The sequence below is a fragment of the Shewanella sp. genome, assembly GCF_041630135.1.
Classification (GTDB): domain Bacteria; phylum Pseudomonadota; class Gammaproteobacteria; order Enterobacterales; family Shewanellaceae; genus Shewanella.
Map to the genome: position 1 here is coordinate 57,501 of NZ_JBFKLW010000001.1, position 102,403 is coordinate 159,903.

Annotated in this window: 81 protein-coding genes, 4 tRNA genes and 1 pseudogene (1 of these 86 running past the window's edge); 59 read left to right on the forward strand and 27 right to left on the reverse strand. The window is 51.3% G+C overall.

The genetic code is table 11. The annotated features are described in order from the left end of the window. The 4 genes from pgi to ABYK60_RS00295 all read right to left on the reverse strand — a co-directional run. Positions 1-1,207 carry the 5' portion of a glucose-6-phosphate isomerase gene (gene pgi / locus ABYK60_RS00280; protein ID WP_372869736.1) on the reverse strand. It extends 431 nt beyond the left edge of the window, so the window shows 1,207 of its 1,638 coding nt (coding positions 1-1,207); the start codon lies at positions 1,205-1,207; its stop codon lies beyond the left edge, outside the window. A 19-nt stretch (positions 1,208-1,226) separates the two neighbouring features. Continuing rightward, positions 1,227-2,180, reverse strand: coding sequence for a transaldolase (tal, locus tag ABYK60_RS00285; RefSeq protein ID WP_372869737.1), 954 nt, complete (start codon positions 2,178-2,180; stop codon positions 1,227-1,229). A gap of 208 nt (positions 2,181-2,388) precedes the next feature. Further along, positions 2,389-3,498, reverse strand: a complete 1,110-nt coding sequence (locus tag ABYK60_RS00290) for an OmpA family protein (RefSeq protein WP_372869739.1) — start codon at positions 3,496-3,498, stop codon at positions 2,389-2,391. A 220-nt stretch (positions 3,499-3,718) separates the two neighbouring features. Continuing rightward, positions 3,719-6,085 carry a phosphoketolase family protein gene (locus ABYK60_RS00295; protein WP_372869741.1) on the reverse strand — a complete coding sequence of 789 codons (2,367 nt, stop codon included), beginning with the start codon at positions 6,083-6,085 and terminating at the stop codon, positions 3,719-3,721. Between the two features lie 429 nt (positions 6,086-6,514). On the opposite strand from ABYK60_RS00295, the gene ABYK60_RS00300 reads away from it, so the two are divergent. Beyond that, positions 6,515-7,957, forward strand: a complete 1,443-nt coding sequence (locus tag ABYK60_RS00300; RefSeq protein WP_372869743.1) for an alanine/glycine:cation symporter family protein — start codon at positions 6,515-6,517, stop codon at positions 7,955-7,957. 98 nt (positions 7,958-8,055) lie between these two features. After that, positions 8,056-8,829: a peroxide stress protein YaaA gene (gene yaaA / locus ABYK60_RS00305; protein WP_372869746.1), complete on the forward strand. Its 774-nt coding sequence runs from the start codon at positions 8,056-8,058 to the stop codon at positions 8,827-8,829. A gap of 89 nt (positions 8,830-8,918) precedes the next feature. On the opposite strand, the gene ABYK60_RS00310 is transcribed toward yaaA, so the two are convergent. Further along, on the reverse strand, positions 8,919-10,322 hold the full coding sequence (locus tag ABYK60_RS00310; RefSeq protein WP_372869748.1) for a M20/M25/M40 family metallo-hydrolase: 1,404 nt from the start codon (positions 10,320-10,322) through the stop codon (positions 8,919-8,921). Between the two features lie 135 nt (positions 10,323-10,457). Here ABYK60_RS00310 and ABYK60_RS00315 point away from each other — a divergent pair, with 135 nt between their 5' ends. After that, positions 10,458-10,754, forward strand: coding sequence for an ArsR/SmtB family transcription factor (locus ABYK60_RS00315; protein WP_372869750.1), 297 nt, complete (start codon positions 10,458-10,460; stop codon positions 10,752-10,754). A gap of 54 nt (positions 10,755-10,808) precedes the next feature. Here ABYK60_RS00315 and rpsT read toward each other — a convergent pair whose 3' ends face one another. Beyond that, a complete protein-coding gene (rpsT, locus tag ABYK60_RS00320) occupies positions 10,809-11,075 on the reverse strand; it encodes a 30S ribosomal protein S20 (protein WP_372869751.1) in 267 nt (88 codons plus the stop codon). 253 nt (positions 11,076-11,328) lie between these two features. Here rpsT and murJ point away from each other — a divergent pair, with 253 nt between their 5' ends. The 12 genes from murJ (at position 11,329) to ABYK60_RS00380 (ending at position 25,110) form a co-directional block, all read left to right on the forward strand. After that, positions 11,329-12,894: a murein biosynthesis integral membrane protein MurJ gene (gene murJ / locus ABYK60_RS00325; protein ID WP_372869753.1), complete on the forward strand. Its 1,566-nt coding sequence runs from the start codon at positions 11,329-11,331 to the stop codon at positions 12,892-12,894. 58 nt (positions 12,895-12,952) lie between these two features. Continuing rightward, positions 12,953-13,888: a bifunctional riboflavin kinase/FAD synthetase gene (gene ribF, locus ABYK60_RS00330; RefSeq protein WP_372869755.1), complete on the forward strand. Its 936-nt coding sequence runs from the start codon at positions 12,953-12,955 to the stop codon at positions 13,886-13,888. A gap of 42 nt (positions 13,889-13,930) precedes the next feature. After that, entirely contained in the window at positions 13,931-16,753 is a 2,823-nt protein-coding gene (gene ileS / locus ABYK60_RS00335; RefSeq protein ID WP_372869757.1) for an isoleucine--tRNA ligase, read from the forward strand. An 8-nt stretch (positions 16,754-16,761) separates the two neighbouring features. Beyond that, positions 16,762-17,268, forward strand: a complete 507-nt coding sequence (gene lspA / locus ABYK60_RS00340) for a signal peptidase II (protein WP_372869759.1) — start codon at positions 16,762-16,764, stop codon at positions 17,266-17,268. Between the two features lie 3 nt (positions 17,269-17,271). Then, positions 17,272-17,691: an FKBP-type peptidyl-prolyl cis-trans isomerase gene (fkpB, locus tag ABYK60_RS00345; protein ID WP_372869761.1), complete on the forward strand. Its 420-nt coding sequence runs from the start codon at positions 17,272-17,274 to the stop codon at positions 17,689-17,691. Between the two features lie 11 nt (positions 17,692-17,702). Beyond that, a complete protein-coding gene (ispH, locus tag ABYK60_RS00350; protein ID WP_372869892.1) occupies positions 17,703-18,632 on the forward strand; it encodes a 4-hydroxy-3-methylbut-2-enyl diphosphate reductase in 930 nt (309 codons plus the stop codon). A 228-nt stretch (positions 18,633-18,860) separates the two neighbouring features. Continuing rightward, on the forward strand, positions 18,861-19,379 hold the full coding sequence (gene pilV, locus ABYK60_RS00355) for a type IV pilus modification protein PilV (protein ID WP_372869763.1): 519 nt from the start codon (positions 18,861-18,863) through the stop codon (positions 19,377-19,379). 17 nt (positions 19,380-19,396) lie between these two features. Continuing rightward, positions 19,397-20,359 carry a PilW family protein gene (locus ABYK60_RS00360; protein ID WP_372869765.1) on the forward strand — a complete coding sequence of 321 codons (963 nt, stop codon included), beginning with the start codon at positions 19,397-19,399 and terminating at the stop codon, positions 20,357-20,359. Positions 20,360-20,371: 12 nt separating this feature from the next. Continuing rightward, positions 20,372-20,842 carry a PilX N-terminal domain-containing pilus assembly protein gene (locus ABYK60_RS00365; protein ID WP_372869767.1) on the forward strand — a complete coding sequence of 157 codons (471 nt, stop codon included), beginning with the start codon at positions 20,372-20,374 and terminating at the stop codon, positions 20,840-20,842. After that, entirely contained in the window at positions 20,839-24,411 is a 3,573-nt protein-coding gene (locus tag ABYK60_RS00370) for a pilus assembly protein (RefSeq protein ID WP_372869769.1), read from the forward strand. The genes ABYK60_RS00365 and ABYK60_RS00370 overlap by 4 nt, the downstream gene beginning before the upstream one ends. Before the next feature lie 7 nt (positions 24,412-24,418). Beyond that, a complete protein-coding gene (locus ABYK60_RS00375; protein ID WP_372869771.1) occupies positions 24,419-24,814 on the forward strand; it encodes a type IV pilin protein in 396 nt (131 codons plus the stop codon). Continuing rightward, positions 24,811-25,110 (forward strand): TapY2 family type IVa secretion system protein, encoded by a 300-nt coding sequence (locus ABYK60_RS00380; protein ID WP_372869773.1) that lies wholly within the window; start codon positions 24,811-24,813, stop codon positions 25,108-25,110. Before ABYK60_RS00375 ends, ABYK60_RS00380 begins: the two co-directional genes overlap by 4 nt. Before the next feature lie 55 nt (positions 25,111-25,165). On the opposite strand, the gene ABYK60_RS00385 is transcribed toward ABYK60_RS00380, so the two are convergent. Together ABYK60_RS00385 and ABYK60_RS00390 are read right to left on the reverse strand one after the other, a co-directional pair. Beyond that, positions 25,166-25,657, reverse strand: coding sequence for a GspH/FimT family pseudopilin (locus ABYK60_RS00385; RefSeq protein WP_372869775.1), 492 nt, complete (start codon positions 25,655-25,657; stop codon positions 25,166-25,168). Between the two features lie 374 nt (positions 25,658-26,031). Next, positions 26,032-26,544, reverse strand: coding sequence for a GspH/FimT family protein (locus ABYK60_RS00390; RefSeq protein WP_372869777.1), 513 nt, complete (start codon positions 26,542-26,544; stop codon positions 26,032-26,034). Positions 26,545-26,774: 230 nt separating this feature from the next. On the opposite strand from ABYK60_RS00390, the gene glnB reads away from it, so the two are divergent. Both glnB and ABYK60_RS00400 read left to right on the forward strand, forming a co-directional pair. After that, positions 26,775-27,113: a nitrogen regulatory protein P-II gene (gene glnB, locus ABYK60_RS00395; protein WP_372869779.1), complete on the forward strand. Its 339-nt coding sequence runs from the start codon at positions 26,775-26,777 to the stop codon at positions 27,111-27,113. 125 nt (positions 27,114-27,238) lie between these two features. Next, the gene (locus ABYK60_RS00400) at positions 27,239-28,528 is read left to right on the forward strand and encodes an NAD(P)/FAD-dependent oxidoreductase (RefSeq protein ID WP_372869894.1); all 1,290 of its coding nucleotides are present in this window, start codon (positions 27,239-27,241) and stop codon (positions 28,526-28,528) included. Positions 28,529-28,607: 79 nt separating this feature from the next. Here the strand turns inward: ABYK60_RS00400 and ABYK60_RS00405 are convergent, their stop codons facing one another. Next, positions 28,608-29,627 (reverse strand): LacI family DNA-binding transcriptional regulator, encoded by a 1,020-nt coding sequence (locus tag ABYK60_RS00405; RefSeq protein WP_372869781.1) that lies wholly within the window; start codon positions 29,625-29,627, stop codon positions 28,608-28,610. A gap of 430 nt (positions 29,628-30,057) precedes the next feature. Between ABYK60_RS00405 and ABYK60_RS00410 the strand changes: the two genes are divergently transcribed. Continuing rightward, entirely contained in the window at positions 30,058-32,703 is a 2,646-nt protein-coding gene (locus ABYK60_RS00410; protein WP_372869783.1) for a TonB-dependent receptor, read from the forward strand. A gap of 61 nt (positions 32,704-32,764) precedes the next feature. Continuing rightward, on the forward strand, positions 32,765-34,294 hold the full coding sequence (locus ABYK60_RS00415) for a tryptophan halogenase family protein (protein ID WP_372869785.1): 1,530 nt from the start codon (positions 32,765-32,767) through the stop codon (positions 34,292-34,294). Positions 34,295-34,359: 65 nt separating this feature from the next. Here ABYK60_RS00415 and ABYK60_RS00420 read toward each other — a convergent pair whose 3' ends face one another. Beyond that, the gene (locus ABYK60_RS00420) at positions 34,360-35,052 is read right to left on the reverse strand and encodes a SapC family protein (protein WP_372869787.1); all 693 of its coding nucleotides are present in this window, start codon (positions 35,050-35,052) and stop codon (positions 34,360-34,362) included. A 1,310-nt stretch (positions 35,053-36,362) separates the two neighbouring features. On the opposite strand from ABYK60_RS00420, the pseudogene ABYK60_RS00425 reads away from it, so the two are divergent. The 7 genes and pseudogenes from ABYK60_RS00425 to nagP form a co-directional block, all read left to right on the forward strand. Next, positions 36,363-36,593, forward strand: a pseudogene (locus tag ABYK60_RS00425) (methyl-accepting chemotaxis protein); the annotation flags it as partial. Between the two features lie 29 nt (positions 36,594-36,622). Continuing rightward, positions 36,623-39,277, forward strand: a complete 2,655-nt coding sequence (locus ABYK60_RS00430) for a family 20 glycosylhydrolase (RefSeq protein WP_372869789.1) — start codon at positions 36,623-36,625, stop codon at positions 39,275-39,277. Between the two features lie 229 nt (positions 39,278-39,506). Next, positions 39,507-40,412 (forward strand): N-acetylglucosamine kinase, encoded by a 906-nt coding sequence (gene nagK, locus ABYK60_RS00435; protein ID WP_372869791.1) that lies wholly within the window; start codon positions 39,507-39,509, stop codon positions 40,410-40,412. Between the two features lie 45 nt (positions 40,413-40,457). Then, positions 40,458-41,456 carry a glucosamine-6-phosphate deaminase NagB-II gene (nagB-II, locus tag ABYK60_RS00440; protein ID WP_372869793.1) on the forward strand — a complete coding sequence of 333 codons (999 nt, stop codon included), beginning with the start codon at positions 40,458-40,460 and terminating at the stop codon, positions 41,454-41,456. 18 nt (positions 41,457-41,474) lie between these two features. Beyond that, entirely contained in the window at positions 41,475-42,608 is a 1,134-nt protein-coding gene (nagA, locus tag ABYK60_RS00445; RefSeq protein ID WP_372869795.1) for an N-acetylglucosamine-6-phosphate deacetylase, read from the forward strand. A 109-nt stretch (positions 42,609-42,717) separates the two neighbouring features. Next, a complete protein-coding gene (nagX, locus tag ABYK60_RS00450; RefSeq protein WP_372869797.1) occupies positions 42,718-43,854 on the forward strand; it encodes a transmembrane glucosamine N-acetyltransferase NagX in 1,137 nt (378 codons plus the stop codon). Positions 43,855-44,088: 234 nt separating this feature from the next. Next, a complete protein-coding gene (gene nagP, locus ABYK60_RS00455; RefSeq protein ID WP_372869799.1) occupies positions 44,089-45,393 on the forward strand; it encodes an N-acetylglucosamine MFS transporter NagP in 1,305 nt (434 codons plus the stop codon). Between the two features lie 148 nt (positions 45,394-45,541). Here nagP and ABYK60_RS00460 read toward each other — a convergent pair. Together ABYK60_RS00460 and ABYK60_RS00465 are read right to left on the reverse strand one after the other, a co-directional pair. Continuing rightward, positions 45,542-45,617: transfer RNA gene (locus tag ABYK60_RS00460), tRNA-Thr, on the reverse strand. Between the two features lie 8 nt (positions 45,618-45,625). After that, positions 45,626-45,701, reverse strand: a tRNA-Phe gene (locus ABYK60_RS00465). A gap of 369 nt (positions 45,702-46,070) precedes the next feature. Between ABYK60_RS00465 and ABYK60_RS00470 the strand changes: the two genes are divergently transcribed. The 3 genes from ABYK60_RS00470 (at position 46,071) to greA (ending at position 47,839) form a co-directional block, all read left to right on the forward strand. Next, positions 46,071-46,616, forward strand: a complete 546-nt coding sequence (locus ABYK60_RS00470; protein ID WP_372869801.1) for a cytochrome b — start codon at positions 46,071-46,073, stop codon at positions 46,614-46,616. Between the two features lie 2 nt (positions 46,617-46,618). Beyond that, positions 46,619-47,191 (forward strand): YceI family protein, encoded by a 573-nt coding sequence (locus tag ABYK60_RS00475; RefSeq protein WP_372869803.1) that lies wholly within the window; start codon positions 46,619-46,621, stop codon positions 47,189-47,191. A 171-nt stretch (positions 47,192-47,362) separates the two neighbouring features. Then, positions 47,363-47,839, forward strand: a complete 477-nt coding sequence (greA, locus tag ABYK60_RS00480) for a transcription elongation factor GreA (protein WP_372869805.1) — start codon at positions 47,363-47,365, stop codon at positions 47,837-47,839. A gap of 73 nt (positions 47,840-47,912) precedes the next feature. Here the strand turns inward: greA and yhbY are convergent, their stop codons facing one another. Beyond that, on the reverse strand, positions 47,913-48,212 hold the full coding sequence (gene yhbY / locus ABYK60_RS00485) for a ribosome assembly RNA-binding protein YhbY (protein WP_372869806.1): 300 nt from the start codon (positions 48,210-48,212) through the stop codon (positions 47,913-47,915). A gap of 90 nt (positions 48,213-48,302) precedes the next feature. Between yhbY and rlmE the strand changes: the two genes are divergently transcribed. The 14 genes from rlmE to rpsO all read left to right on the forward strand — a co-directional run bounded on the left by rlmE (position 48,303) and on the right by rpsO (position 61,381). Next, entirely contained in the window at positions 48,303-48,932 is a 630-nt protein-coding gene (gene rlmE / locus ABYK60_RS00490) for a 23S rRNA (uridine(2552)-2'-O)-methyltransferase RlmE (protein ID WP_372869808.1), read from the forward strand. 45 nt (positions 48,933-48,977) lie between these two features. After that, positions 48,978-50,927 (forward strand): ATP-dependent zinc metalloprotease FtsH, encoded by a 1,950-nt coding sequence (gene ftsH / locus ABYK60_RS00495; protein ID WP_372869810.1) that lies wholly within the window; start codon positions 48,978-48,980, stop codon positions 50,925-50,927. A gap of 68 nt (positions 50,928-50,995) precedes the next feature. Then, positions 50,996-51,835 (forward strand): dihydropteroate synthase, encoded by an 840-nt coding sequence (gene folP, locus ABYK60_RS00500; protein ID WP_372869811.1) that lies wholly within the window; start codon positions 50,996-50,998, stop codon positions 51,833-51,835. A gap of 65 nt (positions 51,836-51,900) precedes the next feature. Continuing rightward, complete coding sequence (gene glmM / locus ABYK60_RS00505; RefSeq protein ID WP_372869813.1) at positions 51,901-53,238, forward strand: phosphoglucosamine mutase; 1,338 nt, start codon at positions 51,901-51,903, stop codon at positions 53,236-53,238. Between the two features lie 169 nt (positions 53,239-53,407). After that, the gene (gene tpiA / locus ABYK60_RS00510; protein ID WP_372869815.1) at positions 53,408-54,190 is read left to right on the forward strand and encodes a triose-phosphate isomerase; all 783 of its coding nucleotides are present in this window, start codon (positions 53,408-53,410) and stop codon (positions 54,188-54,190) included. Position 54,191: 1 nt separating this feature from the next. Beyond that, the gene (gene secG, locus ABYK60_RS00515) at positions 54,192-54,518 is read left to right on the forward strand and encodes a preprotein translocase subunit SecG (protein ID WP_126166088.1); all 327 of its coding nucleotides are present in this window, start codon (positions 54,192-54,194) and stop codon (positions 54,516-54,518) included. 12 nt (positions 54,519-54,530) lie between these two features. Then, positions 54,531-54,617, forward strand: a tRNA-Leu gene (locus tag ABYK60_RS00520). A gap of 82 nt (positions 54,618-54,699) precedes the next feature. Further along, a tRNA-Met gene (locus tag ABYK60_RS00525) sits at positions 54,700-54,776 on the forward strand. Positions 54,777-54,944: 168 nt separating this feature from the next. Next, entirely contained in the window at positions 54,945-55,400 is a 456-nt protein-coding gene (gene rimP, locus ABYK60_RS00530; protein ID WP_372869817.1) for a ribosome maturation factor RimP, read from the forward strand. Positions 55,401-55,427: 27 nt separating this feature from the next. Further along, positions 55,428-56,927, forward strand: a complete 1,500-nt coding sequence (gene nusA / locus ABYK60_RS00535) for a transcription termination factor NusA (RefSeq protein WP_372869819.1) — start codon at positions 55,428-55,430, stop codon at positions 56,925-56,927. Between the two features lie 24 nt (positions 56,928-56,951). Further along, complete coding sequence (gene infB / locus ABYK60_RS00540; RefSeq protein WP_372869821.1) at positions 56,952-59,600, forward strand: translation initiation factor IF-2; 2,649 nt, start codon at positions 56,952-56,954, stop codon at positions 59,598-59,600. A gap of 52 nt (positions 59,601-59,652) precedes the next feature. Beyond that, positions 59,653-60,066 carry a 30S ribosome-binding factor RbfA gene (gene rbfA, locus ABYK60_RS00545; RefSeq protein ID WP_372869823.1) on the forward strand — a complete coding sequence of 138 codons (414 nt, stop codon included), beginning with the start codon at positions 59,653-59,655 and terminating at the stop codon, positions 60,064-60,066. After that, positions 60,066-61,013, forward strand: coding sequence for a tRNA pseudouridine(55) synthase TruB (gene truB / locus ABYK60_RS00550; protein WP_372869825.1), 948 nt, complete (start codon positions 60,066-60,068; stop codon positions 61,011-61,013). Before rbfA ends, truB begins: the two co-directional genes overlap by 1 nt. 98 nt (positions 61,014-61,111) lie before the next feature. After that, the gene (gene rpsO / locus ABYK60_RS00555) at positions 61,112-61,381 is read left to right on the forward strand and encodes a 30S ribosomal protein S15 (RefSeq protein WP_372869827.1); all 270 of its coding nucleotides are present in this window, start codon (positions 61,112-61,114) and stop codon (positions 61,379-61,381) included. A gap of 84 nt (positions 61,382-61,465) precedes the next feature. Here rpsO and ABYK60_RS00560 read toward each other — a convergent pair whose 3' ends face one another. Then, positions 61,466-63,520, reverse strand: a complete 2,055-nt coding sequence (locus ABYK60_RS00560) for a putative bifunctional diguanylate cyclase/phosphodiesterase (protein WP_372869829.1) — start codon at positions 63,518-63,520, stop codon at positions 61,466-61,468. 188 nt (positions 63,521-63,708) lie between these two features. On the opposite strand from ABYK60_RS00560, the gene pnp reads away from it, so the two are divergent. The 11 genes from pnp to deoD all read left to right on the forward strand — a co-directional run bounded on the left by pnp (position 63,709) and on the right by deoD (position 76,885). Then, positions 63,709-65,808 (forward strand): polyribonucleotide nucleotidyltransferase, encoded by a 2,100-nt coding sequence (gene pnp / locus ABYK60_RS00565; RefSeq protein WP_372869831.1) that lies wholly within the window; start codon positions 63,709-63,711, stop codon positions 65,806-65,808. Between the two features lie 177 nt (positions 65,809-65,985). Further along, entirely contained in the window at positions 65,986-66,891 is a 906-nt protein-coding gene (gene nlpI / locus ABYK60_RS00570; protein ID WP_372869833.1) for a lipoprotein NlpI, read from the forward strand. Between the two features lie 105 nt (positions 66,892-66,996). After that, positions 66,997-68,583: a peptide chain release factor 3 gene (gene prfC / locus ABYK60_RS00575; RefSeq protein WP_372869835.1), complete on the forward strand. Its 1,587-nt coding sequence runs from the start codon at positions 66,997-66,999 to the stop codon at positions 68,581-68,583. A 113-nt stretch (positions 68,584-68,696) separates the two neighbouring features. Beyond that, positions 68,697-68,876, forward strand: coding sequence for a hypothetical protein (locus ABYK60_RS00580; protein ID WP_372869836.1), 180 nt, complete (start codon positions 68,697-68,699; stop codon positions 68,874-68,876). 1 nt (position 68,877) lies between these two features. Beyond that, positions 68,878-69,657, forward strand: a complete 780-nt coding sequence (locus ABYK60_RS00585) for a TatD family hydrolase (RefSeq protein ID WP_372869838.1) — start codon at positions 68,878-68,880, stop codon at positions 69,655-69,657. A gap of 176 nt (positions 69,658-69,833) precedes the next feature. After that, positions 69,834-71,093: a NupC/NupG family nucleoside CNT transporter gene (locus ABYK60_RS00590; protein WP_372869840.1), complete on the forward strand. Its 1,260-nt coding sequence runs from the start codon at positions 69,834-69,836 to the stop codon at positions 71,091-71,093. A gap of 304 nt (positions 71,094-71,397) precedes the next feature. Continuing rightward, positions 71,398-72,240, forward strand: coding sequence for an outer membrane protein OmpK (locus ABYK60_RS00595; RefSeq protein WP_372869841.1), 843 nt, complete (start codon positions 71,398-71,400; stop codon positions 72,238-72,240). Positions 72,241-72,589: 349 nt separating this feature from the next. Beyond that, positions 72,590-73,363, forward strand: a complete 774-nt coding sequence (gene deoC / locus ABYK60_RS00600; RefSeq protein WP_372869843.1) for a deoxyribose-phosphate aldolase — start codon at positions 72,590-72,592, stop codon at positions 73,361-73,363. Positions 73,364-73,509: 146 nt separating this feature from the next. Next, positions 73,510-74,841: a thymidine phosphorylase gene (gene deoA, locus ABYK60_RS00605; protein WP_372869896.1), complete on the forward strand. Its 1,332-nt coding sequence runs from the start codon at positions 73,510-73,512 to the stop codon at positions 74,839-74,841. A 12-nt stretch (positions 74,842-74,853) separates the two neighbouring features. Further along, on the forward strand, positions 74,854-76,086 hold the full coding sequence (locus ABYK60_RS00610; protein ID WP_372869845.1) for a phosphopentomutase: 1,233 nt from the start codon (positions 74,854-74,856) through the stop codon (positions 76,084-76,086). A gap of 88 nt (positions 76,087-76,174) precedes the next feature. Next, a complete protein-coding gene (deoD, locus tag ABYK60_RS00615) occupies positions 76,175-76,885 on the forward strand; it encodes a purine-nucleoside phosphorylase (protein ID WP_372869847.1) in 711 nt (236 codons plus the stop codon). A gap of 94 nt (positions 76,886-76,979) precedes the next feature. Here the strand turns inward: deoD and ABYK60_RS00620 are convergent, their stop codons facing one another. Continuing rightward, positions 76,980-77,696 (reverse strand): AhpA/YtjB family protein, encoded by a 717-nt coding sequence (locus tag ABYK60_RS00620; RefSeq protein ID WP_372869849.1) that lies wholly within the window; start codon positions 77,694-77,696, stop codon positions 76,980-76,982. 125 nt (positions 77,697-77,821) lie between these two features. On the opposite strand from ABYK60_RS00620, the gene serB reads away from it, so the two are divergent. Next, complete coding sequence (serB, locus tag ABYK60_RS00625) at positions 77,822-78,772, forward strand: phosphoserine phosphatase SerB (RefSeq protein WP_372869851.1); 951 nt, start codon at positions 77,822-77,824, stop codon at positions 78,770-78,772. Between the two features lie 93 nt (positions 78,773-78,865). Continuing rightward, positions 78,866-79,840, forward strand: coding sequence for an alpha/beta fold hydrolase (locus tag ABYK60_RS00630; RefSeq protein ID WP_372869853.1), 975 nt, complete (start codon positions 78,866-78,868; stop codon positions 79,838-79,840). Positions 79,841-79,846: 6 nt separating this feature from the next. Here the strand turns inward: ABYK60_RS00630 and ABYK60_RS00635 are convergent, their stop codons facing one another. Beyond that, a complete protein-coding gene (locus tag ABYK60_RS00635; protein WP_372869855.1) occupies positions 79,847-82,225 on the reverse strand; it encodes a PilZ domain-containing protein in 2,379 nt (792 codons plus the stop codon). Positions 82,226-82,329: 104 nt separating this feature from the next. Here ABYK60_RS00635 and radA point away from each other — a divergent pair, with 104 nt between their 5' ends. After that, positions 82,330-83,694 carry a DNA repair protein RadA gene (gene radA, locus ABYK60_RS00640; RefSeq protein WP_372869857.1) on the forward strand — a complete coding sequence of 455 codons (1,365 nt, stop codon included), beginning with the start codon at positions 82,330-82,332 and terminating at the stop codon, positions 83,692-83,694. A gap of 60 nt (positions 83,695-83,754) precedes the next feature. On the opposite strand, the gene ABYK60_RS00645 is transcribed toward radA, so the two are convergent. Next, positions 83,755-84,126 carry a PilZ domain-containing protein gene (locus tag ABYK60_RS00645; RefSeq protein ID WP_372869859.1) on the reverse strand — a complete coding sequence of 124 codons (372 nt, stop codon included), beginning with the start codon at positions 84,124-84,126 and terminating at the stop codon, positions 83,755-83,757. A 204-nt stretch (positions 84,127-84,330) separates the two neighbouring features. Here ABYK60_RS00645 and torR point away from each other — a divergent pair, with 204 nt between their 5' ends. Further along, positions 84,331-85,041 carry a two-component system response regulator TorR gene (gene torR / locus ABYK60_RS00650; RefSeq protein ID WP_372869860.1) on the forward strand — a complete coding sequence of 237 codons (711 nt, stop codon included), beginning with the start codon at positions 84,331-84,333 and terminating at the stop codon, positions 85,039-85,041. On the opposite strand, the gene torT is transcribed toward torR, so the two are convergent. Further along, a complete protein-coding gene (gene torT, locus ABYK60_RS00655) occupies positions 85,031-86,068 on the reverse strand; it encodes a TMAO reductase system periplasmic protein TorT (RefSeq protein ID WP_372869862.1) in 1,038 nt (345 codons plus the stop codon). The two genes, torR and torT, sit on opposite strands and share 11 nt — an antisense overlap. A 55-nt stretch (positions 86,069-86,123) precedes the next feature. On the opposite strand from torT, the gene torS reads away from it, so the two are divergent. After that, positions 86,124-89,027, forward strand: coding sequence for a TMAO reductase system sensor histidine kinase/response regulator TorS (gene torS, locus ABYK60_RS00660; RefSeq protein WP_372869864.1), 2,904 nt, complete (start codon positions 86,124-86,126; stop codon positions 89,025-89,027). A 75-nt stretch (positions 89,028-89,102) separates the two neighbouring features. On the opposite strand, the gene torD is transcribed toward torS, so the two are convergent. The 9 genes from torD to ABYK60_RS00705 all read right to left on the reverse strand — a co-directional run bounded on the left by torD (position 89,103) and on the right by ABYK60_RS00705 (position 102,176). After that, a complete protein-coding gene (gene torD, locus ABYK60_RS00665) occupies positions 89,103-89,801 on the reverse strand; it encodes a molecular chaperone TorD (RefSeq protein ID WP_372869866.1) in 699 nt (232 codons plus the stop codon). Beyond that, positions 89,798-92,287 (reverse strand): trimethylamine-N-oxide reductase TorA, encoded by a 2,490-nt coding sequence (gene torA, locus ABYK60_RS00670; protein WP_372869868.1) that lies wholly within the window; start codon positions 92,285-92,287, stop codon positions 89,798-89,800. Before torA ends, torD begins: the two co-directional genes overlap by 4 nt. 14 nt (positions 92,288-92,301) lie before the next feature. Next, positions 92,302-93,477 (reverse strand): pentaheme c-type cytochrome TorC, encoded by a 1,176-nt coding sequence (gene torC / locus ABYK60_RS00675; RefSeq protein WP_372869870.1) that lies wholly within the window; start codon positions 93,475-93,477, stop codon positions 92,302-92,304. A gap of 18 nt (positions 93,478-93,495) precedes the next feature. Beyond that, positions 93,496-93,660 carry a periplasmic nitrate reductase, NapE protein gene (locus tag ABYK60_RS00680; protein WP_372869872.1) on the reverse strand — a complete coding sequence of 55 codons (165 nt, stop codon included), beginning with the start codon at positions 93,658-93,660 and terminating at the stop codon, positions 93,496-93,498. A 111-nt stretch (positions 93,661-93,771) separates the two neighbouring features. After that, a complete protein-coding gene (locus ABYK60_RS00685) occupies positions 93,772-94,194 on the reverse strand; it encodes a CBS domain-containing protein (RefSeq protein WP_372869874.1) in 423 nt (140 codons plus the stop codon). 60 nt (positions 94,195-94,254) lie between these two features. Beyond that, positions 94,255-96,078, reverse strand: coding sequence for a GNAT family N-acyltransferase (locus ABYK60_RS00690; RefSeq protein WP_372869876.1), 1,824 nt, complete (start codon positions 96,076-96,078; stop codon positions 94,255-94,257). After that, positions 96,029-96,871 carry a UDP-2,3-diacylglucosamine diphosphatase gene (locus tag ABYK60_RS00695; protein ID WP_372869878.1) on the reverse strand — a complete coding sequence of 281 codons (843 nt, stop codon included), beginning with the start codon at positions 96,869-96,871 and terminating at the stop codon, positions 96,029-96,031. Before ABYK60_RS00695 ends, ABYK60_RS00690 begins: the two co-directional genes overlap by 50 nt. A gap of 119 nt (positions 96,872-96,990) precedes the next feature. Further along, positions 96,991-100,704 (reverse strand): two-component regulator propeller domain-containing protein, encoded by a 3,714-nt coding sequence (locus ABYK60_RS00700; protein WP_372869880.1) that lies wholly within the window; start codon positions 100,702-100,704, stop codon positions 96,991-96,993. Between the two features lie 113 nt (positions 100,705-100,817). Beyond that, on the reverse strand, positions 100,818-102,176 hold the full coding sequence (locus ABYK60_RS00705) for a YjiH family protein (RefSeq protein WP_372869882.1): 1,359 nt from the start codon (positions 102,174-102,176) through the stop codon (positions 100,818-100,820). Positions 102,177-102,403: the final 227 nt, after the last annotated feature.

Consider the following 102,403-nt stretch of genomic DNA (forward strand, 5'->3'; position numbering starts at 1 on the left):
GCGGCATAATAAAATCGGCCGGGATCAGAGCTGTGCCCTGGTGCAGCAACTGATGATAAGCGTGCTGGCCGTTGGTGCCTTCGCCGCCCCAAATCACGGGGCCGGTGCTGAAGTCGACGGTGTCGCCTTCGAGCATCACTGATTTGCCGTTACTTTCCATATCCAGCTGCTGGAAGTATGCCGGCAGGCCGCGCAGGTAGTGATCGTAGGTCAGTACTACGTGGGATTGGGCATTGAAGAAGTTGCCATACCAAACAGACAGCATCCCCATGATAACCGGCATATTTTCAGCCAGTGGCGCAGAGGTGAAATGTTCATCCATCTCGCGGGCACCGGCGAGCAGGGCGCGGTAATTGTCCATGCCGACCATCAGCGCAATCGGCAAACCAATGGCAGACCAGAGAGAGTAACGGCCGCCAACCCAGTCCCACATCGGGAAGATATTGGCTTCATCGATACCAAATTCGGTTGCCTTGGCCACGTTGGAGGTGACTGCGGCAAAGTGCTTGGCTACATCAGCCTGAGTTGCACCGCTTTGTAAGAACCAGTCGCGGGCGCTCAGGGTGTTGGTCAGGGTTTCCTGGGTACCAAATGATTTGGACGACATCAGGAACAGGGTGGTTTCCGGGTCAACCAGCTTGAGCTTTTCAACCAGCGAGGTGGCATCGACGTTGGCCACAAAATGACAGTTCAGTTTACCGCTCCAGTATGGACGCAACGCCTGAGTGGCGATTTTCGGACCAAGGAAGGAGCCACCGATACCTATGCTGACGATGTCAGTGATGGCTTTGCCGGTGTAACCGCGCCACTCGCCAGAGGTAATAGAAGCAACGAAGGATTCGATTTTATCCAGGGTTGCATGAACTTCAGGCACCACGTTGATACCATCCACTTCCACTACAGCGCCCTTGGGGGCACGCAGCGCGGTGTGCAGTACGGCGCGCTTTTCTGTGGTGTTGATAATGTCACCGGCGAACATGGCCTTAATTCGCGCTGGCAGTTGAGCCTGCTGCGCCAGACCAAACAGGGCACTGAGCACCGCTTCATTCACACGGTTTTTGGAGTAATCCAAAAACAGGCCACAGGCTTTCAGTGACATTTTGTTGAAACGTGTGCTGTCAGTCGCAAAAAGTTCACGCATATGGGGCAGATTGTTGGAATATTCCTTCAGTTTCTGCCACTCGGGTGTATCGGTAACTCGACTCATTCGTTGCTTCCCCGCGTTGTCAGGCCAGTTTCGCCTTAAGCATCTCTTCCAGTTTACCTTGATCGATGGCGAAGTTACGGATCCCTTCTGCCAGTTTCTCAACGGCCATGGCATCCTGATTCATTTCCCAACGGAATTCGGCTTCGTTCATTACAGGACCCGGCGCAACGGTTTCAGTTGCAGGAGTCAGTTTACGCACCACAGGAGTGTTGCTTGCGGCCATTTCTTCGAGCAGTGATGGGCCAATGGTCAGACGGTCACAACCGGCCAGTTCTATGATTTCGCCCGTGTTACGGAAACTGGCGCCCATCACCACAGTCTTGTAACCGTGGCGCTTGTAGTAGTCATAAATTTCAGTCACTGACACGACACCTGGGTCTTCGCTGGCGCTGTAATCTTTGCCGGTAGACTTTTTATACCAGTCGAGAATACGGCCTACGAAAGGTGAAATCAGGAATACGCCAGCCTCAGCGCAGGCGCGAGCCTGAGCAAAGCTGAACAGTAGTGTGAGGTTACAGTTGATGCCTTCTGCTTCCAGTTCCTTTGCGGCGCAAATGCCTTCCCAGGTTGAAGCCAGTTTGATGAGAATGCGGCTCTTATCGATTCCCGCGTCCTGATACAGACGGATGAGTTTGTGCGCCTTGGCAATGGAACCTGTTTTATCGAATGACAGACGCGCATCTACTTCGGTAGAAATACGGCCGGGTACCAATTTAAGGATTTCCAGACCAATATTAACCGCCAGTTTGTCAGCGGCATCTTCAATCTGAGTCGCTTGGTCATTGCTTTGGCTCTTGGCCCAGGCAATGGCGTTGTCGATAAGACCGGCGTATTCAGGAATTTGGGCCGCTTTCAATATCAGTGAAGGATTGGTGGTGGCATCTTCAGGCTGCGAACGCTTAATTGCCTCGATATCGCCGGTATCAGCCACGATGGTGGTGAAGGATTTGAGTTGCTCTAAGGTATTGGCCATGGATCTTGTCCTTTTTGAAAAGCCGCCGGAGCGCCGGAGTTATAGACTCAATATTAGAAGCGATTTTGCACTTTTTTCCAACCGCGACATGAAAAAAAATTACAAAAACGACTTAAAATTTCCATTCGGGAATCGTTTATCGATACTTGTGGCATCAGCAATGAAAAAAGCCACTGCAAGGCAGTGGCTTTCAAGCAAGACTCAAGAATTACTTGAGCACAGCTACCTTTTCAGAGCCAGTTACAACTGCTTCTACGCGGCGGTTGGCTGCGTGAGCTTCGGCAGTATTGCCTTCCATAACTGGATTGCTGATACCGTAACCTTTGGCTGTTACGCGGTCAGCACTGATACCGTACTTTTCAACCAGCAGTTTGGCTGTAGCGTTGGCACGCTTTTCAGACAACTTTTGGTTGTAATCGGCGTTGCCTACATTTGAGGCATGGCCACCGATTTCTACGGTTGAACCTGGGTGCTGGTTCATGTAGTTAGCCAGCTTTTCCACGGACTCATAAGAACTTGGATTAATTACTGATGAGTTGTTGGCAAAGCGCAGAGAACCCAGATTATGTGTTGTCACGTCATCTTTGTAGACAGTACAACCATCGGCGTCAACTTTATGGTTGGCTGGCGTGGCTGGGCACTTGTCCAGATCGTCAGTTACACCGTCGTTGTCAGAGTCTGCCGGTGCAACTACAACCGGGGCGGCCACTGGCGCTGGCTTGGACTCGCTGCCGAAACGGTAGCTCAGTTCCAGACCCCAGTAGTTGCTTTCCATTTCCAGGGTGTTCCACTTATCTTCGTCAAGGTTTTCATAACGACGATATTTGGCGGACAGTTTCAGGTTGTCGGTAAAGTTGTAGCCGATACCTGCGCCAATGAATGGAGCAACACCGCTGTCGCTGTAGTACTTTGAACCCCACTGCTTGTTGTTATAAACCAGATAGTTCATAGCACCGGCTTCAGCAGAAAGGCTCCACTTGGCGGCGAAAGGCCAGAAAGCAACCAGACCGAGTGAAGTGCCCTTGGCGCCCACATCGTTCAGGGCGTTGGCGTAGTCAATCCATTCAGCGCGACCCAGGTCACGATAACCCAGTTCTACACCGAAGTAGTCATTGAACAGGTAACCTGCGAATACGTCCCATGCATAGGGGCTGTCTTCACCGCAAACTTTCATGGTTTTTTGATCGCAATTTGGCTCGTAGTTATTAATACCTACACCACCACCCACGTACCATGGGCTCATGCCTTCATCAGATGCCATTACACCGAATGGCAGTACAGATGCGAGCAGTGCTACTTTCAATGAGTTATTCATCATTATTCTCCAAGTCCATTATTTGATGTTTTTCACCATTATGCTTCGAAAGCATAGCCTGCACTTTATTGTGGTGTATTCCATTTGTGTTTTAGCAAGCCCTGTTTATTATCCATGCTAATCAGACGTATTGCTACAGAACATTCTTTTTTACGAAGAAAATAAAAAGGCACTCATCACGAGTGCCTTTGTTGTTACAGCGGATTATCTGCTAGGTGCAGTATCAGCGGGTCCAAATCCAGTTTTCGATATAGGTTGGATCTACGCCATTTGCCTTGATGTAGTTTTTGTGGTCAACCAGGCGTTGCAGCATGTCAGTAGTGATGGCCACGTGCTGGGTCTCATCAATAATACCTTGCTGGAACAGCTTGTACGCCATATCGATCACCAGGTGGTAGCGGGAGGTACCGTTACGCACGCCCATGTCGAATGGAGTGGTGGTTGAGCCTTCTTCTTCGTAGCCTTTGATGCGGAATCTGTGGCTGCCCTTGTAATCGAATACCAGCTTCTTGATGGTGTTCGGATAACCGTGATAGTTAAATACTACACCTTTATCTTTGGTGAAGATTTCATCCATCATCCATGGCTTTTGCTGGAACTTGCGGCTACCCAGACCATTGGAGTTAAGTTCTGAGACACTCACAAAGCGGACACGTACCCGTGGCAGCAGTTCGCGAATGAGCACCAGCGAGGCCATACATTCCTGGGTGGCATAGTCACCACAACCGGCCAGTACCACATCCGGGTCTTCATCTGAGGCAAAGTCCCAAATCATCAGACCATCTTTGGCCTGGCGGCGGGCTTCATCCAGAGTCAGCCATTGAGGCAGCTCTTTCTTACCGGCTACGATGATGTTCAGTTTGTCGCGGTCAGCGTAGGCACGCTCGGTGTAAACCAGGGTGCTGTTGGCATCGGCTGGCAGGTAAGCAGAGATGATCTCTGGGTGTTTTTCCAGCATGGCACCAAGGAAACTTGGGTTCTGGTGCGAGTAACCGTTGTGATCCTGACGCTCCAGCAATGAAGACAGTACTACGTTGCAAGAAGGCAGCGGCTTACGGAAGTGCACCCCCTGGCTTGCATAGACGTACTTACAGTATTGGTCAGCCATGGACGATATAACCTGAGAGAAAGCCTCATAGGTTGGGAACATACCGTGACGGCCGGTTACTGTGTAACCATGCATCATGCCGAACAGCAGGTTTTCAGACAACAGTTCCAGTACGCGGCCGTCGCGGGCCATGTCCTGATCCCAGCTCTCAATAGGCCACTGCCAGGCGCGGTCAGTTTCTTCAAATACTGCTTGCAACTGGTTGGAGTAAGTCTCGTCCGGGCTGAAGATACGCAGGTTACGCTGATCGCGGTTAAGCTTGAAGGCTTCGCGCATCCACTCGCCCATTTTGTTCATTGAGTAGCCGCGGTGACCGCGAGGTACTTCTGGACCATAGGACAGTTTTGACAGATCTGGGTTAGACAGGGCTCGAACCACTTCACCGCCATAAGACAGGCGCTGACGACCAATGGTCAGCTCTTTTGGTGGAATAAGACTGGCGATTTCTGCATCGAACTCAAGTGCGCCCTGTTCGTTAACTTTGTAAAGCTCAGCAAAACCGTAGCTTGACAGCCAGTTGTCCAGTGCATCCAGGTGTTTCTTGTCGGTGGCGCACTTGTTGACAATAACCTGGTGCGACTCGCAGTTACCTTCGAGTTTCTTACCGTTATCTTCTGATACACCGGTCCAGCCCTTGGCTGTGCGCATCAGGATCACTGGCCAGCGTGGCTTACATACATCTTCACCGCTGCGGGCGCGGGTTTGGATGTCATTGATCAAATCGTATGCGAGATCCATGGCGTTGGTCATCTGCACATAGACATCTTCTTCTTGCTGGTCATCAACGATAATTGGGTGATAACCGAGACCACGGAACTCGAGATCCAGTTCTTCGTGGCTCATACGGCCCATGCGGGTTGGACCGGAGATCTTGTAACCGTTAATGTGTACGATAGGCAGCACAGCACCACAGGTAGCAGGGTTAATCAGGCGGTTGGCATACCATGAGGCTGCCAGAGGGCCTGTTTCGGCCTCACCGTCACCCACAAGTACAGTGGCAATAAGGTCAGGGTTATCCAGTACAGCACCAAAACCCACAGACAAAGAGTAGCCCAGTTCACCACCTTCGAGGATCTGGCCAGGAGCTTCTGGGTTGGCGTGTGAAGGATAGCCATATGCAGCTGAAAATTTCTTACAGATATCTTCAATGCCGGTTTCATTATATGGGATGGTTTCTGGGTAATAGTGACTCAGAGAGCCTTCAATGAAGAGGTTGGCCTGAACTGCTGGGAAACCATGGCCTGGGCCGACGAGATAAAGGAAAGGACGCTTGTGTTTTACGATGAGACGGTTAACGTTGGCATAGACAAAGTTGATGCCGGGACAGGTACCCCAGTGGCCGAGTAGTCTGGGTTTGATGTCTCCATGGGCCAGTGGCCTTTTGTGCAACACATTCTGCTTGAGATAAATTTGTGACGTGGCCAGGAAGTTGGTGGCACGCACAAATTTCTTCAGTGCGCTAATCTCGTGCGGTTGAGTCATAATAAGCCTCTCGATGCTTAAAATGGTTAATCGGAAGTGTTCTTGGGTGCTACTATATTTGTAATTTTTTTACAAAAATGTGCCCAACCTCCAATTTTCCAAAGTTTAATTCACTAACTTTCTCCCTTAATCTAGTTCTGTTTCGATTGTTAATCGAATTTTAACAGTATCTTATCTCTGTATTTTGTGCGTGATAAGGGTGTCGTATAAATGCGTAAACGTGAGCTTGATCACGCGGATTATTTGAAATACTGTGCTAATTTGCCGCGTCCCTTGGGCGCTACGTAGCTGTAACCGTGCTGAAATTTAGCCACGGAAAGGATAAAATTATATAAAAATTACAGCTAATCATGATCTTGCAAAGATCAGTCGCAACAGCGGCCCGCGAGTGGAGCTCAGGGCTGTTGCAGAAGGAATGAAGTACAAATTATGTTTGAAACTATTGTGAATTTTTTAAATGCGCTGCTTTGGGGCAAGTTGCTGGTATACGGACTCGTCGGTGCTGGTCTGTATTTTACCGTTCGATTGGCCTTTATCCAGCTGACGCATTTTCGGCATGGTATAAAAGTGTTAACCATTAGTCGGCAGGGTGGAAATGGCGGACTGTCGTCCTTTCAGGTGTTTTGCACCAGCATGGCCGCCCGTGTAGGTGCGGGGAATATGGCTGGTGTGGCTGTGGCTATCGGTATGGCCGGACCCGGAGCCGTGTTCTGGATGTGGGCCATTGCTGTGCTCGGTATGGCCACGGCCATGATTGAGTCGACCCTGGCGCAAATCTACAAAGTTAAAGATGAAGACGGTCAGTTCCGTGGCGGCCCTGCTTATTATATGGAGAAGGGTCTGGGTCAGCGCTGGATGGGTGTGTTGTTCTCGTTGTTCCTGATTCTTGCCTTTGGATTGGTGTTTAATGCCGTTCAGGCCAACACCATCACAGGTGCCATGGAGCGGGTGTTTGGTTTTGACCCCATGTATGTGGGAATTGCCATCGTTGTGGCCAGCGGTTTTGTGATCATGGGCGGCCTGCGCAAGGTGGCCAGGGTATCTGAAATCGTGGTGCCCTTTATGGCACTGGCGTATTTGCTTATTGCCTCTGTGGTGGTGGTGTTCAACCTTGAGAAGCTGCCTGATGTGTTCATGCTGATAATTAAGAGTGCCTTTGGCTGGCAGGAAGCGGTTGCCGGCGGCGTGGCTTACAGTGTGGCTCAGGCTATGCAGGCTGGTATCGCCCGTGGTTTGTTCTCTAACGAAGCCGGTATGGGCAGCGCTGCTAACGTGGCTGCCAGTGCGTCGCCTAATCCAAACCATCCTGCGTCACAGGGCTTTGTGCAGATGATGGGCGTGTTTGTTGATACCCTGGTGATCTGTACCGCCACCGCAGCTATTATTTTGCTTGCCGGTGATATGGGCGGCGAAAGCGATGGTATTAAGCTCACTATCGATGCCTTGACCAGTCATGTGGGCGAATGGGGTGGCGCCTTTATCGCGTTTGCGATTTTGCTGTTCTGCTTTACCTCTATCATCGCCAACTACTCTTACGCCGAAACCAACGTGATGTTCCTGTCTGGCAACCGTAAGAAGGCGCTGCCAGTATTTCGTGTCGCAGTGCTCGGTATGGTGATGTTCGGAGCCATGGCCAAGATTAGTCTGGTATGGGATTTGGCAGATGTGTCCATGGGGTTGATGGCGATTGTGAATATTGTGGCGTTGGTGCTGCTGTCAGGTTTGGCTATCCGGGTGATTAATGACTACCGTGATCAGCTGAAGAACGGCGATATGCCTGTGTTCGATCGTAGTAAGTTCCCTGAGCTTGATGGTCAGGTTGAAACTGACATCTGGCCGAAAACAGCCCGTGCCGAGGCAAGTGAAAGCTGAGTCGATTAGCTTAATCTGAAAAAACCACGCCCTTCTGGCGTGGTTTTTTTATATCGCTTGGGTATCATAACCTCAGACAAGAGGAGACAGAGATATCTATGCTGGTTGTTATTTCCCCCGCTAAAACATTGGATTATGAAAATTCAGCCCCAACAGGTGAGTTTACTGTGCCGGAATTTGTCGAGCACAGCCGAGAGCTGATTGATGTCTGCCGTGCCCTCACACCTGCGGATATCGCCTCCCTGATGTCGGTCAGTGACAAAATTGCCGGGCTCAATGCTGCACGCTTTGCCAGCTGGTCCCCTGAATTTTCGCTGGAAAATGCCAAGCAGGCGTTGTTTGCCTTTCGTGGCGATGTGTACACCGGCCTGGATGCCGACACCCTGAGCGCGGACGAGCTTGGTTATGCCCAGTCCCACCTGCGGATGTTATCAGGCCTTTATGGGCTGCTTAAGCCGCTGGATTTAATGCAGGCCTACCGGCTCGAGATGGGTACAGGCCTCGCCAACGGTCGTGGCAAGAACCTGTATGAGTTCTGGGGCAGTATTATCACCGACAAACTCAACGAAGCCCTGGCAGCCCAGGGTGACGATGTTTTGGTGAATCTAGCGTCCAATGAGTACTTCAAAGCTGTGTCTGCCAAACATATCCAGGGCACAGTGGTCAGCCCGGTATTTAAAGACGCCAAGAATGGCCAGTATAAAATAATCAGTTTCTACGCGAAAAAGGCGAGGGGACTGATGACCCGCTTTATTCTGGCGACCCGGTCAACCAGTATTGAAGCGCTTCATGACTTCAATTACGACGGCTATTACTACAGCCCAGAGCAGTCCAAACCGTTGCAGCCGGTGTTTTTGCGGGAAGAGCGCTAAACCTGCTGAAAGTGGTTAAAAGCGGACAGTTCAATTGAGTAATAAAAAAACGCGGCTATTGGCCGCGTTTTTTTATGGGATAGCGGGAATTATTCCTTGGCAGGTAAGGGGCGTAGCGCCACATCGCTGTTTGCCATCATCCAGGCGAACTGGGCATAGACAGCTACGTTTTGCGTTAAGGCTTCTGGATCAATCTTATCCAGGGTATCGTTTGGCGTGTGGTGATAGTCGAAGTAATCACTGCCATCCTGACGCAGTGAGGCGACAGGTACCCCAAGGGCAGGCAACATAGACACATCCGGGCCACCCGAGGCCTTGTTGTTGCCGGCCAAGACTCCCAGCTTTTCCGAGACAGCCATGGCAGATAGCATGCTCTGGTGAGCGCTATCGGTCACCCGCCAGTCAATCTGATAAATACGTCCTGCACCGAAGTCGGATTCGGCAGCAATGTAATGCTTGGCAAGCTCGGCCTCATGGGCCTTGGCATATGTCTTGCCGCCCACCAGACCAACTTCCTCTGCAGCATATAGCACCACCCGAATGGTACGGGCAGGTTTTTGTGGCAGGTCGAGAATATGTTTGGCCGCCGCGGTAACTATGGCGACGCCAGCGCCGTCATCAATAGCGCCGGTTCCTTCATCCCAGGAGTCCAGATGGGCACCTATCAACACAATTTCATCGGCCTTGGTGGTGCCACGCACTTCGGCAATCACATTGTAGGAGGTGGCTTCGCCGCGTCGCTCTGAGCCCAGTTCCAGCGATACCACCACGCTGTGATTACGTTTCAGCATGGCGTGAATTAAATCGGCATCCGGGTTGGAAATAGCTGCGGCGGGAATGGGCGTAATGCCATCTTGGTAATGCATCATGCCAGTATGCGCCATACGGTCGTGGTCGGTCCCTATGGAGCGAATAATAATGGCAAGTGCCCCCTTCTGGGATGCTGCAATGGCGCCGCGGCTGCGGCCACCGGCGGTTTTGCCGTATCCGGCACCGTCACGGTGACGCTCGGTTTTAGCATCGATAAAGGCAATTTTTCCCGTCAGAGAGCCTGCTGGTGCTTGGTTCAGGGCATCCAGACTGTCAAAACGTGCGATAGGGGCGCTGATCCCGCCCTCTGGTGTGGCGACACTGCCGCCAAGTGCAGTAATTACCATGGGCTGAGGGAAGGGGCTTTTGATGCTGGCGCGGGCGATTCCGCGGTGCCAAACCGGCACTGTTACCGGTTCTTTATAAACCTTATCGAAACCAAGGCTGGTGAGTTTGGCCATGGCCCAGTCAACGGCCACTTTATCCTGAGCACTGCCGGCCAGTCTGGGGCCCACTTCAACTGTCAGAGATTCCACAATATCAAAGCCAAGTGAAGAAGCCTGGGCTTTTTGGGCAAGTGCTTTTGCAACTTCATGATTTTTATTAATTGTCGCGTGAGCAGAAAGACTTGCTGTGCATGCTGCCAGCATGACACCAGCCAAAATCTTGGGTAGGGTTTTCATGTGTTTCCTCGAATTTTTTTATATACATCCCATTTTTGAAAACAATCTAACAAAAAGTGTGGGCTGTGTCCCGACGCGTTCTGTAAGCCAACGCTATATTAGGCTCGGGGTTTGTATTAGGAGAAAATGCTCGTAATGAATATAGAATTGATGCAGGAGCGAGCTGATCATGCAGTGGTGCTGCTCAAGGCACTGGCCAATGAACGTCGATTGTTTATTTTGTGCCATCTGCTGAATGAGGGCGAGATGTGTGTTGGTGAGATGAACAAGAAACTGGGACTGAGTCAGTCTGCCTTATCGCAGCACCTGGCCTGGCTTCGTAAAGACAATCTCGTCACAACCCGCAAGGAAGCTCAGACGGTGTTTTACTCATTGAAGAGTGACGAGGTGAAAGAAATCATCAAATTACTCAACAATATATATTGCCATTGAGCAGATATAAAAAAACCGGCCTGAGCCGGTTTTTTTACGTCTTGCTGGCAGCAATTAAGCAGCCAGAGCCTTGATACGGGCGTTCAGACGAGCCTTATGACGGGCAGCCTTGTTCTTGTGGATCAGGCCTTTGGTAGCCATACGGTCAACGATAGGCTGAGCCACGGTGAAGGCTTCGGTAGCAGCTTTGTGATCGCCAGCTTTGATGGCAGCGATAACTTTCTTCACGTAGGTACGCAGCATTGAGCGACGGCTGGCGTTGTGCTGGCGACGCTTTTCAGATTGAAGCGCGCGCTTCTTTGCAGTCTTGCTGTTAGCCAAGGTGCAACTCCTAAAAACTTGGGATTGATACTTTCAAAGGTCGAGGAATATGCCCGTATTTTGCCACCTTGTCAATGGCAATGGTTGAATATCGGCCATAAAAGCAAATTAATCCAACCCGACTTGGCTATCTTCAACCCAACTCGTGTAAAATGTGGCGCAATTCTACCAGCAAATACTGCCGTGTGACAGAGCTTGAAGCGTTTTTTTCCAAGATATCACCCGCATTTTCCGTACCTTTCCAGGGGGCGTTTTGAGCAAGAAACTTCTGAAGTCAGGGATGATAGTCAGTGCCATGACGTTGATCTCTCGTGTATTAGGTCTAATCCGGGACATGGTTGTGGCCAATCTGATGGGGGCCGGAGCCAGCGCTGATGTATTCTTTTTCGCCAATAAAATTCCTAATTTTTTGCGCAGGCTATTTGCCGAAGGCGCATTTGCGCAGGCATTTGTACCGGTTCTGACCGAATATCAGGAAAAGCGCAGCAGCGATGAGACCCGTGAACTGCTGTCCAAAGTCGCCGGTACTCTGGGTGGGCTGGTGACTATAGTGACCTTGTTTGGGGTAATAGGTTCGCCAATTCTGGCTGCGCTCTTTGGTGGTGGCTGGTTTTTGGATTGGCTCGAAGGCGGTGAAAATGCAGCTAAGTTCGAACTTGCCGCTTTGATGTTAAAGATCACCTTTCCTTATTTGTGGTTTATCACCTTTACTGCGCTGGCTGGGTCTATTCTCAATACCCGTGGTCGCTTCGCAATTTCAGCTTTCACCCCGGTATTCCTCAATGTCGCCATTATTGCCTCAGCGCTGTGGTTTTCGCCCTCACTTGAGCATCCTGAGATTGGACTGGCATGGGGGGTGTTTGCCGGTGGTGTTATCCAGTTTTTGTTTCAAATTCCGTTTTTGTACCGTGAACGGGCATTGGTAAAGCCCTCGTGGGGGTGGCACCACCCCGGAGTGACCAAAATCCGCACCCTGATGATACCGGCGTTGTTCGGTGTGTCGGTGTCGCAAATTAATTTGTTGTTCGATACCTTTATTGCCAGTTTCCTGATGACGGGCTCTATCAGCTGGCTCTATTACTCTGACCGTTTACTTGAATTTCCGCTCGGACTGTTTGGCATTGCCATCGCCACAGTGGTATTGCCCGCACTGTCGAAAAAGCATGTTAATGATGAAGGGGACGGCTTTGCCAAAACCATGGACTGGGGGGTGAGGGCGATTCTGCTTCTGGGCATGCCTGCGATGTTGGGGTTGATAGTGCTGGCCAAACCCATGTTAATGGTGCTGTTTATGCGCGGTGCCTTTGATATCAGTGATGTGGAAATGGCGTCATATAGTCTGATGGCCTATGGTGCAGGCCTGCTCAACTTCATGCTGATCAAAGTGTTGGCACCTGGTTATTACTCTCGTCAGGACACCAAAACACCAGTGCGTTACGGTATTGTTGCCATGGTGAGCAATATGGTGTTCAACATTCTGTTTGCAGTACCCTTTGGATATGTGGGGCTGGCGATTGCAACTTCGTTATCAGCGCTGCTCAATGCTGCACTGCTTTATCGTGGTTTGCATAAAGCCGGTGTCTATAAAGTGGCAAGAACAACGTTGGTGTTTTTTGCCAAGGTGACTGTGTCTACCCTCGCTATGACGGCGCTGCTGTGGTATCTGTTGCCTGCGCAGTCGATGTGGCTTGAGTGGCATATTGGTGAGCGCGCCGGTGCACTCGCAGGCTATATTGGGCTGGGCGCTGTGGTGTATGGGGTATCGCTTATTCTGCTGGGGATTAAGCCGTGGCAGATGAAACGCGTCCGCAAGGGCTGATTCTCGGCGTCAGCTGAGATATAATCCGCCAATTTACGTACGCCAGTTGTCAGGTCACATGGAATTAATCCGCGGAATTCACAATATTTTGCCCGCCCATCGGGGATGTGTGCTAACCATAGGTAACTTTGACGGTGTTCATCGCGGGCACGCCAAAGTGATTGCCAGTTTGGTTGAGCGGGCCAAGCATTTTGGATTGCCTGCGACCTTGATGACCTTTGAACCCCAACCACAGGAGCTGTTTCGTGGCGATGATGCGCCGTCGCGTCTGAGTTTGCTGCGTGACAAAATAGTGCTGCTGGACGAGCTGGGCATTGATAGATTGTTGTGCGTCAACTTTAACAACAAGTTCGCCTCCATGGATTCAGAGCACTTTATCGAAGACCTGTTGGTTCGTAAGCTTGGGGTGAAGTACTTGGTGGTTGGCGATGATTTTTGCTTCGGCAAGGGTCGTGCCGGTAATTTCGAGATGTTAAAAAAGGCTGGCGAGCGTTTCGGCTTTGCCGTGGTCAACACCCACTCATTTATGGTGGGCGACCTGCGAGTGAGTTCTACCGCAGTGCGCGAGCAGCTCGCCAAGGGCCATTTGGAGCAGGCAAGACGGCTGCTTGGCCATCCTTTTACCTTAAGTGGCCGCGTAGCCCATGGGCAAAAGCTTGGCAGGACGATAGGCTTTCCCACGGCCAATATTGCGCTTAAGCGCAAAGTGGTACCTGTGCGCGGCGTGTTTGCCGTCAAGCTCTGGTGGGATGGCAGTGATATATATGAAGGGGTGGCCAATGTGGGTTTCAGGCCAACAGTAAATGGACAGGTGTGCCAACTTGAGGTGCATCTGTTTGATTTTGAAGGCAACCTCTATGGCAAACGGGTGGAAGTGGAGCTGGTGGCGAAAATTCGCGACGAGCAGCCCTTTGAATCCCTCGATGCCCTGAAAAAACAGATTTGGAACGATGCCGACAGAGCCCGGGCTCTGCTTGGTGACGATGCAGGTTGAGTAAAACGCTAAAACTATTTGGCAATTAACGGTATAGGATCGATGAGCGACTATAAATCTACTTTGAATTTGCCGGAAACTGAGTTTCCGATGCGTGGGAATCTGGCTAATCGCGAGCCCGCAATGCTTGAGCGCTGGAACAAGGACAAGCTGTATCAGCAGATCCGTGACAGCCGCATTGGCCGCAAGCCATTTATCCTGCACGATGGCCCTCCCTACGCCAACGGCAGCATTCACATTGGTCACTCTGTAAACAAGATCCTCAAAGACATCATTATCAAGTCCAAAACCATGGCGGGCTTCGATGCCCCTTATGTGCCGGGTTGGGACTGCCATGGTCTGCCTATTGAGCTTAAAGTAGAGCAAAAAGTAGGTAAGCCTGGTCAGAAGATTTCTGCCGCCGAATTCCGTGAAGAGTGCCGCAAGTATGCTGCTGCTCAGGTTGAAGGTCAGCGCGAAGACTTTATCCGTCTGGGCGTGCTGGGTGACTGGCACAACCCATACCTGACTATGGACTTTGCCACTGAAGCCAACATAGTGCGCTCACTGGCTAAAGTTATCTCCAACGGCCACCTGCAAAAAGGTGTCAAGCCAGTACACTGGTGTACCGACTGTGGCTCGGCGTTGGCCGAAGCCGAAGTGGAGTACGAAGATAAGACGTCTCCTGCCATCGACGTGGGTTTCAATGTGGTTGATAAGTCTGCGCTGCTGGCCAAGTTTGGCGTAGCACAGTACGGCCAAGATATTGCCATGGTTATCTGGACCACCACCCCCTGGACTCTGCCTGCCAACCGCGCGCTGGCCGTATCCGGCGACCTTGAATATGTGCTGGTGTCCTTTACTAAAGAGGACGTGACCCGTGCCATTTTGGTGGCTGACGTACTGCACGAAGACTGTGTGAAGCGTTTTGGCGCCGAGTCATTCGAAGTGCTGGGCCGCGTAAAAGGCAGCGAGCTTGAGCTGATGCGCTTTGCTCACCCTTTCCTCGACTTTGACGTGCCGGTAATTTTGGGCGACCACGTGACCACCGATGCCGGTACCGGTGTGGTGCACACCGCCCCTGGCCATGGTCAGGATGACTTTGTGGTAGGGCAGAAGTATGGTCTGGAAGTCGCCAATCCTGTGAGCGACAACGGCGTGTATAAGGCCGATACGCCTTTCTTTGCCGGTCAGCATGTCTTTAAAGCCAACGACAACGTGGTAGCGCTTTTGAAAGAAAAAGGCTCGCTGCTGAACCATGTGGCTTACCGTCACAGCTACCCACATTGTTGGCGCCACAAAACACCAATCATTTTCCGCGCAACCCCGCAGTGGTTTATCTCCATGGATAACCAGGGCCTGCGCAGCACTGCACTGGGCGAAATTAAAGACACCCAGTGGATCCCTGATTGGGGCCAGAGCCGTATTGAGACCATGGTCGCCAATCGTCCTGACTGGTGTATCTCTCGTCAGCGTACCTGGGGCGTGCCTATCACCTTGTTTGTTAACAAGGAAACCGAAGAGTTGCACCCAGATTCAGTCTCCTTGATGGAGCGCGTGGCGCACCGCATCGAGCAGCAGGGCATTCAGGCCTGGTGGGATCTGGACGCGGCCGAACTGCTAGGCGATGAAGCCGACCAGTATCGCAAAGTGACCGATACGCTGGACGTTTGGTATGACTCAGGTTCGACTTTCGAAACCGTGGTGGCTGCCCGTCCTGAGTTCCAGGGCCATGGCGTGGATCTGTACCTGGAAGGCTCGGATCAGCACCGCGGCTGGTTTATGTCGTCGCTGATGCTGTCTAGCGCCATGCATGCCAAGGCGCCTTACAAGCAGGTGCTGACCCACGGCTTTACCGTGGATGGCAAGGGCCGCAAGATGTCCAAGTCCATCGGCAACGTGATTGCGCCTCAGGAAGTAACCAACAAGCTCGGCGCAGACATCCTGCGTCTGTGGGTCGCTGCCACCGATTACAGCGGTGAGATGAGCGTATCCGATGAAATCTTGAATCGCGCCGCCGACTCTTATCGCCGTATCCGTAACACAGGTCGTTTCCTGCTGGCGAACCTCAATGGTTTTGAGCCTGAAACCGACATGGTAGCCGTAGAAGACATGGTTGCGCTGGATCGCTGGATGGTGCGCCGCGCCGCCAAGGTGCAGAGCGAAATCATTGCCGCCTATGAGCAGTACAATTTCCACATGGTGACCCATAAGCTGATGCAGTTCTGCTCAGTAGAGCTCGGCAGCTTCTATCTGGACATCATTAAGGACCGTCAGTACACCGCCAAGCGTGAAAGCCATGCACGTCGCAGCTGTCAGTCTGCGCTGTTCCACATCGCCGAAGCCATGGTGCGCTGGATTGCGCCTGTACTGAGCTTCACTGCCGATGAAATTTGGCAGCTGTTGCCTGGTAAGCGTGAAGCCTATGTGTTCACCCAGGAATGGTATGAAGGCCTGGAGTCAATCACGCTGGAAAGCGATTTGGCCGACAGCCACTGGGAACTGCTGCTTTCTGTGCGTAACGAAGTGAATAAAGAGCTTGAGCAGGCGCGCCGAGACAAGGTGCTGGGTGGTTCGCTTGAAGCTGCAGTGACCCTGTATGCCGATACTGAACTTGCTGCCAAGGTAGCCGTGCTCGGGGATGAACTGCGCTTTGTGCTGTTGACCTCGGACGCCAAGGTATTGCCTATTGATGCTGCGCCCGAATCGGCTGTTGCCACTGAGCTTGCCGGTCTTAAGGTGTTGGTTGCCAAGACAGAAGCTGCCAAGTGCGAGCGTTGCTGGCATCACCGTGAAGATGTGGGTTCAGTTGAAGCCCATCCAAGCCTGTGTGGCCGCTGTGTGACCAACATTGAGGGTGAGGGCGAAGCCCGCGCCTTTGCATAAGGATGGCCATGCAACTGAATTGGAAAGAAAGTGGCTTGCGCTGGTATTGGGTAGTGGTGGTGGTGTTTTTGGCCGACCAGCTGTCCAAGCAGTGGGTGCTGGCCAACTTTGACCTGTATGAGTCGGTCAAGCTGCTGCCGTTTTTTAACTTCACCTATGTGCGCAACTATGGCGCTGCCTTCAGCTTCCTGCATGACGCAGGGGGCTGGCAGCGCTGGCTGTTTACGGCGGTGGCTGTGGGCTTCAGCGTGCTGTTAACCATTTGGCTGCGTAAGCAGCCAGCCAACATGGTGCGCCTGAATCTGGCCTACACCCTGGTAATAGGCGGAGCGCTTGGGAATCTGGTTGACCGTCTGATGCACGGTTTTGTGGTGGATTTTCTCGATTTTTATTGGAACACCGCCCATTACCCTGCGTTCAATATTGCTGATGCCGCCATCTTTATCGGTGCCGTGCTGATTATTATCGACAGCTTTAGCGCGTCCAGCTCGGATGACAAGGCCATCAAGGAGTAACACATGAGCCAAAAGTCGTTGCTGTGCCATATGAATATTCTCTTATCTGATGGCTCTACTGCCGACAGCACTAAGGCATCGGGTAAGCCGGCACGTCTCAATATTGGTGATGGCAGCCTGAGTCCGGCGTTTGAAGCTGAACTCGGTGCACTTAAGGCGGGTGATTCGCACAAGTTCACCCTGCAGCCTGAGGATGCCTTTGGTGAAGTGAATCCTGATGCGATTCATCATCTCGATCGCAGCCGCTTCCCCGCCGATATGCAGCTGGAAACGGGCGTTATTGTCAGTTTTTCCGGCCCCGGTGGCAGCGAAATTCCAGGTATTGTCCGTGATGTGGCTGGCGATTCTGTGACAGTTGACCTGAACCATCCACTGGCCGGTCAGGCCGTGACCTTCGAGCTGGAAGTGCTGGAGGAACTTTGATGACTGGACAGATGAACATTCTGCTCGCCAATCCACGGGGCTTTTGTGCCGGGGTGGATCGCGCCATCAGCATCGTTGAGCGCGCCCTTGAGCTGTTTTCGCCACCTATATATGTGCGTCACGAGGTGGTGCACAACCGTTATGTGGTGCAAAACCTCAAAGACCGTGGTGCTATTTTCGTAGAAGAGCTGCATCAGGTGCCGGATAACAGCATAGTGATCTTCTCTGCCCACGGGGTGTCACAGGCGGTGCGTGCCGAGGCCAAAAAGCGTGGTCTGAAGGTATTCGATGCCACTTGCCCGCTGGTGACCAAGGTGCACCTGCAGGTAACCCGTGCCAGCCGCAAAGGGGTTGAATGCATCCTGATTGGTCATGAAGGCCATCCGGAAGTTGAAGGTACCATGGGCCAGTACGATAACCCTGAGGGTGGCGTTTATCTGATTGAGTCGGTGGAAGACGTCGAAGCGCTTCAGGTGAAAGACCCGGATAACCTGTGCTTCGTCACCCAAACTACATTGTCGGTTGACGATACGCTGGACATCATCGCGGCGCTGCAGGCGAAGTTTCCGTCCATTGAGGGGCCACGCAAGGACGATATTTGTTACGCCACTCAAAATCGCCAGGATGCAGTGCGCAGTCTGGCGACTCAGGCCAAGCTCTTCATCGTTGTTGGGTCTAAAAACAGTTCTAACTCCAACCGGCTTCGCGAACTTGCCGAAAAGTCGGGTACCCAGGCTTATCTCGTCGATAATGCGACTGATGTACAAGCCCAGTGGTTTGCCGGTGTCGATAGAGTGGCCGTGACAGCCGGTGCATCTGCACCGGAAGTGTTGGTCAAGCAGGTTATTGATGCCATTACCCATCTTGCGCCCAGCGTAGTGACTGAGGTTGAAGGTCGAAAAGAGGACGTTGTTTTTGCCGTACCTGTCGAACTTAGATGATTGTTTGAAAATAAAATGTTAAAAAAGAGGCGCAAGCCTCTTTTTTATTACCGGAAGGTTATCGGTATAATGGAATCGTTTCTTAGATGCTATTGTTACTGGCAGCAAACAATGGGCTAAACTATGATTAACTCGTGGGGCGGTTAATGCTGGTAACGTTAAGATTTTAAAAGGTAATTTCTTGGTTTTGTTGTCAAAAAAATGTCGAATACCGGAGATTTGACGCTGATGAATAAGTTCAGGAATGGATTTTCCCTGATAGAAGTGATGGTCGCACTGGTGATACTGGTGGTGGGCCTTATTGGCATTTTTAATTTGCATATCGTTTCTAAGCGAGGGAGTTTCGAGTCTTTTCAGCAGACCCAGGCTTCATACTATGCCAATGATATTATTAACCGGATGAAGCTGAATCCAACTCAATTAGCAACTTATGCAGGTACCTATAGTGGTGTACCAACTACTGTCACTAAGCAATGTCAGGGAGCTGTGGTGTGTTCTTCTTCAGAGATGGCTAATTGGGATTTATACGAATGGCAGACATTGTTTAATGGCAATGCGGAGAAGGTTGGAACTCAAAGTGTGGGTGGGTTGGACTCACCTACAGCTTGCGTTGTGGTAAATGGGAATAATGTATCTGTGACCATGGCTTGGAAAGGTATTCGTGAAACGTCTATCGAATCAGGAGCTAATGATTGTGGTTCGTCAACTTCCAATCGTCGACTCTTTTTGGTTCAAACGGTGATCTAATCGGGATGAAGATTTTAATGATGCGTACTCAGTCAGGGATGTCTCTTGTCGAGTTAATGGTAGCACTCGTGATTAGCCTGTTTTTGTCAGCAGGTATTTTCACGATGTTCAGTATGTCTTCTTCAAATGTGACGACTACAAGCCAGTTTAATCAATTACAAGAAAACGGCCGTATAGCCTTGGCCATTATGGAGCGAGATTTAAGTCAGCTCGCTTTTATGGGAGATATGACGGGAACCGATTTCATTGTGGGCAGTAACACAACAATATCAAGCGCAGCAGTTCCTAATGATTGTATTGGTGGCGGCGTAAATAATGCGACGTTACCTAATGGCACTGCCTCACATTTCAGACGAATTTGGGGCTATGAGGCGGGTGTTAGTGGTACGAGCTTTAATTGTTTGAGTGGAGTTAATGCAAAAACAGACGTTCTGCAAATTAAAAGGCTGGTTGGCCCTAATACGTTAACACCAAATGTGGCGTCAAATCATTATGTTGCAACGACTTCAAGTCAGGCCATCTTTTTTACCGGCAATCAGGTTGCACCGGCTCTTGAGAATAGTCGTTATTGGGAGTATCAGCATCATATTTATTTTATAAAAAGTGATGGAGCAATCCCGGTATTACGGAGAAGGACGCTTTCGGTCGTTAATGGCATGAATAACGAAGAGCAATTGGTTGAAGGTATCGAAAACTTAAGAGTTTTATACGGTGTGGACGATGATGGTGATGATATTCCCAATCGTTATGTTCCGGTTGGTAGTGTTGATACTGTTATGTGGGATAACCAATCATTTCAGCGAATCGTTGCATTAAAAGTGTTTTTGCTCGTTCGTTCGGTGGAGCAGGATGCCAGCTATACAAACGAGACTCAATTTCAGTTAGGGGATAAGGTCATATTGGCGCCTAAAGATCATTTTAGGCGTAAGGTAATGTCAACCACTGTGATGCTTGAAAATCCTGTGTTGATTAGGAATTGAATGAGGTTGCGAATGAAGAAGCAAAAAGGGGTTGTGTTATTTTTTGCCTTGATCGTTTTAATCTTAATGACGGTTATTGGTGTTGCGTTGGCGGTAAATTCGACTCAGTCTTTACGAATGGCTGGCGCCGGAGCTGAACGAATCGAGGCAAAGGCCCTGGCCGATGGCGGCGTTGCGGCTGTGCTGCTGAATAAAACACAAGCGTTTTTGGCGACTATGACGGCCATTGATAATCAAAATTCTTTTTCCGGTGGAAAACAAACACTTACTCCACTGCCTTTGGTTGATGATGGCGCAGGAAATTTAATAGTTCAACCCAAAAATGTGTCTTGCCAACGAAGTGTTGCAGCGAGTGGTACGGATTTATTTAAATGTAGACGTATTGAAATCTCGAGCCAGGTTAATTTTGGTCGGGATAACTTAGGTCAGGTATTGGTCGTAACTGGTATCGAGCAGGAAGTGCTTAGCGGGAGCGGAACATGAAATTTAGACAAATTTTATTCTTAAGCCTGGTTACAGCAATGGCTGTACCAGTTAAGTCTTTCGCAGACGATACTGATCTCTATCTTAATCCGGCGGTCAATAATGTCCGTCCACAGGTACTGATTATTTTTGACAACTCCAAAAGTATGGATACCACCCTTGATGGTGTGCCTGGTGGGTACGATCCCGACATTCCATATGAAGCTGTGGGCAGTGCTAATTCATATCAGGGGCGCATGATTTATTTCACGGTCGGTACCGGTATGGATGAGTCAGGCCTTCCGGTTCCGGACAGCCCTTCCGAATCCAGACGATTTAATGATTTTGTAAATGGCTGTAAGGCTGCCAGGGACGCGCTGAATCAATATGGTCGGTTCACTGGCTATGTCAGGGAGTTTAAGACCAAAGGGAAGGGAAAGGGAACCTGGCAACCTCTTAAGGAAAATAGTGGTGCAGAAATAAATAGCCCGATAGATTGCTGGGAAGATATAGAATTAGGTTACAACAGTAATAATGATGATGGCAGTGCTTTTAAGACAGGTTATCCTTTGGGTTTTCCCAAGGATGGCAGTGTAAGTTCACCATGGGATAATTCAACCAATGCACAAACCAATGCTAAAAAATTGGGGTGGAACAATGGGGAATTAGTGTCGCTCTATACTGACAACTATTTGCGTTGGTATACATTGTATAAAAATAATCTATTGCCTATCCCTCCGGATGGCATGGGTTTTACTCGATTGGAAATAGCGAAAACAGCAATATCGGGTGTAATCAGTTCAATCCCTTCTGTTGATTTTGGTTTAGCTGTCTTTAATCTGAACTTTCCCAGTGAGGGGGATAGTGATGGCGGTCGTATTGTGGCTGGCATCCGCCCTCGGACATCATCGGAAAAAGATACTTTACTTAGCACTATAACCAATTTACCCGGTGAAACAAATACGCCGTTATGTGAAACCTTATTTGAGGCATACAAGTATTTTTCAGGCGGTGAAATAACGTTTGGCCATGCTGATGCCAATTACAATGACAAGGATTTGGGTATAAAGTATACGGCTAACAGGCCCGGATACGATATCAGCGTTGAAAATGGGGGGAGCTATATTACCCCTTTGTCAGAGTGTAACAAGGTAGCCCATATTATCTATATAACAGATGGTGCGCCTGTGCTTGATGATAGCGCTAATGACGCTATTAAGGAACTGGGTGGGCAGCCGTATGAATATAAAGCCGCTAGTGGTGATCAGTCCGCTAAAGTAAGTTATATGCCGGCATTGGCTGAATATATGTTTGCCAACGACTTATTACCGGATGTGGAAAATAAGCAGAGAGTTGTAACGCACACCATTGGATTCAGTCTTGGAGATGAATCTGATGCAGAGCCGTTATTGATAGAAACAGCCTCGCGCTCTTATTTGATGACATCCGAAGGTAAAAAAGTTTTTGGTACTTACAGCAGTGCCGATGATGTAGTGGGGCTGCAAGCTGCAATTAGTAATATTATTGATTCTATTCCACAGACGGGGCAGCGTTTTTCTGCGCCGGGGGTTGCGTTCAGTAACGCGGATCCTACCAGAACGCTGGACTCAGCTTACTATGCGCTTTTCCGTCCTGCTCAAAGCCCCAAGTGGGCAGGGAATTTGAAGAAACTGAAAGTTAATTCTTCGGGTACTTTGGTTGATTCAACCGGTAAATCAGCGATTGATAGTTCCGGTGGTATTGCTGAAAGTTCCTGTAGTTTATGGAGTACATGTACTGCAGGGAATGACGGAAACGATGTTGTTTTAGGCGGAGCAGCCCGTGCAATAGATCCGGATAGCCGCAAGATATTAAGTGATATTGGCAGTGCTGGAAAGCTTGCTGAATTGACTAAGACTAATGCTTCTAGCTTTGCAGGAAGTGATGATGCACTTGCGACATACCTTGGTTTGCCAAAAATAGACGTCACTGCTGAATTGACGGCAACATTTGATTGGATTAAAGGCAAGAACGTTGATAAGGATTCTGAAGGTGTTTTAACTTCTGAAGATTTTTCCGGGGTTCGGGGGGATATTATGGGAGACCCTCTCCACTCTCAACCCTTGGCAATTGACTATGGTGGTGATGGTTCAAATGTTCGTATTTTTGTAGGAACAAACCATGGCGCATTGCATGCATTCAGAGATTATGGTTCCGCAGTAGATGAGAGCTGGGCTTTTATGCCTTACCAGCTTCTTCCAAATTTGGCCATTATCCGCCGGGATAGTTATCTTGCTGGCCATAGTGCCTATGGTATGGATGGTTCTCCTGTTGCCTATATCGAGCGCAACTCATCTGGTTCTATCACTAAGGCATGGTTGTTTGTCGGAATGCGAAGGGGAGGGGATTCGTATTATGCAATCAATATTACAGACCCGGACTCGCCTTCTTTAATGTGGCAAATATCCAGTAGTGTTAGTGATTTTTCTGGTATGGGGCAGACTTGGTCCACGCCGGTAGTGACTAAAGTACCGGGTTCAGATAAGCCGGTAGTGATTTTTGGTGGGGGGTATAATCAAGGTTATGATTCTGGTGATGGCTCAAATTCTGTCGGCCGTTCTGTTTATCTCGTGGACGGTGAAACGGGTAGATTGATCCATAGTTTTGGCGCCGACGCGAATACCGTGCTTACCGGTATCGAGGACTCAATTGTCGGCTCAATTGCGACTCTGGATAGTAATAGTGATGGCTATACTGATCGTCTATATGCTGCTGACTTAGGTGGGAAGATCTGGCGGATGGACTTGCCCTCAGCGGATAAGACCACTTGGAGTGGATTTAAGTTTGCAGATTTGGGAGGCAATCTTGCATCTAATGATCGTCGCTTCTTCTATGAGCCTTCTGTTGCACAAACCTATTTTACTAATTCAACTAAGGTTACAGTTACCGATGGTTCCGGTACTTCAACGACTATTGCCTATCAGAATGTGCCTTATGATGCGGTGACATTGGGCTCAGGTAATAGGCCAGACCCCTTAAGTTTAGCAACCGAAGATATGTTTTTTGTGTTGCAGGATAGATATGTTATTTCGCAGCAGTTTGGTAATGGCGGTACCACGATTCCAGAACCGTTAACATTATCTAGTCTCTATGATGTGACTTCAGCATCACCTGCAACAGAAGCTGAGAATATTGCGTTTGGAACAAAGAGGGGCTGGTACTTCGATTTCTCGGTATCGGGTGAGAAAAGTCTTTCTCCTTCAGTCATTATTAAGGGAAAAGTCTATTTCACTTCATTTATACCAACTCAACCAGCCGCTGACCAAAACGTGTGCACAGTTTCCTCAGTCGGCCGCTTGTATACTTTGGATTTGCATAAAGGGGCTCGCTACAATGAGGAGTACGTTATCGATGTATGTGACAACTGTATTCCACAGCCTCCGAAGATTATCACCCCTCCAGTAGACCCAGATAATCCAGGATCGGAGTCTGAACCTGTACTTATCATTGGTAAGGGGAAGTGTGATGAGGATGGCGAAAACTGTACAGGTACAGTCGAATTGGAGTCTGGCCTAACGACTAATAAAATTTATTACCACATAAATGAGTGAAGTATTAATGAATAATAAATCGTTTGGTTTTACTTTAATTGAGCTAATGTTAACGGTGGCTATTGTTGCGATATTAGCGGCAATAGCATACCCATCTTATACCGATTATGTGACTAAAAGTGGGCGCTCTGAAGGTGCGGCTGCCGTAATGCGGGTAGCCAATTTGCAGGAGCAATACTATTTGGATAATCGTGCTTATGCGACTGACATGACTAAACTAGGATTAGCTGCTAATCCATTCGTTACTGAAAGCGGATATTATAGCGTGGCTTCAGCAGGCACGGGCTCATTTACAATTACTGCAACAGCAAAAGGCTCACAGGCAAGCAGAGATTCAACTTGTGGCACTATTACTCTCACATCAGCAGGGGTAAAGGGGCCTTCAGCGGAGTGTTGGAAATGAATAAGTTAATTACGCTGTTGCTAGCAGTAATGGTCGCCTCTATTCCAGTTGTGGCTTTGGCCAAGAAGCAGGATTATAAGTGTTTCGTTAATCTTATGCCTAAAGGTGATAAAGTTGTTTTTTATAGATGGGATGTCAATGAGGCTAACCGAATTTCTAGTAATTTAGCCGGAAAGCAGTTGCGCGATAGCGATGGGAATAGGGTTTATATTAAGAAAGTAGTAGAGTGCGTGCCGTTAAATAATGACTTTATGAGCAGTCGAGCTCAGGAAGTGGACAGTAAGACGTTAAGATAGCTGATTTGACATTTGCATTATAGCCCCGGTATCGGGGCTCTTTATTCTTCTTGTTTCAGCATGCATTATCATTACTACCGTAAGATACCAGTCCACTAGTGCTAACAGAAACGCTTTGAGAGCCACTGGCCTTAGCATTTGGGCAATAAATCAGTGTTCCTCCGGAAGAGAGACCTTCTGCAGTAAATGTCATTGAAATAGCAGAAAATTTTATTTTGTCCAGCCCGCCAAAGCCGTCTATTGCTCTCAACTCGTGATCTTTGTTGTCTGCATCAGTTATGTAGACTCGTATTCCATTACTCCAGTCGGTGGAAGTGCCACAACTTGTAGCTGTCGCAAAAGAGCATACATTGACGGTCGCACCATAACTTATGGCTTGATTACGGGCAAATGCGAACAGGTTATGAACTTTTTCTATATTATTGTCGACTCTTACCTGTTCATATACAGATGTTAACGAAGGCACGCCAATAGCCAATAGTATCGCTGCCACAGCTATGGTGATCATGAGTTCAACCAAGGTAAAGCCGTTGTTGATATTTCGCATCCATCGTTCCTCTCTGAGACTGCTATAAAGTATAAGCGAGAAGTAATTCGATTTCAGTAGATATGTGTATAGAAGCATATTTTCTGGCTATTATACGGGTGTTCGAGCCTCAAAAATCTCTGCTTCTTTGCCTGCAAAACTTGTCCCGGAGTTATCTGAATGATAGACCAAAGGGTAGTGTAAATCAGCGTGAAAATGATAGTTGTAGAGCTGGAGAGTTTTCGATAATCGCATCAGCTGTTTTTGGCTCGCTATGTTAATAAGCTCAATCTACTCAGCTTTTTCGTGAGCTGTAGCCAGCTTGCGAACACATGATACGCACCAGATACGATAGATAGAGCGGTTGCTTTCATATCGCACATATATCAAGTCAGTTAACGGGAGCAGCTGATTGATTTATCGAGTGAGAATCGGACTCTCCCAGCTTGATTAACGATAACAGCTTTTGAATGAGGACTGTCTGGAGACCCCGGGCAATACCTTAAGGTGCCATTGCTCCCGGAGGCCAGTCCATCAGGTTGAAATTGAACTGCTGCGCGATTGTAGTAAACAAAGTCGTTCGTATTGAAACTGCCTGTTTGAATCAGCAGTTTGTCACTGCCGTCAATTTGCTTGCTATTGCCTGAGTCGGTAAAGACGCTCAGGCCAAGATGCCAGTCACTGGTGCACTGACCTTCATTTAACGGGCACACAGTCACCTTCAAACCGTAAGAAATTGCGGCGTTTCTCGCCATTTGTAAGGTTTGATGGATGACTCTTATTGTGCTGTCTGCTCGATACGCTTGTGTTAAATCAATCAACTGAGGGGCTGCGATACTGAGGATAATAGCGGCAATCGCTATTGTGATTATTAACTCAATGAAGGTAAAACCTTGGCGTGTTTTCATAGCAAATCCTTGCCTTTTCAGTCTATGCATCCAGCAATGACCGGAACTTGTTCGTTCGATATTGACTGAGTATAGATGAATTGGTTCAGGTTTGTATGGATGTCATATATTGTTCTAACTGGAGAACATCAACGGATTTTTCTCTCGATAAAATCTTCGCAGTGGTAAGCTAGCCTTGGTATTCTTGAGCAAGTTGTCACGAGTGAGTAAACAATTTAGGGAGCAGGTGGATGAAAAAAGTCGAAGCCATAATCAAGCCTTTTAAGCTGGATGATGTACGTGAAGCACTGGCAGAAATTGGCATAACTGGCATGACTGTGTCTGAAGTGAAGGGGTTTGGACGCCAAAAAGGCCATACTGAGCTTTATCGTGGTGCTGAATATATGGTCGACTTTCTACCTAAGGTGAAAATTGAGTTGGTCATTCAGGATGAACTGTTGGACCAGGCTCTTGATGTCATAGTGGATACAGCCCGAACCGGTAAGATTGGTGATGGTAAGATTTTTGTCACCGACATCGAGCGGGTTATCAGGATCCGTACCGGCGAGGAAAATGAAGAAGCTGTATGAAGTAAGGGGCCTTCTGGCCCCGTCGCAGTCGAGTAAAGCGATTTCCCGAATACCTGCCCAGTGGTGGGAACCTTATCGTGGAAGAGGGCTGTGCTATAACAGTGACCGGTAAAAAGGGGATGTCAGTGGGCACAAAAAGGATAGTGATTGTTGGCGGCGGTGCTGGTGGCCTAGCATTGGCCTCCATGTTGGGGCGCAAGTTGGGGCGCAAAGGTAAAGCAGATGTTGTGCTTATCGATAAGAGCCCGATCCACATTTGGAAGCCGAAACTTCACGAAGTCGCTGTAGGCGTTATTGATCAATCCATAGAAGGCTTGTTGTACAGAGATCATGGGTTAAAGAACGGATATAGGTATCAACGTGGTGCACTGGAAGCTCTGGATCCTGATGCCAAAACAATACGATTGTCCGCATTTTATAACGACCATAATGAATTGCTGATGGAACCTCGGGTGATTGAATATGACTACCTGGTGTTGGCTCTCGGAGGCGTTTCTAACAGTTTTAATACCCGTGGCGCTGATGCGAATTGTATTTTTTTGGATAATCTGGAAAGTGCCAACCGTTTTCACCGTCGTCTGCTGGATGGCCTGATGTTGCTGAGTGAAACTCAAACCCGCCTTAGTATCGGAATCGTTGGAGGTGGTGCGACAGGGGTGGAGCTTGCAGCTGAGCTTCATCATGTCATTGAGTCGGTTAAAGAATTCGGATATCAGAATATCTCCAAGCAACATTTAGATATTCATCTTATTGAAGCTTCTCCTAAAATTTTACCTCAGTTGGCTGATAGGGTCAGTGGCAGGGCTCAAGCCGTTTTGGACAAAATAGGTGTTCACCTGCACCTGGGCGTCCAGGTTAAAGAGGTAACAAAAGAAGGCTTTATCACGCAGGATGGCAACCTGATAGCCGCCCAGATCAAGGTTTGGGCTGCTGGGGTAAAGGGGCCGGATGTGTTTTCAGATTTGAGTAAATTGCCAATCACCACCCGCAATCAAGTTGAGGTGGATGCATGTATGCGTGTAAAAGGACACAGAGATATTTATGCTCTCGGAGATTGTGCGCAACTTATCCTGGCGAATGGCAAGCCTGTACCACCAAGGGCACAGGCCGCTTCGCAGATGGCGGAAACATTATATCGAAATATCCTTAACAGACTTAAAGATAGGGCTGAAGTTCCTTTTGAATACCGCGATTACGGCTCTCTGGTGTCGTTAAGCCGCTTTTCTGCAGTCGGCAACCTGATGGGGAATCTTAGAAGTGGTGACTTCTTTATTGAAGGGCATATAGCGCGGTTTATGTACCTATCCCTCTACCATCGTCATTTGGCGAGTTTGTTTGGCTGGTTTTCAGCCATGGTTTATCGACTGGCACAGAAGTTACTTCGTTGGCAGCGGCCGAAATTAAAACTTCATTGAGCTTAGTTGCTGCAACATAACCGGGCGATGAGATTTACGCCCGGTCTTTACGAATCATTTTCTGATACGTTAGCTGGATTTATTGTCTGCGTTTGGCGCTGGAGTCGCGGATAACCGGCTCTGGCGTGAATACTTTCGCACACTCGGAAGATAACTCTTTTCTATTGGCAATCAGTAACTCTGTGGCAATGTGTGCGATTTTTTCGTTGGGTTGATGCACAGTTGTGAGCTTGGGCCAGGTTTGACGCGAAAAGGGGCTGTCTTCGAATCCCACGATAGATACATCGCCGGGGACATCAACGCCCATTAAACGTGCGGCGAATAAGGCTCCGGCTGCGATTTCATCGTTACAGGCCACAATGGCTGATGGCCTTGGCGTTGATGATAATAGGGCTTTCGCGCCTTCAACACCCGATTCAAACGAATACTCGCCGTCGACTACAAGTTGACGGTTAAACGGGATCCCGTTGTCAGCCAGAGCATCACAGAATCCGGCAAACCGTTCTTTGGTGGACTGGTGTTGTTCATCGCCGCTGATAAAGCCAATTTTGTCGTGGCCTAAATCTATCAGATGCTGGGTTATGGACACCGCACCGTGGCGGTCATTTACCAGTACCGTCAGGCCGCAACTGTCTTCTTTTGACTCATCACCCGCGATAATCCGTACATAGTGCGCCTCAATGCTATCGAGCGCGGCAAGAATTTTGGGATCTTCCGACAGCGGCGGTGTTAATACCAAGCCAGCCAAACGAGCGTGCTTAACCAGGGCTGTGAGTTCGTCGCAGATGGTGTGTGCCTTGGCATCGCAGGGGTGGATGAGCAGCTCATAGCCCTTGTTTCGGCATGCCGACAAAATCCCGTTCTGCATATCAATGATGTAATAGGCATTGGGGTTATCATATATAAAACCAATGACATAGGACTTTGTGCCAGCGAGGTTTCGTGCAGCAAGGTTCGGTTGATAATTGAGCGTTCTAATGGCCTCATTCACCTTGTCAATGGTGGATTGCTTTACCGACGGCTCGTTGTTAGTCACACGGGATACAGTTTTAATCGATACCCCTGCATATTTGGCTACATCATTGATAGTGACTTTCATGTAAAAGCTCAATTACTCAGTTGGTTATATGCAATTTCCCGAAGGCCTAATGATGGGCTTCACTGCAAAAATACAGGCCGGAAATCACATGGAGTTTGCTTGAAAATATTTCACGTATAGTGCTGATTTTTATCGGGGTTGGCAATTGCCTTTTCCCTTCTGTGGCATCTCAGCAACATCTCAGGCGTGTTAATGCTTCATGCTCAATTAAGATGATAAAGATAACATACTGTTGAAAAAAGGTGTTTTTGTAAGGGGTGTTTGTCAGACAGGTGTTGGAAACACTTTTTTTCACCTGCAAGTTATTTTGTTGTGGTAACGCTGTTAATTATTGTGTAATGTTTGCGCTAGACATGACAGCGTTGTCATTCCTGCGGGAATGGTTATGGATGTAAAAAACGATAAGAAAATAAACTGGAAGGGAAACGAGATGCGACCATCTACCTTTAAAAAAAGTGTCCTCGCTACCAATATCGCTATCCTCCTCGGTGGTGCGGTATCAGTAGGTGCAGTGGCTGCAGAAGCTGCCGATGAAACTGCCAACATTGAAAAAATTGAAGTACGCGGTATCCGCGCTTCCAACAAAGCCAACATCAATGAAAAGCGTTTTTCCAACGCGGTAGTTGATGCTGTAACTGCAGAAGATATCGGTAAGCTGCCAGACTCTGACGTAGGTCAGGCATTGGGTCGCGTTCCTGGTGTGACTGTCGGTCGTGCTTTCGGTCAGGGTAGTTCAGTCTCTATCCGCGGTACCGATCCTCTGATGACTCTTACCACGCTGAATGGTCAAAACGTTGCTTCTACTGGTTGGTACGATCAGATGAACATTGACCGTTCCTTCAACTACTCCATGCTGCCTGCGGAACTGATTGGTGGTATGGAAGTATACAAGACCACCCAGGCTAACCTTGTTGAAGGTGGTATCGGTGGTACAGTGATAGTGAAAACCCGTAAGCCACTGGATATGGAAGCCAATTCCATTTTTGGCTCTGTTAAGGGCGAATACGGTTCTATCAATGAAGAGTTGGCTCCTGAAGTTTCTGGTCTCTATAGCTGGAAGAACGAAGCCGAAACTTTCGGTATCCTGGTCTCCGGTGCTTACGTAGATCGTGAGTACCTGCGTGTTGGTACCGAAGCTGATCTTGACTGGGGCGGTCGCTCATCCATCCAGCCATCCAGTTTCCTGCAAAGCCAGGAGCGCACCGCATTGGATGCGACACTGCAATATCGTCCTACTGATAACCTGGAGTTCGGTGCTCACATCCTGTCTCTCAAACTGGGAGCGGACAGCATTGGTGCCAACATGTACATCAATACCGATACCAACTGGGGAGCTGGTGATTCGCACTGCCTGCAGTTTAATGATGCCGGCGTATGTACTTACAGCGATACTCCCGAAAGCGATCCATCAGATGTATTTTTCCAGAACTGGGCTCGTAAGGGTGAGATGACTTCTGACACCTTCGAACTGAACATGGAATACGAAGGTGATGACTATGCCATTGCAGCCGTAGCCGGTAAGACCAAGGCGGAAGGTGGTACTCAGATGAGTGCAAACTTCGGCTATGGCTGGTGGGGCGACAAGTTCAAAGATGTCAAATGGGCCGGTGTGGTTGATGCCACAGGTAAGCAAATTGATATCAATGGCCGTGACATGAGCTTTGGCATCGACAATCTGGACACCACAGTGGGTACTTCTCAGTGGACCGGTATCCAAGGGCCGAACACCGATGAAGAGTCTTATGTGCAAGTTGATCTGGACTTCGACCTGGATTTGGGTGTTATCAACAAGTTTGAAACCGGTATCCGCTATACAGAGCACACATTCGAGAAAAAAGAATATCGTGCCATTTATGGCAGCTTGCCAAATGTCTTCAACAGCACTGACCTGTACAGCGGCACCATGAAGCTGGGCTATGACGAATGGACCATTCCAAAAGCCAACCTGGACGCCATGATTGATGCCACTGTGTCTCTGGTTGATGAGTTTGCCTATAGCCGTCCGGCTTATGGCAAAATTGATGAAGAAAACCTGTCTCTGTACGGCATGTTTTCTTTCGAAGGGGAAGGCTTTCGCGGTAACTTCGGTTTGCGTTATATCCAAACCGACGTGACTTCAAGCGGCCATGTTATCGATAACTCACCTGCTGACAATCTGGGCATTAACGCTGGTTGGAGTGAAGAAGTTCACAGTGTAAGTGATAGCTATCATGACGTTCTGCCAAGCGTAAACGTGGCATTTGATCTGGCTGATGACCTTATCCTGCGTTTGGCCGCTGGTCAGGCTATTACCCGTCCAAACTATGACAACCTGTTCCTGTCAACGTCGACCGGTTATCCGGATGACCGTCAAGGTAACGAGCAGATCACTTACGGTAACCCCGGTCTGGAGCCAATGAAGTCGTCTCAGGCTGATGTCAGCATCGAGTACTACTATGGTGATGGCAATCTGTTTGCTGCTACTTACTTCATCAAGGATATCAGTAACTTCATCGTGGCAACCGCCCCGGAAACCAAGGCTATTGGTGTAATCAACAATGACCTTGACGTGCCGGCTGACAGTTGGATTGTAGATAGCTACATGAATGCTGGTGGTGGTTCTATCGATGGTATCGAACTTCAGTTGAACCATGCCTGGGATAACGGTTTCGGTATCAATGCCAACTACACCTTCACTGATGGTACGGCACCAGCCGAGGTGTACACCGATAGTATTGGTGTGTTTACTGAAGCGTCCAAGCACACCACCAACCTGGTGGGCTACTGGGAAAATGATGATTTCTCAGCCCGAGCTGCCTACAACTGGCGTAGCGAGTACATGGTGCGTGAATACGGTAAGTACTACGGTAACCGCATGCACGATGACTTCGGTACGCTGGATGTGACTCTGGGATGGAATGTTACAGAGAACATTGCCCTGCGACTGGAGCTCATTAACCTGACCGCTGAAGATGACGTTCAGTATGGCGCTGCCGGCGTGGGTACAGCAGTTAAGCCTGCTTTGCAGGATGGCTACCCAACCTGGTCGTTTAAAGGTGAGACCACCTATAAACTGGGTGCCAGCTTTAACTTCTAATCTGTAGGTGTGTTAAAAACCCAGTCTAGGCTGGGTTTTTTATTTTGAGCGGGATATAGAAATGAAAGTAAGGACGATTGCGATATTAGGTGGGGGAACCGCAGGTTGGTTAGCTGCCAATCATCTTGGCGCCGAGCTTGCGGGCGACGCCGATATTGAAATAACTCTGATTGAGTCGCCCGATATCGCCACTATCGGTGTTGGTGAAGGCACTGTTCCCTATATCATGAAGTCATTGAAACGCTTTGGTATATCAGAAGCGGATTTACTGGTTAAATGCGACACTACCTTTAAGCAGGGGATAAAGTTTGTCAATTGGATGGACCCAGGAGAGCATGGCGAAAACCACTACTACCACCCGTTTGATGCCCCTTACCCAAGTGGATATGAGGTTACCCCTTACTGGCTTACGCAAGTTGATTTACAGCCATTTGATGACGTCAGCATTCAGGGACGAATTTGTGAATTAGGCCTGGCGCCGAAAAAGAAGAGTTCCGGCGAATATGTCGGGGACTTATCCTATGCCTATCATTTCAATGCGCAAAAGTTTGCAAGCCTGTTGGCCGAAAACGCCAAATCCCGCTTCAACGTCAAGCATCAATACGCCACGGTGACAGGCGGATTGCTGGATGACAATGGCGCCATCAAAGCCCTGGTTACTGAGAATGGACAAGAGCTTGCGTTTGACTTTTATGTTGATTGCAGCGGATTTCATTCGGTACTGCTCGATAAAGTGCTCAAAGTGCCCTTTGTCGACAAAGGGCAGCAATTGCTGACAGACTCAGTGATGGTGCAACAGGTGCCATTGAAAGAGGGCGAAGCATTGGCCCCTTATACCACGGCTACCGCGCATAAGGCGGGGTGGATATGGGACATTCCACTTACCACCCGTCGTGGTACCGGATTTGTCTATTGCTCGAAATATATGAGCGACGATGAGGCTCACACGTTGTTTGCTCAATATCTTGGTGTGGATAAGACCAGCATTAGCCCCCGGAAAATTCCGATGCAGATAGGTTACCGCCAGGAATTTTGGGCCAAAAACTGTGCCACCCTTGGATTGGCGCAGGGCTTCGTTGAGCCACTGGAAGCGACTTCTATCCTGGTCACTGATTTTTCAGCGGAATTGCTTGCCAAGAACTTCCCCAGAGAGACTGACGACATGGATATCGTCAGGCCCTATTACAACAAGGTTCTGACCTACGCATGGGAACGGGTCATTGATTTCATTAAGTTGCATTACTGCTTGTCTGACAGGCAGGACAGCGGTTTTTGGGATGATAATCGTGATAGTGAGACCTGGTCAGATGAACTGAAAGAACGGTTGGCCAAGTTTGCTATCCGTCCGCCTCAGCAATCGGATTTCTTTACCCGCTTCGATTTATTTGATGACAAAAATTTCCTCTACGTCCTTTATGGGATGAAATTTAAGACCAAACCTAAAGCCATTACTCAGGCTGAAATTGAGCAGAGCCGGAAATTAATGGCGCTGAATAATAAAATGGTTGAAGCTGCACCGAGACATTTGCTCGCTCATAAAGACTGGCTGGACGGGTTGAAGGCGGTGCTGGCTCGTGAGGGAGAGCGGTGAGTTTATCTTCGATTACAATGAAGAGGCCGGGAATTTCCCGGCCTTTTGGTATTAGCGGTACGAGGTTAATTACTCATTACCAGATCGATTTGGTTCAGTGAAGCAAGATGGGCGTAAATAGCAGATAGTGCGCCTTTGTTGAATAGCTCCAGCTTGGCTTCATCACTCAGCTGATGCAGTTTTTGCTCATCAACCATGTAGATGCCGTCGTAGTTGGCTTTTGCACCGTCTTTACCGTTTACAGTAAGTGTTTTGGGATGCAGCAGGTCGTGGTCTGCCAGTGTTTTAACAAACTGCTTGGTCATTTCCCGGAAGTCGAACAGTTGACCGATAAACTTCACGCGATCTTTTAGGAATTCAGTTTGTTCGCCTTGCTCATCGAACAGCGCGACGCCTTCATCTTCGCTCAGCAATTCACTGTTTTGATTGATACCAATCATCAGCTTCTGATTAGCTTCATCCGGACCGGCGATAAACGGCGCCACGCGTAGCTGCATTGGCACATAACGTTGGGTCCACTTGCCATCCTTAATAAACTGATTGCTTTCAGGCTTCAGCGAGGTGATCGCCACTGGCTGGAACTCACCGCTTTCTGTGTTTTTGGCGAATATGATAGGGAAACTGGTAGCGGCAGGCATAAATTCCTGTACAACCAAAGGAAGCATGTGGTGCTTTTCAAACTCTTTAAGCTCAAGCGCCTGTTTAACCTTGATATTCTTGTGAACATTGTTGTTGAGAGGAACGTACTGCGCAGTCATTCTTATTATCCTTTATCTAATAGTCATGTATCCGGTTTAAAAACTCCATCTGGAGAGCCGCGAGCTTCATTAATGACAGCTGGATTCGGACACCGAAGACCCGATGTTATCAATGGTTGTGGAACATGTCACCACATGGTTAACCGTAAATCTGTGTATGGCTGCATCAATATAACGCAGTTGCCGGGGAATATTCATAAGGCGAAAAAGCAGTTTGGGTTTTCTGAATGGTTATACTCATGACAGCTTTACGGTGAAGCCAGGGTTGCGCAGGCATAATGTGGCCCGCTTTGGTTTGACTTCTTACGCTGTGGGCAAAAATTGGTCGTCGGAGGTCACAAGCGCTTAACGCTTAGGCTTAAAGTCAGCTTGGATTTGGGCAATCAATGACGTTGCTGCCACAGCCAGCAGTGCAGGTTGGGCATTTGCAAAGCTCTTTCCATGAACCGTTATACCAACGGCAGTAGCTTGACTGAGATTTCAGCTGCTAATGAGATGACTGTTACGTTTTGTATAGCCTGGCTAAGGTTGTATCGTAATTTCCTGAAAGTACCGCGATAACAAAGCATTCCCGGAATCGCAGAAAAAATGTCAAAAAATTGTAGAAATCCAGTGCTTCATTGTGTAATGTAATTGATGACAGCGTTGTCATTTGCTTGTGTGGCTTTGTTGTCTTGTAAGGTCTGCATGAAAGGGATGAGGTCTCCTTCTTCATGTGTTTATTGGCAAATACATAACTGTCGGGCGGCTATGTATTTGTATTTTTAAGTAAATAGTCTCTCCCCAGATACTATTGTTGGCTGGGTGCTGTACACGGCGCCCAGCTTTTTTTTAAATTGAGTCAATATGCCCGAGCCCCAGAACATAAAAAGAAGAATATTTCCATGGCAGAAGCCTGATTAGAGGGCCGCGCAGTGCAACTAATGTTTTGGTTTAACGAACTGTTTATTTTTGTTTTGTTTGCTGTTTTGTATTGCTGTGCCGGAATCAGAATATTGCTGATAACGAATACCAACACTGGGCGGTGCACCCTATGGTTTGAAAAGTTGGTACCCTCTGGCCATTACAGCGGCTTTTCACAACTGAACCGCAAACTACAGCATAAGCAAATTGCTGAGCCAGCTACTTTTAAAAATATGAGCTATTGCCATACTTTTTCAGCACCCAAGCAGGGATGTTTTTTTGCGCGCTGGGCTGAAGGCGATGGCACCCTCAGAGCCCAATACATGCATGTCGTCGACGTCATCCAAAAGAGAGTCTTGGCGCTCCCCGATATCACGCTCGCGCAGTCAGGGCAAATCAACATCATTCTTGCCAGCGTCACCCGCCTGGTTTCCAATATCAACCCAATGAATACCGAAGTGGCTCATGCTGCATCCGAGCAAACCAGCGTCACTGAAAATATTTCCAGAAGTTTGAACGATCTCGCCGGCATCTCAGGTTCGGCCTCAGCGGACAGCGCCTCGTTGGCGCAGTCCGGTGAGCGCCTGTTTCAACAGGGGGAAAGATTGCGGGCACTTGTAAACTTATTCAGGTTGTAGCCCTGAAAACAGGAAAAATGAGGACAACAATGAAATTCTCCTTAGCCGCATCTGCGATTTTTCTCGCCCTCGGTGTCAGTGGGTGCTCACAAGCCCCGGTCGAGCCCGCTGCTGTTGTCGCCGAGCCTTCGGTGCTTAGCCAGGCCAGTTTGCAGGCCTTTGCCGATGGGCTGGACGTGAAATACCGGGTTGTGACCAACAGACCCGATGAACAGTGCAAAAAAGACGCAGGTGAAGGCCGCTGCTTTCAGGCCGAGATTGTGCTGACGTCGCCCATCGACTTCGACGGCCGCGATTTTGAAATCTATTACAGCCAGATGCGCCCGGTGCAGTTAGTGCAAAGCACAGACTTTGTGATTGAGCATGTAAAAGGCGATTTGCATCGCATCAAGCCAACCGAGCGTTTTGGTGGATTCAAGGCTAACCAGAGTCAGACCCTGGCGTTTCGCGGCGAGCTGTGGCAGCTGTCTGAAACCGATGCCATGCCCAATTATTACATTACCGCGCCGGGGCTTAAGCCTGTGGTAATTGCCAGCACCAGGCTTGCGGTTGAAGCCGAAACTGGCCTTGAGCTGCGCCCTTACGTTGAAGCCTTTACTGATGCCGACAAGCAGTATCGTCGTACCGATAACGACAAACTGCCATGGGCAACGGCGCCTGTGCTGTTTGAAGCGAATCAGTCGCTTGTAGCAGACCCTGCCGCGGCGGCCCAGCGCATAGTGCCTGCGCCTTTGTCGCAAACCCTGGAAGCGGGCCTTGGCACGCTGGACTTGTCCGGCGGTATTGCCGTTGAACTGCCACAGGGCCTGGATAGAGGTGACATTGAAGCTGCGCTGGCGCGTCTTGGCCGCCTGGGTATTGAGGAGGACTCCTCAGGTGCCAGGATTAAGCTGGTAAGTGATGACTCACTTGGTGCAGAAGCCTATCAGCTGGTTATTCGCCCTGAGGGCGCCGAGATTAAAGCCGCCACCGATGCCGGCTTTGCCTATGGTCTGTCGTCACTGGCGGCGCTTGTGCAGCCAGGCAAGCCGGTTATCAGCGCGCAAACCATTACAGATGCGCCAAGATACGGCTTTCGCGGCATGCACGTGGATGTGTCCCGTAACTTCCACTCCAAGGCGTTTATGCTGAGCCTGCTTGACCAGATGGCGGCCTATAAGCTCAACAAGTTGCACCTGCACATGGGCGATGATGAAGGTTGGCGTCTTGAGATTGACGGCCTGCCGGAGCTGACCAGGATGGGCAGCAAACGTTGTCACGACCTCGCTGAAGACTCTTGTCTGTTGCCGCAGCTAGGCAGTGGCCCGGATGCCGATGTGAAGGTCAATGGTTTCTACAGCAAGGCTGACTATATTGAGATCCTTAAATACGCCTCAGCCAGACAAATTCAGGTGATCCCGTCGATGGACATGCCCGGCCACAGCCGCGCTGCCGTCAAGGCCATGGAGGCCAGATACCGCCGCCTGGCGCAAGTGGGCGATATCAAGGGCGCTGAAGAATATCGCCTTATCGATCCGGAGGATAAGACGGTTTATAGCTCTATTCAGTACTACGATGACAACACCCTCAACGTGTGTATCGAGTCGACGTACCACTTTGTTGACAAGGTGATTGATGAAATCGCCAAGCTCCACAAAGAAGCCGGACAGCCGCTGACCCGTTATCACATTGGCGCCGATGAAACCGCCGGTGCCTGGCTTGAGTCGCCCAAGTGTGAAGCTTTTATTGCCAATAACGACAAGGGCGTGACCGACAAGAGTGAGCTGGGTGCTTACTTTATCGAGCGGGTGGCCAACATGCTGCACGACAAGGGCATTGAGCCTGCTGGCTGGAGTGATGGCATGAGCCACACCCGCCCGGAAAAAATGCCAGCCATGAACCAGAGCAACATCTGGGATCTGGTCGCTCACAAAGGTCATCAGCGTGCCCACAAGCAGGCTAACCTCGGCTGGGAAGTCGTACTGTCTAACCCTGAGGTGCTGTATTTCGATTTCCCGTACGAGGCCGATCCGAAGGAGCATGGCTACTACTGGGCGAGCCGCGCCACCAACAGCCAAAAGGTTTTCGGCTTTATGCCGGGTAACCTGCCGGCCAATGCCGAGCAGTGGCTGGATATCGAGAACAACCCCTTCGACGCCGACGACACAAAGCAGCTGGATGAAGCGGGCAAGGTTATCAGCGAGCCTATGCAGCCTGGTAAGGCCTTCTATGGCGTGCAGGGCCAGCTGTGGAGCGAGACCATTCGCAGTGACGAGCAGGCCCAGTACATGATTTTCCCGCGCCTGCTGATGTTGGCGGAGCGTGCCTGGCACAAGCCGGGTTGGGAAGCGCCCTACAACCATGAAGGCGCGCGCTACAACCTGAGCAGTGGTACTTTCAGCGCCGAAGCCCGGGCGCTGCAGGCCGCCGATTGGCAGCAGATGGCTAACACCCTTGGCCATAAAGAGTTGGCCAAGCTGGATTTGGCCGGTGTGCACTACCGTGTACCCACAGTTGGTGCCCGGATTGAAGATGGCAAGTTGTCCGCCAATATCGCCTTCCCGGGTTTGGGTATCGAATATCGCGAGGCCGGTGGCAATTGGCAGTCTTATCAGGGGCCGGTTGCGGTAACCAGGTTGCCGGTTGAAGTGCGCGGTGTGGCGGCAGATGGTACCCGTAAGGGCCGTACCCTCGAAGTGAAGTAACCATGCTGTAACAACAGAGGTCTGATTTTTCCCTGTGAAAATCAGACCTCTTTTTAATGTCAGTTTGACGGTTTACGCGGGCTTCCCGCGGGGTGAACACAGAATTCTTTCCCTGTTCAAAAAACAAATGACAACGCTGTCATTTTTGCTGTAACATGGGATTAACTTGAAAATGCATAGGCTGTGGGCAACGGAACCACGCCAAATTCAAATGTGCAAAGAGGAACTCATGGCTTTTGAGCAAACCCTGGAAGGGCAGTTGTATCTGGGTGTAGATGGCGGTGGCAGCAAATGCCGCTCTACCCTGTATAACCACAAACTCGAGGTGCTGGGCACAGGTGTTGCCGGGCGAGCCAACCCTTTGTTTGGTCTGGAGCAGACCTTTGAGTCGATTTTGGCATCTACCGAATTGGCGCTTAAAGATGCGGGCCTGAGCCTCAGTGATGCAGGTTCGCTGGTGGCTGGGCTTGGGCTTGCCGGTGTGAACGTACCAAGACTGCTTGCCGATGTGCAGGGCTGGCAACATCCCTTCAAGGGCATGTATGTCACCTCTGACTTGCATACTGCCTGTATTGGTGCCCACCAGGGCGCCGATGGCGCTGTGATTATTACCGGCACCGGTTCATGCGGCTATGTGCATTTGGGGAATGACAGTCTGAGCCTGGGTGGCCATGGTTTTGCCCTTGGTGACAAAGGCAGTGGCGCCTGGTTAGGGCTACGCGCCGCCGAGCATGTTCTGCTTCACCTCGATGGGTTTGCTAAACCCAGTGCGCTGACCGGACGTCTGTTTGCCAACCTGGGCGTAAACGATGCTCTGGGCATTGTTGAGAACCTGGCTGGCCGCTCATCGAGTTGTTACGCCAAACTTGCCCGCGAAGTGCTGGCCGCCGCTGATGAAGGCGATGATGTGGCCAAGGCCATCATTAAAGAAGGCGCGGACTATATCAGCGAAATGGCCCGCAAGCTGTTTGCCCTGAACCCGAGCCGCTTCTCCATGATTGGTGGTTTGGCCGAGCCACTGGCCAAATGGCTGGATAAGGATGTAACCGCGCGGCTTGAACCTGCATTGGCTGCCCCGGAAATGGGGGCGGTGCTTTTTGCTATTCAACAACATACAAAACAGCCAGCTGCCTGAGGCAGTTGACTCTACCCACTATATTCCAGACTTAAGGTGACACAGATGACCAATACCATCATGGAGCAGGAAGCCCGCACGGCCCCCGCTAAAATAGCGGCCCAGTTGGCTGCCAACGCTCAGATCGCTGCCGAGCTCGGCGCCAAGCTGCGGGAACTGAACCCCCGCTTCGTGATGATTGTGGGCCGTGGCAGTTCCGACCATGCAGGGGTGTTCGGTAAGTATTTGTTTGAAATTGAAACTGGTGTACCCACATTTGCTGCAGCGCCTTCTGTTGCCAGCGTGTACGGCAAGTCGCTGAAACTTGAGGGCGCGCTGGTCATTGTGATCTCCCAGTCGGGTCGTAGCCCTGATATCCTTGCCCAGGCCCGTATGGCGAAAAATGCCGGTGCCTTCTGTGTGGCCCTGGTAAACGATGAAACAGCCCCAATCAAAGATATTGTTGATGTAGTTTTACCGCTGCGTGCCGATGAAGAAAAAGCCGTTGCTGCCACCAAGAGCTACCTGTGTACCCTGTCTGCACTGATCCAACTGGCGGCTGCCTGGACCCAGAGCGAGTCACTGGTCAAGGCCGTTGAGACCATGCCTGCTGCGCTGGAATCCGCGGTAAACGCTGAGCCACAGTTGACTGCCGAAGGTATTGGCGCCGTGCGTAACCTGGTGGTACTGGGGCGCGGCCTTGGTTATGCAGTTTCCAAAGAGATAGCCCTTAAACTTAAAGAAGTGTGCTCTATCCATGCTGAAGCCTTTTCCAGCGCCGAGTTCCTCCACGGTCCTGTGACTCTGGTTGAAAAGAAGCTGACCATCGTGGATGTGTGCGTGGGTGATGAATCTTATGCCAGCCACATAGAACAGATTGAGAACGTCAGTAACCGCGGTGCCGATTTGGTCCACCTGAACCAAACCTCCACCGACATCCACCCACGGGTGGCGCCACTTGCGCTGCTGCAACGCTTCTACATTGATGTGGCCGCCGTTGCGGTTGCCCGTGGTATCGACCCTGACGCACCCGCGGGCCTGAAAAAAGTTACCCAGACCCTGTAAATGATTGCCGGAGCGTGCATGAAAACGACCCTTATCGCCGAGCGCCTGTTTGATGGCGAGCAGTTTCACTTTAACGTGCCTGTGACCGTCGAGGATGGCCATGTGCAGGCTTTCGATACGGCAGCGGGCGCGGCTGAGGTGAAATTGCAGGGCACCCTGGTACCTGGTTTTATCGATGTTCAGGTTAATGGTGGTGGTGGTGTGCTCTTTAATGACACGCCAACGGTCGCTGCTATCGAGGCCATTGGTGCCGCACATGCCCGCTTTGGTACCACCGGTTTCTTGCCAACACTCATCACCGATGGGGTAGAGACCATGGCCCGTGCCGCCGATGCGGCAGCAGCGGCTATCGCCAAAGGCTCCACCGGCGTGCTTGGAGTTCACTTTGAAGGGCCTCATCTGTCTGTGCCAAAAAAAGGCGTGCACCCAGAGTCGCATATTCGCCGTATCGGCGATCGTGAGCTGAAAATTTTTGCCCGTCAGGATTTGGGGCTGAAGGTGGTCACTTTGGCACCTGAGAATGTGTCTCCCGAGGTGATCCGTGCGCTGGTCGAAGCCGGAGTGAAGGTCTGTTTGGGCCACTCCAATGCTGATTACGCCACCACTGTTGCAGCACTCGAAGCTGGTGCCAGCGGTTTTACCCACCTTTATAACGCCATGTCGGCACTCACTTCCCGTGAGCCTGGCGTGGTTGGCGCCGCTATCGACAGCGATGATGCCTGGTGTGGTTTGATTGTTGATGGTCACCACGTGCATTCAGCGGCGGCCCGTATTGCCATCAAAGCCAAGCCCCGAGGTAAGGTGATGTTGGTGACCGATGCCATGCCGCCCGTTGGCATGGATGAGAATGCCAGCTTTGAGCTGTTTGGTATCCAGGTGGTGCGTCAGGGCGACAAGCTCAATGCCCTGACCGGAGAGCTGGCCGGTTGTGTGCTGGACATGGCCGGTGCGGTGCAAAATTCCGTCGACATGCTGGGGCTGCCGCAGGCGGAAGCCATTCGCATGGCGTCACTCTATCCCGCCGCCTTCCTTGGGATCGACAACAGGGTGGGGACCCTGGCTGTCGGTAAGCAAGCCGATTTGGTGCTGCTCGATGATAACGGCCGTTGCCGTGGCACCTGGATTGGCGGCAAGCAGGTGTTTGGTCTGTGAACCACACTTGATGACTGTTGGCCCTGGCGGAGTAAGCTCTTCCGGGGCCTGTTTTTATCTGTGAGAAGCTGAAAAATAGAAAAGCATAACAAAAACAAAGGATAAAAAGATGCAAGCAACTCAGAGCAAGGCTGAAAAGCCGAGGTTAACGTCTCTCGATGCCTTGAGGGGCTTCGATATGTTCTGGATCCTCGGTGGAGAGAAGCTGTTTATTGCACTCTTCGCTCTTACTGGTTGGTCATTTTGGCAGCTTGCCGATGCCGAAATGCACCACAGTCAGTGGCATGGTTTTACCTTCTACGATTTGATTTTTCCACTGTTTATTTTCCTCTCCGGTGTAGCGCTGGGGCTGTCGCCCAAACGCCTCGACAAGCTGCCGCCTGCCGAGCGTAACCCCATTTATCGCCATGCGTTTAAGCGCCTGTTTCTGCTGCTGGCCCTGGGGGTGCTGTATAACCATGGCTGGGGCGCTGGTATTCCGGCTCATCCAGATGAGGTGCGCTACGCCAGTGTGCTTGGCCGAATAGCCTTTGCCTGGTTCTTTGCCGCGCTTTTGGTGTGGCACACCAGTCTTCGCACTCAGATAGTGGCGGCCGTGGTGATTTTACTTGGGTACGCAGCTATTCAGCTTTGGCTGCCGGTTCCCGGTGGTCAGGCTGGTGTGCTGACGCCCGCTGGTTCCATCAACGCCTGGATCGATACCCATTTTCTCCCCGGGATGACCTATCAAAACCGTCCAAGCGATCCTGAAGGCATTCTTTCTACTCTGCCGGCGATAGTGAATGCGCTGATGGGCGTGTTTGTTGGCCGCTTTATTGTGAAGCCACACCCCGGGGGGGACTGGGCCAAGGCAGGTATTGTGGCCGGGGCTGGGGTATTGGCACTGGTGCACGGTTGGGGACTTAATCCGCTATTGCCGGTGAACAAAGATTTGTGGACCTCAAGCTTTGTACTGGTGACCACCGGCTGGAGCTTGTTGTTCTTCGCTCTCTTTTATGTGGTGGTGGATTTGCTCGGTGCAAAACGACTGGCATTCCCCTTCGTGGTGATTGGGGTGAACTCCATCATTATTTATCTGGCGTCCAGCCTGATGAACTGGGATTACCTCAGTAAGAGCCTCTTTGGAGGACTTATCAATGTGTTACCTCTGCCTGCCCAGGCGTTGGCGGCAGCCATCGGCTTTTTGCTGGTGCAGTGGGCGCTGCTTTACTGGATGTACCGTAAAGGGATATTCATCCGGATTTAAGTCAGCAGTGCTATCTTGTTGGATAGCTTCAAGCACCTCGGGTGATTTTGCTAATTGTGTTTAAATAAAATGACAGCGTTGTCTTTTTAAGTGTTGTGTTTTAACATCAGTTAAACATTGAAGGAAGAATCGGTTTTCGTTGCTTCTCACCCTGCGGAGCGGGATAAACCTTCTGGTGAGCCGATGCCAATCAACCTGGCATCAAAACATTAATTACTATAAGAAAACAGGCTTATGGAAATGACTCTGAAAAGTGAAACTAAAGGTAGCAGCGTTATCCCTATGGCGATTGTCGCGGGGCTCTTTTTCATTCTCGGGTTTGCAACCTGGTTAAATGGCTCTTTGATGCCGTACCTCAAGCAGATCCTGCAACTTACCCCGTTCCAGGCATCGCTCATCCTGTTTTCCTTCTATATCGCTGTCACCTTTACCGCACTGCCTTCGGCGTGGGTGATCCGTAAAGTGGGTTATAAGACCGGCATGGCGATGGGAATGGGGATTATGATGATCGCCGGGCTGTTGTTTATCCCTGCCGCCAAAACCCAAATATTTGGCTTGTTTTTGTTTGCACAGTTGGTAATGGGCGCTGGCCAAACCTTACTGCAAACGGCTGTAAACCCTTACGTGGTGCGTATCGGCCCTGAAGAGTCTGCTGCAGCCCGCGTCAGTGTGATGGGTATTTTGAATAAAGGCGCTGGCGTTATCGCACCTTTGGTGTTCACCGCGCTGATCCTGGACTCGTTTAAAGACCGCGTGGGTACCGAGCTTAGCGCTGGCCAAATCGATGAAATGGCGAATGGCCTGGTGTTCCCGTATTTGGGTATGGCCTTGTTTATCGGTTTCCTTGCCATTTTGGTCAAGAAATCTCCGTTGCCAGAGCTCGAGAGTGAAGAGCAGGATGAGCAGCACAACAAAGGTCAGATCCGCGAAGCCTTGTCTCACCCGAATCTGGCGTTGGGTGTGGTTGCGTTATTCTTCTACGTCGCAGTGGAAGTTATTGCCGGTGATACCATTGGTACTTTCGCGCTCTCCCTCGGAGTTGAAAATTACGGCGTGATGACCTCTTACACCATGGTCTGTATGGTGCTGGGTTACACTCTGGGTATCCTTACTATCCCACGTTTTATTTCTCAGCCGACTGCACTGATGATCTCTGCGGTGCTCGGGATTCTGCTGACGCTTGGGATCCTGTTTGGTGATAACAACTCTTATGCGATTGCCAATGTGGTATTGGTGCCTTTTGGTGGTGCCATGCTGCCAGACACCCTGATCCTGATTGCATTCCTCGGTTTGGCGAACGCCATTGTATGGCCTGCGGTGTGGCCTCTGGCGCTCTCCGGGATGGGTAAGCTCACCAGCACAGGCTCTGCGCTGCTGGTGATGGGTATTGCCGGTGGTGCCTTTGGTCCACTGTTCTGGGGCCTGACCAGCCAGGCATCATCACTTGGCCAGCAAGGTGGCTACATGGTAATGCTGCCATGCTATCTGTTTATCCTGTTCTATGCAGTGAAAGGCTATAAAATGCGTAGCTGGAAGTAACTGTCTGATGTGATAAAGCGCGGTTAGAAATGGGAGGCTTAAGCCTCCTTTTTTGTTCAAATATCGCAGGATATAGAATGCTGCTCAGATACGAATTACCAGAATGAAAAAAGCCACTCGATTGAGTGGCTTCTACTACTGCTTTTTTTGGTGCCGGCACCAAGAGTCGAACTCGGGACCTACTGATTACAAGTCAGTTGCTCTACCAACTGAGCTATGCCGGCTTTAAAGGTGGTGCCCGAACCCGGAATCGAACCAGGGACACGCGGATTTTCAATCCGCTGCTCTACCAACTGAGCTATTCGGGCAACTAAACTGAGTGTTAGTCGTCTACTTCAGACTGGGTTGTTGTGCCCGTCTTGTCTGGAGTGCGCGTATAATATAGCGGTCATTTTTTTCCTGCAAGCGCTTTTTCCTCTGTCCCTGTGCGTCTGGCCAGATAATCGCCAAAGCGCCGTAAAATGGCGTTTTTCTGCCGATTTAACCAGCAAGTTGGCTTTGTCTGCGGGTTTGTTCCTCGTAAAACTCAGTGTTGCCTGGCCCATCCATGTCTTTTTCAGCATTATTTGCTTCACTTTTCTAAAAAATCGAACCGTATTGGCGATTTTTAGCGATTTTCTTTTTCAATGCACGCCTTAAGATGATAACCATTCTCGTTAACTCGCTTTGGTGATCATATGTGGCGAAATCGTTCTTCCGGATATGGCTGGTTTGCCATAGGTATTCACTGGCTAATGGCAATGTTGATACTGGGGTTGTTTGCGCTGGGCCTGTGGATGGTGGAACTCACCTATTACAGCCCCTGGTACAAGACAGCGCCTTTTTGGCACAAGGGCCTCGGCGTTCTGATGTTTTTACTCTTGTTGCTGCGACTGGCCGTACGGGTAAAGAGTACTTCTCCCAAAGCACTAGGCAGCGCACTTGAACAGATGGCCGCCAAGTTTACTCATTTACTGCTTTACCTGCTCCCTCTGGCGCTGGTGTTCAGTGGCTATTTGATTTCCACCGCCGATGGCAGGCCGCTGGATGTGTTTGGTCTGGTGTCTGTTCCGGCTTTGGTGACCTTTGAGGGGCAGGAAGATATTGCCGGGGATGTACATGCACTGCTCGCCTGGTCGTTGATTGGCCTGGTGGCTCTGCATGCGCTGGCGGCCCTCAAACACCACCTGATTGATAAAGACACCACCTTATTACGTATTTTAAGACCGCAAAAGGAAGCTTAACCATGAAAAAGACACTGATCTCTGCTCTGCTCGCCAGCACCGTGATGGCCGCCCCGGCCTTTGCCGCTGACTATGTGATTGACAGCCAGGGCGCCCACGCGTCTATCCATTTTAAAGTGAATCACCTGGGCTACAGCTTTGTTGTAGGGCGCTTCAATGATTTTGGCGGTGAATTTAGCTTTGACGCCAAATCCCCTGAAACCGCTAAAGTAAAGGTGAAGGTGAACACCCAGAGTCTGGACTCGAACCACGCCGAGCGTGACAAACATTTAAAGAGTGCCGACTTTATCAACGCAGGCAAATACAGTGAGGCTGTGTTCGAGTCGACTGCAGTAACAGCGGACGCCGATGGCAAATTAAAAATCAGCGGTAACTTTACCTTAAATGGTGTGACCAAGCCGCTGATCATAGACGCCGTTGCCGTGGGTGAGGGCACTGATCCCTGGGGAGGATATCGCGCAGGCTTTACCGGCACAGCCAGTTTTGCTCTTAAGGACTACAACATTAACTATGATTTGGGTCCAGCGTCTACTCACGTTACCCTCGACCTGGTGGTGGAAGGCGTTCGCAAGTAATACTTACCTCCCCCATAGATATACGCCCCGAATGGGGCGTTTTTCATGGGGAATTGTCGTGCATCGGGAACGGATTTCAGGGTACACTAGCGCCAATTTCATGCATCGTTTTCCTGTGCTGGTTAGATACCGGCATCAGGTTGCTTTTGTTTTAAGGAGACGAAAGACACTATGAACAAGGTGCCTATGACGGTGGTTGGAGCTGAGCAGCTTCGTAAAGAACTGGACTTGTTGAAGTTCGACCGTCGCCCTAAAATCACCGAAGCCATTGCCGCTGCAAGAGAGCTTGGCGATCTTAAGGAAAACGCCGAATATCACGCCGCCCGTGAAGAGCAGGGGATCTGTGAAGCACGAATCCGTGATATTGAAGGCAAGTTGTCCAATGCGCAGATCATTGATGTGACCAAGATGCCAAACACCGGCCGCATTATTTTCGGAACCACAGTGACCATTTTGAATCTGGATACTGATGCCGAAGTGACTTACCGCATCGTGGGTGATGATGAAGCGAACATCAAAGAAAACCTGATTTCGGTTAACTCCCCTATCGCACGTGGCCTGATCGGCAAAAACCTGGGGGATGAAGTGAATATCAATACCCCTGCAGGGGTTACTGCCTATGAAGTGGTTGAAGTGAAATACATCTGATTTCTTCACCATTAAACAAAAAGCCGCTTTTTAGCGGCTTTTTGTTGATTCTCTTATGGCAGAAGGCGAGAGGTTAACGCGCCTTCGGCAGAGCAATCTTTTGCTCTTCGGACTGGCGATACAGCACCAGCACGTGACCAATCAGCTGCACCTTGGCGGCCTGTGTTTCACGTACAATGGCATCAACGATGGCGAGTTTCATTTCGCGATCGCTGGTTGCCACTTTCACCTTGATAAGTTCGTGGTGATTCAGGGCTCCGTCGATTTCAGCCAGCACTCCCTCGGTAAGGCCATTGGCCCCGAGCAGCACCACCGGCTTTAAATCGTGCGCCAGTCCTTTGAGATGCTGTTTTTGTTTGGTCGTCAGGTTCATTTCTACCAACTTTTGCTGAGTTACTGTTGAAAGTTGGGTATTCTACCCTTATATAGCCCTTGTGTAACTCTCATTTGTCGCGGATTTTTAATGACAGCTAAAAAACGTTCTGCCAGCTCCACCCGCTGGATGCAGGAGCATTTCGATGATCACTATGTGAAATTGGCTCAAAAACGGGGCTTACGTTCCCGCGCCGCTTTCAAACTGGAAGAATTGCAGGAAAAGGATCATTTGATTAAACCGGGCATGACAGTGGTGGATTTGGGTGCTGCTCCCGGTGGCTGGTCTCAGGTCGCTGTCAAACTTGTGGGTGATAGGGGCAAGGTTGTTGCCTGTGATATTCTGCCGATGGATCCCATCGTAGGGGTAGACTTCCTGCAGGGCGATTTCCGTGAAGATGCGGTACTCGAAGCCCTCCTTGAGCGGGTGGGTGATGATAAAGTGGATGTGGTGCTGTCAGATATGGCACCCAACATGAGTGGTACAGATGGTGTTGATCAGCCGCGGGCCATGTATCTGGTGGAACTGGCGCTGGACATGTGCCATCAGGTATTGGCGCCCAATGGCAGCTTTGCCGTTAAAGTCTTTCAGGGGGAGGGTTTTGACGAGTATATGAAAGCGGTCAAGGAGGCGTTCAAGGTCGTCAAAACACGTAAACCGGACTCATCACGGGCGCGTTCCCGTGAAGTCTATCTGGTGGCAACAGGGTATAAGTTGTAGTACCCTGAGGCTTAGCTTCGCAAGACTGTAAAGAGGCCTACTAACTTGAGTGATATGGCAAAAAATCTTATTCTCTGGGTCGTCATCGCCGTTGTGCTGATGTCGGTGTTCCAGGGCTATTCCCCCTCTTCTTCGTCATCGCAGAAGATGGATTACTCCAACTTCCTGGACGATGTTCGTTCCGGCCAAATCGCCACGGTCGAAATCAAAAGCGACCAACGCACTATCGAAGGGCAGAAACGCAGTGGTGAAAAGTTCACTACTATCATGCCCATGTACGATCAGGATCTGATTAACGACCTCGATCGCAAAGGCGTAACCATGAAGGGTGAAGAAGCGCAGGAATCCAGTTTCCTGACGCAAATTTTCATCTCCTGGTTCCCGATGCTGCTGCTGATTGGGGTGTGGATCTTCTTTATGCGTCAGATGCAGGGCGGTGGCGGCAAAGGCGCCATGTCCTTTGGCAAAAGTAAAGCCAAGCTGATGAGTGAAGATCAGATTAAAACTACCTTCGCCGACGTGGCTGGCTGTGATGAAGCCAAAGAAGAAGTGAAGGAAATGGTTGATTACCTGCGTGACCCAACCAAGTTCCAGAAACTGGGTGGCCGCATTCCTACCGGCGTGCTTATGGTAGGTCCTCCCGGTACAGGTAAAACACTGCTGGCCAAGGCGATTGCCGGTGAAGCCAAGGTGCCTTTCTTTACCATTTCCGGTTCTGACTTCGTGGAAATGTTCGTCGGTGTGGGTGCATCCCGCGTACGCGACATGTTCGAACAGGCCAAGAAGTCTGCGCCTTGTATCATCTTTATCGACGAAATCGATGCCGTCGGCCGTCAGCGTGGCGCTGGTCTAGGCGGTGGTCACGATGAGCGTGAGCAGACTCTGAACCAGATGCTGGTTGAGATGGACGGCTTTGAAGGTAACGAAGGCATTATCGTGATTGCCGCGACCAACCGTCCAGACGTGCTGGATGCCGCGCTCTTGCGCCCTGGTCGTTTCGACCGTCAGGTTGTAGTGGGTCTGCCAGACGTTCGTGGCCGTGAGCAAATCCTGAAGGTGCATATGCGCAAAGTGCCGCTGGCAGAAGATGTGAAAGCCAGTGTGATTGCCCGTGGTACGCCCGGTTTCTCCGGTGCTGATTTGGCTAACCTGGTGAACGAAGCTGCCTTGTTTGCTGCCCGTGGTAACCGCCGTGTGGTGAGCATGGAAGAGTTTGAGCGCGCCAAAGACAAGATCATGATGGGTGCTGAGCGCCGCTCCATGGTGATGTCGGAAGCCGAAAAAGAAATGACCGCCTACCATGAAGCCGGTCACGCTATTGTGGGTTATCTGGTGCCAGAGCACGACCCTGTGCACAAGGTTACCATCATCCCTCGTGGCCGCGCGCTGGGTGTTACCTTCTTCCTGCCTGAGGCGGATGCCGTGAGTCAGAGTCGCCGCAAGCTTGAGAGTAAAATCTCGGTTGCCTACGGTGGTCGTCTGGCCGAAGAGCTGATCTACGGAATTGAGCAAGTGTCGACAGGTGCCTCTCAGGACATCAAGTATGCGACTTCTATCGCCCGTAACATGGTGACCCAATGGGGCTTCTCCGACAAGTTGGGCCCGCTGTTGTACGCTGATGAAGAAGGCGAGGTGTTCCTCGGTCGCTCCATGGCCAAGGCCAAGCACATGTCTGATGAAACTGCGGCACTGATTGACACTGAAGTAAAAGTTATCATTGACCGTAACTACGACCGTGCCCATCAACTACTGGTTGATAACATGGACATCCTGCATGCCATGAAAGATGCACTGATGAAGTACGAAACCATCGACTCCCGTCAGATTGAAGATTTGATGGAGCGCCGTGAAGTGCGTATGCCTGCTGACTGGCAGAAAGACGAGCAAAACAGCGACAAAGGCGATAAAGGCAACAAAGGTGTTGAGGCTACCTCAGAAGATGAAGCCTCGAAGCCGACAGACCTGAATCCCGATGAGCCAGTGACCAAACACTGATGCTGTTGCAGGATTGATGTAATAAGAGAAAACCCCGGCTTCGGGGTTTTCTTGTTTGAGGAGAGCACGTGTTCACGCTTACAGCCAGGGACAAAACCCTAGACCTGACTCGCCCGGTAGTGATGGGCATCCTGAATGTCACCCCCGACTCTTTCTCTGATGGTGGCCGATTTGCCGTAATTGAGTCGGCTTGCGACCATGCCGATCAGTTAGTTAAGGAGGGCGCGACGATTATCGACATCGGCGGCGAGTCCACCCGGCCGGGTGCCGCTGAAGTGTCGCTGGATGAAGAGCTCTGCCGGGTTATTCCACTGGTGGAATATGTAGCCCGCACCCACGATGTGTGGGTGTCCGTGGATACCAGTAAAGCCGACGTGATGCGCGAGGCTGCCCTGGCAGGAGCCCACTTGATTAATGATGTGCGGGCGTTGCAGGAGCCCGGTGCTCTGGCTGCCGCGGCCGCCACAGGCTTGCCGGTATGCCTGATGCACATGCAGGGCCAGCCGCGCACCATGCAGCACTGTCCACAATATGACAATCTGATTGATGATGTGTGTGCATTTTTTGAACATCGGATTGCCGCCTGTGTTGACGCCGGGATCCCACAGGCGCAGATTATTCTTGATCCAGGGTTTGGGTTTGGTAAAACCCTGGCACACAATTATGAGCTGCTCGGCCGATTTGCAGCCTTTGAGCATTTTGGATTGCCGTTACTGGCAGGGCTTTCCCGCAAGAGTATGTTTGGCAACCTGCTTGGCCGCGATGCGACGTCACGCCTCGCGGGTAGTTTAGCTGGGGCTATGCTGGCAGCTCAGCAGGGGGCGAATATTATTCGGGTTCACGATGTGGCCGAAACTGTCGACGTACTTAAAGTGCTGGAGGCAACCCGCGCCTTTGACAAGCTGTGACTGTGAATGTGACAGCGACAAAATTATGGGTCCGAGCCAGGACCTTAGAATAGATGGGGTTTAGCGTGTCTCAACGTAAATTTTTCGGTACCGATGGTATTCGGGGTAAGGTTGGTTCCGGTCAGATGACACCTGAGCTGGCATTGAAACTTGGCTGGGCTGCCGGCCGCGTTCTTGCCCGCAGTGGTAGTCGTAAGGTGATTATCGGAAAAGATACCCGTATTTCGGGTTATATGTTTGAGTCGGCACTGGAAGCAGGCTTTTCATCAGCAGGACTGAATGTGTTGCTGATGGGGCCTATGCCTACCCCCGCCGTAGCCTATCTCACCCGAACGTTCCGCGCCGAAGCCGGGGTGGTGATCAGCGCATCCCACAATCCCTATTATGATAACGGCATCAAGTTTTTCTCCACTGACGGCAGCAAACTTGATGATGAGATTGAACTGCAAATTGAAGCTGAACTCGAAAAGCCACTGGAGTGTGCTGAGTCCCAGCACCTTGGCAAGGTTTCCCGTATCGATGATGCCCGCGGCCGTTACATTGAATATTGCAAAGGTAATTTCCCCGCAGATCAGACCCTGAGTGGCCTTAAAATTGTGGTGGACTGTGCTCACGGTGCAACCTATCACATTGCCCCAGCGGTATTCCGCGAACTCGGCGCCGATGTCGTTGCCATTGGTGTTGAGCCCAACGGCATGAACATCAACGAGATGTGTGGCGCCACGTCCATGGCTGCCATTCGTGACAAAGTGCTGGAAGTCAACGCCGATTTGGGTATTGCTCTTGATGGTGATGGTGACCGCATCATGATGGTGACCCGCGATGGTGAGATTGTCGATGGCGACCAAATCCTATATATCCTTGCCCGCGACGCCAAAGAACGGGGGATTCTAAAGGGTGGTGTGGTCGGTACCCAAATGGCGAACCTGGGACTTGAACTGGCGTTAAAAGATGAAGGTATTCCCTTCGCCCGTTCGAAAGTGGGCGACCGCTATGTGATGGAACTGCTCAGAGAACGTGGTTGGCGCATTGGTGGTGAAAATTCCGGTCATATTCTTAACTTGGACCATGGCACCACAGGCGATGGCATTGTTGCGGGTATTCTGGTGCTGGCGTCCATGCGTCGCTGTGGTAAAGATCTGAAAGAGATGATTGCTGATCTTAAGATGTTCCCACAAATTTTGGTAAATGTTCGCTTTGAAGGGGACAGGAACCCACTTGAAGCTGAAAGCGTAACCTCATTGGTAGCCGAAGTTGAGCATAAGCTTGGTGAGCGTGGCCGAGTACTGCTGCGCAAATCCGGCACAGAGCCACTGCTGCGGGTAATGGTTGAAGGTGAGAATGAAGAATCGGTAACCCGTTTTGCCAATGCCATTGCAGATGCGGTAAAAAGGGTGGTTTGAAATTGTTAATGTATAAGTTTTAATAGGTTAGCATGTGTTTTGAGCAGAAATGGGCTTGCTGGAATAAAAAAGCAACAGTCGAGCCTGTTTTTACCAAAAAGTCATAAATAGGTGTTGTAACTTAAAACGCGGTTCGCTATTATTCGCTCCGCTTTCAGAGGAGATGGTGATGGCACTCAGACGTCCAATGGTAGCAGGTAACTGGAAGATGAATGGCAGCGCGACGCTGGCTCAGGAACTCTTCAGTAAGTTTGCCGTTAAGCTCCAAAACGATTCAGCGGAAGTGGTCTTGTGTCCGCCGGCAATTTACCTTGAAAGCGTCAGGCAACTGCTTGAGGCGAACAAAGAAGCTCTGAATGGCTGCTTAGTTCGAATGGGTGCCCAAAATTTAAGTCAGCATGACTTTGGTGCCTACACCGGTGAAATATCCGGGCAGATGCTGAAAGATTCCGGATGTCGATATGTAATTGTCGGACATTCAGAGCGGCGAAGAATGTATGGTGAAACAAGCGATATAGTCGCTGAAAAGTTCGCCGCCGCTCAAAAGCACGGTATGACGCCCATACTATGTGTGGGGGAGTCCGGTCCGGCTCGTGAGGCAAGGCGCACCTTTGAGGTGATTGCAGAAGAGTTGGATGTGGTGATCGAAAAGAACGGCACCATGGCTTTCGATAATGCCATTATCGCTTACGAGCCACTTTGGGCTGTAGGCACAGGCAAAAGCGCTACACCAGAGCAAGCCCAGGAAGTGCATGCGTTTATACGCAGAAGGCTCTCTGAAGTATCTCCCTTTATTGGTGAGAACATCAGGATCCTATACGGCGGCAGTGTGACGCCAAGCAATGCGGCAGATTTGTTTGCCCAGCCTGATGTTGATGGTGGACTGATTGGCGGAGCCAGTTTAAACTCGACCGAGTTTTTAACCCTGTGTTCCATAGCAATGAGCGCATGATATGTACGAAGTACTGATAGTTATTTACTTGTTGGTTGCCCTAGGTCTGATTGGCCTGGTTCTTATCCAGCAAGGTAAAGGGGCCGATATGGGCGCGTCGTTTGGCGCTGGCGCATCCGGCACCCTGTTTGGTTCCAGTGGTTCAGGTAACTTTTTGACCCGTTCCACAGCTATCCTGGCAGTGGCGTTTTTCACTCTGAGCCTTATTATAGGTAATCTGAGTGCGCATCATGTGAAGCAGGAAGATAAGTGGAACAACATCGGTTCTGAACCTGCCGCTCAGGAAGTTCAGCAAACCGAGCAGTCAGAGACCAAAATCCCTGACTAAGAAGCAAGATTAGCCGAGGTGGTGAAATTGGTAGACGCGCAGCCTTGAGGTGGCTGTGTCCTAACGGACGTGCGGGTTCAAGTCCCGCTCTCGGCACCAATCATAAAGCACTGTATGTATGCAGTTTCAGCATGCAGTGATTGCAAGTAAGGGCTTTAGTCAATATACTTGCAGCAGTTGACGCGGGGTGGAGCAGTTTGGTAGCTCGTCGGGCTCATAACCCGAAGGTCGTCGGTTCAAATCCGGCCCCCGCAACCAGCTCCCAGTAACGAAATTACGGTAAATTTCGTTACTGTAAACAGGTTCTTATAATAATTGCCTCGTTATTACGGGGTTTTTTGTTATATGGACTTTAAGATTCACCGCGGATTTTGCGGTAAAGTTACTGGGGCTTTATAGCCCTTTTTTGTTTTTTTGGGGGTCACTTTGGCGACTTTGGAAAGCAGACTGGCAGAAATGCTGACACCGGCTGTCGAAGCCTTGGGCTATGAGGTGTGGGGCATTGAATACGTGCAGGCGGGTAAGCATTCTATCCTGCGTGTTTACATCGACAGCGAGAACGGCATTTCCGTGGACGACTGCGCCGAATCCAGTCGCCAAATCAGTGCGATCATGGACGTAGAAGATCCGATTTCACATGAATATACCCTTGAGGTGTCTTCGCCCGGACTTGATCGTCCGCTCTTCAATGCCGCTCAATATGCTCGCTATGTTGGTGAGGATGTTAAGGTGCAATTGACTATGCCTGTGGAAGGCAGTCGTAATTTAAAAGGTGTTATCGACACGGTTGACGGCCAGATGCTGACCATCAAAGTCGATGGCAAGTCGTTGGTCGTTGCCCTGGACAATATCCGCAAAGGCAACATTATTGCGAAGTTTTGATAGTTTCAAGGTGAACGAGGCAAGACGATGAATAAAGAGATTCTGCTGGTCGCTGAAGCGGTTTCAAACGAAAAAGCCGTTCCGCGAGAAAAAATTTTTGAGGCGCTGGAAACCGCGCTGGCCACAGCTACCAAGAAAAAGTACGAAGGTGATATCGACGTTCGTGTAGCTATCGATCGCAAGACTGGTGACTACGAAACGTTTCGTCGCTGGATGGTGGTAGAGGATAACGGCGAAGCGCTGGAAAACCCTTATCGTGAAATTACACTCGAAGCGGCTCGTTACGAAAATCCTGAGATTCAGGTGGGCGAGTTTATCGAAGACGAAATCGAATCTGTGGTGTTCGACCGGATCACAACCCAGACTGCCAAGCAGGTAATCGTACAAAAAGTGCGTGAAGCCGAGCGTGCACAGGTTGTTGAGCAATTTTTCGATAAAGAAGGTGAAATCATCACTGGTGTGGTCAAGAAGTCCAACCGTGATAGCGTGGTGGTTGACCTTGGTAACAATGCCGATGGCGTGTTGTATAAGGAAGACCTGATAGCCCGTGAATCCTTCCGTCCAGGCGACCGTGTTCGCGCGCTGCTGTATGCGGTGCGCCCTGAGGCTCGCGGCGCGCAGCTGTTTCTGACTCGTACCAAGCCGGAAATGCTGATTGAGCTTTTCCGTGTTGAAGTTCCGGAAATTGCCGATGAAATGATCCAGGTGATGGGCGCTGCCCGCGACCCTGGCAGCCGCGCCAAGATTGCAGTGAAATCCAATGATCGCCGCATCGACCCGATCGGTGCTTGCGTGGGTATGCGTGGTGCACGTGTGCAGGCCGTTTCCAACGAACTCGGTGGCGAGCGTGTTGATATTGTGCTGTGGGATGATAACCCTGCTCAGTTCGTGATCAACGCCATGGCGCCTGCCGATGTGGGTTCAATCATCGTAGATGAAGATAACCACTCCATGGACATCGCCGTTGAAGCGGACTCTTTGGCTCAGGCCATTGGTCGTAACGGTCAGAACGTACGTTTGGCAACTCAGCTGACTGGCTGGGAGCTGAATGTTATGACAGTGGAAGACATGAACGCCAAGCACCAGGCCGAAAGTGCCAAGGTGGTAACCCTGTTCATGGAGTCACTGGACGTGGATGAAGATTTCGCTCAGGTGCTGGCCGATGAAGGCTTCACCTCACTGGAAGAAGTGGCTTACGTACCTGTAGCTGAGCTGCTGGCCATCGACGGCTTTGACGAAGATATCGTTGAAGCGCTGCGCGAACGTGCCAAGGCAGCTATATCTACCCGTGCGTTGGCTTCAGAAGAAGCTCTGGACGGCGCTGAGCCGAGCGAGGAGCTGCTGAATCTTGATGGTATGGAACGACACCTGGCGTTTGTGATGGCCAGCCGTGGCGTTGTAACACTGGAAGATTTGGCTGAACAAGGCATTGATGATTTGATCGAAATAGAAGAATTGACAGAAGAAAAAGCAGGTGAGCTGATCATGGCTGCCCGTAACATCTGTTGGTTTGGCGAAGAGTCTTAAGTCGATCAACAGGGGAGGTAACCAATGACGGACATGACGTTAGAGAAATTAGCCAACGAAGTTGGCAAAACTGTTGAGCGACTGATTGAGCAGTTTGCTGAGGCCGGAATTAAAAAGGCCAAAGCCGACAGCGTGACTGAGACTGAAAAGCAGCAGTTGCTTGATCATTTGAAAAAGCAACACGGCGGTGATGCACAGCCAACCAAGATGACTTTGCAGCGTAAAACTGTATCTACCCTGAGTGTATCCAGTGGTGGCCAGTCTAAAGACGTTAAAGTAGAAGTACGTAAGAAACGTACTTTCGTGAAGCGTGATGGTAACGAAGCAGCGCTGAAGGCTGAAGAAGAAGCGCGCGCCAAGGCCGAAGCAGAAGCTGCTGCCAAGGCAAAAGCCGAAGCAGAGGCTAAAGCCAAAGCCATTGCAGAAGCTGAAGCTAAAGCTAAAGCCGAAGCAGAAGCTAAAGCCAAGGCCAAAGCCAAAGCCGAAGCGGAAGTAAAAACGGCTTCAAAAGATCCTGCTAAGCAGGTTGAATCTGAAGAGGCGCGTGCTGAAGCAGCTCGCCTCAAGGCACAGCAGGAAGAAACTGCCAAGCGTAAAGCTGATGAAGAAGCTGCTGCAGCTAAAGAAAAGGCGCGTGCATTGGCTGAAGAAAACGAAAGCCGCTGGGCGGAAGAAGAGCGTCGTCGCATTGAGGCTGAACGTTATGGCGATCACCATGTAACAACCTCTAAAGTTGCTCGTGCCGCTGAAGATTCTGCCGATCAGGACGACGAAAAACGTGGCCGTCGTAATCGCAATAAAACGCAGACCAAGAGTAAGCGTGGCGGTAAAGATGCACGTGAAGGTCGTGAGAAGCACATGCGCCACAAGAGCACGCCTGAGTCCATGGCCCACGGCTTTAACAAGCCTGTTGCTGCTGTGAACCGTGAAGTGCGAGTTGGTGAAACTGTGACTGTGGCCGAGCTGGCGCAGAAGATGGCAGTAAAAGCCACTGAAATCATCAAGCAGATGATGAAAATGGGCTCTATGGTTACTATTAACCAGGTGCTCGATCAGGAAACTGCTCAGCTGGTTGCAGAGGAAATGGGCCACAAGGTTGTACTGCTGCGTGAAAACGAGCTGGAGCATCAGGTACTGGCTGACCGTGACGAAGATGAGAAATTGGAGCCACGCGCTCCGGTAGTAACCATCATGGGTCACGTTGACCACGGTAAGACCTCGTTGCTGGATTACATCCGTCGCGCCAAGGTTGCCGCAGGCGAAGCCGGTGGTATTACTCAGCACATTGGTGCTTACCACGTAGAAACCGATAACGGTATGGTTACCTTCCTGGATACCCCAGGTCACGCCGCGTTTACCGCAATGCGTGCCCGTGGTGCCAAGGCAACTGACATCGTAATCCTGGTAGTGGCTGCCGACGACGGCGTGATGCCACAGACCATCGAAGCTATCCAGCACGCCAAGGCCGGTAACGTGCCTTTGATTGTGGCTGTGAACAAGATGGATAAGCCAGAAGCCGATCCGGATCGCGTTAAGAGCGAGCTGGCCCAGCATAACGTTATGTCTGAAGACTGGGGTGGCGACAACATGTTTGTTCACGTATCTGCCAAGGCGGGTACCGGTGTTGACGAACTGCTCGAAGCCATTCTGCTGCAAGCCGAAGTTCTGGAACTCAAGGCTCGCCGCGAAGGTATGGCCGCCGGTGTGGTTATCGAATCTCAGCTCGACAAGGGCCGTGGTCCGGTAGCAACTGTTTTGGTTCAGGAAGGTACGCTGCGTCAGGGCGACATCGTTCTGTGTGGTCTTGAGTATGGTAAGATCCGTGCCATGAAAGACGAGAACGGCAAGCCAATTCAGGAAGCCGGTCCATCTATTCCGGTAGAGATCCTGGGTCTGTCTGGCGTACCGTCAGCCGGTGATGAAGCCACTGTAGTACGTGACGAGCGTAAAGCACGTGAAGTTGCCCTATACCGTCAAGGCAAGTTCCGTGAAGTTAAGTTGGCACGTCAGCAGAAGGCCAAGCTGGAGAACATGTTTGCCAACATGACCGAAGGCGAAGTACAGGAACTGAACGTGGTTCTGAAGGCCGACGTACAGGGTTCTCTGGAAGCGATTTCCGACTCGCTGCGTAAGCTGTCTACCGATGAAGTGAAGGTGAACATCATCGCTTCCGGTGTGGGTGCGCTGACCGAAACCGACGCCACTCTGGCTGCGGCCTCGAACGCCATCATGGTTGGCTTTAACGTGCGTGCCGATGCTCAGGCCCGTAAGACCATCGAATCTGAAGCCGTTGATCTGCGCTACTACAGCGTGATCTACGACCTGATTGACGAAGTGAAATCTGCCATGAGCGGCATGTTGTCACCAGAGTTCAAGCAGCAGATCATCGGTCTGGCCGAAGTGCGCGATGTGTTTAAGTCGCCTAAACTGGGTGCAATCGCTGGCTGTATGGTCACCGAGGGTGTTGTGAAGCGCAGCGCGCCAATCCGTGTACTGCGTGACAACGTGGTTATCTACGAAGGTGAGCTCGAGTCTCTGCGCCGCTTTAAGGATGACGTGAACGAAGTCCGCAACGGCATGGAGTGTGGTATCGGCGTTAAGAACTACAACGATGTTCGCGTAGGCGACCAAATCGAAGTGTTCGAAACCATCGAAGTCGCTCGGACACTCTAACAACTCAAAGGGCGGCTTAGGCCGCCCTTGTTGATTTTACGGTAACAACATCATGGCAAAAGAATTTAGTCGTTCCCGTCGCATCGGCCAGCAGCTACAACAAGAGCTGGCTATGGTGCTGCAGCGGGATATGAAAGATCCCCGAATCGGCATGGTGACAGTGAATGATGTGGACGTGTCCCGCGACCTGAGTCACGCCAAGATTTATGTCACCTTCTTTGAAGAAGATCCTAAGGTCATCGAAGACAAGTTAGCCGCATTAAACGCTGCCGCGCCATTCGCCCGCACTTTGGTTGCCGGCCGCATGAAGCTGCGTGTTATGCCCGAGCTGCGTTTCATCTATGATGCCTCCTTGGTTGAAGGTATGCGTATGTCTAACCTGGTGAGTCAGGTTATTCGAAATGACGAAGCCCGGAAAGGCCACGCCGACGAAGAAGGCGAGGCTACCGAGGGCGGAGAAAGCTGATGGCAAGACGCACCAAGGGCCGCAATATCGACGGCATAGTGCTGCTCGATAAACCCACTGGCATGAGTTCCAACCATGCTTTGCAGCGGGTGAAGCGGCTTTACAATGCGGCCAAAGCCGGCCATACAGGTGCGCTCGACCCACTGGCAACCGGCATGTTGCCGGTGTGTCTGGGCGAGGCAACCAAGTTTTCATCGCATCTTCTGGATGCCGATAAGCGTTATCTGGTGACCGCCAAACTGGGTCAGCGTACCGATACCAGTGATTCCGACGGCGAAGTGGTCAGCACTCGTCCGCTTAATTTCACCAAGGAAGCGCTGGATGCTGCGCTGGACAGTTTCCGTGGCGACACCATGCAGGTACCGTCCATGTTCTCGGCGCTTAAGTATCAGGGTCAACCCCTGTACAAGTATGCCCGTGAAGGTAAGGATGTGCCCCGGGAAGCCCGGCCTATTACAGTATTCGAGCTTAACTTTATTAAGTTTGAAGGCGATGAGCTGACGCTGGATATTCACTGCTCCAAGGGTACTTATATTCGTACCATCATCGATGACCTTGGTGAAAAACTTGGCTGCGGTGCCCATGTGATTATGCTGCGCCGCACCGCTGTTGCGGCCTACCCCTATGAGCGTATGGTCACCATCGAAGAGTTGGAAGCGCTGGTAGCACAGGCCGAAGAGCAGGGCGTTGAGCCCAAAACGCTGCTTGATCCGCTGCTCCTGCCCATGGATACCGCTGTGGCCGATCTGCCTGAGGTGAATATTCCCGATACGGTGGCTCCCTATCTGATGAATGGCAATCCGGTTCGGGTAGCCGGTATCAGTAGCGATTCACTGATGCGGATCACGCTTGGGGAAGCCAGACGCTTTGTGGGTATCGGCAAGATGAACGACGATGGTCAATTGGCACCCAAACGCTTGGTGGTCTTCACAAACGACAACGATTAAAGCGGTTGCGGTCAGGGTTGAATGCGGCTAAAATACCGCGTCTTCTCGGCTGAGTTAGTGATCGGCTGAGACAATTTAATGATATTTTGGAGATATTCATGTCACTAAGTACTGAAGCTAAAGCACAAATCCTGGCTGAGTTTGGCCGTGGTGAAAACGACACTGGTTCTACTGAAGTTCAGGTAGCTCTGCTGACTGCTCAGATCAACCACCTGCAGGGTCACTTTAAGACTCACATCCACGATCACCACTCTCGTCGTGGTCTGCTGCGTATGGTTAGCTCTCGTCGTAAGCTGCTGTCTTACCTGCAGCGTACTGATGTTCAGCGTTACACTGCGCTGATCCAAAAGCTGGGTCTGCGTCGCTAATCAGCAATGCAGAAACACAAAAAAGGAGGCTTTGGCCTCCTTTTTTGTGTCTGTTATCTACCGTAAAGCATTCATTAAGTTTAATTATGCAGGTGGATAGCCACCCGCGTCATGAATGCTGGTGACCGTGTTCTGGAAATACATTTGTTCAAATTCCTCCAACGGTAAGGGTGGGCTGAAGTAAAAGCCCTGACCTACACCACATCCCGCTGTTTTCAGCCATTCCAGTTGCAATTCGTTTTCAATACCTTCTGCCACAATCTGCAAATCCAACTGCTTACCCAGCATCAGGATAGTCGAAGCGATAGCACTGTCGCCGGGTAAATCAGAAACAAAGCAGCGATCGATCTTCATGGTGGTGATTGGCAGGTGACGCAAATACGACAGTGAAGAGTATCCTGTTCCGAAATCATCCACGGCAATACCGAATCCGGCAATTTTCAGTTGCTCAAGCTTGCTGATGGCAGCCTCTACATCAGCCATCAATGAGGTTTCGGTTATTTCCAATTCCAGTAAATCAGGTGCAATCTGGTATCTGAGAGCCAACTGCTTGATGTCAGGTACCAGGCTGGCGTCAGCAAACTGTTGTGAAGCTACATTCACGGCAATAGGGATTGCGAAACCATACTGTTTTTGCCACTGCCGCAGTATTTTACAGCTTTGCTCAAGGACCCATCGGCCAATGGGAACAATAATACCTGTCTCCTCGGCCACAGGGATAAAGGACATGGGGCTAATCAAGCGGCCATCTTTTTGCCAGCGTATAAGCGCTTCACAGCCCATCAGTTTACCGGTGGAAAGGTCTAGCTTGGGCTGAAAGTGCAGCAAGAATTCGTTGTTCTTTAATGCATCATGTAACGACGCTTCGGTGCGCAGGCGTACGGCAGCCCGTTCTGTCATTTGTGCTTTGAAGAAGGCCCACTGGTTTGAGCCGGATGCCTTTGCGCTGTACATGGCAATGTCAGCATGACGGATAAGATCTTCGGCACTGTTCCCATCTTCCGGATACAGAGAAATCCCTACTGAGGCCGCCGGATGAATCGAGTGTTCGCCAAGCTGAATTGGGTTGTTGAGTTGAAACAGAAGCTTATCAACAAAATCCGCGGCCATATCGGCGGAGTTGATTTCATCGGCCAGGATCACAAATTCGTCACCGCCGAGGCGGGCTACGGTGCCTTTATCGCCAACTACCCGTTCCAGCAGCCGAGCAATACGTGCAAGAAATTGATCGCCCAGCGCATGCCCCAGTGAGTCATTGACGTTTTTGAAGCGGTCCAAATCGATAAACAGCAGGGCAAAAGCGCGTCTGTGTACGCGGGCGCGCTGAATGGTTACCGCTATGGTTTCCAGTAGCAGAGTCCGGTTTGGTAGGCCCGTGAGCGGGTCGCGCGTTGCCATTTTGCGCAGCTTGCTCTGAGTCTGTCCGAATTGCAGCAGGATTTGATTGAGCTTAGTGGTTACCAAACCCAGCTCATCATCTTTGTGTGCATCAGATATGGGGAGCAGGTTTTCGTCTGGCGATTCGGGTTCGATTTTATCAATCGCTTCGCTGATGCGCGCAATGGGTTGAGTCAGGAAGCGGTGAAACACTATCGAGAGCACCATGGTCAACAACAGGGCTCTTGCCAGTGTGGCGACAAAACCGACTTTGAGTTGTCCAAACAAGCTGTCGGCCAGTTCCTGAGTATCATAAAAGATTGTGAGTGTGCCAATCAGCTGCTGTTGGCGCGAACCTTCGAAGTAATAAGGGCGGTAAAGTGGCCGGGCTATTTCTCTGAGGTCTCCAAAAAGCTCTTCACTTAAGTCACTGAAAAAATCAGAAAAGACGTGTTTGTCATTGCTTACAGAGACAAACATTGAACCGTCGTCTAACTCAATTACTGAGGCTCCTACGTGCTCAACTTTAAGTACCCCTTCAAGGGTTTGTCGGGCCAGATTATCATCCAGCGCCCAAACGGCGTTGGCGGCGGGTTGTTCGACCGAGTCAAGCAATTCCTGTTGGCTTGATGTGACAGCTTCACGGGTGGACATAACCATTAAGGAAAGTTCAACGATAAACACAGCAACAGCAAAAAACAGCGCTGCGAAGACAACGAGATTGGTTTGTTTCCAGGTAAGCGACTTAAACCTTATTGCCATCAATCGGGTTCCGGGTCTTGAAAAATAAGATAATGATTGGCGTGAAATACGAGACTGTGTTCAGTCAACTATTTCCACTGTAGTGAAAAGTTAAAGATTTGTCACCAGAATCCGCTCTTTAACTATCTACTTGAGTTGCAGTATACTTACGCGCGTATTTCAAGGTCATTAATTAAGGAATGGGTCACGTGAATCCTATCGTAAAAAGTTTTGAGTATGGTCAGCATACAGTCACCCTGGAAACAGGTGTAATCGCTCGTCAAGCCGATGGTGCCGTTATGGCAAGCATGGGTGATACCACAGTTCTGGTAACTGTTGTGGGCAAAAAGGAAGCCGACCCGGGCCGTGACTTTTTTCCGCTGACCGTAAACTATCAGGAGAAGACCTACGCAGCCGGTAAGATCCCAGGTGGATTCTTCAAGCGTGAAGGTCGTCCTTCTGAAGACGAAACTCTGATTGCCCGTCTCATCGACCGTCCAATCCGCCCACTGTTCCCAGATGACTTTACCAACGAAGTACAGGTCATCATCACAGTGGTATCGGTAGATCCTCAGATTGAGCCGGACGTTGTGTCCATGATCGGTACTTCCGCTGCACTGGCTATCTCCGGTATCCCATTCAATGGTCCTCTGGGCGCTGCCCGTGTAGGCTATGTGAATGGTGAATACGTGCTGAATCCAGGTGCCGCTGAGCTTGCTGGCAGCGAACTGGATCTGGTGGTTGCCGGTACCCAGAGCGCCGTACTGATGGTGGAATCTGAAGCCAAATCTCTGCCGGAAGAAGTGATGCTGGGCGCCGTGGTATACGGTCATGACCAGCAGCAGGTTGTTATCAATGCCATCAACGAGTTTGCCGCTGAAGCCGGTAAGCCACGTTGGAACTGGACAGCACCTGTTAAAAACGATGCCCTGGTTGCACAAATCAAAGAGCTGGCCGAAGAAGGTCTGACTGCCGCTTACCAGATTATGGCCAAGCAAGAGCGTTACGAAGCCGTTGGTGAAGTGAAGAAAGCCACTATCGCCAAGCTGCAGGAAGCCAATCCTGATGTAAACGTACGTGAAGCTGCCGATCTGCTGGGCAGCCTCGAGAAGAACGTAGTTCGCAGTCGTATCATTGCGGGCATGCCACGTATCGATGGCCGTGAGCCAGACATGATCCGTGCCCTGTCTGTGATGGCGGGTGTACTGCCACGTACCCACGGCTCTGCGTTGTTCACCCGTGGTGAAACACAGGCTTTGGTTACCGCAACTCTGGGTACCGAGCGTGATGCGCAGAAGATTGACTCCATCATGGGCGAGCGCACCAACCGCTTCATGCTGCACTACAACTTCCCTCCATACTCTGTGGGTGAAACCGGTATGGTTGGCTCACCGAAGCGCCGCGAAATCGGTCACGGCAAGCTGGCATGGCGTGGTATCAACGCCGTAATGCCGTCTGCCGAAGAGTTCCCATACTCTGTACGTGTGGTATCTGAAATCACTGAGTCCAACGGATCTTCTTCCATGGCCTCTGTGTGTGGTACCTCTCTGGCGCTGATGGATGCCGGTGTACCTATCAAGACTTCTGTGGCCGGTATTGCCATGGGTCTGGTGAAGGAAGGCGACAACTTCGTGGTTCTGTCTGACATCCTGGGTGACGAAGACCACCTGGGCGACATGGACTTCAAAGTAGCCGGTACCCGTGATGGTGTTACTGCACTGCAGATGGACATCAAAATCGAAGGTATCACCAAAGAAATCATGGAAATCGCTCTGCAGCAGGCTTACGGCGCCCGCGTTCACATCCTGAACGTGATGGACCAGGCCATCGGCAGTGCCCGTCCAGATATCTCTGACTTCGCTCCACGTATCACCACCATCAAGATCAACCCAGAGAAGATCCGTGATGTTATCGGTAAAGGCGGCGCCGTGATCCGTGCGCTGACCGAGGAAACCGGTACCACCATCGAGCTGGAAGATGACGGTACTGTGAAGATTGCCTCCAACAATGGCGACGCTACCCGCGAAGCTATCCGCCGCATCGAGGAAATCACCTCTGAAGTGGAAGTGGGCCGTCTGTACACCGGTAAGGTTATCCGTATCGTTGACTTCGGTGCCTTCGTGAACATCCTGCCCGGCAAAGATGGCTTGGTACACATCTCTCAGATCAGCGATGAGCGCGTAGCCAACGTATCTGACCACCTGCAACTGAACCAGGAAGTTACCGTGAAGGTAATGGAAGTGGATCGTCAGGGTCGTGTACGTCTGTCTATCAAAGAAGCACAAACCAAAGAGCCTGCTGCTGAATAATTGCGGCTGCGCTGACAAAAAAAGGAGATCTTCGGATCTCCTTTTTTATTACCGCAGCTGTGAGTTTGGCAATTTGTAATAAATATCAATGGCTGATGGCGACACTCTGGATGGATTGCTATGATGGAGCCAAACAGAGCCCATTCGGGTTTCCCAGGTTGTTAAGGTGAGTGTTTGATGGAGCGTAAACTCAAGACGTTATTGTCAGGGCTACTTGGTTTGTCTGTTCTGCTAGGGGGATGTGCCTCGACCCAGAGCAGCAGTCTTGATCAGGCTGCCGACGGGCGAATGGTTGTTGCCCCTTTGATGCCTGATTATAAGCAAGAGGTGGGGCTTGCACGGCTCAATGAGATACTCACAAGTATGGATTTGAGCGAGGAGCAGCTTGCCCGTGTTTATTATGAACGCGGCGTTATCTATGACTTGCTTGGTCTGCGTCTTATGGCCAGACTCGACTTTCACCAAGCGCTGAAAATCCGTCCAAACATTGCCGATGCTTATAATTTCCTTGGTATTTACTACACGCAGGAAGGCGATTTCGACAATGCATATGAGGCGTTTGACGCAGTATTGGAGCTTGAGCCTGACTATGATTATGCATATCTGAATCGTGGCATTGCACTTTATTATGGTGAGCGGGCGGATTTGGCATTAGCCGATATGGATGCATTTTTGCGACGTGATCCCGCAGATGGCTATCGCGCTTTATGGTATTTCCTGATTGCAGCTGACATCGACAGGAAGGGCGCGCTCGTTACCCTGGCAAAGCATCGTCAATCACTGAATGGCGCCGATTGGTCGACAGCAATCAGTGATTATTATCTGGGTAACTTGTCGAGAGCAGCGTTGTTTGAGCGTGCACGTACCGGTCTTAGCAACCCAAGAGAATATGCTGAGCGTCTTTGTGAGGCATATTTCTACGTTGCCAAAGCAGAAGAGGCATCGGGAAATAAAGAACTGGCAGCCAACTACTTTCGTTTGGCGCTTGCGACCAACATTTATGACTTTGTCGAGCACAGGTACGCCAGGGTTGAACTGGGTCTTCTTGCCAGTCAGGCACAGGCCGAACTCGCTCAACCCTGAGTCAGTCGTTGTACTCCTCGCCAATATAGGCGAAAATACCCGCCAATAAAGTTCCATTCGAGTCGCCGCCTTCGGGCGGCGACGCTACTTGAAAGAAAGTTATCCATGTCAAATTCACTGCTTGCAGAAGTGGCGTCACGCCGCACGTTCGCCATTATTTCTCACCCTGACGCCGGTAAAACCACGATCACCGAAAAGGTATTGTTGCATGGCCGTCAAATTCAGACCGCGGGCACGGTAAAAGGCCGTGGCTCGAACCAGCATGCCAAATCTGACTGGATGGAGATGGAAAAAGAGCGTGGTATTTCGGTTACCACCTCTGTGATGCAGTTTCCGTATAACAGCCGTTTGGTGAACCTGCTCGATACCCCCGGTCACGAAGACTTCTCCGAAGATACCTATCGCACTCTTACAGCGGTGGACTCTTGCCTGATGGTGATTGACGCCGCCAAGGGTGTGGAAGATCGTACCCGCAAGCTGATGGAAGTGACCCGTCTGCGCGATACCCCTATCGTGACCTTTATGAACAAGCTCGACCGTGATATTCGTGACCCGATGGAGCTGCTGGACGAGGTGGAAACAGAGCTTAACATTCTGTGCGCTCCCATCACCTGGCCTATCGGCTGCGGTAAGCTGTTCAAAGGTGTGTATCACCTGCACCGTGATGAGACCATTCTGTATCAGAGCGGTCACGGCCATACTATTCAGGAGTTGCGTATCGTAAAAGGCCTGGATAATCCGGAGTTGGACGCGGCAGTGGGCAGCGACTTTGCCGAGCAGCTGCGTGAAGAGCTGGAACTGGTACGAGGCGCTTCCAACGAGTTCGACAAGGAACTGTTTTTGAGTGGTGAGCTGACACCGGTTTACTTTGGTACCGCGCTGGGCAACTTTGGCGTTGACCACATGCTGGATGGTCTGACTGACTGGGCCCCTGCGCCTATGCCCCGCGAAACCAGTGAGCGCACTGTGGAAGCCGGTGAAGAGAAGTTTTCCGGCTTTGTATTTAAAATTCAGGCCAACATGGATCCCAAGCACCGCGACCGCATCGCCTTTATGCGTATTGTCTCTGGCAAGTACACCCAAGGCATGAAGATGAAGCACGTGCGTATCGGTAAAACCGTGAGCATTTCTGACGCTGTGACCTTTATGGCCGGTGATCGCGAGCGTGCTGAAGAAGCCTTTGCCGGCGACATTATCGGTTTGCACAATCACGGGACCATCCAGATTGGTGATACCTTTACCCAGGGCGAAGATCTGAAGTTTACCGGTATCCCCAACTTCGCTCCGGAAATGTTCCGCCGCATTCGCCTCAAAGACCCGCTTAAACAAAAGCAGCTGTTAAAGGGCTTGGTGCAACTTTCTGAAGAGGGCGCAGTACAGGTATTCCGTCCGCTGGACTCCAACGACCTGATTGTGGGCGCTGTGGGTGTGTTGCAGTTTGAAGTTGTGGTAGCTCGCCTTAAGTCTGAGTACAACGTTGAAGCCATTTATGAGGCTGTAAACGTCGCCACCGCCCGTTGGGTTTATTGTGAAGACGGGCGTAAACTTGAAGAGTTCAAGCGCAAATGCTCTACCAACCTGGCGTTGGATGGTGGCGACAGCCTGACTTACATCGCGCCGACTATGGTGAACCTGAACCTGTCGATGGAGCGTTATCCCGACATCCAGTTTGCCAAGACCCGGGAACATTAATCCCGAATTGAAAAAAGGCGGGCGTTCCCGCCTTTTTTATTGTCTGCAGATTAGCGGCGATTATTAACTGACTGTCTGGCGAAGTTGGCCAACCTAAATTCGGAGGTAAAACCATGCTGAATGTCATCAAGCGGGGCTGGAAGGCCTACACTGATTGGTGCGATAGCATGGGGTTGACCCCCGAAAACCGCCGTAGCTGTGCTCCTAGGCTGCAGGACCCGCCATTGAAGCGAGGCTCTCAGTCGCAAACCGAAGGCGAGGGTGCAACTGCCTTTTCTCGAAAAGAGCGCTGATATGTCAGAAAGTTACATTGTCGATAGTCATGCACATCTGGACTTCCCTGAGTTTGATGACGACAGGCAAGCGCTGTTTGCTGCCATGCAAGATGCAAATATCCGTACCTGTATCATTCCGGGCGTATCACCTCACCACTGGGATAAGCAGCTTGAGGTTGCTGCACAGTACAATTGTCCTTTTGGTCTTGGGATCCATCCCTGGTGGGCTGCTGAGCATTGGCAGTCCCAGATGGCAGAACTACGCTCCCGAATTTATGGTCAGGCTGGCGAACAGCGGTTGGTGGCCGTAGGAGAATGCGGCCTAGATAAACACAGAGGTGAGAACTGGCAGTGGCAATTGCCATTGCTGGAGGCGCAGTTAGAACTTGCGTCTGAATTGGAGCTGCCACTCATTTTGCATTGTGTTAAAGCGCACAACGAGCTATTGGCATTGCTTTCATACCATAAGCTGCCGCGTGCCGGAGTGATCCATGGCTTTTATGGCAGTACGGACATCGCAAGGCGCTATATTAAACTGGGCTACAGGATTGGGATTGGTGGCTTACTTCTTAATAAAGATGCATCAAAATTGCATAAAGTTGTATCTGAATTGCCGATAGAAAGTTTCATTTGTGAGACGGATTCACCGGCCATGACGCCAAAAAACGCATCTGAACGACGTAATACTCCGCTTGTAATTGGTCAAATCATCACCAAAATGGCACATTTGCAAAAAAAATCCAATGTTCTAATATCAGAACGGTTGTATAGCAATGTTGCGCAACTGTTTGAGCTATAGGTTTTTTAACTTAAACAGGTGTTTGTCGCAATGCAGTTCGATATTAACCGCTTGAAATTTAAGTTCAAAAATTTGATCAAAACGACGATTTTCAGCAATGGCTAAGGTATAATTTTGCTCGGAAATAGGTTGATTAACAACATAATTAAAAAGTGTTAACAAAAGGGTGATGGTTAATGAGTATATTAATGAGCTTCGTAGGTGTAGCAGTCCTACTTGGAATAGGTTTCCTCCTTTCCAATAACAAAAAGGCAATCAGCGTACGTGCCGTAGGTGGCGCTCTCGCAATTCAGGCTGCCTTCGGTGGTTTCGTTCTGTACGTTCCTTGGGGTAAAGATATCCTCAAGTCCGTATCTGACGGTGTGTCTGCCGTTATCGGTTACGGCCAGAACGGTATCAACTTCCTGTTCGGTGATCTGGCACAGTTCAAAGTTGGCTTCATCTTCGCCATCAACGTACTGCCAGTAATCATCTTCTTCTCTTCTCTGATCGCTGTACTGTACTACCTGGGCGTAATGCAGTGGGTAATCCGTATTATCGGTGGTGGTCTGCAGAAAGCTCTGGGTACCAGCCGTACCGAGTCCATGTCTGCTACTGCGAACATCTTCGTAGGTCAGACTGAAGCGCCTCTGGTTGTGCGTCCATTCATTCCGACCATGACCCAGTCTGAACTGTTCGCCATCATGGTGGGTGGTCTGGCTTCTATCGCCGGTTCTGTTCTGGCTGGTTACGCTTCTATGGGCGTTAAGATCGAGTACCTGGTTGCTGCGTCATTCATGGCCGCTCCTGGTGGTCTGCTGATGGCCAAGCTGATGCACCCAGAAACCGACGCTACCAAGAACGAAATGGACGAGCTGCCAGAAGATCCTGACAAGCCTGCCAACGTTCTGGACGCTGCCGCTGCCGGTGCTTCTTCTGGTATGCACCTGGCCCTGAACGTAGGCGCGATGTTGATTGCCTTCGTGGGTCTGATTGCCATGATCAACGGTATCATCGGTGGTGTAGGTGGCTGGTTTGGTGTTGAGGGTCTGACCCTTGAGCTGATCCTCGGTTACATCTTCATGCCTCTGGCGTTCCTTATCGGTGTACCTTGGAATGAAGCCCTGGTTGCCGGTTCTTTCATCGGTCAGAAGATTGTTGTAAACGAATTCGTAGCTTACCTGAACTTCGCTCCATACCTGAAAGACATCGCAGATGGCGGTATGGTAGTGGCTGAGACCGGTGCTGTGATGTCTGACCGTACCAAGGCTATCGTTTCCTTCGCTCTGTGTGGATTCGCTAACCTGTCTTCTATCGCCATTCTGCTGGGTGGTCTGGGTGCCATGGCACCTAACCGTCGCCACGATCTGGCCAAGCTGGGTATCCGCGCCGTTATCGCCGGTTCTCTGGCTAACCTGATGAGCGCGACCATCGCAGGTCTGTTCCTGGCTCTGTAATAACAGTGCCTCTCAGGGGTCCTGTTATCAGGACAGGACCCCGGTTAATTCAACCATTTTCCGCTGAACAAAGTCTGTATCGTTTCCCACCGTGTTCTACACTTCTGTGGGGGCTCAGGGTAAGCCAATTGTTAAAATGGTTAACTGAGCTAAGGGGTCGTTTTACGACTTTGTTCACAATAACGAATTTTGAGTTCGCGTTTTCTGCTAAAAATATTGTGCTTTAGCACGAGAACGGTAAAATACGCGGGCAAAATAAAAACGCTGCCACAGGCAGCAAACACCAAGATAAATGGGGTTGATGATGAAAAACTTTAAAATGATCGCTGTTGCCGCCGCTACTCTCGCCGCTCTGTCTGCAGGTACTGCTCAGGCTGAACAGTTCTACGGTTTCTCTAACGTATCTGTGAACTACCTGGATTGGTCAGAAGGCACTGAAGATCGTACTCGCGATATTCAGAATGGCTTCGGCGTTAAATCTGACTTCGTATATATCGAAGTTGAAGGTGGCGCAGGTTACACCTGGGGTGACGTATACGGTTTCGTTGACTTCGAAAACCCAGGTAAGATGAACTTTAAAGGTTCACAAGAAGATGGAAGCGAAGCTTTCCGTATCGCTGCCAAAGGCTCAGTTGCCGTAAACATGGGTTCTACCAACTGGAACTACTACGGTCACATCTACAGCCTGTCTGATTCTTCAGGTTTCTACGAGCAGAACGTAGTTCTGGGTGTAAGCTATGACCTTAACACCGATTTCGGCCTGTGGGTTAAGCCATTCCTGGGCGCACACTTCGCTCATAACAGTGCTATCGGTGCTGGTTTCAACGGCGGCATGGGCGGTTGGGTTCTGGGTTACAACTTCGATGCTTTCGGTCAGAAGTTTATGGTAACCAACTGGAACGAAATCGAATTTGCTCGCGTTGATGAATACCGTGGTTTCTGTACAACTGCAACCTGCACTGGCCCTGGCGATGAAGGCTTCCAAAACACTAACGGTGACAGCGTAGGTCTGAATGGTGCAGTGTCTCTGTGGTGGAACGTTACTGACGCCTTCACTCTGGGTCTGCAGTACCGTTATGCTGATCAGAAGCTGGGTACCGCTGCTTACCAAGATGCGGCTATCTTCTCTGCCAAGTACAACTTCTAATTGTACTTTTGGAGCCGTGCGCTGCACGGCTCCAAGCTTCATGCTTATAGGTCTTAATCTTTACTCAAGCATGGTTTTATCCCCAAGAGCATGTTTAAGTAAGGTTTGTGAGCTCTCGCGTTAAAAGGGATTTTTCGCGGAAAGCAGAAACAGTCAGTTTCCCCTTTCCGGTCTTCAAGGATTCAAGTCGTGATAATTATTATCGACACTGAATACCTGTAACTATGCCCTTTCGGCATAAGGCACCGCCTGAAGGCCCGGCCATAATTATTCAAACAATCCGCCACCCTCACGGCGTTGCCCTGGACACTATTTCTGTTTCATTTGAATTACGTCTCGGAGAACAACTATGAGCGATCTTAAAAAAGCAGCCCAGCGTGCCATTGAGTTGATGGATTTGACTACGCTGAACGATGACGATACTGCTGAAAAAGTGATTGAGCTTTGTAAAAAGGCTGTTACCCCTGCGGGGCACACTGCCGCTATCTGTATTTATCCCCGTTTTATTCCTATCGCACGCAAGACTCTGCTGGAGCTTGATGCTGAGGATATCCAGATTGCCACTGTCACCAACTTCCCCCACGGTAACGACGATATTGCCATTGCCGTATTGGAAACCCGTGCCGCCGTTGCCTATGGTGCAGACGAAGTGGACGTGGTATTCCCTTACCGCGCGCTGATGGACGGCGATGAAACCGTGGGTTTCGAGCTGGTCAAGGCCTGTAAAGAAGCCTGTGGTGAGGATGTGCTGTTGAAAGTCATCATCGAGTCTGGCGAGCTGAAAGACCCTGCGCTTATTCGTAAGGCTTCTGAGCTTTCTATCGATGCCGGTGCTGACTTTATCAAGACTTCCACTGGTAAGGTGCCTGTTAACGCGACTCTGGAAGCCGCTGAGATCATGCTCACCGTGATTGCGGAAAAGAACCGCGCAGTAGGTTTTAAGCCCGCAGGTGGCGTACGTGACGCCGCAGCTGCTGCCGAATTCCTTGGCACTGCCGCCCGAATTCTGGGTGAGGATTGGGTTACCCAACGTACTTTCCGTTTTGGTGCCTCCAGTTTGCTTGGCAGCCTGCTTCACACTCTGGAGCTTGCTGAAGCACCAAAAGGCGCCCAGGGCTACTAAGCCTTGGTCTGATTTGTGATCCGCGTCGAAACGGTGAGCTTCATCTTTGGCTAATATGAGCCTGTAATATTTTTACAGTTTCGGCGTTCCAAAGGACGAATCGTCGGTGAAAAATGAAATTCACCGACATTCTTGGAGACAGCAGTATGTTTCTGGCACAAGAGATTATTCGTAAAAAACGTAACGGTGATGCCCTCAGCAAAGAAGAAATTCAGTTCTTCGTGAAAGGGATTACCGATGGCAGCGTATCTGAGGGGCAGATTGCCGCTTTGGGTATGGCAGTGTATTTCAATGATATGACCATGGACGAGCGCATTGCGCTGACTACATCCATGCGTGATTCTGGCACAGTGCTCAATTGGGACAGCCTCGGCCTCAATGGTCCGGTTATCGATAAACATAGCACTGGTGGCGTTGGCGACGTTATTTCGCTGATGCTCGGCCCCATGGCGGCCGCCTGCGGTGGTTATGTGCCAATGATTTCAGGCCGGGGGCTGGGTCATACAGGTGGCACCCTGGACAAGTTTGACGCTATTCCAGGTTATCAGACTGAACCCTCAAACGAGTTGTTCCGTAAGGTAGTGAAAGAAGCCGGGGTGGCGATTATCGGCCAAACTGGTGACTTGGTACCTGCGGATAAGCGTTTCTATTCGATTCGTGATAACACCGCTACTGTTGAGTCTATCTCCCTTATTACCGCATCGATTCTGTCAAAGAAACTGGCCGCAGGCCTGGATGCGCTGGCGATGGACGTGAAAGTTGGCAGTGGCGCTTTTATGCCGACCTATGAAGCCTCTCTGGAACTGGCGCGCTCTATCACAGCCGTTGCCAACGGTGCCGGTACCAAAACCACAGCCCTGCTCACCGACATGAATCAGGTGCTGGCGTCCTGCGCCGGTAACGCCCTTGAAGTGAAAGAAGCGGTCGACTTTTTGACCGGCAAGTACCGTAACCCAAGACTCTATGAAGTCACCATGGGGCTGTGCGCCGAGATGTTGGTGCTGGGTGGTCTTGCTGCCAACGAAGCTGATGCCCGTGTCAAGCTCAACACAGTACTGGACAACGGCCGCGCTGCCGAGATTTTCGGCAAGATGGTATCTGGTCTGGGCGGTCCTGCTGATTTTGTCGAAAGCTACGACAAGTATTTGCCTCAGGCTGCCATTGTGCGTCCGGTTTATGCAGAACGTGAAGGTTTTGCCTATAGTATGGTGACCCGTGAGTTGGGGCTCGCCGTAGTGACTCTGGGCGGCGGTCGTCGCAAGCCCGGCGATGCGCTGGATTACAGCGTGGGCTTGTCCAATGTGTGCGCATTGGGTCAGGCCATCGATAAATCCACACCGCTGGCCTTTATTCATGCTCAGTCGGAAGCAGCCTTCGAAGAAGCGGCCAGTGCTGTTCGAGGTGCCATTGAAATTGCCGACAAGCAACCCGAGAAAACACCTGAGATCTATCAGTACGTACGTGCTGAAGATCTGTAAGGGGAGCAAGTTATGAAACGTACCATTATTCTGATGCTGGACTCCTTCGGCATTGGTGCTGCAGATGATGCCGACAAGTTCGGTGACGTAGGTTCCAACACCTTTGGTCATATCGCCAAGATGTGTGCCGAGGGCAAGGCCAACGTCGGCCGTGACGGCGAGCTCAAGCTGCCCAACCTGAGCCGTTTGGGTCTGGCCCATGCCGCCAAAGAAGCCACAGGTGCCTTTGCTGCCGGTTTTGGCGACAATGTCGATATCATTGGTGCTTATGGCCACTGCCAGGAGCTCAGCTCCGGTAAAGATACACCCAGTGGACACTGGGAAATGGCCGGTGTACCAGTATTGTTCGAATGGGGCTATTTCAGTGAACATCAAAACTCCTTCCCCAAAGAGTTGACCGACAAAATCCTTGAGCGTGCCGGTTTAACCGAGTATTTGGGTAACTGCCATGCGTCGGGTACCGCCATTCTGGAAGAGCTCGGCGTAGAGCACATGACAACCGGCAAGCCGATTTTCTACACCTCTGCCGACAGCGTGTTCCAGATTGCCTGCCACGAAGAAAGCTTCGGGCTTGAGAACCTCTATCGCCTGTGTGAAATCGCCCGCGAAGAGCTGGAGCCTTACAACATTGGCCGCGTGATTGCCCGTCCGTTTGTTGGCACTGGCCCAAGTGACTTTGCCCGTACCGGCAACCGTCGCGATTATGCGGTTGAACCACCATCTAAAACCGTGCTGGATAAGCTTAAAGAAGCCGGTGGCGATGTAGTCAGCGTAGGTAAGATTTCCGATATTTACGCCCACTGCGGCATCACCAAGAAGGTGAAGGCTTCAGGGCTGGAAGACTTGTTTGATGCCACGCTTGAGCAAATCAAGCAGGCCGGTGACAACACTATCGTGTTCACCAACTTCGTGGATTTCGACTCCCACTACGGTCATCGCCGCGATGTATCCGGCTATGCCAAGGCGCTGGAATACTTCGACGCCCGTTTGCCTGAATTGATGGCGCTGCTGGAAGAAGGCGATCTGCTGCTGCTGACCGCTGACCACGGCTGTGACCCAACCTGGCAGGGTACCGACCACACTCGCGAATTCGTGCCAGTACTTGCGTATGGCGCCGGTCTCAAGGCGGGCTCCCTCGGTAAGCGCGGTACTTTCGCCGATATTGGTCAGTCCATTGCCCACTACTTCGGATTAAGTCCGATGGAGTATGGTGAATCCTTCGTGCAAGCTGCAAAGCAAGCATAAGGCTGAAAAAGATTCATTTTGGCGGCTTCCTTTGAGTCGCCTATTATCAAAGACTTAAGTCTTAAACAAAAATACAGGGGTTATACAGATGGCTACACCACACATTAATGCCGTTGAAGGTGCATTTGCAGATACCGTACTTTTCCCGGGCGATCCACTGCGTGCCAAGTACATTGCTGAAACCTTCCTCGAGAACGTTGAGCAGGTAACCGACGTTCGTAACATGCTGGGCTTCACCGGTACCTACAAAGGCAAGCGCATCTCCGTGATGGGCTCTGGCATGGGTATTCCAAGCTGCTCTATCTACGCTACTGAGCTGGTAAAAGATTACGGCGTGAAGAACCTCATCCGCGTAGGTACCTGTGGTGCCATCAGTACTGACGTTAAAGTGCGCGATGTGATCATCGGTATGGGTGCCTGTACCGATTCTCAGGTTAACCGTCTGCGCTTCAAGGGTCAGGACTTTGCTGCTATCGCTGACTACAGCCTGCTGAGCGCAGTGGTTGATTCTGCCAAGGCTCACGGTATCCAGACCCGCGTTGGTAACGTATTCTCTGCCGATCTGTTCTACACCCCTGATCCAGAAATGTTTGACGTAATGGAAAAGATGGGTGTTCTGGGCGTTGAGATGGAAGCCGCAGGTCTGTACGGCGTGGCCCACGAGTTCGGTGCCCGCGCTCTGTGTGTGGTAACTGTATCTGATCACATCCGTACCGGTGAAAAGACCACCTCTGATGAGCGTCAGACCACCTTCAACGACATGATCATCATGACTCTGGATGCAGCCATCAACCTGTAATCCTGATTGAGATAGCGGCTCAGGTCGCTGAATAAAAAACAGGCTCCCTTGGGAGCCTGTTTTTTTATCTGTCAATTTTTGGCCATAATACTTTTTATGGTTTATCGGTATTTGCCGGTATTTTTGTTGCTTCGTCGCTTATCGGCGTCTCCGGTGTGTTTCCAGAGTTTGCTGTTGCATGGTTTGTATCTTCTGCGGATGCGGCCAATTGTGTGTCAGAGTTCTTTGGCATCTCGCCGGTCATGGTGGCCAGGTAGCGCTTGGCGCGGAATTTCCGACGGTCGAAGTGTGCCCTTTTGAATGACATTGCCCGGGAAAGCAGCATTCCTATGAGACCAGCTACCAACAGCATAATTTGTTGCTGCTCCATATTCAGCTTGTGTACTTCTTCAATCTCAGCCAAAAACAGCTTGGGATCGAGTCTTACCTCAACGTAGCCCAGGTTTTTTTCATCCTGAATAACAGACTCAACATAAGGAGGATAAGGGGCCAGCAGAGTCTTCATTTCTTCCGAATCAGGTTCTATCCATTCGGATGTCAGGCTTTGGGCAAATGACAGACGGGTGCCTTGCTCTCCATATATTGCAGCTGACATTACCTTGGGGTCTTCCACCAAGGCGGTGGCCAACCACTGCAACTGTTCATCGTTCTGTAACAGCAACGCCGGTGCGGCTCCATAAGCCGTTTGCTGCACCAGCAAGCGAGCCATCTTTTCGGTTTGGGACTTCAGAAGCAGCTGGCCTTGTAGTAGGCTTGATTGCCACAGTTGCACCAGGCCGGCCAGCAGAGCCAAAGCAATAGTAATCTGCAACAGCCGGCTGAATTTTTGACTTTTAGTTAGTCCTTTAAGATACAACACCTTGACCCTTTTTAATGACCCTTTGCGCTAATCATAATGGATATGGTGTAAAGCGGGTAGCCGGAGATATCAAACCTATGGAAAACACCCTCGCGAGCCAGTTGACTTCCCGACTGCAAACCCTGGCCAATAACAGCGAAGGCCTGATTGCACTACATCAGGAAGAGGGCGATGTCGTTGGGCGGTGTTTGCGTTTGGTATGGGAGGATGCATCCCTGACCGAGCCGGTGTTGGCCGCTATCAGCGGAAACTGTGTTTCAGTTTGTCACCTTCAGCGCCAAAATGCGCTTTATGGCCTCGAAGTCATGGGTGAGAACTGCGACAAGCTGGCGGCATATTTTGACAATGTGGCGGGTGTAGAAAGCTTTTTGCTGCCTCAGCCCCTGGCGCGCCTTAATACGCCTGGGCTTTTAGTGATGGATATGGACTCCACTGCTATTAAAATCGAATGTATAGATGAGCTTGCCGCCATGGCTGGTGTGGGTGAAGCCGTGGCAGAAGTCACTGAGCGCGCTATGCAGGGGGAGCTTGATTTCGAGCAGAGCCTGCGTCAGCGGGTGGCGAAGCTTGCCGGAGCCGACGCGGCGATTATTGATGACCTTTGTGCCCGACTGCCATTGATGGACGGTCTTACCGAAATGCTGGCCGAGCTTAAATCCCATGACTGGCGCCTGGTGGTGGCTTCAGGGGGCTTTACACCTTTTGTGGGGCACCTTAAAGCCACACTGGGGCTGGATGCGGCTTTTGCCAATGAACTGGTTGTAAGGGATGGCAAATTGGTGGGCGAAGTCACGGGTACTGTGGTGGACGCCAATTTCAAGGCCGATGTGGTCAGCCGCCTTGGTGGCGAATATGGTATTGCGAAGGGACAGCACCTTGCAATTGGTGATGGAGCCAATGATATCCCCATGGTGCAGAAAGCTGATTTTGGGATCGCTTTTCATGCTAAACCCAAGTTGGCTGCGGCAGCGGATGCATCCATTAAGTCTCTCGATTTACGCGTGTTGCCGTTCCTGTTACGAGCCTGAAAACTAACTGGTTTGAGTAATTACTCTTGAGTTTTGTCTGTGCTCTGGTTTAGCCTGTTTGAATATAGGCTCAGGCGCAGACTCTCTCCAATAATGACAACGCACCCAGGAACGCTCCCTTCCAGGCCATTGCCACACAACGATATTGTGCAGCAATCGCTGTTTTTACCTTACCAAGACGGCAAGCTGCATTTGCGGCGTATAGCGCCGTCAAAGGCCGTTCCATCACGCTCACCCGTGCTAATGCTACACGGCGCCATGTCCAATGGTCGCGTGTTCTACAGCGAGTCTGGCAGAGGCCTGGCTTGTTTTCTGGCGCGCCTCGGGTTTGAGGTGTATGTGCTCGACAGTGCTGGCCGTGGCCTTAGTACACCAAGGCTTTCAAGGGGAGTAGACCCCGGGCAGGGCAAGGTGATCCGCGAGCAATTGCCGCTGGCACAGCAGTTTATTCTTGAACGTCATCCGGGCGTGCCCGGGGTTCACTGGTGCGCTCATTCCTGGGGCGGCGTGCTTATGGCAAGTAGCCTGGTGCGATATCCGCAATTGGCTGCTGGCGTGCGTTCACTGCTTACCTTTGGCAGCAAGCGCACCATAAGGGTCAGCTCCTTAAGAAAGTGGGCCATGGTGGACATGTTCTGGAATCGCCTGGCACCGGCTATTGCCAAACGCAAAGGCTTTCTGCCAGCGGATTCATTGCGACTTGGTATGGATAATGAGAGCCACTCGTCGCTTAAAGAAAGCATCGATTGGGTGCGTGGCGATTGGATTGACCATGACGATGGGTTTGACTACGCCGCTGCTGCACGTGCTAATGGTCTGCCACCGGCCTGGTTTATTGCCGGAGCCAAGGATGCAGTGCTTGGCAACCCCAATGACGTGAAAGATATGATGGAAGAGTGCTGCGCTTTAAATGCGCGTTTCACCTTACTGGCCCGAGCCAACGGCAACCTTCATGACTATGATCATGCCGGTATGCTGACACATATGGATGCCCCTTCTGATCATTTTGTTGCCGTGGCAGACTGGTTGTTGGGATTTGATATGGCAGCGCTTAAAGTGCGGGATTAAGCGTTCTTACCGGCATAATTCCGGATATCGAAGCACCACTTCATCGGTGATATCCAACAGCTCACCGACACCCACAATTTTCCATAATTGTTCTTCAAGTTGCTTGGCTTTGTGAAGGGCATGGATATGGATATATTCCAGCTCGCGTCGGATAGCACTGTTATCCGGCTTGCCTGTTACCCCCCGGTACAGCCTGATAGCCATAAACTTGCCCAGCTGATTACTTTGGGTGATAAAAGCTATTTGCGCTGCCATATCACCTATTGAGTTGGCTGGTACGCACTTTAGCAGTATACCGCCACGGGACTGGCGAACCACCTGTACGAAAAGTTCGGTAAAGCTCATCTCATCATTGGGACGCATAGTGCGTATGGGTTCGAGAATGTCTCTTTTCAGCGCTCCCTGTGCCAAAAGGGGCGTCAGGTTATAGCACTGGGATTCCCGGGTCAGTGCTGCAAACATATCGCTGATATCATTGCCCTGAACGCTGGTGCCGAGATGGCTGACGACCAGATTTTTGGCTGTTTTTTCAATAAAGAAAGGAACACCATAAAGCCGGCGCATAACAATATTTTTCATGCCATCGGCAAGTTCTTTGATTTCACTGTTGTTCTCGCTGAGCTGCTGCAGCTTTTCCCTGTTGTGGACAATAAGTTTGTTCAGAAACTCTACACCCGGATGAACCTCATGACCTACGTTGGCCGCGAAGTGTAATACCATGCCGTCTTTTCGGCTGCGAACCAAACGGTAGTCCAGACCTTCCAGGCGCGTCTTTCCTGCGATTGACTGCAATTTTGGCATGGAAATAATAACGGCTTTGCCTTCTTCCAGTTGACTGCTGTTATCAAGTATTACCTGTAATCCACGGCTGGAAATATCGTGGCTGATGCCCTCCGCCTTATGGTGGCCTTGCTGGATCTTAATCAGCGTTTTAAAAGCGTATCTGGCTTCACGCCGGCGCTCGCTGAATTCCAGTGACACGGGTTTTATTCCGCTTTGAGGTAATTTTTTTTGGCCATAAACCTTCAACGCATTGGCATTGGCATTGTTATACCAGCTCCGGTATTGCACCCGGGCATGTTCGTGAGTTAAATCCATCAGCTGCAGAACGTGGCTGAAACAACCGAGTTGCTGTTCCGTTAATGGGGCGTAGTTCTCCGAATCACCCGGAATAACTGAGCACTTGTAACGTTTACCATGATCAATCTGATCCAGGGTAAGACGAAACACCCTCCAGCTGGGCTTGCTGGCACCAAAGCCTAAAAACAGCTCCCGCTCGTCACGGTGCTTAAGTTCGGCGAGGGTCGCAGAATAAAAATAGAGCTTGCCGTTTGCATTGTGGGTAAAGGTAAACAGCATCCGGTGATCAGCATCGTCTGGTTGCGAAAGGACTTTTTGCAGGCGGCCGGGAGTCAGCATGGCTTCCAGCTGATTGACATCATTTTCATCAAGGAAGTAATGTAAAATACCCTGATTATCAGGGCTCAGCAGCATATGGCTTATTTGCGGGCGGTCGCCGCGTGAGTCAACAAATAGCGGCAAATGTGGGAAGTGTGGCAAATAGTGCCGCTCAAAGCCGAGGCCTGTTGCAGTGACCAATACATCGTTGATATCAACTTTGTAGCGGAACTTATACCCCCTGATAAGATTGGCGAGCATTTCAGTCAGCCCGTCTGAGCCGCCAATCCGTTTGAGGCGCATCCAGCAGTATTCGCCATTGCCCTCGGCATTAACGATTTGGAAGTCCACTCCCCGCTGCAAGTCTTCGTAGTAAAACTCTTCCCCCAATTCTGTGAGTTTTACTTTCAGGGATTGATTTAAAGAGAAAGGGTGCCGAGCGGGTAATCTGATTCGGGCGCCGCCTACAGATAAATCAACGGTAATTCCTGCAATCTCTTCCCTGCCAGGCTGAGAGGCCAATATTTTCATGGCATAGTTCATCCGCTCTTCTGTGCGGCTGAAGTAGTTGCCAAGCACCACTGCCGGAACAGTGAAAGGCTCTGTTTCCCCATCCGCTGAAGGATCGGATGCTTCTCTGCTTTTGGAACGGCGACGTTTGTGGCTGTCCATGACCTCCTCATACACCCCCATGGTATATTTGCCATGATACAGGGCGAGGGATTGCTCGAAGGTGTCAGCCGCTGGAGGGTCGAGAAAATGAATTTGCTTTCCGGTTTTAACCTGCGAGCAGGGCAATTCAGATTTGTCCCTCAAATCGATAATACGGGTACAATCGGCACTAAGACGGCTAAGCTCCATCTTCAGCAGGAAACGGGTTGAATTGGACTCTTCCCGGGTGAGATGTTCAAACACCTGAGGAAAGTTTGGCTCCATCATCAGGGATTTAAGCTGTTCTATCAGTGCTGAATGTTCAGTCAGACTCATGGGATATTGTCTTTATGCCGTGCCAACGGAGAAAGGAATTGCTAGTCTATTGTCGGCCGATTTTCTGAGATCTTTACCCAATTTTATACGAAATTTAGAGAGTTATGGCAAAAAATAAAACCGCATATGTGTGTAACGAATGTGGACAGGACTTTCCACGCTGGCAAGGCCAATGTAGCGCCTGCATGGAGTGGAACACCATTACCGAGGTGCGTTTGGGGGCTGTAACGCCCTCTCGGGGTGGTCGTTTCAGTGGTTATGCCGGTGCCGGTGCATCCGAAGTGAAAACCCTGGATCAAATAGATCTTAATGAGTTACCGCGGATCCCGAGCTCTTTTAAAGAGTTCGACAGGGTGCTCGGCGGCGGTATAGTGCCCGGCAGCGCCATACTCATCGGCGGCCATCCCGGTGCCGGCAAGAGTACGCTGCTGCTGCAAACCCTTTGTCAGCTGGCAGAGGTGATGCCTGCGCTTTATGTTACCGGCGAAGAGTCGCTGCAGCAGGTGGCCATGCGGGCTCATCGTTTGGGGCTGCCCACCTCAAAACTGAAAATGCTCTCAGAAACCAGTGTTGAGACTTTGTGTGACATCGCATTGAAAGAACAGCCAAAACTGATGGTGGTAGACTCGATTCAGGTGATGCACATGGCAGATGTGCAATCCTCCCCCGGCAGTGTCGCTCAGGTGCGTGAGTCGGCCTCTTTCCTTACCCGCTTTGCCAAGCAGCACGGCATTGCGGTGATTATGGTGGGTCACGTGACCAAAGACGGTAGTCTCGCCGGCCCCAAGGTGCTGGAGCACTGCATTGACTGTTCGGTGATGTTTGAAGGTGACTCCGACAGCCGCTATCGCACTTTGCGGTCCCATAAAAATCGCTTTGGTGCCATTAACGAACTCGGCGTATTCGCCATGACAGAGCGTGGTCTGAAAGAAGTGGCCAACCCATCGGCGATTTTCCTTTCCCGCGGTGAAGAAGCGTCCAGTGGTTCGCTGGTAATGGTGGTGTGGGAAGGCACCCGGCCGCTGCTGGTGGAACTGCAAGTGCTCGTTGATAATTCGGCGCTGTCTAATCCTAGGCGGGTAGCAGTGGGGATGGATGCCAACCGTCTGGCGATGCTGCTGGCAGTAATGCACCGCCATGGCGGACTGCAGATGTCGGATCAGGACGTGTTTGTTAACGTGGTGGGCGGGGTTAAAGTATCAGAAACCAGCGCCGACCTCACCTTATTGCTGGCCATGGTGTCGAGTTTTCGCGGTGAAGTGTTGGCGCGGGATCTGGTGGTGTTTGGGGAGGTGGGCCTGTCCGGCGAAATCCGTCCCGTTCCCAATGGTCAGGAGCGCCTGATTGAAGCGGCCAAGCACGGCTTTCGCCGCGCCATTGTGCCCAGAGCCAATGTGCCTAAAAAGCCGCCGGAAGGTATGGAGATTATTGGTGTGGGTAAGCTCACTGAGGCGCTGGCTGCGCTCTAGTTTTCTGTCTGAATTGCATACCGGGCAATGTAAGCCAGTGGTACAAAAAGAAAGGGGACTTCAGTCCCCTTTTTCGTGTGATTCAATAAAATGCGCCAGCTCTCTGTTCAGCAAAGAGGCATCCCCGATATTCAGCTCAACCATGCGTCTGAGATGGCTGATACTTTCTACGTCGATATGCTGACATGTAAGACCTATCAAGCCCGGCTTTCGATGGGCGATTAATGCCTGCATCTGAACTTCAACATCAGAGTCGGGCAGGATAAAGGCGAGCTGCAAACTATCGGACACAGGATTGAAATTGGCAGGAGCCTCCAGCAAAGCGCCATTCAAGCTTAAGTCCAGAATACGGGTTTTCCACTGTGAACCTTCGCAGGACAGGCTTGCAGGGGTATCAAACAGTATTCGAGAGAACTTACGCCTTTCGTCCATTGTGAATCCTTTTTACTGGGCGGATAAACTCACCTAAGCATAAGGCATGGGGCCTCACCTGTAAAAGCGTGCAGTTAATTTTTCCGCATGCTATCCATGCCGTTGGTGCCAAGGTTGCAGTGTAGATCTCAGTTCTGAAGAGCAGATGTGAAATATTAAAAATTATGAATATACTGATGTGGTCCAAGTTTCCGGAGCTAACCCATGGCCTACACAGTGCTGGTCGTTGATGATGAGGCGGTAATTCGTACCCGTCTGAAAGGCTATTTCAGCAAGGAGGGCTATCGGGTGCTGGAGGCCGCCAATGGGGAAGACATGTGGCAACAGTTGGCGCTGGCTCATGTGGATTTGATTATGCTGGATATCAATCTGCCGGGGACCGATGGTCTGTCGCTGACCCGGGAGCTCAGAAGCCGCTCAGAAGTGGGTATCATCTTGGTCAGTGGCCGTGATGAAACGGTCGACAGAATTGTTGGTCTTGAAATGGGCGCCGATGATTACGTCACCAAGCCCTTTGAATTGCGCGAACTCCTGGTGCGGGTAAAGAATTTACTTTGGCGTATCTCTCTGGTCGCCAAAGCAAAGCAGCAAGCTGCCAGCGCGATGGACGATGGCGATGACAGAATCGAATTCGACGATTATGTGCTTGAACTTGGCAGTCGCAAGTTGTGCTGTGGTGAAGAGGTTATCAAGCTCACCAAGGCAGAATTTGAGCTGCTGGTGGCGTTTGCGCTGCATCCGAGGCAAGTGTTATCACGCGAACGTTTGATGCAGCAAACCAGTCACCGAAGCGAAGACGCCAATGACCGCACCATAGATGTCATCATCCGCCGTTTGAGAAACAAGCTGAGCGCCGAATTGTTTGTTACGGTACATGGTGAAGGCTATCTCTTCGCCGCCAGTGTCAGGGATTGAAGCGATAAACAGGGTAAAACTCCGCCGGAGGCAATGACTCTGTCAGTGACGCCGCATCGCTGTTATGTGGGGTTCTGACCACAATCGCTGGCCCAATATCGCCAAAATCATCGCTTCCCTGTAACAGCCGCACCACCAAATCTATAGCCACTTTGCCTTGTAATACCACTTTGTCATCGCAGGCTGCGGCAATTTTTTCTCGCTGCAGAGCACGGGCAATGGCCGGTGAAAAGTAACTGGCTCCCAGTACTATCGGGTGAGAAGGTGAGGTTTGTCCAAATTGATTAACAGCCACCTCAATCGCAACCGCACTACCCACAATGGCGTCCGGGCGGCTTGACTCCATCAGTTGTTGTAATTGTTCCCGCTGTAAATGTCGGTTGTTGTCGGCATGTCGAATAGCACTAATGGTCAGTTTGCTGCCGGTCAGACTTTTACTGATTCCTTGCTCAACCAGATCTGTACCACCCACAGATTCAGGCCCAGCCAACAGAGCAAGGCTTGCAGTGGTATTGAAATGAGCCTCAATGGCAGAACCAATCAGGCTTCCCATTTGATGCCAGTTAACCCCAATGTAAGTTCTTACTCTGGGGTCATCCAATTTGTTTACCAGTGCGAGCACTGGTTTTCCAAGCTCGCCGGGTTGCCTTTGCAGCAGGTGGGGGCTGACGGCGCCAAGCAGCACGGCATCATAGTCACTTTGCAGGCAGTGTTTAAGTTGAGCAAGTTGGCGGTCATGATTCGGATAGCCCCCCGCTTCGAACATGTCAAAACTCACCCCCAGTTGTTTGGCATGAGTCGACAAACCGTAATTGATGCCAATCCAGTAGGCGTCCTTCAAATGGGGTACCAGCACACAGATTTTCCAGGGCTGTACGGCGTGGGCCAGTGGGGAATGGCTCAGGGGGGCGGCTTGTTGCTCGATGGCGTTAAAAGGCGTGCGCTGCTCAAGCTGCCAGGGGGCGGCATTGGCTGCTGAAATCCCCAGCGCCAGTAAGAGTAAAAAGATCCGAGGGCTTATGTTCACGGCAAGAGTTCCGTAAGATAGTCACAGCCGAAGTGTATCAGCAATAGGTGAGCCTGTGACCCCTCCTGCATTGTCCTTCTCCAGCTTGTCCGGACGACTTATTCTGGCCTTTGTGTTATTGGCGGCCCTGTTGTTGTTGCTGGTGAGTTTGGGCTCTGTCAGTCTGCAATGGGTGAAGCAGGCTGACCATATGCTGTACGAGCGCTCCTTGCCAGCGTCGGATGCGGCGCGGCAGTTGGTGCAATCGGCTTCTGCGCTGACTGAGAATACCCAGCTGCTTGCCAGGGTAAGTGAAGAAAACCAGCGGGATTTAATAGGTCGAAAACTGTCCGTAGAAACCAGCAAGCTGTTGAATGCGGCAGAAAAACTCAGAAGTCTTGGCGTGGATGCTCCCAACACTCTTGGGCGCGATTCAGGTGAAATCGTCGCTGCCATGGCGGAGTTGGGAAATAGGGTGGGGCGTAAGCTTGCACTGCTTGGCACTCTTACCGGGCGTGCCAATAGTATTGCCATCGCCAGCTCCCATGCCCGAGAACTGGTTCAGGCCGAGCTGGCGGTGGTTGATGCTGCCATTTTGGCCAAGCTCAGTCAGGCCTATCCACAGCAGGCCGGGCAGGCTCGCAGTGCCCGTCTGCTTGATGACATCATAGAAACAGAGCTGGATATTCAAAGCCAGTTGCAGCGGGCGTTATCACTTATCAACCGCATTGCGCTGGTGGCCGAGCTTGCCGATGAGGCGGCCGACTCGGGGCTGCCCCTTGGTGATATTCTGGGGGAGCGCTCAACAGATTATACGGTTGAAAATAGCCTCTGGCCGCTTAAGCGTGTCAGCCAGTTGGTTCGCGATCCTGTGCGTCAGGCATCCCTTGAAAAGGAAGCCCGACTTCTGCTGGGTGTAGGCGAGATGCTTAAGCTCAGAGCCGAGTTTCTAGTCGCCAATCAGTCGGTCAATTCATTACAGCAACTGCTGCAGGATAAGCTGTTTGGCCTTAGTCAGCGGCTGGACAGGGCGCTGCAAACCCAGGGAAACAAGGCGCTTGAAGCCCGCACCGATTATTTGCGTCAACTCTCCTGGGCGGGTATCGGGCTGTGGGGCACCGGCCTTGCCATGTTGCTTCTTCTATTGTTGGTGTCTTATCGGGTGATTTACAGGGGTATAGCGGTGCGCCTTGGGGAAGCAACCGCCGCCATGCACAGTCTGGCACGGGGCAATACTGACATAAGCCTGGACCCCCATGGCGATGATGAGCTGACAGCCATGGCAGAAGCCATAGAGGCCTTTAAAGCAAAAACCATCCGTAATCAGGAGCTTTCCGGTGAGCTCAAAGAAAGTGCCCGTGAGCTTGCCAGCCACAAGGCGGCGCTGGAAGTCAAAGTGATAGAGCGCACCGCCGAGCTTGCCAGTGCCAGGGAGGCGGCGGAAAATGCAAGTCAGGCCAAGAGCCGCTTCCTTGCCACCATGAGCCATGAAATTCGCACACCGCTCAATGGCTTAATGGGCACACTGGAGCTGCTTGATAAAGATAAACGGCTCACTGAGCCTCAGCATCAGCTGCTGGGCTTATCCCGCTATAGCGCCATTCTGCTGCAAACCCTGTTGTCGGACATCCTCGACTTCTCCCGGCTCGAAAAAGGTCAGCTAAAGGCTCAGGCCGCGCCATTGGATCTGCCGCGGCTGTTGAATGACGTGATGAGCCTGATGTTGGCCGGTGCCAGTCTCGCGGGGTTGCGGCTCGAACTGCTGGCACCCGATATACCGCAATATGTCAGCCTCGATGGCCCCAAACTCAGGCAAGTGCTGCTGAATCTTTTGGGGAACGCCATTAAGTTTACCGAGCGTGGCTCTGTGGTGCTTCAGGTAAGTGTCGGCGGGCAGTATCTGCACTTCAGTGTCACCGATACAGGGGTGGGCATGGATGAGGCCACCCGCCAGCGGTTGTTTATTCCTTATGAGACCGGCGAAGTGCAGGGGCGGGCCCGTGGCACCGGGCTTGGACTTGCCATCAGCCGAGAGCTGGTTTGCCTGATGGCTGGCACGACGAGCGCGGAAGATTGTAATCAAGGTATTCGGGTAGAAAGCCAGCAAGGCGTTGGCAGTTGCTTCAGTTTCAGTCTGCCGTTGGTTCACTGCGATGCCCCGGCAGAGGCTAGAGCGCAGTCCTTCGTTGCTGTGCCGCACAGGCGGGTACTGCTGGTGGAGGACAATCAGGTGAATGCGCTGGTGGCCCGTGGGTATCTCGCCACCCTTGGGCACGATGCATCCTGGGCGCGGGATTTGGCTGAAGCCAGGCGGCTGCTTGCTGCAGAGCAATTCGATGCCCTGATGCTGGATATGCAGCTACCGGATGGCGATGGTCGCAGCCTGTTGTCTTTGCTGCCGCCAGACATGCAGGTTGCGGCCTTTACCGCGCAGGTCGATACCGAGGCAGTGGTGGGCTATCAGCAGGCAGGCATACAGACTGTGCTTGCCAAGCCATTGAGTCTTAAGGCCTTGGGCAATTGGCTGGGGGATGCATCCCAAACTGATGCGTCCCCAAATGAAGTTACCCACGTTGATGCTTCATTGGTTGCCCCAGTAACGGAAGCTGCTGTGCAGGACGGCCTTTGCTCCTCGGGGCTTCTGGATATTGAGCAGCTTGAGCTGGATCTGGATATTCTTGGTCGCGACACGCTGGATGAAATGGCACAGCAGTTTGCTTCATCAAGTGAGGCGCAGTTTGCGGCCTTTGAGAACGGTGCGGCGAAACCTGAACGGCAATCCCGGCTGCATAGCCTGAAAGGTGCCAGTGCCAGCATGGGGTTGAAAGCATTGACTCAGGAGGCGGCTGAGCTGGAAAAGGCGCTGATAAGCGGCGGACTAACCGAAGCACAGTGGCAAGAAAAACGCCTGCCAGAACTCAAAGCGCTTTGGCAGGCATCGTTGCAGGTGCTGACTGATTGGCTCAAGGTTAGCAATTGACTCAGGCCCATGATTGAACCAGCCGGGTGAATCGGCTGGTTCAATGGTTGATGACAGACCTCGGGAGGATGTCGCTCAACCTTGCAAAAGCTCAGTATCGAGCCTGGCCCAGGCGAGGGTAAAATCGCCAAGGGCGCCATAGAGCGGGCTTTCAAGCTTGAGCTTGCCAAGCCTTGCATTGAACTCAGGCAGCCAGCTTAAGATGGCGTTTTCAACAAACGCCCGCTGGCTCTCCTCGTTTGCCGATGTGCACAGGTGCGCCATCAGCGCGAGGATCACCGCCAGATGATCGCTTGGCTCGCGAAAATCCGCTGCAAGGCCAAGGCCTGCCGAGCGCAGGTAATCAACCATCAGCTGATGTTTCTCGCCGTAAAGGCTCTTGGCGGTCTTATCATGACTCTCCGCATCATAACTCGTTGTCTCATTCCGATCTGTTTTGCCAGCATCGCCCAGATACAGGCTCGCGTAAGGCGCGGCGCAGTGCTCGGCGTTTTGCAAAAAGGCGCTGCAAAAGTCGGCGGCAAGCTCAAGACGGGCCTCATCCCCCTTAGCTTGACTGGCATCAGTCAAGGCCGATGCCATCTGTGCGGCGGCTTGGCTCAGCGCCTCCTCATGGGCAAAACTCAACCAAAAGTCGGCTGCGCCAGCAAGCTCAATAATGCGCTCACGAGTCAGTTCTTTGGCGAAGAGCGAGCTTAGCAGTTGCCATATTGAAGCTCGGATGGCATTCATTTCGCCTGCGGCAAATGGTTCGGACTGAGACATATTATTCATGACAGACTAACCTCCACCGGGCCTGTGAATGAGCTGACCTCGGGCACCTTGCCCACATATTTCTCAAAGTCCACCAGACAGGTGTAGGCCGCACAGGCCTGCGCCAGTTTGGAGGAGCCGATATCCATGGTCAGGGTGTTGGGGTCGCCAAAGGAGCAAAGGGCGCCGATTTCGCTGCCACCTTCTTTGCTGCCATCCTTGCCCACGGGGCCATACCAGGCGCCTTCGTGAATACGGATAACCCCTTTGGGGAAGCGCCTGGAAATCACGGCGCCGGCCAGCAGCTGACCGCGGTCATTGAATACCCTCACAATATCACCGTCTTTCACGCCGCGCGCCCTGGCATCTTCGGGGCTGATGTACACCGGCTCGCGACCCTTGACTGTGTAGGTAGCGCGGTACTCTTCGCTTTCGCACATTTGTGAGTGCAGGCGTTTGTCCGGGTGACAGGATTGCAGCCACAGGGGGTGCTTATCGCTGCCGGGGCCACCGTGGCTGCGCTCCTTTTTCTCCATCCACATGGGGTGGCCGGGGCAGTCATCGTAGTTAAAGGCGGCAATCTTGCGGCTGAAGATTTCAATCAGGCCCGATGGCGTGCCAAGCGGATTGATTTCAGGGTCGGCGCGGAAATCAGCATGGCGGGTCCACTCTGCACCTTCACCAAAGTGCACATAGCCTTCTTTCCAGAATGTAGCGAAATCCGGCATTGGGTAATTGGCCTTGTTGGCCTCACGGCACTCGTTGTACAGCTGCTCAATCCACTGCATCTCTGTCATGCCGCGGGTGTATTCCTGCTCGCGGCCAAGGAGCGCGGCAAAGCGGGTGAAAATTTCAAAATCGGACAGGCTGTCAAACAGCGGCTCTACCATCTTGTGCATTGCCAGAATACCGCGGTTGGCGTAGCTGCCGTACACGTCGATATCGTTGCGCTCAAGCGTGGTGCAGGCGGGCAGCACTATATCGCTGAAGCGGGCGGTGGCGGTCCAGTTCACATCTATGGTGACCACGGCTTCCAGTTTCCGGAACGCCTGCTTCATGCGGTTTCTGTCCTGATGGTGGTTCCAGGGGTTGTTGCCCGAGAACACCATCATCTTGATATCGGGGTAAGTCACCCGGCTGCCGTTGGCGTCGATGGTTTTGCCGGGCTCGAGGATGGCATCCACCCAGCGCGCCACCGGAATGGTGCTGCTGGCGCCTTTGAAGTCGTTGCTGTCGAACAGCGGCTTCTTACCTTCATCGAGGTTACGGGGGAAGGCGCCGGGGGCGGCCGCCGAAGTAGCCGGCACGCCGATGCTGGAGTAGTGGTGACCATAGCTGATACCACCGCCGGGCAGACCAATTTGCCCAATCATGGTGGCCAGCACTGCTGCCATCCAGTATGGCTGCTCGCCGTGCTGCTGGCGCTGGATACACCAGCCCATCATGATTTGAGTGCGGTCTTTCACCATCACCCTGGCGAGGTCGCGAATGGTTGCTGCGCTCACGCCGCAGATGGCTTCGGCCCACTCAGGTGTCTTGGGAGTGTTGTCGGTTTTGCCAAGCAGGTAAGGTAAAAAGTTCTCAAAGCCCAGGCTGTAGCCCTTCACAAACTCGGCATCATACAGCTTTTGCTGATACAGCTCGTAAGCGATGGCGAGCATCATGGCTACGTCGGTCTGGGGGTTGATATACAGCCGCTCGCAGCCAAGGTAGGCCTGGGTTTTGGTTTCCACCGGGTCGATACTGATGACCCGGATTTCCCCCTTGGCCACTTTTGCTTTGAGCTCTGCCAGATAAGCATAGGACTCATGGGTCTCTGCGTTCCAGCCCACCTGCAGGTTTTTCACCGGATCGTTTGACCACAAAATCAGCGTCTTGGTGTTTTTCAAAATCAGCGGCCAGGATGTGCCCTGGGCATACACTTCAGTGGAGCCGAGCACATAGGGCAGAATGGTTTGGCCGGCGCCGGTAGAGTAGTCGCCCACCTTTTTGACGAAGTTACCGTGCATGCTTACCGCGCGCTGCATATGGCTGGTGGAAGAATGTAGCTGACCGGTGGCGCGCCAGCCAGTTTGGCCGGCGTGCAGGCCGCTTGGACCATACTTGGTCTGGATTTCATCCAGCGACGCTTTGAAAAGCTCCAGCGCCTCGTCCCAGGTCACCCGCACAAAGCGGAAGTCGCCGCGCTCAGCTGTATTGCTCTTGTGGCCGTTCTTGTAAAAGTCGAGCCTGACCATGGGATAGCGAATACGGGATGGGTTGTACACCAGGCCCTTGATGCCGTTAATCATATCCGTTGGATACTTGTCCAGCTCGAAGGGCTTAACCTCGGCAATCACGCCGTTTTTACGGCGAATTTTAAAGGCGCCGAAGTGACTGCCGGTGGTGAGCCATTCGTCACGGCTCCGTGGTGAAGCCAGTGCATTGAGTGGGCTTAACAGACTGGTGCCGCCGATGGCCATACAGGAGGCTGACATCAGGCCCTTCAAAAAATCACGTCTTTTCATCTGCATGTCTCCCCTTAGTGGGCATCTTTGTTAAAGGTGGCTGAGTGTTCCTGCAGGTACTTCTGTACCAGCGCCTGGGTGTCCTGATCCATGTTGACGAAGGCTAGCATGCCCTGGAACATGCCCGGCCAGGTGTTGGCATCGAAGTGGGCTTCTTCCGGCTGGGTGTGACACACGCTGCAACTGCTGCTGTAGGTGGTTTTGGCGTAGCTCCACAGCGGGGCTATGTCGCCAAGCAGGTAGTCGGCATCGGTCCAGATATCGGCCTCAATTCGCTCCCACATCAGGCCCGTCATGGGGTCCTGTTTTTCTTCAAAGGTGCGGATAAGATCCGGCGTTTTGGCGGCGTCCAGTGACAGCTGAGCCGAGAGGATGTTGACCCCGAAGTCGAAGTAGATCACCCGTCCTGCACCCACACGCTTGCGCCAGCCTTCGATGGCAACTTTCACCCGCTTACCGCTGGTTTCCAGCACCTTGACCTTGGTGGCCACGTTCAGGGTGCCCGCTTCTTCGGAGGTGGTGGCATCAAGATATAAAGGCTTGGTCAGGGCACTGAAGTAGCTTTCGCCCACACTTGGGGTTACGCCGCTGCCCACTTCGGCAATCAGCTCAGGCGCACGGGCTGTGCCCATCTCGGGCAGCTGGTGGGCAATGCCCTTGTGACAATCGATACAGGACTGGTCGATTTCGGCGGCGCGTTTCATTTGCTTTTGCGCCAGCTGTGACATAGTTTCCCATTTCATCGACTTGTAATCGTGACAGTTTTTACAGGCAAGGCTGTTGTCTCTGTCGAAACGTTTCCACTCGCGGCTCGCCATTTCAAGACGCTTGGCCTCGAATTTTTCGTCGGTATTCACTGTCTGGAACAGCCAGCCCCACACATCGTGGGACGCCTCCATCTTGCGGGCGATTTTGCGGCTCCAGTCGTGGGGCACGTGGCAGTCTGGGCAGGTGGCACGTACGCCAGAGTGATTTGACCAATGCACAGTCTGTTGCAGTTCCTGATAGGGCTTGCTTTCCATGCTATGGCAGCTGATACAAAATTCTTCGGTATTGGTGGCTTCCAGCGCGGTGTTAAAGCCGCCCCAGAACACGATACCTATGATAAAGGCGCTGATGGCAATAAAGCCCAGACTCAGGGAGAGTGCGGGCTTACCGAGGGTTTGCCATAAAGAAGAGAACCATTTCATATGCAATATCCTCAATGATCAGTGGGGTGCAACACCGGTGACGGCCTGGAAAACCCAGAGCGCCAATCCGTAGAGGCTGATGAAGGTGACAGTAAGTGCTGGAAAAAGCAGGAAAACAATAAAGCCTAAGCCCTTAAGCTCCCGGCTTCTGTTCTCCTTGGTGGATTGACTGGGGTGTGACATGGACGCATCTCCGTTTTTTTGATGCGTCCACTATAGGAAAAGGTTGTGAATGGCCTTGCGGGCGGGCGTGAATGGGTTTTGACAAATTATGTAAAAATATGAACAGAATGCTCAGGGGCGACGGCCAAGATGGCTGTATGCCCTGAGCAAATCCTTCCAGGTGATAATGCCGACCAGCTTGCCATTTTCCAGAACCGGCAGTGAACCTATACCGTGTTCCAGCATCGACAGGCTGGCGTCATCCAACGACTTGTGGGGCGCAATGGTCACAGGCTCGCGGGTCATGACCTGATGCACCCTTTTTTGCAACGTTTCCTGATCGCGATTGGTCTCGCCGATGGCACCAATGTGAGGGCTGATGGCGCGCAGCAGATCCCGCTCCGACAACATGCCGGCCAGACTGCCGTCTTCATCCACCACCGGCAGGTGATGAAAACTCGCCTGATCGAAGATTTCCTTAACCAGCACCAGGCGGTCGTCCATTTCGATGGTCACCAAGCGGGTGATCATGATATCGGCGATGTTCAGTTCCATAACCCATTCCCGAGAAATCCCGTTTCTCTAGGTATATCAGACTCCTTGCACATGCGCGAGTCAGGCTTGGGTTGTTTTCGACCCACACGGGTTCTGTGCGCATTGCTGATGAGCACCAATATAGCGTTCATGTTTCTTCGGCTTCAGCCTGGTTAAATCCACCCGCACCAGGCCGTCGATGCAGTGGTTAAAGTCGGGGTCGACACCGAAATCGGCGAAGCTCACGCCGCCTTCGCTGCACAGGTCACTGTACTGCTTGTACAGGGTTGGTACTGCCACTCCCATGCCCGACAGGGTATGCTTAAGGCGCTTGAAAGCCTCATCTTCGCTGAGCCCCTGATAGAGACTATCCAGGGTTTCACGTCGCTCCAGCGAGATACGAAATGGCTGTTTGGCGCGTGCCATGGGCTCAGCTGTGCCATAAAAGTGCTGATAGAAATGTACCAGCATCTCCCTTGCTGCCAGCGGCATCTGGCCACTGATGGAAACCGGGCCAAACAGGTAGCGATACTGGGGGTGGCGGGCAATAAAGGCGCCGATGCCAAACCAGAGATAATCCAGGCTGCGCTTGCCCCAGTATTTGGGCTGCACAAAGCTGCGGCCAAGTTCCAGACCCTGGGCAAAGCAGGGGGCAAAGGCGTCGGTGTAATCAAACAGGCTTTGGCTGTACAGACTTTGACTGCCCTGAGTCTGATGCAAAGAGGCGGCGCAGGCAAAGCGGTAAGCGCCCACTATCTCCAGCGCACCGCCATCCCAGAGCACCAGATGAAAATAGTGGCTGTCGAAGGCATCGATATCGCGGCGCTTGCCGGTGCCTTCGCCTACGGCTCTGAATGCCACTTCCCGCAGGCGGCCAATCTCGCGCATGATGGGGCTGGCCCCTTTGTGGCGGTAGAGGTAAATGCCTTTGCCATCGGCGGTTTCACCCAGACGCTCGCATTCATCCAGCGCCGCTTTCAGCTCGGCCCGGCACTCGGGCCTGGCGATGGGGCTTTGGGTACGAAACAGCGGTGGGCGGTTTTTGCCGATGCGGTATAAATGGTTTTTCAGCAGGCTCACCATGGTGGTGCGGTCAAAGTCGTTGGCTCTCAGGGTATCGAGCGCAATCAGTTCACCAATGCGCATAGGCATGGTGCGCTGTTTTTGGCGGAACATCTCCTTGACCAGCAGCAACGTAGAAAGTGGCTTGTAAATCATGGAGGTACCGTAAAAAGTAGCGGAGTTGCGCGCATCGGCATACATGGGCAGCAGTGGTGCATCGCAGGCCTGGGCGATTTTTAAGAAACCGGATTGCCAGCGGGTGTCGCGCACCCCGTTCGGGCGCAGACGTGACACTTCCCCTGCGGGGAATATCAGCAGTGCGCCTTCGTTTTGCAAATGACGGTGAATGGCCTCCAAATGCTGTTTCGGCGTGCCGCCACCCATGTTGCGTACCGGCAGTAAAATCGGGTGCAGCGGCTCGATCGCCATCAGGATTTCATTGGCCACGACCTTGATATCCGGGCGAAGCTCTCCGATGAGTTTGATCATTGCCAGCGCATCCAGTGAACCTATGGGATGGTTGGCAAAAATCACCACCCGGCCTTTGCGGGGGATGTTATCTATGTCGGCATCGGGCACGCTGAAGCTGAAATTCAGTGTCTCCAGCACTGCGCCGGCAAAGTCCACGCCGCGCAGAAAACCGAACTCAGTGGCGATGCGGTTACATTCTTCTTCATGGAGCAGGTATTTGAGGGCCGCGCTGACCGGACGCTTAAGCCAGCTTTTGCCTGAGAGCTTGGGCAGGTGGTTGTCTATCAGATTATCAACGGTAAATATCATGACGGTTCCCGTATCAGGCGACCCGGCGAGGGGTCTTGGTGGCGAGCAGGATTTCCTGTTCAAGCTCCAGGCGATGGGCACCGTGGTTCCACCGCAGCAGCTGGAAGTTGCCCTGTTGCGTTTCGGCAATCAGGGTGGTGTTTTCCACCCAGTCACCTGTGTTGGCGTAAATGCGCTGGTTGCTTTCAGCCAGCGCTGGCTGGTGGATATGGCCACACACCACCATGTCGCAGCCCTCGGCGGCGCAGTAACGCAGTGCGGCATCGCGGTATTTGCCAATGGCCGCCTGAGCCTTGCTCACCCGTGATTTCACGTAGCCAGCCAGTGACCAGTAGGGCAAACCCAGGTGCCTACGGGCTTTGTGCAGGGCTCGGTTAGACCACAGCAACAGGTCATAGAGTTTGTCACCCAGACGGGCATGGAAGCGGCCAATAGCGATTTCAGCATCAAACTGATCGCCATGGATAACCCGAACTTTGAGGCCCTGACGGCTTACATGGTCGTGAAACGCACTGATATGGATACCGCGAAGCAGTCCGCCCTCAAAGCGGCGGAACCATTCGTCGTGATTACCCGGCACGTAGACAATTTCAACCCCTTGTCCGGCCAGCATCAGCAGCAGTTCCAGCACTTTTTTGTGACTTTCCGGCCAGTAGCTGCGCCGCTTCAGCGCCCACAGGTCGACAATATCGCCCGCCAGCACCAGTTTGTCGTAATGGTAAGACGATAGCAGGCTCAGCAACGCTTCAGCTTTGCAGTCAGGGGTGCCAAGGTGCAGGTCGGAAATCCACAGGCAGTGAAAAGTGCCCAGTGCGCCGCCGGGCCGTGTTCGGCGGGGCTTTGAGAATTGAACCATAGTGACTCCAGACACCTTAGATGCAGGCAGTCTAGGCCTTTGGCATGATCTTGATATGACATGGAAATGACACAGTGATGACAGTCGGCGCTGTGCTGATTAACTGAAAGGGCTGGTGTTTAAATGCAAATGCCGTCAGATGAAGGGGCCAGTATCTGGCAGGGAAGTTCAATTGTAAAATGTGCACCTTCCCCAGGGGCAGTTTGCAGGCTTATTTTACCTTCCAGCACCTGATGCACCAGATTGTAAACGATGTTCATCCCCAGGCCGCTGCCGCCTTTGCCTCGTTTGGTGGTAAAGAAGGGAGTGAATATCCGGTTTTTCACGTCTTCACTCATGCCGCAGCCGTCATCACGGTAATCGATTGTAATTCCCGTTTCTGAGCGCTTTATTGTCAGTGTTAAATTCCCGGACTTTCCCTGCGGGAAGGCGTGGATGATGGAGTTGTTAAACAGATTACTGATGATTTGATAGAAAATGCCCGGATTGCTGTTGATATAGAGATTAGGCTGGCATTCATAACTGTAATGATGCCCTGAGCGGGAAAGCAAAGGATTGAGTGACACAAATATTTCATCCACATACTGGCTCAGGTCGAACTCGCGCAGCTCTTCGTGTGATTGATCCACTGATACTTTTTTAAAGCTGCTGATAAGTTTGGAGGCGCGTTCCAGATTAGTGCGTATCAGCTTACAGCAATCGTTGATCTCTTGTTGATATTGAATGAAGTCGGTTTCATCGGCTTCACCATTTTCAAAGGCCGCAGTGAACTCCCGGACTCTGTCTTCCAAATGCGAAGCTGCTGTGACTGAAATGCCAATGGGGGTATTGACCTCATGGGTAATGGATGCAACCAGGCCACCAAGGGTAGCCATTTTTTCTTTATCAATCAGTTCATCCCGGGCCTGACTCAATTCTTCAAGTGTTTCTTTCAGCTCATCGTTTTTTTGGGAAAGCTCACGGGTTCGCTCTGCGACCCTGTGTTCAAGCTCGGCATTGAAACTGCGCAGTGCTTCTTCTGCTTCTTTGAGACGCTGAATGTTTTTAATGGTGCCCATAATGCGATTGGGGCGTCCCTGTTCATCGCGGCTAATCACCTTGCCATGGTTGAGCACCCATAACCATTTATCGTCTTTTACCCGGCCCCGATAACTTATTTCAAACTCGTCCTCTCCCCGATAGAGACAGTTATCAATGCTCTCTTTGGTCAATTGCAAATCGTCTGGATGAATGACTGATTTCAATGTGTCCTCAAGGTCGGATTCGTGCTCGGGGTACAGCATAAAACTGTTGGAACGGGTCAGGCGTTTTTGGTCAATTTCCCAGTCCCAGAATTCGTCCCCGCTGCTCCATAGTGCTTGCTGAAGCCGTTGTTCGCTGACCGCTATTTTACTCAGCATCGCCATTTTTGAGTGGTATTTTGACAGACTCATATACACAAAGACGCCCAGAACGGAGAGCAGACTCAAGGCATATAAGCTATAAGCCCACCAGGTTTGCCAGGGCGCGGGAGCGATTTCAATATCGAGTGCGGTGATTGGGCTGTGCTGACCATCGATGTTGGTGGATTTTATTTCAAATCGATAGCGACCGGGGGACAGCCCGGTAAAGCTTGCCAATTGCCCTTTAAAGTCCCTGATCCAGTTATTGTCTAACCCCTGCATGCGGTACTGGTAAACCAGTTGTTTACTGTCTGCCAGTGCAGGTGATTGGTAACCAAAAGAAAACAGCGTTTGTTTATGATTGAGTTGCAGCATGGGGGAGCCGTTTTCGATGTGAGTCAGGGGCTCCATGGGGGTGGATTGATTGAGCAATAAAAAATGCGTAATCAAAGGCGGGAAAGGAGCCCGTCTTTGAGGCAGTTCATTCGGATTTACATGGTTAAAACCATTGATACCACCAAGATAAACACTGCCATCTTTATCGATAAAGCCAGCACCAAAATTAAACTCGTTGTCCTGTAAGCCATCCTCCTTGGTGAAACTGCGCAGGCTGCCGTCCCGGGTATCTATTATGCTAAGACCGGTTGACGTTCCCACCCAAAGCCGGTGCTGTTTATCCAGGACTGACAGGTATGCCACATTGCCAATAAGGCCGTTTTCCTGAGAGTAGTGCTGTAACGCCAATGTCTGGGTGTTGATAGAAAACACGCCATTGTCAGAGGCGACCCATAAGTTATTGTTGGTATCAAAATGGATGGAGAACAGGTGGTTACTGGGCAGAGCAGGGGATGAATTGATATTGAAATGGCGTGCGCTGCCTTGCTTGTCCAGTCTCGCCAGGCCGCCGCCATAGGTAGATATCCAAAGGTTGCCCTGGCTATCTTCGGCCATGCCCGTTACCTGATCTTCAGGAAGCTGTTTGCTGCCATAACGGTCGATGGATTCAAAGGTCCCTGTTGCTCTGTTTATGCGGCTGATGCCGCTATCGAGCGTAGTTACCCAATAATTCTTATCACTATCGCGGAACAAACTGTACAGAGTGTTGCTTGGCAGGCCTGTGCTGTCATCGGGATCTGACTGAAAATGTTCAACAGAGCTGCGCTGTGCATTGGCAATGACAAGCCCAAGCCCCCGGGTACCAATCCACAGATTGCCATCATCATCTTCATCAATGAAACTGATAAATCCCTGATCGAGACCTGAGAACGGTAAACCATGTGGTTTGAAACCTGTAAGCTGGCCGTCTTTTTCGACAGCCCTGACCAATCCGCCGGTGGAACCTATCCAAAGCTGGTTTTGACTATCCCGAAAAATGCTTCTTATATCGATGTTTTGCAGATTATTGTCAGAGAATGTCTGACCATCGACATGGCCAAAACTTGACGCGCTAAGCATTAGCCTGGATACACCGGCATTGCGGGTGCCTATCCACAGCAGTCCATTCAGATCCGGCCATAAGCGGGTAAGGTTTTGGCTGCTTAGACTGAGATGGTCGCTGGGGGAGTGTCCGTGAATTTTCACCGTATTTTGGTTGGGATCCAGCTGTGCCAACCCGCTGCCGGCTGTGGCAATCCACAGTGTACCGGCAGAGTCTTGAACAATATCGGTAATGGTATCGGTAAGCATACCGGTGGGAAAATACTGCTGATAACTTTGCAGCGTTTGAGTCTCACTGTCGTATCTGAAAAGCCCCCTGTCCGGCGTACCCAGCCACAGGTAACCGGGGGTTGTGGCTTTGATCTTGGTTGCGTCTATGCCGTTAAGTGGTTCAGGCTTGCTCAGCTTGCCATCATGACTGATGTGGGAAATACCCGTAGGAGTGTTCAGCCAGAACCCGCCAAGCTTATCTGACACCAGTGCGCTGATATGCTGGTCGATGAGTGCGGGGGTTGAGAGGCTGTCGAGTGTGCGGATGACTTTGCCCGTTGAAGGCGAAAATACCAGTACGCCGGATTTGCTGGTGGCAAGCCACAGATTGCCCTCGGCATCTTCCGCGATGCCACTGAAGCTTACATCTGGAATGCCGGCTTCGGCACCAAAAATCGAGAAATCGTCGCTGTCATAGTGATAGCGATTCAAACCGGCATTCTCGGTTAGTAGCCACAGTTCCCCTTTGGCTGACACATACAGAGCGGTAATATCGTTGGCAGAGGGGCTCTTGGGCGAGTCATGTGAGCTGTAGACCCGGAAAGACTGACCATCGTAACGATTCAATCCTGCCTGAGTTGCTATCCATAGGAAGCCCCGCTCATCGGTGACTAAATCGTTGACCGTGTTCATCGACAGACCATGCTCAGCCTCCAACGTCTGAAACGTCGGTTTATAACCGTACGCTTGGGCGCAATACAAGACGCCGCAAAAAATGAGCAGAGCGGATTTGGTCAGCTTCACACAAGAAACCCTTTGAATAAGTAGTTAAAGTGTAGAAGCTGATTGAAAACATGCGAGTTTCAGCTAAGAAAAAACCGGCCTGAAACGCCGGTTTTTTCACCGCTGACTTTGGGTCAGAACAGCAGGTGCGCGACTCCCGCAATAACCGGCAAAGTGACCAGGGTACGCAGAATAAAAATCACGAACAATTCAGGCAGATTGACCGGAATGCGTGACCCAATCAGCAGGGCACCCACTTCACTCATGTAGATAAGCTGAGTGACTGACAGAGCCGCAATGACAAAGCGGGTGATATCTGACTCAATGCTGGCGGCCAGAATCGAGGGAATAAACATATCGGCAAAGCCCACCACAATGGTCTTGGAGGCAGCGGTCGCCTCGGGGATTTGCAGCAGTTCAAGCAGTGGAATAAAGGGCATTCCCAGATAATCAAAAATCGGGGTGTATTCAGCCACAATCAGTGCCATGGTACCAATGGCCATAACCACAGGAAGTATGCCCAGCACCATATCGGCCACATTTTTAATCCCCTCGATGAGGGTCTCTTTTGCACTGCCACTGCTGGCAGCTTTGGCAAGTGCCCGGTCATAACCCCAACTCAGAGCGCTGTGGCCAGCGGGGATGACTTCATCGTCGGGGTGGCGTGGACTGCCATCGATATAGTTGTCTTTCTTCCAGCGCAGTGGTGGCAGTTTTGGCACCACAATGGCCGCCACTATGCCTGCCAGACATACTGTCAGGTAGAAAGGTACGAACATGGCTTCCAGCTTCACCTGCGAAATCACCACCAGCGAAAAGGTAATGGATACGGCAGAGAATGTGGTGCCAATTACCGCAGCTTCACGGGCAGTATAGAATCGGCCTTCATATTGTTTGCTGGTGAGCAATATGCCTACGCTGCCATCACCAAGCCAGGAGGCCATGCAATCGATGGCACATCGGCCGGGCAGGTTGAACACCGGGCGCATGATCTTGGTCAGCAGAGCGCCCAAGAGTTCCAGCAGACCAAAATTCAGCAGCAGGGGTAACAATAAACCGGCAAAAATAAACACACTTAGCAGTACCGGCAATAAATCATTCAGTACCAAACCACCGGTATTGCCGGAAGTAATTGCTTCCGGACCCATGCCGGCAAATGTCATGACAATGAATATTGCGCCGAGAATTCTGATAACAAACCACATGGGGCTGACAAGCAGCAGGCCGCTGAGGAATCCATTTCCGGTTACAAAGGCGGGCTTGAATAACCTGGCCAGAATCGAAGCTGCTGTGGTCAGCACCACCAGGGCTGTCACCAATGCTGTTGCGCTGTCACTCAGGGCGTTTTGCAGTGCCTTGGCGATGATGGCAATAGGAATGGTAATGGCATCCTGATAGCTGATGGGGGTCATAAACAGCAGAAGGCCAATGAGAGACGGGACGATAAAGGTCAATATTGTCCGAAGATTATGATTTTGTTTTTCTGTAGCCACGGTGTGAGCACCTTAACCTGTTACATGTTAGCCCAGTGGCCCTGTCCGGAGCCTTGGCCTTGCCATAGTGCGACGCCAATTGCATGTCCATGCAGGTCGAAAATCGACGAGGGGCAAGATTACTCCCAACGGGCGGCGCTGTAAAACGATTCACGGACCAGATTGCTCAAGTTTGACCCAAAGCATAGTTATTGACCGGAATTGACTGGATATAGCTTAACGCCAAC

Coding starts and splice junctions, on each gene's coding strand:
- truB (WP_372869825.1), top strand. CDS start 60,066: ATGGCAAGACGCACCAAGGGCCGCAATATCGACGGCATAGTGCTGCTC.
- ABYK60_RS00295 (WP_372869741.1), bottom strand. CDS start 6,085: ATGACTCAACCGCACGAGATTAGCGCACTGAAGAAATTTGTGCGTGCC.
- rlmE (WP_372869808.1), top strand. CDS start 48,303: ATGACAGCTAAAAAACGTTCTGCCAGCTCCACCCGCTGGATGCAGGAG.
- ABYK60_RS00685 (WP_372869874.1), bottom strand. CDS start 94,194: ATGGAACTGAACATCGCCGATATCATGATCACCCGCTTGGTGACCATC.
- prfC (WP_372869835.1), top strand. CDS start 66,997: ATGTCAAATTCACTGCTTGCAGAAGTGGCGTCACGCCGCACGTTCGCC.
- ABYK60_RS00610 (WP_372869845.1), top strand. CDS start 74,854: ATGAAACGTACCATTATTCTGATGCTGGACTCCTTCGGCATTGGTGCT.
- glnB (WP_372869779.1), top strand. CDS start 26,775: ATGAAAAAAGTCGAAGCCATAATCAAGCCTTTTAAGCTGGATGATGTA.
- ABYK60_RS00585 (WP_372869838.1), top strand. CDS start 68,878: ATGTCAGAAAGTTACATTGTCGATAGTCATGCACATCTGGACTTCCCT.
- ABYK60_RS00405 (WP_372869781.1), bottom strand. CDS start 29,627: ATGAAAGTCACTATCAATGATGTAGCCAAATATGCAGGGGTATCGATT.
- radA (WP_372869857.1), top strand. CDS start 82,330: ATGGCAAAAAATAAAACCGCATATGTGTGTAACGAATGTGGACAGGAC.
- ABYK60_RS00385 (WP_372869775.1), bottom strand. CDS start 25,657: ATGCGAAATATCAACAACGGCTTTACCTTGGTTGAACTCATGATCACC.
- ABYK60_RS00360 (WP_372869765.1), top strand. CDS start 19,397: ATGATGCGTACTCAGTCAGGGATGTCTCTTGTCGAGTTAATGGTAGCA.
- deoC (WP_372869843.1), top strand. CDS start 72,590: ATGAGCGATCTTAAAAAAGCAGCCCAGCGTGCCATTGAGTTGATGGAT.
- nagK (WP_372869791.1), top strand. CDS start 39,507: ATGGCTTTTGAGCAAACCCTGGAAGGGCAGTTGTATCTGGGTGTAGAT.
- serB (WP_372869851.1), top strand. CDS start 77,822: ATGGAAAACACCCTCGCGAGCCAGTTGACTTCCCGACTGCAAACCCTG.
- torR (WP_372869860.1), top strand. CDS start 84,331: ATGGCCTACACAGTGCTGGTCGTTGATGATGAGGCGGTAATTCGTACC.
- ABYK60_RS00470 (WP_372869801.1), top strand. CDS start 46,071: ATGTGGCGAAATCGTTCTTCCGGATATGGCTGGTTTGCCATAGGTATT.
- nlpI (WP_372869833.1), top strand. CDS start 65,986: ATGGAGCGTAAACTCAAGACGTTATTGTCAGGGCTACTTGGTTTGTCT.
- fkpB (WP_372869761.1), top strand. CDS start 17,272: ATGAGCCAAAAGTCGTTGCTGTGCCATATGAATATTCTCTTATCTGAT.
- rpsO (WP_372869827.1), top strand. CDS start 61,112: ATGTCACTAAGTACTGAAGCTAAAGCACAAATCCTGGCTGAGTTTGGC.
- deoA (WP_372869896.1), top strand. CDS start 73,510: ATGTTTCTGGCACAAGAGATTATTCGTAAAAAACGTAACGGTGATGCC.
- ABYK60_RS00315 (WP_372869750.1), top strand. CDS start 10,458: ATGAATATAGAATTGATGCAGGAGCGAGCTGATCATGCAGTGGTGCTG.
- nusA (WP_372869819.1), top strand. CDS start 55,428: ATGAATAAAGAGATTCTGCTGGTCGCTGAAGCGGTTTCAAACGAAAAA.
- rbfA (WP_372869823.1), top strand. CDS start 59,653: ATGGCAAAAGAATTTAGTCGTTCCCGTCGCATCGGCCAGCAGCTACAA.
- ABYK60_RS00430 (WP_372869789.1), top strand. CDS start 36,623: ATGAAATTCTCCTTAGCCGCATCTGCGATTTTTCTCGCCCTCGGTGTC.
- ABYK60_RS00680 (WP_372869872.1), bottom strand. CDS start 93,660: ATGTCACACCCCAGTCAATCCACCAAGGAGAACAGAAGCCGGGAGCTT.
- ABYK60_RS00420 (WP_372869787.1), bottom strand. CDS start 35,052: ATGACTGCGCAGTACGTTCCTCTCAACAACAATGTTCACAAGAATATC.
- torD (WP_372869866.1), bottom strand. CDS start 89,801: ATGAATAATATGTCTCAGTCCGAACCATTTGCCGCAGGCGAAATGAAT.
- ABYK60_RS00365 (WP_372869767.1), top strand. CDS start 20,372: ATGAAGAAGCAAAAAGGGGTTGTGTTATTTTTTGCCTTGATCGTTTTA.
- nagB-II (WP_372869793.1), top strand. CDS start 40,458: ATGACCAATACCATCATGGAGCAGGAAGCCCGCACGGCCCCCGCTAAA.
- pilV (WP_372869763.1), top strand. CDS start 18,861: ATGAATAAGTTCAGGAATGGATTTTCCCTGATAGAAGTGATGGTCGCA.
- ABYK60_RS00410 (WP_372869783.1), top strand. CDS start 30,058: ATGCGACCATCTACCTTTAAAAAAAGTGTCCTCGCTACCAATATCGCT.
- ABYK60_RS00310 (WP_372869748.1), bottom strand. CDS start 10,322: ATGAAAACCCTACCCAAGATTTTGGCTGGTGTCATGCTGGCAGCATGC.
- torA (WP_372869868.1), bottom strand. CDS start 92,287: ATGAAAAGACGTGATTTTTTGAAGGGCCTGATGTCAGCCTCCTGTATG.
- nagX (WP_372869797.1), top strand. CDS start 42,718: ATGCAAGCAACTCAGAGCAAGGCTGAAAAGCCGAGGTTAACGTCTCTC.
- ribF (WP_372869755.1), top strand. CDS start 12,953: ATGGAATTAATCCGCGGAATTCACAATATTTTGCCCGCCCATCGGGGA.
- infB (WP_372869821.1), top strand. CDS start 56,952: ATGACGGACATGACGTTAGAGAAATTAGCCAACGAAGTTGGCAAAACT.
- ABYK60_RS00635 (WP_372869855.1), bottom strand. CDS start 82,225: ATGAGTCTGACTGAACATTCAGCACTGATAGAACAGCTTAAATCCCTG.
- ispH (WP_372869892.1), top strand. CDS start 17,703: ATGAACATTCTGCTCGCCAATCCACGGGGCTTTTGTGCCGGGGTGGAT.
- ABYK60_RS00630 (WP_372869853.1), top strand. CDS start 78,866: ATGACAACGCACCCAGGAACGCTCCCTTCCAGGCCATTGCCACACAAC.
- ABYK60_RS00560 (WP_372869829.1), bottom strand. CDS start 63,520: ATGGCAATAAGGTTTAAGTCGCTTACCTGGAAACAAACCAATCTCGTT.
- yhbY (WP_372869806.1), bottom strand. CDS start 48,212: ATGAACCTGACGACCAAACAAAAACAGCATCTCAAAGGACTGGCGCAC.
- ABYK60_RS00580 (WP_372869836.1), top strand. CDS start 68,697: ATGCTGAATGTCATCAAGCGGGGCTGGAAGGCCTACACTGATTGGTGC.
- tal (WP_372869737.1), bottom strand. CDS start 2,180: ATGGCCAATACCTTAGAGCAACTCAAATCCTTCACCACCATCGTGGCT.
- nagA (WP_372869795.1), top strand. CDS start 41,475: ATGAAAACGACCCTTATCGCCGAGCGCCTGTTTGATGGCGAGCAGTTT.
- nagP (WP_372869799.1), top strand. CDS start 44,089: ATGGAAATGACTCTGAAAAGTGAAACTAAAGGTAGCAGCGTTATCCCT.
- deoD (WP_372869847.1), top strand. CDS start 76,175: ATGGCTACACCACACATTAATGCCGTTGAAGGTGCATTTGCAGATACC.
- secG (WP_126166088.1), top strand. CDS start 54,192: ATGTACGAAGTACTGATAGTTATTTACTTGTTGGTTGCCCTAGGTCTG.
- ABYK60_RS00290 (WP_372869739.1), bottom strand. CDS start 3,498: ATGATGAATAACTCATTGAAAGTAGCACTGCTCGCATCTGTACTGCCA.
- ABYK60_RS00415 (WP_372869785.1), top strand. CDS start 32,765: ATGAAAGTAAGGACGATTGCGATATTAGGTGGGGGAACCGCAGGTTGG.
- ABYK60_RS00645 (WP_372869859.1), bottom strand. CDS start 84,126: ATGGACGAAAGGCGTAAGTTCTCTCGAATACTGTTTGATACCCCTGCA.
- greA (WP_372869805.1), top strand. CDS start 47,363: ATGAACAAGGTGCCTATGACGGTGGTTGGAGCTGAGCAGCTTCGTAAA.
- yaaA (WP_372869746.1), top strand. CDS start 8,056: ATGCTGGTTGTTATTTCCCCCGCTAAAACATTGGATTATGAAAATTCA.
- lspA (WP_372869759.1), top strand. CDS start 16,762: ATGCAACTGAATTGGAAAGAAAGTGGCTTGCGCTGGTATTGGGTAGTG.
- ABYK60_RS00370 (WP_372869769.1), top strand. CDS start 20,839: ATGAAATTTAGACAAATTTTATTCTTAAGCCTGGTTACAGCAATGGCT.
- ABYK60_RS00390 (WP_372869777.1), bottom strand. CDS start 26,544: ATGAAAACACGCCAAGGTTTTACCTTCATTGAGTTAATAATCACAATA.
- ABYK60_RS00590 (WP_372869840.1), top strand. CDS start 69,834: ATGAGTATATTAATGAGCTTCGTAGGTGTAGCAGTCCTACTTGGAATA.
- ABYK60_RS00475 (WP_372869803.1), top strand. CDS start 46,619: ATGAAAAAGACACTGATCTCTGCTCTGCTCGCCAGCACCGTGATGGCC.
- tpiA (WP_372869815.1), top strand. CDS start 53,408: ATGGCACTCAGACGTCCAATGGTAGCAGGTAACTGGAAGATGAATGGC.
- torC (WP_372869870.1), bottom strand. CDS start 93,477: ATGAAATGGTTCTCTTCTTTATGGCAAACCCTCGGTAAGCCCGCACTC.
- ABYK60_RS00300 (WP_372869743.1), top strand. CDS start 6,515: ATGTTTGAAACTATTGTGAATTTTTTAAATGCGCTGCTTTGGGGCAAG.
- ABYK60_RS00380 (WP_372869773.1), top strand. CDS start 24,811: ATGAATAAGTTAATTACGCTGTTGCTAGCAGTAATGGTCGCCTCTATT.
- ABYK60_RS00695 (WP_372869878.1), bottom strand. CDS start 96,871: ATGGTTCAATTCTCAAAGCCCCGCCGAACACGGCCCGGCGGCGCACTG.
- ABYK60_RS00595 (WP_372869841.1), top strand. CDS start 71,398: ATGAAAAACTTTAAAATGATCGCTGTTGCCGCCGCTACTCTCGCCGCT.
- ileS (WP_372869757.1), top strand. CDS start 13,931: ATGAGCGACTATAAATCTACTTTGAATTTGCCGGAAACTGAGTTTCCG.
- ABYK60_RS00375 (WP_372869771.1), top strand. CDS start 24,419: ATGAATAATAAATCGTTTGGTTTTACTTTAATTGAGCTAATGTTAACG.